Origin of the sequence: Desulfovibrio legallii (genome assembly GCF_900102485.1) — a bacterium.
Taxonomy (GTDB): Bacteria; Desulfobacterota; Desulfovibrionia; order Desulfovibrionales; family Desulfovibrionaceae; genus Desulfovibrio; species Desulfovibrio legallii_A.
In genome coordinates, this window is record NZ_FNBX01000003.1 from 57,672 (window position 1) to 171,162 (window position 113,491).

Annotated in this window: 103 protein-coding genes and 2 tRNA genes (2 of these 105 only partly in view); 60 read left to right on the forward strand and 45 right to left on the reverse strand. The window is 65.3% G+C overall.

The window, feature by feature from the left end:
• The 3 genes from BLS55_RS12365 to BLS55_RS02555 all read left to right on the forward strand — a co-directional run.
• A protein-coding gene (locus BLS55_RS12365) for an ABC transporter permease (protein WP_180365378.1) crosses the window boundary here: on the forward strand, positions 1–1,832 show its 3' portion. Its footprint begins 730 nt before the window's first position; the window shows 1,832 of its 2,562 coding nt (coding positions 731–2,562); its start codon lies beyond the left edge, outside the window; its stop codon occupies positions 1,830–1,832.
• A 182-nt stretch (positions 1,833–2,014) separates the two neighbouring features.
• A complete protein-coding gene (locus BLS55_RS02550) occupies positions 2,015–2,938 on the forward strand; it encodes a Tim44 domain-containing protein (protein ID WP_092152800.1) in 924 nt (307 codons plus the stop codon).
• Between the two features lie 111 nt (positions 2,939–3,049).
• A complete protein-coding gene (locus tag BLS55_RS02555; RefSeq protein ID WP_092152801.1) occupies positions 3,050–3,445 on the forward strand; it encodes a PaaI family thioesterase in 396 nt (131 codons plus the stop codon).
• 437 nt (positions 3,446–3,882) lie between these two features.
• On the opposite strand, the gene BLS55_RS02560 is transcribed toward BLS55_RS02555, so the two are convergent.
• From BLS55_RS02560 to mgtE, 9 genes are all read right to left on the reverse strand, one after another.
• Positions 3,883–5,031, reverse strand: a complete 1,149-nt coding sequence (locus BLS55_RS02560) for a hybrid sensor histidine kinase/response regulator (RefSeq protein WP_092152802.1) — start codon at positions 5,029–5,031, stop codon at positions 3,883–3,885.
• 173 nt (positions 5,032–5,204) lie between these two features.
• A complete protein-coding gene (locus tag BLS55_RS02565; protein WP_092152803.1) occupies positions 5,205–5,678 on the reverse strand; it encodes a response regulator in 474 nt (157 codons plus the stop codon).
• A 38-nt stretch (positions 5,679–5,716) separates the two neighbouring features.
• Entirely contained in the window at positions 5,717–6,388 is a 672-nt protein-coding gene (locus BLS55_RS02570; RefSeq protein WP_092152804.1) for a histidine kinase, read from the reverse strand.
• A complete protein-coding gene (locus tag BLS55_RS02575) occupies positions 6,385–6,786 on the reverse strand; it encodes a response regulator (RefSeq protein WP_092152805.1) in 402 nt (133 codons plus the stop codon). Before BLS55_RS02575 ends, BLS55_RS02570 begins: the two co-directional genes overlap by 4 nt.
• A gap of 1 nt (position 6,787) precedes the next feature.
• Entirely contained in the window at positions 6,788–8,542 is a 1,755-nt protein-coding gene (locus BLS55_RS02580; RefSeq protein WP_092152806.1) for a sensor histidine kinase, read from the reverse strand.
• Between the two features lie 145 nt (positions 8,543–8,687).
• Positions 8,688–9,119, reverse strand: a complete 432-nt coding sequence (locus tag BLS55_RS02585) for a DUF1634 domain-containing protein (protein WP_092152807.1) — start codon at positions 9,117–9,119, stop codon at positions 8,688–8,690.
• A gap of 26 nt (positions 9,120–9,145) precedes the next feature.
• Positions 9,146–10,189, reverse strand: coding sequence for a sulfite exporter TauE/SafE family protein (locus BLS55_RS02590; RefSeq protein ID WP_257243109.1), 1,044 nt, complete (start codon positions 10,187–10,189; stop codon positions 9,146–9,148).
• 336 nt (positions 10,190–10,525) lie between these two features.
• Complete coding sequence (locus tag BLS55_RS02595; RefSeq protein ID WP_092152808.1) at positions 10,526–11,209, reverse strand: LuxR C-terminal-related transcriptional regulator; 684 nt, start codon at positions 11,207–11,209, stop codon at positions 10,526–10,528.
• 61 nt (positions 11,210–11,270) lie between these two features.
• A complete protein-coding gene (gene mgtE / locus BLS55_RS02600; RefSeq protein ID WP_257243119.1) occupies positions 11,271–12,590 on the reverse strand; it encodes a magnesium transporter in 1,320 nt (439 codons plus the stop codon).
• 485 nt (positions 12,591–13,075) lie between these two features.
• Here mgtE and nadC point away from each other — a divergent pair, with 485 nt between their 5' ends.
• The 10 genes from nadC (at position 13,076) to hypE (ending at position 24,537) form a co-directional block, all read left to right on the forward strand.
• A complete protein-coding gene (nadC, locus tag BLS55_RS02605; RefSeq protein WP_092152809.1) occupies positions 13,076–13,948 on the forward strand; it encodes a carboxylating nicotinate-nucleotide diphosphorylase in 873 nt (290 codons plus the stop codon).
• 30 nt (positions 13,949–13,978) lie between these two features.
• On the forward strand, positions 13,979–15,025 hold the full coding sequence (nadA, locus tag BLS55_RS02610; RefSeq protein ID WP_092152810.1) for a quinolinate synthase NadA: 1,047 nt from the start codon (positions 13,979–13,981) through the stop codon (positions 15,023–15,025).
• 7 nt (positions 15,026–15,032) lie between these two features.
• A complete protein-coding gene (nadB, locus tag BLS55_RS02615; RefSeq protein WP_092152811.1) occupies positions 15,033–16,634 on the forward strand; it encodes an L-aspartate oxidase in 1,602 nt (533 codons plus the stop codon).
• Between the two features lie 23 nt (positions 16,635–16,657).
• Positions 16,658–18,190 carry a hypothetical protein gene (locus BLS55_RS02620; protein WP_092152812.1) on the forward strand — a complete coding sequence of 511 codons (1,533 nt, stop codon included), beginning with the start codon at positions 16,658–16,660 and terminating at the stop codon, positions 18,188–18,190.
• Between the two features lies 1 nt (position 18,191).
• Positions 18,192–19,373: a class I SAM-dependent rRNA methyltransferase gene (locus tag BLS55_RS02625; RefSeq protein ID WP_092152813.1), complete on the forward strand. Its 1,182-nt coding sequence runs from the start codon at positions 18,192–18,194 to the stop codon at positions 19,371–19,373.
• A 16-nt stretch (positions 19,374–19,389) separates the two neighbouring features.
• Positions 19,390–20,574, forward strand: a complete 1,185-nt coding sequence (locus BLS55_RS02630; RefSeq protein WP_092152814.1) for a pyridoxal-phosphate-dependent aminotransferase family protein — start codon at positions 19,390–19,392, stop codon at positions 20,572–20,574.
• A gap of 230 nt (positions 20,575–20,804) precedes the next feature.
• The gene (locus BLS55_RS02635; RefSeq protein WP_092152815.1) at positions 20,805–21,104 is read left to right on the forward strand and encodes a DUF1844 domain-containing protein; all 300 of its coding nucleotides are present in this window, start codon (positions 20,805–20,807) and stop codon (positions 21,102–21,104) included.
• Between the two features lie 95 nt (positions 21,105–21,199).
• Positions 21,200–22,255 carry an N-acetyl-gamma-glutamyl-phosphate reductase gene (gene argC / locus BLS55_RS02640; protein WP_092152816.1) on the forward strand — a complete coding sequence of 352 codons (1,056 nt, stop codon included), beginning with the start codon at positions 21,200–21,202 and terminating at the stop codon, positions 22,253–22,255.
• A 186-nt stretch (positions 22,256–22,441) separates the two neighbouring features.
• Positions 22,442–23,533 (forward strand): hydrogenase formation protein HypD, encoded by a 1,092-nt coding sequence (gene hypD / locus BLS55_RS02645; RefSeq protein ID WP_092152817.1) that lies wholly within the window; start codon positions 22,442–22,444, stop codon positions 23,531–23,533.
• Entirely contained in the window at positions 23,533–24,537 is a 1,005-nt protein-coding gene (gene hypE, locus BLS55_RS02650) for a hydrogenase expression/formation protein HypE (protein ID WP_092152818.1), read from the forward strand. The genes hypD and hypE overlap by 1 nt, the downstream gene beginning before the upstream one ends.
• Before the next feature lie 64 nt (positions 24,538–24,601).
• Here the strand turns inward: hypE and BLS55_RS02655 are convergent.
• Positions 24,602–24,679 (reverse strand) — tRNA-Pro (locus tag BLS55_RS02655).
• Between the two features lie 129 nt (positions 24,680–24,808).
• On the opposite strand from BLS55_RS02655, the gene BLS55_RS02660 reads away from it, so the two are divergent.
• The 8 genes from BLS55_RS02660 to rpmB all read left to right on the forward strand — a co-directional run bounded on the left by BLS55_RS02660 (position 24,809) and on the right by rpmB (position 35,073).
• Complete coding sequence (locus BLS55_RS02660; protein ID WP_092152819.1) at positions 24,809–25,873, forward strand: protein-glutamate methylesterase/protein-glutamine glutaminase; 1,065 nt, start codon at positions 24,809–24,811, stop codon at positions 25,871–25,873.
• 24 nt (positions 25,874–25,897) lie between these two features.
• On the forward strand, positions 25,898–27,838 hold the full coding sequence (locus tag BLS55_RS02665) for a HEAT repeat domain-containing protein (RefSeq protein ID WP_257243110.1): 1,941 nt from the start codon (positions 25,898–25,900) through the stop codon (positions 27,836–27,838).
• Between the two features lie 749 nt (positions 27,839–28,587).
• The gene (locus tag BLS55_RS02670; RefSeq protein ID WP_092152958.1) at positions 28,588–29,424 is read left to right on the forward strand and encodes a CheR family methyltransferase; all 837 of its coding nucleotides are present in this window, start codon (positions 28,588–28,590) and stop codon (positions 29,422–29,424) included.
• Positions 29,425–29,432: 8 nt separating this feature from the next.
• Complete coding sequence (locus BLS55_RS02675) at positions 29,433–30,209, forward strand: ParA family protein (protein ID WP_092152820.1); 777 nt, start codon at positions 29,433–29,435, stop codon at positions 30,207–30,209.
• Positions 30,203–30,907, forward strand: coding sequence for a chemotaxis protein CheW (locus BLS55_RS02680; RefSeq protein ID WP_092152821.1), 705 nt, complete (start codon positions 30,203–30,205; stop codon positions 30,905–30,907). The genes BLS55_RS02675 and BLS55_RS02680 overlap by 7 nt, the downstream gene beginning before the upstream one ends.
• Before the next feature lie 200 nt (positions 30,908–31,107).
• The gene (locus BLS55_RS02685) at positions 31,108–31,476 is read left to right on the forward strand and encodes a response regulator (RefSeq protein WP_092152822.1); all 369 of its coding nucleotides are present in this window, start codon (positions 31,108–31,110) and stop codon (positions 31,474–31,476) included.
• A gap of 63 nt (positions 31,477–31,539) precedes the next feature.
• On the forward strand, positions 31,540–34,524 hold the full coding sequence (locus BLS55_RS02690; protein ID WP_092152823.1) for a chemotaxis protein CheA: 2,985 nt from the start codon (positions 31,540–31,542) through the stop codon (positions 34,522–34,524).
• A 339-nt stretch (positions 34,525–34,863) separates the two neighbouring features.
• A complete protein-coding gene (gene rpmB, locus BLS55_RS02695) occupies positions 34,864–35,073 on the forward strand; it encodes a 50S ribosomal protein L28 (RefSeq protein ID WP_092152959.1) in 210 nt (69 codons plus the stop codon).
• Here the strand turns inward: rpmB and BLS55_RS02700 are convergent.
• Positions 35,070–35,330, reverse strand: a complete 261-nt coding sequence (locus tag BLS55_RS02700; RefSeq protein ID WP_143339501.1) for a hypothetical protein — start codon at positions 35,328–35,330, stop codon at positions 35,070–35,072. The genes rpmB and BLS55_RS02700 overlap by 4 nt on opposite strands.
• Before the next feature lie 5 nt (positions 35,331–35,335).
• On the opposite strand from BLS55_RS02700, the gene BLS55_RS02705 reads away from it, so the two are divergent.
• A complete protein-coding gene (locus BLS55_RS02705) occupies positions 35,336–36,310 on the forward strand; it encodes a rhomboid family intramembrane serine protease (RefSeq protein ID WP_092152825.1) in 975 nt (324 codons plus the stop codon).
• A 20-nt stretch (positions 36,311–36,330) separates the two neighbouring features.
• On the opposite strand, the gene hslU is transcribed toward BLS55_RS02705, so the two are convergent.
• Positions 36,331–37,644: an ATP-dependent protease ATPase subunit HslU gene (gene hslU / locus BLS55_RS02710; protein ID WP_092152826.1), complete on the reverse strand. Its 1,314-nt coding sequence runs from the start codon at positions 37,642–37,644 to the stop codon at positions 36,331–36,333.
• Between the two features lie 345 nt (positions 37,645–37,989).
• On the opposite strand from hslU, the gene tpx reads away from it, so the two are divergent.
• On the forward strand, positions 37,990–38,493 hold the full coding sequence (tpx, locus tag BLS55_RS02715) for a thiol peroxidase (protein WP_092152827.1): 504 nt from the start codon (positions 37,990–37,992) through the stop codon (positions 38,491–38,493).
• A 310-nt stretch (positions 38,494–38,803) separates the two neighbouring features.
• Here tpx and BLS55_RS02720 read toward each other — a convergent pair whose 3' ends face one another.
• The gene (locus BLS55_RS02720) at positions 38,804–39,097 is read right to left on the reverse strand and encodes a hypothetical protein (protein ID WP_092152828.1); all 294 of its coding nucleotides are present in this window, start codon (positions 39,095–39,097) and stop codon (positions 38,804–38,806) included.
• 6 nt (positions 39,098–39,103) lie between these two features.
• A complete protein-coding gene (locus BLS55_RS02725) occupies positions 39,104–39,949 on the reverse strand; it encodes a 50S ribosomal protein L11 methyltransferase (protein ID WP_092152829.1) in 846 nt (281 codons plus the stop codon).
• Positions 39,950–40,098: 149 nt separating this feature from the next.
• On the opposite strand from BLS55_RS02725, the gene BLS55_RS02730 reads away from it, so the two are divergent.
• Positions 40,099–40,818: a class I SAM-dependent methyltransferase gene (locus tag BLS55_RS02730; RefSeq protein WP_092152830.1), complete on the forward strand. Its 720-nt coding sequence runs from the start codon at positions 40,099–40,101 to the stop codon at positions 40,816–40,818.
• Positions 40,815–42,563, forward strand: coding sequence for a YcaO-like family protein (locus BLS55_RS02735; protein WP_092152831.1), 1,749 nt, complete (start codon positions 40,815–40,817; stop codon positions 42,561–42,563). The genes BLS55_RS02730 and BLS55_RS02735 overlap by 4 nt, the downstream gene beginning before the upstream one ends.
• 249 nt (positions 42,564–42,812) lie before the next feature.
• On the opposite strand, the gene BLS55_RS02740 is transcribed toward BLS55_RS02735, so the two are convergent.
• Positions 42,813–44,021 carry an HlyD family secretion protein gene (locus BLS55_RS02740; protein WP_092152832.1) on the reverse strand — a complete coding sequence of 403 codons (1,209 nt, stop codon included), beginning with the start codon at positions 44,019–44,021 and terminating at the stop codon, positions 42,813–42,815.
• A 156-nt stretch (positions 44,022–44,177) separates the two neighbouring features.
• Between BLS55_RS02740 and BLS55_RS02745 the strand changes: the two genes are divergently transcribed.
• The gene (locus BLS55_RS02745; protein WP_092152833.1) at positions 44,178–44,900 is read left to right on the forward strand and encodes a hypothetical protein; all 723 of its coding nucleotides are present in this window, start codon (positions 44,178–44,180) and stop codon (positions 44,898–44,900) included.
• Positions 44,901–45,124: 224 nt separating this feature from the next.
• Here BLS55_RS02745 and cfa read toward each other — a convergent pair whose 3' ends face one another.
• The 8 genes from cfa to BLS55_RS02785 form a co-directional block, all read right to left on the reverse strand.
• Positions 45,125–46,252, reverse strand: a complete 1,128-nt coding sequence (gene cfa, locus BLS55_RS02750) for a cyclopropane fatty acyl phospholipid synthase (protein WP_092152834.1) — start codon at positions 46,250–46,252, stop codon at positions 45,125–45,127.
• A gap of 131 nt (positions 46,253–46,383) precedes the next feature.
• Positions 46,384–48,516 (reverse strand): HD domain-containing phosphohydrolase, encoded by a 2,133-nt coding sequence (locus tag BLS55_RS02755; protein ID WP_092152835.1) that lies wholly within the window; start codon positions 48,514–48,516, stop codon positions 46,384–46,386.
• 54 nt (positions 48,517–48,570) lie between these two features.
• The gene (locus BLS55_RS12240; RefSeq protein WP_257243111.1) at positions 48,571–49,107 is read right to left on the reverse strand and encodes a transglutaminase-like cysteine peptidase; all 537 of its coding nucleotides are present in this window, start codon (positions 49,105–49,107) and stop codon (positions 48,571–48,573) included.
• A 952-nt stretch (positions 49,108–50,059) separates the two neighbouring features.
• Entirely contained in the window at positions 50,060–50,836 is a 777-nt protein-coding gene (locus BLS55_RS02765) for a MetQ/NlpA family ABC transporter substrate-binding protein (RefSeq protein ID WP_092152837.1), read from the reverse strand.
• Positions 50,837–50,871: 35 nt separating this feature from the next.
• Complete coding sequence (locus BLS55_RS02770) at positions 50,872–51,582, reverse strand: methionine ABC transporter permease (protein ID WP_092152838.1); 711 nt, start codon at positions 51,580–51,582, stop codon at positions 50,872–50,874.
• Positions 51,575–52,561, reverse strand: a complete 987-nt coding sequence (locus BLS55_RS02775; RefSeq protein ID WP_092152839.1) for a methionine ABC transporter ATP-binding protein — start codon at positions 52,559–52,561, stop codon at positions 51,575–51,577. Before BLS55_RS02775 ends, BLS55_RS02770 begins: the two co-directional genes overlap by 8 nt.
• 126 nt (positions 52,562–52,687) lie before the next feature.
• Complete coding sequence (locus tag BLS55_RS02780; RefSeq protein WP_092152840.1) at positions 52,688–54,880, reverse strand: glutamine synthetase III family protein; 2,193 nt, start codon at positions 54,878–54,880, stop codon at positions 52,688–52,690.
• A gap of 331 nt (positions 54,881–55,211) precedes the next feature.
• Positions 55,212–55,634, reverse strand: coding sequence for an FKBP-type peptidyl-prolyl cis-trans isomerase (locus BLS55_RS02785; RefSeq protein ID WP_092152841.1), 423 nt, complete (start codon positions 55,632–55,634; stop codon positions 55,212–55,214).
• A 398-nt stretch (positions 55,635–56,032) separates the two neighbouring features.
• Between BLS55_RS02785 and BLS55_RS02790 the strand changes: the two genes are divergently transcribed.
• The 14 genes from BLS55_RS02790 to BLS55_RS02855 all read left to right on the forward strand — a co-directional run bounded on the left by BLS55_RS02790 (position 56,033) and on the right by BLS55_RS02855 (position 72,543).
• Positions 56,033–57,238: an argininosuccinate synthase gene (locus BLS55_RS02790; protein WP_092152842.1), complete on the forward strand. Its 1,206-nt coding sequence runs from the start codon at positions 56,033–56,035 to the stop codon at positions 57,236–57,238.
• A 12-nt stretch (positions 57,239–57,250) separates the two neighbouring features.
• On the forward strand, positions 57,251–58,654 hold the full coding sequence (argH, locus tag BLS55_RS02795; protein ID WP_092152843.1) for an argininosuccinate lyase: 1,404 nt from the start codon (positions 57,251–57,253) through the stop codon (positions 58,652–58,654).
• Between the two features lie 29 nt (positions 58,655–58,683).
• Complete coding sequence (locus BLS55_RS02800; protein WP_092152844.1) at positions 58,684–59,568, forward strand: hypothetical protein; 885 nt, start codon at positions 58,684–58,686, stop codon at positions 59,566–59,568.
• Between the two features lie 30 nt (positions 59,569–59,598).
• Positions 59,599–61,653: an elongation factor G gene (fusA, locus tag BLS55_RS02805; RefSeq protein WP_257243112.1), complete on the forward strand. Its 2,055-nt coding sequence runs from the start codon at positions 59,599–59,601 to the stop codon at positions 61,651–61,653.
• 8 nt (positions 61,654–61,661) lie between these two features.
• A complete protein-coding gene (gene rsmA / locus BLS55_RS02810; protein ID WP_092152846.1) occupies positions 61,662–62,480 on the forward strand; it encodes a 16S rRNA (adenine(1518)-N(6)/adenine(1519)-N(6))-dimethyltransferase RsmA in 819 nt (272 codons plus the stop codon).
• Between the two features lie 113 nt (positions 62,481–62,593).
• Positions 62,594–62,866 (forward strand): HU family DNA-binding protein, encoded by a 273-nt coding sequence (locus BLS55_RS02815; RefSeq protein WP_092152960.1) that lies wholly within the window; start codon positions 62,594–62,596, stop codon positions 62,864–62,866.
• A gap of 389 nt (positions 62,867–63,255) precedes the next feature.
• Positions 63,256–63,459: a 30S ribosomal protein S21 gene (rpsU, locus tag BLS55_RS02820; protein WP_092152961.1), complete on the forward strand. Its 204-nt coding sequence runs from the start codon at positions 63,256–63,258 to the stop codon at positions 63,457–63,459.
• Between the two features lie 93 nt (positions 63,460–63,552).
• Entirely contained in the window at positions 63,553–64,008 is a 456-nt protein-coding gene (locus tag BLS55_RS02825; RefSeq protein WP_092152962.1) for a GatB/YqeY domain-containing protein, read from the forward strand.
• 505 nt (positions 64,009–64,513) lie between these two features.
• Positions 64,514–66,889 carry an endonuclease MutS2 gene (locus BLS55_RS02830; protein WP_092152847.1) on the forward strand — a complete coding sequence of 792 codons (2,376 nt, stop codon included), beginning with the start codon at positions 64,514–64,516 and terminating at the stop codon, positions 66,887–66,889.
• Between the two features lie 93 nt (positions 66,890–66,982).
• Positions 66,983–68,704 carry a DNA primase gene (gene dnaG, locus BLS55_RS02835; RefSeq protein ID WP_092152848.1) on the forward strand — a complete coding sequence of 574 codons (1,722 nt, stop codon included), beginning with the start codon at positions 66,983–66,985 and terminating at the stop codon, positions 68,702–68,704.
• Entirely contained in the window at positions 68,691–70,457 is a 1,767-nt protein-coding gene (gene rpoD, locus BLS55_RS02840; RefSeq protein WP_092152963.1) for an RNA polymerase sigma factor RpoD, read from the forward strand. The genes dnaG and rpoD overlap by 14 nt, the downstream gene beginning before the upstream one ends.
• A gap of 118 nt (positions 70,458–70,575) precedes the next feature.
• Complete coding sequence (locus tag BLS55_RS02845) at positions 70,576–71,211, forward strand: thermonuclease family protein (protein ID WP_257243113.1); 636 nt, start codon at positions 70,576–70,578, stop codon at positions 71,209–71,211.
• Positions 71,208–72,029: a 7-cyano-7-deazaguanine synthase QueC gene (gene queC / locus BLS55_RS02850; RefSeq protein ID WP_257243114.1), complete on the forward strand. Its 822-nt coding sequence runs from the start codon at positions 71,208–71,210 to the stop codon at positions 72,027–72,029. Before BLS55_RS02845 ends, queC begins: the two co-directional genes overlap by 4 nt.
• Entirely contained in the window at positions 72,022–72,543 is a 522-nt protein-coding gene (locus BLS55_RS02855; RefSeq protein ID WP_092152851.1) for a serine/threonine protein kinase, read from the forward strand. The genes queC and BLS55_RS02855 overlap by 8 nt, the downstream gene beginning before the upstream one ends.
• Before the next feature lie 48 nt (positions 72,544–72,591).
• Here the strand turns inward: BLS55_RS02855 and BLS55_RS02860 are convergent, their stop codons facing one another.
• From BLS55_RS02860 to BLS55_RS02880, 5 genes are all read right to left on the reverse strand, one after another.
• Positions 72,592–74,055, reverse strand: a complete 1,464-nt coding sequence (locus tag BLS55_RS02860; RefSeq protein WP_092152852.1) for a DUF4125 family protein — start codon at positions 74,053–74,055, stop codon at positions 72,592–72,594.
• Positions 74,056–74,076: 21 nt separating this feature from the next.
• Entirely contained in the window at positions 74,077–75,054 is a 978-nt protein-coding gene (locus tag BLS55_RS02865) for a DUF4037 domain-containing protein (protein WP_257243115.1), read from the reverse strand.
• Positions 75,051–75,923 (reverse strand): MerR family transcriptional regulator, encoded by an 873-nt coding sequence (locus BLS55_RS02870; RefSeq protein ID WP_092152853.1) that lies wholly within the window; start codon positions 75,921–75,923, stop codon positions 75,051–75,053. The genes BLS55_RS02865 and BLS55_RS02870 overlap by 4 nt, the downstream gene beginning before the upstream one ends.
• 148 nt (positions 75,924–76,071) lie before the next feature.
• Positions 76,072–76,341: a hypothetical protein gene (locus BLS55_RS02875; RefSeq protein ID WP_092152854.1), complete on the reverse strand. Its 270-nt coding sequence runs from the start codon at positions 76,339–76,341 to the stop codon at positions 76,072–76,074.
• Between the two features lie 3 nt (positions 76,342–76,344).
• A complete protein-coding gene (locus tag BLS55_RS02880; RefSeq protein ID WP_092152855.1) occupies positions 76,345–77,439 on the reverse strand; it encodes a hypothetical protein in 1,095 nt (364 codons plus the stop codon).
• 382 nt (positions 77,440–77,821) lie between these two features.
• On the opposite strand from BLS55_RS02880, the gene BLS55_RS12435 reads away from it, so the two are divergent.
• From BLS55_RS12435 to BLS55_RS02970, 18 genes are all read left to right on the forward strand, one after another.
• Positions 77,822–78,418 (forward strand): BMC domain-containing protein, encoded by a 597-nt coding sequence (locus BLS55_RS12435; RefSeq protein ID WP_092152856.1) that lies wholly within the window; start codon positions 77,822–77,824, stop codon positions 78,416–78,418.
• Between the two features lie 19 nt (positions 78,419–78,437).
• Entirely contained in the window at positions 78,438–79,931 is a 1,494-nt protein-coding gene (locus BLS55_RS02890) for an aldehyde dehydrogenase family protein (RefSeq protein WP_092152857.1), read from the forward strand.
• A 36-nt stretch (positions 79,932–79,967) separates the two neighbouring features.
• Positions 79,968–82,514: a choline trimethylamine-lyase gene (gene cutC, locus BLS55_RS02895; RefSeq protein WP_092152858.1), complete on the forward strand. Its 2,547-nt coding sequence runs from the start codon at positions 79,968–79,970 to the stop codon at positions 82,512–82,514.
• A 93-nt stretch (positions 82,515–82,607) separates the two neighbouring features.
• Positions 82,608–83,540, forward strand: a complete 933-nt coding sequence (cutD, locus tag BLS55_RS02900; RefSeq protein WP_092152859.1) for a choline TMA-lyase-activating enzyme — start codon at positions 82,608–82,610, stop codon at positions 83,538–83,540.
• Positions 83,541–83,563: 23 nt separating this feature from the next.
• Positions 83,564–84,154 (forward strand): BMC domain-containing protein, encoded by a 591-nt coding sequence (locus tag BLS55_RS12370; RefSeq protein ID WP_092152860.1) that lies wholly within the window; start codon positions 83,564–83,566, stop codon positions 84,152–84,154.
• Between the two features lie 6 nt (positions 84,155–84,160).
• On the forward strand, positions 84,161–85,732 hold the full coding sequence (locus tag BLS55_RS02910; protein ID WP_092152861.1) for an acetaldehyde dehydrogenase (acetylating): 1,572 nt from the start codon (positions 84,161–84,163) through the stop codon (positions 85,730–85,732).
• Positions 85,733–85,797: 65 nt separating this feature from the next.
• Positions 85,798–86,085: a BMC domain-containing protein gene (locus BLS55_RS02915; RefSeq protein WP_092152862.1), complete on the forward strand. Its 288-nt coding sequence runs from the start codon at positions 85,798–85,800 to the stop codon at positions 86,083–86,085.
• 72 nt (positions 86,086–86,157) lie between these two features.
• Positions 86,158–86,859 carry a phosphate propanoyltransferase gene (locus BLS55_RS02920; RefSeq protein WP_180365380.1) on the forward strand — a complete coding sequence of 234 codons (702 nt, stop codon included), beginning with the start codon at positions 86,158–86,160 and terminating at the stop codon, positions 86,857–86,859.
• A 2-nt stretch (positions 86,860–86,861) separates the two neighbouring features.
• Positions 86,862–87,683: an ethanolamine utilization protein EutJ gene (gene eutJ, locus BLS55_RS02925; protein WP_092152863.1), complete on the forward strand. Its 822-nt coding sequence runs from the start codon at positions 86,862–86,864 to the stop codon at positions 87,681–87,683.
• A 33-nt stretch (positions 87,684–87,716) separates the two neighbouring features.
• Positions 87,717–88,322: a hypothetical protein gene (locus tag BLS55_RS02930; RefSeq protein WP_092152864.1), complete on the forward strand. Its 606-nt coding sequence runs from the start codon at positions 87,717–87,719 to the stop codon at positions 88,320–88,322.
• Between the two features lie 8 nt (positions 88,323–88,330).
• Entirely contained in the window at positions 88,331–88,621 is a 291-nt protein-coding gene (locus BLS55_RS02935; protein WP_092152865.1) for a EutN/CcmL family microcompartment protein, read from the forward strand.
• A gap of 3 nt (positions 88,622–88,624) precedes the next feature.
• A complete protein-coding gene (locus BLS55_RS02940; protein ID WP_092152866.1) occupies positions 88,625–89,176 on the forward strand; it encodes a BMC domain-containing protein in 552 nt (183 codons plus the stop codon).
• Positions 89,177–89,204: 28 nt separating this feature from the next.
• A complete protein-coding gene (locus BLS55_RS02945) occupies positions 89,205–89,516 on the forward strand; it encodes a hypothetical protein (RefSeq protein ID WP_092152867.1) in 312 nt (103 codons plus the stop codon).
• A 41-nt stretch (positions 89,517–89,557) separates the two neighbouring features.
• Positions 89,558–89,842 (forward strand): BMC domain-containing protein, encoded by a 285-nt coding sequence (locus BLS55_RS02950; protein WP_092152868.1) that lies wholly within the window; start codon positions 89,558–89,560, stop codon positions 89,840–89,842.
• Between the two features lie 167 nt (positions 89,843–90,009).
• Complete coding sequence (locus tag BLS55_RS02955; RefSeq protein ID WP_092152869.1) at positions 90,010–91,116, forward strand: 1-propanol dehydrogenase PduQ; 1,107 nt, start codon at positions 90,010–90,012, stop codon at positions 91,114–91,116.
• 65 nt (positions 91,117–91,181) lie between these two features.
• Complete coding sequence (locus BLS55_RS02960) at positions 91,182–92,504, forward strand: 4Fe-4S dicluster domain-containing protein (protein WP_092152870.1); 1,323 nt, start codon at positions 91,182–91,184, stop codon at positions 92,502–92,504.
• A gap of 11 nt (positions 92,505–92,515) precedes the next feature.
• Positions 92,516–93,067, forward strand: coding sequence for a BMC domain-containing protein (locus BLS55_RS02965; RefSeq protein WP_092152871.1), 552 nt, complete (start codon positions 92,516–92,518; stop codon positions 93,065–93,067).
• 15 nt (positions 93,068–93,082) lie between these two features.
• Positions 93,083–93,430, forward strand: a complete 348-nt coding sequence (locus BLS55_RS02970; RefSeq protein WP_092152872.1) for a BMC domain-containing protein — start codon at positions 93,083–93,085, stop codon at positions 93,428–93,430.
• Positions 93,431–93,685: 255 nt separating this feature from the next.
• On the opposite strand, the gene clpA is transcribed toward BLS55_RS02970, so the two are convergent.
• From clpA to radA, 4 genes are read right to left on the reverse strand one after another with little or no spacing between them, the layout of a single operon-like run.
• Complete coding sequence (gene clpA / locus BLS55_RS02975) at positions 93,686–95,995, reverse strand: ATP-dependent Clp protease ATP-binding subunit ClpA (protein ID WP_092152873.1); 2,310 nt, start codon at positions 95,993–95,995, stop codon at positions 93,686–93,688.
• Positions 95,996–96,004: 9 nt separating this feature from the next.
• Positions 96,005–96,325: an ATP-dependent Clp protease adapter ClpS gene (clpS, locus tag BLS55_RS02980; RefSeq protein ID WP_092152874.1), complete on the reverse strand. Its 321-nt coding sequence runs from the start codon at positions 96,323–96,325 to the stop codon at positions 96,005–96,007.
• Positions 96,312–96,983: a class IV adenylate cyclase gene (locus BLS55_RS02985; protein WP_092152875.1), complete on the reverse strand. Its 672-nt coding sequence runs from the start codon at positions 96,981–96,983 to the stop codon at positions 96,312–96,314. Before BLS55_RS02985 ends, clpS begins: the two co-directional genes overlap by 14 nt.
• Positions 96,984–96,991: 8 nt before the next feature.
• The gene (gene radA, locus BLS55_RS02990; protein ID WP_092152876.1) at positions 96,992–98,335 is read right to left on the reverse strand and encodes a DNA repair protein RadA; all 1,344 of its coding nucleotides are present in this window, start codon (positions 98,333–98,335) and stop codon (positions 96,992–96,994) included.
• A 675-nt stretch (positions 98,336–99,010) separates the two neighbouring features.
• On the opposite strand from radA, the gene BLS55_RS02995 reads away from it, so the two are divergent.
• Positions 99,011–99,097 (forward strand) — tRNA-Leu (locus tag BLS55_RS02995).
• Between the two features lie 300 nt (positions 99,098–99,397).
• On the opposite strand, the gene BLS55_RS03000 is transcribed toward BLS55_RS02995, so the two are convergent.
• The 10 genes from BLS55_RS03000 to BLS55_RS03045 form a co-directional block, all read right to left on the reverse strand.
• Positions 99,398–100,084, reverse strand: coding sequence for a hypothetical protein (locus BLS55_RS03000; RefSeq protein ID WP_092152877.1), 687 nt, complete (start codon positions 100,082–100,084; stop codon positions 99,398–99,400).
• Positions 100,085–100,257: 173 nt separating this feature from the next.
• Entirely contained in the window at positions 100,258–100,503 is a 246-nt protein-coding gene (locus tag BLS55_RS03005; RefSeq protein WP_092152878.1) for a tautomerase family protein, read from the reverse strand.
• A 215-nt stretch (positions 100,504–100,718) separates the two neighbouring features.
• Entirely contained in the window at positions 100,719–101,237 is a 519-nt protein-coding gene (locus tag BLS55_RS03010) for an energy transducer TonB (protein WP_092152879.1), read from the reverse strand.
• Complete coding sequence (locus tag BLS55_RS03015) at positions 101,234–101,656, reverse strand: ExbD/TolR family protein (protein ID WP_092152880.1); 423 nt, start codon at positions 101,654–101,656, stop codon at positions 101,234–101,236. The genes BLS55_RS03010 and BLS55_RS03015 overlap by 4 nt, the downstream gene beginning before the upstream one ends.
• Positions 101,657–102,346: a MotA/TolQ/ExbB proton channel family protein gene (locus BLS55_RS03020; RefSeq protein ID WP_092152881.1), complete on the reverse strand. Its 690-nt coding sequence runs from the start codon at positions 102,344–102,346 to the stop codon at positions 101,657–101,659.
• Between the two features lies 1 nt (position 102,347).
• The gene (locus tag BLS55_RS03025) at positions 102,348–104,186 is read right to left on the reverse strand and encodes a CobW family GTP-binding protein (protein WP_092152882.1); all 1,839 of its coding nucleotides are present in this window, start codon (positions 104,184–104,186) and stop codon (positions 102,348–102,350) included.
• A 94-nt stretch (positions 104,187–104,280) separates the two neighbouring features.
• Positions 104,281–105,429 carry an MBL fold metallo-hydrolase gene (locus BLS55_RS03030; protein ID WP_092152883.1) on the reverse strand — a complete coding sequence of 383 codons (1,149 nt, stop codon included), beginning with the start codon at positions 105,427–105,429 and terminating at the stop codon, positions 104,281–104,283.
• 8 nt (positions 105,430–105,437) lie between these two features.
• Positions 105,438–106,841, reverse strand: coding sequence for a hypothetical protein (locus tag BLS55_RS03035; protein ID WP_092152884.1), 1,404 nt, complete (start codon positions 106,839–106,841; stop codon positions 105,438–105,440).
• Between the two features lie 10 nt (positions 106,842–106,851).
• A complete protein-coding gene (locus BLS55_RS03040; protein WP_092152885.1) occupies positions 106,852–107,115 on the reverse strand; it encodes a hypothetical protein in 264 nt (87 codons plus the stop codon).
• Complete coding sequence (locus BLS55_RS03045; protein ID WP_092152966.1) at positions 107,112–107,756, reverse strand: GntR family transcriptional regulator; 645 nt, start codon at positions 107,754–107,756, stop codon at positions 107,112–107,114. The genes BLS55_RS03040 and BLS55_RS03045 overlap by 4 nt, the downstream gene beginning before the upstream one ends.
• A gap of 328 nt (positions 107,757–108,084) precedes the next feature.
• Here BLS55_RS03045 and BLS55_RS03050 point away from each other — a divergent pair, with 328 nt between their 5' ends.
• On the forward strand, positions 108,085–109,263 hold the full coding sequence (locus BLS55_RS03050) for a hypothetical protein (protein ID WP_092152886.1): 1,179 nt from the start codon (positions 108,085–108,087) through the stop codon (positions 109,261–109,263).
• A 123-nt stretch (positions 109,264–109,386) separates the two neighbouring features.
• Here the strand turns inward: BLS55_RS03050 and BLS55_RS03055 are convergent, their stop codons facing one another.
• From BLS55_RS03055 to BLS55_RS03065, 3 genes are all read right to left on the reverse strand, one after another.
• Positions 109,387–111,966 (reverse strand): PEP/pyruvate-binding domain-containing protein, encoded by a 2,580-nt coding sequence (locus BLS55_RS03055; RefSeq protein WP_092152887.1) that lies wholly within the window; start codon positions 111,964–111,966, stop codon positions 109,387–109,389.
• The gene (locus BLS55_RS03060) at positions 111,966–112,349 is read right to left on the reverse strand and encodes a response regulator (protein WP_092152888.1); all 384 of its coding nucleotides are present in this window, start codon (positions 112,347–112,349) and stop codon (positions 111,966–111,968) included. The genes BLS55_RS03055 and BLS55_RS03060 overlap by 1 nt, the downstream gene beginning before the upstream one ends.
• A gap of 66 nt (positions 112,350–112,415) precedes the next feature.
• Positions 112,416–113,491, reverse strand: the 3' portion of a protein-coding gene (locus BLS55_RS03065; protein WP_092152889.1) for a sensor histidine kinase. It continues 652 nt past the right edge of the window; the window shows 1,076 of its 1,728 coding nt (coding positions 653–1,728); its start codon lies off the right edge, out of view; it ends in the stop codon at positions 112,416–112,418.

The window sequence follows — 113,491 nt, forward strand, 5'->3', positions numbered from 1 at the left end:
GCTGCCGCCTGGCGGACTTTTCCCCTGCCGCTCTGCCCACCCTTAACGAAGAAGCCGATCCCGCCGCCGACAATGCGGATCTGCTCTCTGCAGAGGCCCTGCGCCGCCGGCCTCTGGCCCGCATTGTTCCGGGCCGCCCCGTGCTGGACACCGCGCGCGGCGTCAATCCCGCCTGGGAAGAAGACCTCCGGGCCTTCGGGCGGCTCTTTGCCCCGCTGCTCACGCCGCAGGAGGGCGCAGGCTGGACCCTGGACGAAGAAGCCTGGCGGGAGCTCAAGGCCCGTTTTGCGCCCTATGCCGCCCTGTTGGCCCAACGCCCCGCGCAGGAGGCTGCCCCCGCGGAGGCCGCGCCCCAGGCCTTTGCCCGCGCCGATCTGCCCGCTTTGGCCCTGGCCCCGGCGGACGACCCGCTGCAGCGGGCCTTTCTGCCCTGCGCGCCCCAGGAAGCCCTGGACGCCGTGTCGGACGCCGATCTGGACGCCTTGCTTGACGCGCAGGTCCGGCAGGGCTTTCTCGCCTGCCTGGAGCGCGAAAACGCCGCGCCGCGTCTGGATTCCTTGCGCGCTCTGGAAAAGCTGCTGCTCCTGCACGCGCACCTCTATACCCTGCTCATGAACTTCCTCTCCTTTGCGGATTTTTATGACCCAGATCGCCGGGCCATCTTTCTGGCCGGCACCCTGTACATAGACAGCCGCTCCTGCTCATTGTGCGTTCCCGTGGCCGATGTGGAAAGCCACACGGCCCTTGCTGCGCAAAGCCACCTCTGTCTGCTCTACTGCCAGTGCAGCCGCCGGACCGACCAGGGCGCACTCCAGACGGCGCAGATCGCCGCGGCCCTGACCGCCGGCGGCACGGCAGCCCTGGTCAAGGGGCGTCACGGCGTCTTTGTGGACAACGCCGGGCAGGTCTGGGATTGCTCTCTGCTGCGCGTGGTGCACAATCCCATCAGCCTCAAAGAGGCCGTCTGGGCTCCCTATGTGCGCTTCGCCAACCTGGTGGGCGAACAGATGCAGAAGCTGGTGGCCGCCAAGGACAAAGCCGTGGCCTCGGCTACCTCCAAGACCGCAGGCTCCCTGGTTTCCGGCGTCGCCGCGCCGACGGCTTCCGCACCGGCGGCCGCTGCGCCGGCCAAACCCCCGTTCGACATCGCCAAAAGCGCGGGCATTTTCGCCGCCCTCAGCGTGGGCATCAGCATGGTCAGCGCCTCCTTCGCCTACATTGCCAAGTCCTTGTTCTCCCTGGGCTGGTGGTGGCCCCTGGCCCTGGCCGGGCTGTTTGCCTGCATCTCCGGGCCCTCTGCCCTGCTTGCCTGGTTCAAGCTGCGGCGGCGCAGCCTGGGCCCCCTGCTGGACGCCTCTGGCTGGGCCGTCAATACGGGCGCGCCCATTAACCTGAGCATGGGCGCTTCCCTCACCAGGGAAGGCAGCATGCCCCCCGGCGCGCAGCGCTCCCTGGACGACCCCTACGGCCTGCCCGCCCGTCTGGGCCGGGGCAGATCGCGGGCGCTTTCCGTCATTATGGCGCTTCTGCTCCTCCTGGGCGCGGCCTTGGCCGCCTCCTGGGTCTGGCGCGCGAGCCTGCCCCCCTGGCTGGGCGCGCGCCTGCCCTGGGCCCAGAGCGCAGCGCAACAGCCCGCCGCCAAACCAGAGGGCGCGGCAACGCCCAAACCGCAGGCAAAAGCCGCTGCGGCCGCCGCCACGAAGGCCGCGTCTGATGACAAGGCCGCGTCCGCCGCAAAAACCAACGACACGAAAACCGCGCCCGCCACACCGACGCCGCCTGCCCCTGCGCTTCCGTCGGCCCTGGACAAGGTCCTGCCCAAGGCCCCCTGAGACGGCCGGGACGGCGCAGCGCGACCCCATTCCCCGCTTCCGCAGCGGCCGCCGCAGCCCCCAGGGCCGGCGGCCGCTCTTGCGTTCTGCCGGAAGATGCGTATATGTATACTGACGCATGTTGCAAACACCTAGTCGGCCGCCCCGCGACGGGCAGCCCCCACCCCTTTTCCGGAGAAATTATGAAACGTAGCGTGGTTCTGGCCGCACTGCTGCTCTGCTGCTGTGCCCTGATGCTTACTGTGACCGAGACCACGGAGGCCGCCCGGCTGGGCGGCGGCCGTTCGTTCGGCGGCAAGCCGTTTATGAGCACGCCCGCGCCTGCGGTACGCCCCCAACCCGCCCCAGGGAAACCCGGCCCCACCGTCAACCAGACCCGACCGCAGCAACAGCAGCCCGCCGCAGGCGCTGCCCGCCCCGGCCTTTTCGGCGGCATGGGCGGCCTGATGGGCGGATTGCTGGCCGGCACTCTTATTGGCTCGCTGCTGTCCGGCCACGGCTTTTCCGGCGGCGGCTTTATGGACATCCTCCTCTTCGGCCTGCTGATCTACCTGGGCCTGAAACTTTTTGCCCGCTTCCGGGGCGCGCCCGCAGCCGCCCGCGCCGGGGCCGGCCAGGGACAGAACGCTGAGGAGCAACCTTTGCGCCGCGAGGCCGCCGACGGCTGGGGCGCGCTGCGCAGCACGCCCCAGGATATGAGCGGAAGCGCGGAGGACGGCCCCGCCGTTTCCGTGCCCCAGGGCTTTGATGTGGAGGAATTTCTGCGCGGGGCCAAAATGGCCTACAACCGCCTGCAGCAGGCTTGGGACAAACGGGACATGGACGACATCTCCCAGTTTGCCACCCCGGCCGTGCAGGAGGAAGTGCGGCGGCAGATGGAGGCCGACCCCAGGCCCGGCAATACGGAACTGCTTCTGGTCAACGCCCACCTGCTGCAGGTGGAGAACGACGGCCCGGACCAGTACGCCCAGGTCTTTTTCGATGTGCTCCTGCGGGAGGATCCCAACCAGCAGGCTCCCACCTCCGTGCGCGAAGTGTGGCACTTTGTGCGGCCCGTTGCGGGCGGCATGTGGAAGCTGGACGGCATCCAGCAGGTGGAAGGCTAGGCGGCGTGCGGCCTCCTCCTTATGACGTCAACGCTGAATAACAGATAATTATCGCCATGCGCGGGCTGCAAGCCAGATTTGCGGCCCGCGCGTTTTGGCTGGAGAACATGTATGGACAACTATGTGGCAAAGCACGATAAACTTATGCGTCTGCTCCAGATGCACATTGAAAGCGCTACCCCGGACCACGCCGTGGTGACCATGCCCCTCACCCCGGACCACCGCAACGGCATGGGCTTCGCCCACGGCGGGGCCATCTTTTCCCTGGCCGACGTGGCCTTCGGCGCGGCGGCCAACGCCGGCAAGCTGACCGGCGTGGTCAGCCTCTCCACCGCCATCGAATTTCTGCGCCCCGGCAAAACCGGCCCCCTGCGCGCCGAAGCCACAGCCGTGCGCCGCGGCGCGCACGTCCAGAGCTACGACGTCCGGGTCTACGACGGCGAAGGCACCCTCATCGCCCGCTGCATGGCCTCCGGCTACCAGACGGATGTTGCGCTGCCGTCTTAGCGGATTAACTTTGAGAATATGCATCCTCAAAGTTTACGGCGCGCGCATTTCGGCGCTTAACAGCGCAAATAAATTGCGCTTACGCCTTCACAGCGGGCGTCTGCTCACGCAGCCCAGGGCATTTCAAAATTGAAATGCCCTGGCTGAATAAAAGATTTTTGTAGGGGGCAGGGGGGATTTTCGTAACCACAAATCCCCCCTGCCCTTCTTCAAAAAACTTTTCGCATATGCGAGAACGCGCAAAGCGGGCAGGAGAGCATGAAAGCGTGAAATGCTCTGGCCGCTGCGCAGAGCAAGGGCCACAACGGCGCAACATTGCGGCACGGTTAAACGCCAGAGTGAGCCCAGCCAATATGGCTGAAATCCACGGGCAGCGGCCTGTACGGCAAAAGGCTTGCGCGGCCGCTGGTACACGGTTGCGCTGCGCGAAGCGCGCGTCATTCGGCCAAAGGCAGACTGAGGCGGAAAACCGCGCCCCCTTCAGGGCGGTTGGCGGCAGTGAGTTCGCCGCCGCGGGCCTGCGCCAGCGATCGCGCCACGGCCAGGCCCAGGCCCGCGTAGCGGCCCAAAGGCTGCGCCTGCCCTGCGGCCGGATCCGGGGCCTGTGGGCGGCTTTGCAGCGTGCGCGTACTGAAGAAGGGTTCAAAAATGTGGGGCATGACCTCGGCAGAAATGCCGGGGCCGCTGTCCTCTACCAGCACATCGTACCAATCCCGCTCCTGCGCGTCGCGGCGCAGTTCTCCCCGCACTGAAAGCGTGCCGCCATCGGGCATGGCGTCCAGGGCGTTTTCCAGCAAATGCAGCAAAATCTGGTGCAGTTCAGGCGCGGAACCCAAGGGGCGCGCCGCGTCCTGCGGCAAAGCGCGGCGGCACTGCACGCTGCTCTGCTCCAGGCGGGAGTGCAGCAGCTCCAGCACCGCATCCAGTGCTGCGCCCACATCCAACGGGCCGGTGCGGGGGTCCAGCCCGTGCCCCACCATAAGCAGCTTGCGGGTAATTTCGCGCACCCGCAGGCTCTGCACCCGGATAAGGGCCACAGCCTCTCGCGCCTCGTCCACCTCGGGCAGGGACGCAGCCTCGGGCGCGTCCAGACAGTCCCGCACCAGACCGGCGGCCTGCACAATAATGTTCAGGGGATTGTTGACCTCATGGGCCACGCCCTCGGCCACTCTTCCCAGGCTGCGCCAGCGGGCGGCCTCAGCCAGACGGGCGGCCTCCTCTCTGGCCTGGGCGCGCTCCCCGGCCTTGCGGCATTCGGCCAGCACGTCCTCCAGGCTCACGGGTTTGGAAAGCCAGTTGAGAGCGCCGCGCCGCATGGCCTGCACGGCCTTGCCCATATCTGCCGCGCCCGAGAGCATGACCACGTCAGTGCGTGGATATTTTTCATGTAAAACTTTAAGAAGCGTTACGCCGTCCATGCCCGGCAGGCCCACGTCCAGGAAAATAAGGTCGCGCTCCTGCGCAGCCAAGGCGTCCAGGGCCGCAGGGGCGTCCGCCGCCGTGGTCGCGTCCACGCCGCGCAGGCGCAGCCGTTCCGCCAGGGGATGGGCAAAAGCGGCCTCGTCGTCCACTATAAGCACCCGCATGGGTCGGCCCTCCGCTACTACCTGCGCGCCCGCCGCCAAACGTCCCCGCATGCCGGCTTGTGCGCCGCACGCCCAAGGCGGGGGAAAATCCTGGGGGGCTCAGGCCCCCCAGGCCGCCGGAGACGGCGCAGGACAGATATTTTCGACAACCATCATAAGCCGCGTGCGCCGCGTCATTTGTTGTGCTCGTTCAGCACGTCCTTCTCGTTCAGCACGTCGCGGGCGGCGTCAAAGTCCCCGCCTTCAGCCAGGGAAACGGCTACCATGGCGTTTTCCACCTTGTCGCGGTAGGCCATGCGGATGCTGCTCAGCAGTTCGTCAATGTCCATGGGTTTTTTGAGGAAGTTGTACGCGCCCATGCGATAGGCGGTCTGCTCTTCCGCATCGCCGCCGTGGCCGGTGAGGATGATGACCTGCACCTGCGGATTGCTCTTCTTCACATTGCGCAGCACCTCAAAGCCATCCATGCCGGGCATGCGCAGGTCCAGCACGATAACGTCCGTGGGCTGCTCCACAGCCTTGAGGGCCTGCGGCCCGTCGTACGCCACGCGCGCCTCGAAGCCGCGCATGGACAAACGCTCGGCCAGGGTATCCACAAACTGCTTTTCGTCGTCCACCAGCAAAATTTTGATGTCTTCTTTGGTCATGGAACCATGCTCCTTGCAGGCCCGCCAGCACGGGCCGGTTATGCGCCCTCGCCAGCGCAGGCCGAAATGGAAAGAAAAAACCGCTGCCCCGCGTCCCGCCAAGGCATAAGCGCCGCCCGCCAGCCGGGCCTGAGGCCATCCAGCAGAGGGCTGCCCGTCATGACTGAAAAAGCCATCTCCCGGTTGGGGCCCTCCGTCACTTCCACAATAATGCCTTCCTCTTTCTGCCGCCGCCCCGCCGCAAAGCGCAGGGTTACCTGCCCGCCCACGGAGGCGCAGAGGTCAAAAACTTCCAGCAGCGCGCGCAGCACGGCCAGGGCCGGCACGGGGGCCCAGATGGGCTCTTCCGTCTCGCGGTACTCCAGCCTGACCTGCGCGGCCCGCGCGTGGCGCGCCGCCAGAAGGCAAAAGGTCCGGCAAACCCGCGCCAGGTCGCAGGGGCCGGCGTTATCCGCATTTTCCGCGCCGCCCGCCTGGGCCATGTGGTCCATGCCCTCGGCCAGGGCAGCGCCCTGAACCACCGCGCGCTGCACCTCGTCCAGGGCTGTGGCGAGCCGTTGCTGCCGCGCCGCGCCGTCCGCAGCGTCGCGGGCAGCCAGGGCGGCCAGGTCCTGCGCAAGCCCCGCCGATTCGCGGATCACGGCCAGCACGTTGCGCATATCGTGGACGGCAGAGGCCAGCAGCCGGGCCATGCACTGACTGTCGTTCATGAACGCCCCCCCCCATTTGCCGCGTCACCTGCCGCGCCTTCGCGCGCGGCGGCCTCCACGGCAGCCAGAAAATCCTTGAAGGCCAGAGGTTTGGTCAGGCAAGCCACGGCCTGGGCCAGGGGGCAGACGCCGTTGTCGTCCACGGCCTCATGCCCGGTAAGCACAATAACGGGCAGGCCGGGATGCGCCGCCTTGAGCCGGTGCAGGGCCGCATCCCCGGAAAGGCCGGGCATGAAGAGGTCCAGCACGGCCACGTCGGGCACATCCTTATCCGCCTCGTTCAGGGCGCTCAGCCCGTCGTAGACCACGCGCACGTCGTAGCCGCGCAGGCGCAGGCGCTCCGCCAGGGTATCCACAAATTCTTTTTCATCGTCAGCCAACAGGATGCGCAAGGCCATGCTACACCTCCACCGCGCTGTCAGGGGGGGTCAGGGGCAGGCGCACCCGCACGGTGCTGCCCTTGCCCTCTTCGCTTTCCACCTGGATGTCGCCCCCCAGGCGACGCACTATGCCGTAGGTGATGAACATGCCGAGGCCCGTACCCTTATCCTTTTTGGTGGAATAAAACGGCTCAAAAATGTGCTTGAGCACATCGGGCGCCATGCCTTTGCCGTTGTCGCGCACGGCCACTTCCAGCCCCTGCGCCCCCGCGGCGCAGCTGATCTTGATGAAGCGGCCCATATCCGGGCCGTCCGTGCGCTCCACCGCCGCCACGGCGTCCAGGGCATTGCCCAGGATGTTCAGGAATATCTGTTGCAGTTCGCCCCGGTCCGAAACAATTTCCGGCAGGTCATCCGGCAAATCCGCTTCCAGGCGCACGCCCCGGTTCTTGGCTTCGCGCTCCAGAAAGCTCATGGTCTCGGCAATCACTTCCTCCACATGCAGGCTCTGGCGGTTGGCGTCCATGCGCCGAGCAAAGCCCAGCAGCCGGTGGGTGATGCCCCGGGCGCGCTCCACAGTGCTTTCTATGCTGCTCAGCAGGGCGCAGAAGCGCTCCTTATCCGCGGGGTCGCCCGCCACCTTGCCCATATCCAGCAAATCCTGCGCCAGGCCCGCCTTTTCATAAATGACGGCCAGGGGGTTATTAACCTCGTGGGCCACGCCCGCGGCCAGCCGTCCTATGGAGGAAAGCTTCTGGTTGTGCTCCATCTGGGCGAACACGGCCACCCGTCGTTCGTCGCTGGCCTGGAGACGGTTGATAAGGTGCTTCATGAGAAAGTGCGAAACCAGCACAATAAGGGCCACCCCGCCGCAGAGCACCAGCAGAAGCTCGCTGCGCAGGGCCGACCAGGGGCGGAAAGCGTCGGCCACGGGCTTCACGGCCAGCAGCATGAACTCCGTGCCCGCCAGGGTGCAGGAGGCCACCATAAGATTGCGGCCCGAAGTGTCGGTCACCCGGCGCACCACGGTTTCGTGCGAGGCCGGCGGCAGCGTCAGGGGCAGGGGTTCCAGCGCCTTGCCGTAGAGGTTGGAATCGGTCTGCAGCACGCCTTCGCGGTCCACAAGAAAAACGTCCGTATCCTGCTCCGGCCCCACGGTGGAGACAATCTTCTGCACGCTCAGGGTATCCGTGGCCACGCGCAGGGTCCAGGAGCGTCCGTTCTCCTGCAGCCGGTGCACGGCCACCACCATGTGCGGATAACCCCGGTAGCCCAGAAAAACGTTGCTCAGGTGGCGACCCTTGATTTCGGCTTCCCGCAGCCAGGGCTTGCCCGCATAGTCCGCGCCTTTGAGCTTATACGGCCCCACATAGTTTACCTGGCGGCCTTCGGCGTCCACCAGGCCCATGTCCACAAAGCCCTGAAACTCGCTCTTAAGGGCCAGGAACACCCGGTTGAGGGTGCGCTCGTCCGCCAGATCCTCAAAGGTGTAGGCGTGCGCCAGAAACCCCACCGTGGAGGCCCGCTCGCCCAGATAGAGCTCCAGGGCGGCCTGGGATTTGCGGGCCAGGGCGTAGACCGGGCTTTCCATCTCCCGCACCAGGGTGCGGGTGTACTGCATGTGGCTGATGCCGGAGAGCAGCAAAAGCGGCGTAACGGACACAGCCACCATGAGCAGGGTCATGAGCCGCCTGAGGGAACGGTAACGCCCCGGCGAGACGTCCTCCGGCACTTCCAGCAAATGGCTGAAAGACTGTTTGAGTGTGGCGAACATGGGCTCCTCCAGGGCTGCGCCGCGCAGCTAAGGTGTCACAAATGTTTTGTGTCACAGCGGTCTCGGGGCGGCGCGCGCCGGGCCGGGCTGTGGGGGACGGCCGCCGTGGCGGCCGCCGCAGAACCGCAGCCCGTCGGGCCGCGACCTAGTGCCCGCCGGCCACCAACACGCCGGAGGCCGCCAGGCTGAGCACCAGCACTTCGGCAATGGCGATGCACATCATGAGCCACTCCTTGTGCTTGGCCAAGGTCCAGGCCAGCTGGATGAAGCAGAGGATGGTCAAGGCCGCCAGAAAGGCTATGCCCACGAAATTGCATATATCGCCCTTGGTCACTAAGGCAAGCCACCCCCAGCCCTGGGGGATATGCCCGGCCGCGCGGTATTCGGCGGCGCTGTGGGTCCACAGCCGGGGCATTTCGTCCAGGGGAATCTGGGGCGTCAGCACGCCGAAAACATACAGCGCGTAGCTGATGAGCAAGACAACGAAGCCCAGCAGCGCGCCGTAGAACAAGGTATCCGCATAGCGCAGCTGCGCCGGAGAGGCTTTGATTTCGTTACGCAAATCTTTGGTCTGCATTTTTATACTCCCTTATGCGTCCGGCCTTACCAGCCCAGACCCTTGAGCAGGGCCTTGGCCCCGGAGAAGAAGAGCACGATAATGACCATGTAACGGATGAACTTGGGCTTGGCCACGGCCAGCAGACGCACGCCCACTACGGAGCCCAGCATAAGGCCCACAATGGAAGGCACGGCCATGAGCGGGATGACGCAGCCCTGGTTCAGATAGACCCAGGCGGCGGAGGTGTCGGTGATGGAGAGCAGGAATTTGGAGGTGCCCACACCCACCTTGAGGGGCACGCCCATGAGCAAATTGAGCACCGGCACGTTGGCCCATCCGGCCCCCAGGCCGAACATGCCGGCCATGATGCCGATGGCGATGAAGAGCAGCAACCCGACCAGGGTGCGGTGGGTCTTCCACTCCACCACTTCGCCCGTGCTGGGTTCCAGGAAGACGCCGTTCATGCCCAGGGCCAGGCCCACGGCGTCCTGCTTGGTCACCACGGGGCGCACGGAGTTTTTGGACAGCAGCAGCAGCACGGCGATGCCCAGAATGGTCACGCCCAGGCAGGTCTGCACAACGTCGGTGGGCAGAGCCAGGCCCAGCATGGCGCCCACGATGGCGCAGGCCGAGGCGATGAGCGCCACGGGCAGGGCCAGGCGCAGGTTGGCGAAATTACGCCGCAAAAGACCAGGCCCGGCGGCCAGCGCGCCCGCCAGGGCCACCAGCAGGCCCGCGCCGCGCACAAAGTCCAGATGGAAGGGGAAGAAGCCGCTGACCAGCGGCACAAACAGCACGCCGCCGCCCACGCCGGCCATTACCGCGATAATGCCGAGGATAAAGCAGAAAAACAGCAGGGCCGTGGGCCAGAACCACCAGGGATGGTTATCCACGGGCGCCAGGTCTGGCGTCTGGACGGCCGGGGGCGTGGCCCCTTCCGGCGCTGCCTGCAGGGCCGCCCCTGCGGCATTGCCCGGCGCGGCCGCCGCGTGCTGATCGTTTTGCGCCGTCTGCAGGGGTGCGGTCGCAGTCGCGATTTGCGCCCCTGCGCTCACGGGCCCCGCCAGAAGCAGCAGCAACGCCGCCATGAGCGGCCACAGCCGCCATGCCCCAAACCTTGCCCCCTGAACAGGGGCCGCACTCAAATCACACGCCATTGTATCCCCCTTGCGGCCAGATGCCGATGCGTTGTTTCGGACAAAGCCAGACTAGCCTCCGGCAGCGGTCCGGGCCATCGGGAGTTTCCTGATTTGTGAATTTTTGCCTAAGGGTTTTCCCCAGAGCGGGAAGCGGCCCGCGGAGCGCAAAAAGCGCGCGACGGCCGCGGGCGGACGCAAAGAGACCTGTAACGGCGGCGGCCGTTCAAAACGGGGCTGCGCCGCCTGAGGGGGCAAAACCGCGCGCCGCGTCCGACGGATTGCGGATCAGACCTTGACCAGGCCGTGGCGGATGGCGATTTTGACCAGGTCGCCTACGGAGGCGGCCTTGAGCTTGGTGAGCAGATTGTACTTGTGGGTTTCCACGGTTTTGGGGCTGATGAAGAGCTCCCCTGCGATGGCCTTGACGCTTTTGCCGTCCGCCAGCAGGCGAAAGATCTGCTTTTCGCGCGGGGAAAGGGCGCGCAGGTCGGCGGGCGCATCCCCGGCGGCGCTGTCGGCGGCGTGGCGCTCCCGCAGCAGGGCGGCCATGCGCCCGCCGGGATCGGGAAAGGTGACAAAAATCTCGCCCCGCCGCACGCTTTCTATGGCCCGCAGCAGCACGCCCGGCGGTTCGGACTTGCGCACATGGCCCATGATGCCCAGGTCCACCAGCTCCGGCAGCCAGCGCTGGTCCTCCAGGCCGGTGTAGACCACAATGCGGACGCGGGGCTGCACTTCCAGCACGGCCCTGCCTGTTTCCACGCCGTTCATGCCCGGCAGCCCCAGGTCCAGCACCACCAGGTTTGGCGTCAGGGCAGCGGCCAGGGCCACGGCTTCGCCGCCGCTGCAGGCCATGCCCACCACCCGCAGATGCCCATAGGGGGCCAGCAGGCTGCGCACGCCCTCCATGAGCAGCTTATGGTCATCCACCAGCAGGATGCGGCAGACTTCGCCCGGCATTTCCGGCATAGGCGGCGGCGCTCCCCGGCAAGGGTCTCCCGCCGGACCACACGGCCGGCGGCAACCTCGGTTAAAGGATGAACAGTGTGGCCAAACCCAGAAAAATAAAAAAGCCCGCCCCATCAGTAATGGTGGTGAGAAAAATGCTGGAGGCCTGGGCCGGGTCGCGCCCCAGGGCGCGGAAGATCAGGGGAATGGAGCCGCCAGCCACCGCGCCCAGCAGCATGTCGCACATGAGCGCGCCGCCCATGACGCCCCCCACGCGCGGCTGCCCGGTGAACCACCAGGCCCCGAAACAGGCCGTAACGGCCATGACCAGCCCGGTGACAATGCCGATCTTGCCCTCGCGCAGCACGGCCATCCAGGCTTTTTTCTGGTCAAAACGGTCCGTGGCCAGCTGGCGGATCATGACGGCCAGGGCCTGCTGGCCCGTATTGCCCGCCTGATTGGCCACCATGGGCATCAGCACGGCCAGCACGGCCATCTGCGCGATGGTGCCCTCAAACATATAGACCACGGAAGCGGAAAGGGCGGAATTGAGCATGTTCACAAACAGCCAGGGCAGGCGCTTGCGCACGCTCTCCTTCCAGGGGGTATCCACGCTTTCTTCCGGGTCTGCGCCCACCATGCCCAGCATGTCCGCGCTGGCTTCCTCGTGCATGATGTCCATGATGTCGTCGTAGGTCACCACGCCCATGATGTGGCCTTCGTTGTCCACCACGGGCATGGCCATAAAATTGTAGTGCGAAAGCAGGCTCGCCACTTCGCGCTTGTCCGTGTCGTAGGTGACGCTCACCACGCTCTGCCCGGCCACGGCGTCGCCCACAATGGTGCCCGGCCGCGCCAGCATGAGGTCGCGCAGAGAAAGCACGCCTACCAGCACATGCTGGGCGTCCGCCACATAGGCGTAGTAGGGGCTTTCCTTATCGGCCATTTCGCTGCGGATGTGGGCAATGGCCTCGTCCGCCGTAAAGCTCTCCTCCAGCAGGATGAGCTCGGTATTCATGACGCCGCCGGCCGAATCCGGATCAAAGTTGAGCAGACTGCGCAGCTCTTCGGAGCTCTCGCGGGTCAGGCGGCCCAGCAGAGCGTCGCGCCGGTCGGCGTCCAGCTCGTCCAGCACGTCGGCGGCGTCGTCCGGGGACATTTCGGCGATGATCTGGGCGGCCACGTCGTCGTCCAGATTCTCCAGCACGTCCACGGCTACGTTTTCGTCCAGCTCGGCCAGGGCCTCGGCGGCGTCCTCCTTGGACATGCGCCGCAGGGTGCTGACCTGCTTTTCCAGGCTCAGATTTTCCAGATGGTCGGCCATGTCGGCCGGGTGGACAAACTCCGCATCCGTATAGGCGGCGGCGTCAATGCGGGTGTTCTCGCGCTCCAGGTCGGCCACTTCGTCGTCACCGGCCTCGGCCTCCGCGTTGGAAGCGGACGGCGCGACGGCAGCCACAGCGGGGAGGGGTTCTGCCGGGGGAAGAGCTGCGGGAGCCGCCGCAGCGGCTGGAGACGAAAAAGATTCAGGGCCGGCGGCGCTGCCCTCCGACGCGGGGGAAGCCTGCACCGCCGCAGCGTCCCGCGCAGGCGCTGCAGCGCCCTCTTCACGGGGAAAAACGTCGGATTTGTCAGTGCGGAAGTCAGCCATACACGTCAGTACCCCGATGCGTTGCGGGTCAGAAAATAGCGGCGGCGCGGGCGCTTGCGCCCGCAGGCACACGGCTTGACGCGCGCCACGGGGCATTCTAAGTAAGGTGCCAGAAACCCGGCAGGCCTGAAACCGGACTGCCGTCAACCCAAGCCAACCGGCGCGCCGCACAGGGGTTCCGGCCCTTTGACGGGCGCCTTTTCACTTAGCACGCGGAAGCGGAGGGGACAAGCGCAATGTTCACGTCATGGGCCGCCTTCTTTACCCCGGAGGGGAGGTTGCTGCTGCAAAAGGCCATTGCCCTGGCCCTGGAAGAGGACGGCCCGGAGCTCACCGCCAGAGCGCTGTTTGCGCCCGACGCGCGCCTGCGCGCCGTCATCCGCGCCAAGGAGGACACCCTGGTGGTGGGCCTGCCCGTTATCGGCGAGGTGCTGCGCGCCCTTGGCGCGCCCTTCCGCTGGCGCGCCCTGGCTCCTGAAGCCGGGTCCGTGCCCGCCATGACTGAAGTGGCCCGCATCACAGCCCCGGCCGAACCCTTGCTCAAGGCCGAGCGCGTCATCCTCAACTTTATCACCCACCTTTCGGGCATTGCCAATCTTACGGCGCGCTATGTGCGGGAGCTGGAAGGCACAGGCGTGCGCCTGCTGGACACGCGCAAAACCACCCCCGGCCTGCGCTGGCCGGAAAAATACGCCGTCCAGGCGGGCGGCGGCGTCAACCACCGCATCAATCTGGCCCAGATGCTCATGCTCAAGGATAACCACATCGACGCGGCAGGTTCCATCACCGCGGCCGTGGCCGCCCTGCGCGCGCGCTACAGGCCGTGCCCGCCCATTGAAGTGGAATGCCGCACCCCGGAACATGTGCGCGAAGCCCTGGCCGCCGGGGTGGAGCGCGTTATGATGGATAATATGGAAGGAGCGACGCTTTCCCGGTCGCTGGCCCTGGTGCCGCCGCAGGTGGAGGCGGAAGTGAGCGGCGGCGTGCGCCTGGAAAACATCCGGGCCATAGCCCTGACTGAACCGCGCCGCCCGGACTTCATCTCCGTGGGGCGGCTCACCCACTCCGCCGTGGCCGCCGATTTCAGCATGACCCTGCTTCCGGCCTGATCCAGGCCGATCCGCACAGGATACACAATTATGGAAGACCTGAAGGCCCCCATCACGGCGCTGAAAGAGCGCCTTGGCCCAAGCCTCTGCATTATGGGGCACCACTACCAGAACGATGCTGTGGTGCGCCACTGCGACATTACCGGCGATTCGCTGGAGCTGGCCCGCCGGGTGCCCTCGGTGGCGGCGCGGCACATCGTCTTCTGCGGCGTCTACTTCATGGGCGAATCAGCGGCCCTGCTGGCCAAGCCGGGCCAGCACGTCTACCTGCCCAGCCTGGACGCGGACTGCCTCATGTCCCGGATGACCCCCGCCCCTCTGACCCGCAAGGTGCTGGAGCAGCTTACCGCCACGGGCCGCAAGGTCGTGCCGCTGGCCTACGTCAATACCGACCTGGCCCTCAAGGCCGTGGTGGGCGAATACGGCGGGGCCGTGTGCACTTCAGCTAACGCCGCCGTCATGCTGCGCTGGGCCCTGGACCAGGGCGACAGCGTGCTGTTTATGCCGGACAGACACCTGGGCGAGAACACGGCCACCGGCCTGGGCATCCCCCCGGCGGACCGGCATGTGCTGCGCGTCGGCGCCAGGGGGCTGGTCCAGCCGGAAAGTCAGGCCCTGGACCGGCGGCTGCTGCTCTGGCCCGGCTGTTGCGCCATCCATGCGCGCTTTGAGCCGCAGGATGTAAGGGACATCCGCGCCGCCCATCCCGGCTGCCGGGTCATCGCCCACCCCGAATGCCGCGAAGAGGTCGTGGCCCTCTGCGACGGGGCCGGCTCCACCTCCTATCTCATCAAGGAAGCCGCCCGCGTGGCAAAAGAAGCCCCCGGCAGCACCCTGGTCATTGCCACGGAAAACAATCTGGTGCGTCGGCTGGCCGCCCGCCACGCCGGGCAATGCGCCATCGTTCCCCTTGGGCACGCCATCTGCGGCAACATGGCCAAGGTGACGGAAAAAAAACTTTGGGATATATTGAGGCGCATTGCGGAGGGCGACGCCGCCCCGCTGGTTGTGGAGCAGGCCTTGTGCCCCCCCGCCCGCCTCTCCCTAACCCGCATGCTCGACGTGTGCGGACTGTGAGGAAACTATGAGCACACCCACCCGTCGGCATGTGCCCGTGCTGATCATTGGCTCCGGCATTGCCGGCTGCACCGCGGCGCTCACCCTGGCCGACGCCGGTCACGACGTCCTGCTGATCAACGCCGGCGACGAGCTCGCCGACGGCAATTCCGAGCTGGCCCAGGGGGGCATCATTTACCACGCCGCCCCCTCGGCTGAATCCCCCGACGACGCCCGCGTCCTGGAAAAAGACATTCTGGTGGCCGGGCACCACTACAACTACCGCAAGGCCGTGCGCTATCTCTGCCGCCAGGGCCCCCTCTGCGTGGAAAGCATGCTTATGGAACGCGCCGGCGTGGAGTTTGACCGCAACCCCGACGGCAGCTTCAACCTCACGCGGGAGGGCGGGCACGCCGCCCCGCGCATCCTGCACCGGGCCGATTACTCCGGCAAGGCCATCATGGACGGCCTCACCGCCCAGGTGCGCAAACACCCGCGCATCACCCGCCTGCACCGCCGCGCGGCCATCGACCTTCTGACCAGCCACCATCAGGCCCGAAGCTCGCAGTACCGCTACGAGGTGGCCAACCGCTGCCTGGGCGCGTATGTCCTCAATGAGGAAAGCGGCGAACCGGAAACCATCCTGGCCGACTGGACCGTGCTGGCCACCGGCGGCGTGGGCCAGATTTTTCTGCACTCCACCAACGCGCCAGGCTGCGTGGGCACGGGCGTTTCCATGGCCTTCCGCGCCGGGGTTGCCCTGGCCAATCTGGAGTTCATGCAGTTCCACCCCACGGCCCTGTATGAGGAGCGCTCCAACCGCCGTTCCCTCATCACAGAGGCCATGCGCGGCGAGGGCGCGCGCCTGCTGGACCAGAAGGGCCGCGCCTTCATGGGCGACTATGACTCCAGGGGCGACCTGGCCCCGCGCGACGTGGTGGCCCAGGCCATGATGGAAGAAATGCTCCACAGCGGCGCGCCCTGCCTGTTCCTGGACGTAAGCCGCGTCCGGCAGGACCTGCCCACGCGCTTCCCCACGGTGTTTGAAAACTGCCGTCGGGCCGGCATCGACATCCGCAAGGAACCCATCCCCGTGGTGCCCGCCGCCCACTATTTTTGCGGCGGCGTGCTTACGGACGTCCGCGGCCGCACCTCCATGCGCGGGCTCTACGCCGTCGGCGAATGCGCCTGCACAGGCCTGCACGGGGCCAACCGCCTGGCCAGCACCTCGCTGCTGGAGGCCCTGGTCTGGGGCATGAGCTGCGGCCAGGACCTGGCCCACCGGCTCCGCACCGAGAGCGGCCTGCCCCCCACCCTGGCCAAAGCCATCCCCGCCTGGCAGCACGAAGGCAACGAGCGCCACGATGACCCGGCCCTGGTAGCCCAGGACTGGACCAACATCCGCAACACCATGTGGAACTATGTGGGCATCTCGCGCACTGAGGCCCGCCTGCGCCGCGCCTTTGAAGACATGCGCGACCTGGTGCGCCATATCCACGATTTCTATAAGCGCACCCATATCTCGCGCCGCCTGGTGGACCTCTTTCACGGCTCGCAGACGGCCTACGTCATCACCCAGGCCGCCATGCGCAACCGCACGAGCCTGGGCTGCCACCACAGGGTGGACTGAGCCCCGGCAAGGACGAAGTACGCATGAAAAAAATCTTCCTGCCGCTGGCTCTTGGGGGCGCGCTGGCCCTTACCTTGCTGCTGAGCGTCAATTTTGTGCTGCGCCCCCATGTGGAGCGGGAGGTGCTGCAAAGCCTGCGGCACATCAGCTTCTCTTCCGGGGGACAGCCTTATGAGACCTCGGCGGATCAGGTCTCGCTCGCGCCCTTTTCCAGCCAGCTGACCATCCGTGGGCTCACCTTCCGCGGCCACAGCCCGGAAGGCCCCCTGGCCTATACCGTTGCCGAAGTGCAGCTGCGCCTGCCCTTGCGCATGCTGCTGGCCTTCACGCCTCTGCGGCCCCTGGTGCTGCCCAAGGAAGGCTTCGTGCCCGTGGCGGAAAATCTGACCCTGCACAACGTGGCCTTGCGCACGCCCCAGGCGCGCGGCGTTCTGCAGCGGGAAGAAATTGACGTGCTGCGGGCCGACGCGGCCCTGGCGGCCCAGATCCTCGCCCCCACCGATTCCATGGACGCGGCAAGCGTCCTCTACCGCATGGGGGCCGACAACATCCGCGCCCGATTCATTACTGTGGAGATTCCCGGCAGCGCCGGCCTCAGCCGCATGACCATCGACACGGCCGATCTGCGCCGCTGGCAGGGCGGCAGCATGGCCGCTCTGGATCTGCGGGCCCTGCGGCTGACGGTCAACGGCCGGGAAGCGCTGCGCCTGGGCCTGCTGGAACAAAAAGACATCCACCTGCCGCAGGAGGACATGCTCCGCCAGCTTCTGGCCGTGGCGGACAAAACCGGCGCGGGCATGGATGAAGCCCTGGCGGCGCTCATCCCGCTTACGGACGCCATGCTGGCCGCCAATCCGCCCTTGCTGGGCGGGCTGCGGGCCGCGGACCTGCGCCTGAGGCTGGGGGAAAAAAGCGTTCGCGTCCGCGAAGTGCGCTTCAGCTGGCTCTCCACCACGCCGCGCCACAGCCTGAGCCGGGTGGAAGGTCTGGAACTGCCCCAGGGCGTGCTGGAAAGCCTCACCGGTCTGGATCTGCCCGCCACCGTGGCGGACATGAGCTTTGAAAGCCAGAAGACGGGGCCGCGCCAGAGCAGGGAAAAAGCCTCGGTGCGGGCCGTGGGCCTGGGCGACCTGAACTGCGCCCTGACCATCCATGAGGCTGGCCGCGGCACAAGCCTCCTGCTGCAGCGCTACAGCGGCCTTGAGCTGACCTATGCGGACGCCGGGCTCATCAGCCGACTGGTGCGCGGGCTGGCCCCGGCCCCGGACGAAGCCCTAGCCTTGGTCCGCGCGGCCCTGGCCCTTCCCAACCTGGCGGCTACCCCGCAAAACCAGGCTATCCGCACGGCCCTGCAGAGCTTTTTTGACCAGCCGGGCACGCTGGAAGTGCGTACCAGCACACCGCAAGCCCTGGGCGCGGAAGACCTGCTGGCCGCCAGCGACAACCCCGGCGCTTTTTTTGACGTCACGGCCGCGGCCGGACAGCACACTCTGGAAGATCAGCTGCGCAGTCTGCCGGCCCCCGGCCAGCCCGCCGCCGGTCCATCGGGCTTATAAGATGCGCAAACTCTGGCTAAAAAAACATGAGGATCGCCGCCTGCGGGCCGGGCACCTCTGGGTCTTCGGCAACGAAGTGGACGGGAGCAAAAGCCCCTTGCCCGGCTTTGAACCCGGCGAAGCGGCCACCCTCTGCGACGCCCGCGGCGCGCCCCTGGGCAGCGTCTATGTGAACCCCGCTTCGCTCATCTGCGCGCGCCTCTACAGCCGCCGCCCCGAAACAGAGCTGGACGCGGGGCTGCTGCGCACCCGTCTGGCGGCGGCCCTGGCCTTGCGCCAAAGGCTCTACAACGCGCCCTGGTACCGCCTCTGCCACGGCGAAGGCGACTTTTTGCCAGGCCTGGTGCTGGACCGCTTCGGCGGGCACCTCACCGCGCAGGTCACTACCGCCGGCATGGAACGCCGCAGAGAAGCCTTGGAATCCTGCCTGCACGAGCTCTTTGCGCCCACATCCATCCTCTGGGATAACGATTTGCCCGCGCGCGCCCTGGAAGGTCTTGCGCGCGAGCCCTCACCCTGGGGCGACGTGCCGGAGACCCTGGAGGTGCCGGAAAACGGCTGTCGCTTCCGCGCCCCCTGCGCCACAGGCCAGAAAACCGGCTGGTTTTACGACCAGCGCCGCAACCGGCGCGAACTGGCCCGTTACGCCAAGGGCGCGGACGTTCTGGATATTTTCAGTTATGTGGGCGGCTTTGGCGTCACCTGCGCCGCTGCGGGCGCGGCCTCGGTCACCTTTGTGGACGCCGCCCGCGAGGCCCTGGACTACGCCCTGGCCAATGCCGCGGCCAACGCGCCGGGCTGCCCCGCAGAGGCCCTGTGCGGCAACGCCTTTCAGATCCTGCGCGAGCTGTGTGAAGCGGGCCGCCGGTTCGACTGCATCAGTCTGGATCCGCCCGCCTTTATCAAGCGCCGCAAGGATCTGCCCCAGGGGCTCGCCGCCTACCGTCAGGTCAACGCCCTGGCCGTTGCCCTGCTCAAGCCCGGCGGCGTGCTGGCAAGTTCCTCCTGCTCGCACCATCTGGAAGCGCAAACCCTGCGCGACTGCTTGACGCAGGCCGCCGCCAAGAGCAAACTTCATACCCGGCTGCTTTTTGCGGGAGGTCAGGGACCGGATCATCCCGTGCAGGCCGCCATGCCGGAAACGGCGTACCTGAAATGCTGCATCGCCCAGGTGGGCCCATAACCAACAAGGAAGCGTCATGTTGAACAAAGTTCGCCTGCTCACCCCCGGCCCCACGCCCCTGCCCGAACAGGTTCGCCTTGCTCTGGCCAAGGACATGATCCACCATCGCAAAAGCGAATTTATGGCGATCATGGGACGTGTGCAGGAAGGCTTGCAGACCCTTTTCGGCACCACGGGAACAGTGCTGCCCCTGACCTGCTCCGGCACGGGCGCCATGACCGCCGCCGTGTACAACCTCTTTGCCCCCGGCGAAAAAGTGCTGGTGGTGGAAGGGGGCAAATTCGGTCAGCGCTGGCGCGAAATCGCCGCCTCTCGCGGGCTGGAAGTCGTCACGGTAAGCGTGCCCTGGGGCAAGGCCGTGGAGCCGCAGGACGTGGCCGACGCCCTGGCCGCGGATCCGACCATCGCCGGCGTGCTGGTGCAGCACTCCGAAACCTCCACCGGCGTGCTCCACCCTGTGCGCGAAATCGCCGCCGTCACCCGGCAGAGCCCCGCCCTGCTTGTGGTGGACGGCATCTCGGCCGTGGGCCTCAATCCCTGCCCCATGGACCAGTGGGGCATCGACTGCCTGGTGACGGGCTCGCAAAAAGGGCTTATGCTGCCGCCCGGCCTGGCTTTGCTGGCCCTCTCCCCCCGTGGGTGGGAAAAAGCCGCCGCCACGCCGGCCGGCTGTTTCTATTTCAACCTGCTGAAGGAAAAAGCCAAGGTGGCGCAGGGCCAGACGCTGTTCACCCCTGCCGTCAACCTGCTGGTAGGCCTGGAGGAAAGCCTGGCCCTGCTGCTGGAAAACGGCCTGGAGGCCCTGTACGTCAAGCAGTGGGCCCTGACCATGATGGCCCGCACGGGCGTCAGCGTCATGGGGCTGGAGCTTTTTGCCAAAAGCCATTTTTCCTGGGGAATCACCAGCGTGCTGCTGCCTCCGGGCGTGGACGGCGGGGCCGTGCTGCGCCGCGCGCAGGAGGAATTCGGCGTCTGCATGGCCGGCGGGCAGGACCAGTACAAAGGCCGCATGGTGCGCATCGGCCATATGGGCTGGGTGGATTGGGCCGATGTGGCGGCCGGGCTTTTTGCCCTCAACCGCAGCCTAGCGGAGACCGGCGGCTTCAGCGGCGCGCGCGACTATCTGGAGCAGGCCCTGGCGGCCTACCGCGCGGCCCTCAAGGTCGCACCGGGCACGCCCCTGCCGCCCGTGTGCCGCTAAGCCCTGCGGCAGAGGCCCCGGCAGAACGTTTTTGGCGGCCTTGCGCCGCACCGCGCCGGGCAGCTCCCTTGGCCCTGTCGCGGAACAGGGATTTGACAACAGTGGCGGCAGCCGCGCCGTAGCCGCGCTGCCCGCTCTGTCTTCCACGGACCCGCCGTCCGCAGCCGGAACGCTCCGGCCTTGCGGGCGGCGGGCGCAACAGCGCAAGCCCCGCGCGCCAGGAGGCCGCCATGACGGAAAAACCCTGTGGCTGTTCTGCCGGTCCCATGCCTGAAGTAACTTTTTCCACCTTTATTGTTTCACTGGCTTCTTCGGCCCTGGTGCAGCTCGGCGAGGTGCCCAACCCTGAAACGGGACGTACGGAAACCGACCTGCCCCTGGCCCGCCACAGCATTGACGTGCTGGAAATGCTGCGCCGCAAGACCGAGAAGTGCCTGGACGAACAGGAAAGCAAGCTGCTGGACAGTCTCCTTTATGAGCTGCGCATGAAGTTCGTCATCCGCTGCGGGCCGGACTGCAAAGGCCAATAGCCCCGCGGCCGGATCCGTTGCGGCGGCAATAATGAAGCACGCCCGCGAGCCTCTTCCGCCGCGGGCATCGACCAAAGTTCTCAAAGGGATACGACATGAAAACGATTTCCGTGGGGTTGGTGGGCATTACCGGCTATGCGGGCATGGAACTGGCGCGGCTGCTGGCGGGGCACCCCCAGATGCGGCTGACCATGGCCTGCTCCCGGGCCGAGGCCGGTCAGCGGCTGGGCGCATATTACCCCTTTCTGGAGCGTCTGCCCGGCGCGGATGTGGTCATCAGCTCCTTTGACCCGCAGGAGGCGGCCAGCCGCTGTCAGGTGGTCTTTCTGGCCGTGCCCGCGGGCACGGCCATGGATATGGCCGAAGCCCTGCTGCGCGCCGGGGTCAAGGTCGTGGATCTTTCCGCCGATTTCCGCCTGCGCGACGCCGCCACCTACGCCGCCTGGTACAAGCGCGAACACATCTGCGCAGACCTTCTGCACAAGGCGGTCTACGGCCTGCCTGAGCTCTACGGCGCGGACATTGCCCGCACCAGCCTGGTGGCCAACCCCGGCTGCTATCCCACTGCCGTTATCCTGGGACTCTATGCCGCCGTCAAAAACGGGCTGATCCAGAGCGATGACATCGTGGTGGACGCCAAATCCGGGGCCACGGGCGCGGGACGCAAGGCCGCCGTGCCCACGCTGTTCGCAGAGGTTTCCGACAATTTCCGCGCCTACGGCCTGCCCACCCACCGCCATACGCCGGAAATTGAACAGGAAATCTCCATCCTGGCCGGGAAGGAGGTGCGCCTGTCCTTCAATACCCACCTGCTGCCCACCAACCGGGGCATCCTCGCCACCATCTACACCAAGCTCCAGGATCCGCATCTGGATCTGGACGCGGTGCGCGCTGTCTATGCCGAAACCTGGAGCCGCAGCCCCTGGGTGCGCGTGCTGCCCAAGGGCGCGCTGCCGGAAACGCGCTATGTGCGCGGCAGCATGTTCTGCGATCTGGGCCTGGTGGTGGATCCCCGCACAGGGCGGCTGATCATTCTTTCGGCCATTGACAACCTCTGCCGCGGCGCTTCGGGCCAGGCCCTGGCCAACGCCAACCTCATGTGCGGCCTGCCTGTGGACGCGGGGCTCGAAAACCTGGCCCCCCTGCCGTAAACAGATTGCCTTTGCGAATAGGCATTCTCAAAGGTTACAGCACACTCGTTCCGGCGCTTAACAGCGCAAATACATTGCGCTTAGCGCCTGATCGCGCAGCCGCCGGGGCATTGCAACGCTGCAGTGCCCCGGCCGGACACAGCGCCCGCCCGACCACAACGCGGCAACGCCAACAAAGGGAACGCCATGCAACTGGAAAACGCCTTTCAGGATCCGCAGCTCTGCCGCGCCCTGCTCCAACGCCTGACGCGGGCTCTGGAAGGGCGCACCCTGCGATTTATGGAGGTCTGCGGCACGCACACCGTAGCCATTTTTCAAAGCGGTCTGCGTTCCCTGCTGCCCGCCTCGGTCACCCACCTTTCCGGGCCAGGCTGTCCCGTCTGCGTTACCCACGATGCGGAGGTGGCCGCCTTTCTGGACCTGGCCGGGCGGGACGGCGTCATCCTGGCCACGTTCGGGGATCTGCTGCGCGTGCCGGGCCCGGGCGGACAAAGCCTCAAACACGCCCAGGCCCAGGGCGCGCGGGTGGAAATCGTCTATTCCCCACTGGACGCCCTGACCATTGCCGCGGCGCACCCGGAAAGCACGGTGGTTTTTCTCGGCATAGGCTTTGAAACCACGGCCCCCACGGTGGCGGCCACCCTGCTCACGGCGCGCCAGCACAAGATCCGGAATTTTTGCGTGCTCTCCCTGCACAAGCTGGTGCCCCCCGCCCTGCGCACCCTGCTGGACGACAGCCAGTGCGGCATTGAGGCCTTTCTGCTGCCCGGGCACGTCTCCACCATCCTGGGGCTGGAGCCCTACGCCTTTCTGGCGCGGGACTACCATGTGCCCGGCGTGGTGGGCGGTTTTCAGCCGGCGGACATTCTGCTGGCCCTCTGCCTCATGGCCGAGCAGCGGCGGGACGGCGCGGCGGCCGTGGTCAACGCCTATCCCCGCGCCGTGGACAATGCGGGCAACCCCCGCGCCCGCGCCCTGCTGGAGCAGGTGTTTGAACCCACGGACGCCCTGTGGCGGGGCATCGGCCGCATCCCCCAAAGCGGGCTCAGGCTGCGGCCGGAATACGCGGATCTGGACGCTGCGGCCCGCCTGGACGTGACCCTGCCGGAGGTGCCCCCCCTGCCGGGCTGCCGCTGCGGCGACGTGCTGCGCGGTCGCATGGCCCCGCCGGACTGCCCCCTCTTCGGCAAAAAGTGCACGCCCGCCACGCCGGTGGGGCCGTGCATGGTTTCTACCGAGGGCAGTTGCGCCGCCTACTACAAATATTCGGAGCGATGATGGAGAATTGCCTTCTTCTGGATGCGGGCAGCGGCGGTCGCGCCTCGCAGCGCTTGGTGGCCCAGTGCTTTTTGCGCCATTTTGCCAACCCGCTGCTGGAACGCCTGGACGACGCCGCCCTGCTCGACGATCTTGTCGGTCCCCTGGCCATGAGCACGGACACCTATACCGTGACGCCGCTCTTTTTTCCCGGCGGCAGCATCGGCAGCCTGGCCGTGCACGGCACAGTCAACGACGTCTCCATGCTGGGCGCGCGGCCCCGCTACCTGAGCTGCGGCTTTGTGCTGGAAGAAGGGCTGCCCCTGGATATTCTGGAGCGCGTGGCGGCGGACATGGGCGCGGCGGCCCGGACGGCGGGCGTGGTCATCGTTACCGGCGACACCAAGGTGGTGCCGCGCGGCGCGTGCGACAAAATATTCATTAATACCACAGGCGTGGGTACAGTCTTTGCCACACCGCCGCCGTCGGGCCACCATGCCCGCCCCGGCGATGCCGTGCTGGTGAGCGGCGCGCTCGGCGACCACGGGCTCACCGTCATGGGCAGCCGCGAGGGCCTTTCCTTCCTCAGCGACGTGGCCTCGGATTCCGCCCCGCTCAACCACATGATCGCCGAGATTATTGAGAGCGCGGGCGAGGTGCATGTGCTGCGCGACCCCACACGCGGCGGCCTTGCCACCACGCTTAACGAAATCGCGGAGCAATCCCAGGTGCATATTGAGCTGGACGAAGCCAGCATCCCCGTGCACGAAAGCGTGCGCAGCGGCTGTTCCTTCCTTGGGCTGGACCCGCTTTACCTGGCCAATGAAGGCAAATGCATCTGCATTCTGCCGGAGGAACACGCCGAGGCGGCTCTGGCGGCCATGCGCCGCTCCCCCTACGGGCGGGAGGCCGCGCGCGTGGGCACGGTGGCCGCTGGCAAGGCGCAGGTCTCCCTGGTCACCCGCATCGGCGGCCGTCGCCTGCTGGGCATGCTGGAGGGCGCGCAGCTGCCCCGCATCTGCTGAAGGCCGCGTCAGCGCGGCACAAAGAAAAGACGCCGCGGGGTGTGCCCACGGCGTCTTGATTTTCTGGTCGGGATGGCGCGATTTGAACGCGCGGCCTCAGCGTCCCGAACGCTGCGCTCTAGCCAAGCTGAGCCACATCCCGTTGAGAAAGGGAACATAAGCGAGTCGCCCTTTTTTGGCAAGCTATTTTTTCGTTTGTAAAATGGAGCGGGCTTTAGTAGCATGGCAATACCGTTATGGCTGAAAATTCTTGCCAAGTGAGCGCAACGACATGATCCGCGTTATTGTGGTGGACGATTCAACCTTTATGCGCCGGGCCATCACCTCCCTGCTGGAGCAGGAGCAGGACATCAAGGTGGTGGCCACCGCCCCCGACGGGCAGGCAGCGCTGCAGCTGGCCGGCGAAGTGGAAGCCGACGTCATGACCCTGGATGTGGAAATGCCCCGCCTTGGCGGGCTGGAAACCCTGCAGCGGCTGATGCAGACCACCCCCATGCCGGTGCTGATGATCAGCTCCCTCACAGAAAGCGGCGCAGAAAGCACCCTCAAAGCTCTGGAGTACGGCGCGCTGGATTTTATCCCCAAAATTATGAGCAATGAGCGCGAAGCCTTCGGCGCGGAGCTGCGGCGCAAGGTGCGCGCTCTGGCCCGCAGAAAGGCCATTATCCGGCTCAAATACCGGCGCATCAACCACATCCCAGTGCCGCCGCCCCGCTGGCAGCCTTCCCAGCCGGCGGACTATGTGCAGACCCCTTGCCCAGGCCCGCGCGATCTGGTGGTCATCGGCGTTTCCACCGGCGGGCCGCCGGTGGTGCAAAAAATCCTCTCCGCCCTGCCCGCCGATCTGCCCGCCTGCATCCTGGTGGCCCAGCACATGCCCGCCGCCTTTACCGGGCCCTTTGCCAAGCGCCTGGACAGCGTCTGCCGCATCGGGGTGAGCGAAGCCGTGGACGGCGACAAATTCAAAGTGGGGCACGCCTATGTCTGCCCCGGCGGCAGGCACATCGGCATCCGCATGCGCGGCCCCCTGCCGGAGGTTGCCATTACGGAGGAGCCGCGCGACGCCCTCTACAAGCCCACGGTCAACCTGCTTATGGAAACCGCCGGTCAGGCCATGGGGCGGCGCACCCTGGGCGTCATGCTCACGGGCATGGGTTCGGACGGCTGCGAAGGCGCACGGGTGCTGAAAGAAAAAGGCGGCTGCCTTATTGCCCAGAACGAATCTTCTTGTGTAGTCTACGGCATGCCCAAGGCCGTGGTGGACGCCAAACTGGCCAACCTTATTCTGGACGCGGACGACATTGCCAACGCCATCATCACAACCGTCAAAGGCTGACCCGCACCGCCGCAGGACAGAGCTATGAACATGGAAAATCTCCTTCCCCAGGCCCAGGAAATTGTGGCTGCCCTCGGCTCCACAGACAGCGAAACCATCCGGGACGCCGCATTCAAAGCCGGAGACACGGGCCTGGAAGAGGCCGTGCCCCAGCTCTGCGAGCTGATCAAAAGCCCCAGCGTGGGCGTGCAGGAAGCCGCAGAATACGCCCTGCGCAAAATCCGCGGCCCGCATGTGGTGGCCGCCCTGCTCCCCCTGCTGCGCAGCGACGAGGCCCCGGTGCGCAACGTGGCTATGGACATCCTGCGCGAAATCGGCGTGGACAGCATTGAAAGCATGCAGCCCTACCTCATGGACGAGGATCCGGACCTGCGCATTTTCATCACCGACATCCTGGGCTACTGCCGCACCCATCAGGCCTCGCTGCTGCTGGGCCGCGCCCTGCTCAAGGATCCGGAAGTCAACGTGCGCTATCAGGCGGCCGTAAGCCTGGGCAACCTGGCCTTTCCTGAGGCTGTGGGCGTGCTGGTGCAGGCCATGCACGACGAAGAATGGGTGCAGTTTGCCGTGGTGGAGGCCCTGGCCAAAATCCGGGACCACTCCGCGGCCAGCGGGCTCATCAAACTTCTGCCCCAGGCCTCGCCCCTGGTAAGCTCCGCCATTGTGGACGCCCTGGGCGACATGGGCGACGTCAAATCCATCCCCTTGCTGTTCGGCTCGCTGGAAAACGTCAGCGTGCCCCTGCGGCACAAAATCGTCAAAGCCATCGTGCAGATCCTGAGCGGCAAGGCCCTCTCCCTGCTGGCCGCCAAGGCGCAGGAGCGGCTGCGCGCCTACCTGGCCGAGGCTTTGAGCGACAACGATGAAGATATCCTTATGGCCGCGCTGCAGGGGCTCAGCAGCATCGGCAAGGCGGAAAACGCGGCCCCCATCCTCACTCTGGCCGTGGGGCTGGACAAGGAACGACAGTCGGAACTTTACGAGGCCGCCATTACGGCCCTGGCCGCCATCGGCTACAGCGAGGCCCTGCGGGACGCCCTGCGCGGCGAGGACGAAAACCGCATCCAGGCGGCCATGGACGCCTGCCGTCTTATCCACAACCGCCAGCCGGTGGAGGATCTCAAGCAGGTCTTCTGGCGCGGCAGCACGGAACTCAAACGCGCCGCCTTGACGGAAATCGCCCAGCTTGGCGACTGCACGGACACGCCCTTCTTCATGGCCGCCATGGAGGAATCCGAAGACGCCGAGGTGCTCAAGAGCGCCCTGGTCTTTTTCGGCAACCAGCACGCCTGCCCGGAAGTGGAAAACATGGTCTTCAGCCAGCTGGACCACCGCTATGTGGACGTGAAGGAAATGGCGCTGGAGGCCTGCATCAACCTGCACAGCGCCACCCTTAACGAGCGGTTCAAAGAACGCGCGGGCAGCGAGGACCCCATGCAGCGCATGATGGCCGTTTACGCTCTGGGCCGCTACAGCGTGCAGGAAAATCTGCCCCAGATAACGGCCGCCCTGGAAGACCCCTCCCCCAGGGTGCGCCAGGTGGCGGTGGAGGCCTTCCAGAACCTGGGGCCGGAAGCCGCGCCCTTTGTGGCGCAACTGCTGCCCCGACTGGCCGACGAGGACAAAGACGTGCGCCTGGCCGTGGTGGATCTGCTGGGCCAGATCGGCGCCCCGGAAGTTATTCCCCATATTATGGACGCCCTTAACGACGCCAACGAGTGGGTGCGCATCCGCGCCATTGAAGCCCTGGGGCTGCACAAGGCCGTTGATGCCGTGCCCACCCTGGCCCAGATGCTGGAGCACGCCAGCCCCATGGTGGCCTTCAAGATTATTGAAGCGCTGGGGCATATCGGCGGCAACGTGGCCTTCAGCGTCCTCCTCGGCATGATGGATCACGAAGATCCGGAAATCCAGCACGCTGCAGCGGAAGCGGTGGCGGCCATCCAGGCCCAACAGCAGGAGTAGGTATGTCCCAGCCTCCCATCTTTCCTCCCAAAAAGCAGCCGGAAGCAGCCGGTTCGGCCTCGCGCGCGGCAACATCTGAGAGCGCCGCGGCCCCCCACGCAACTGCCCCGCAGCCTCCAGCCTCCCACGCAGCTGCCCCGCAGCCTCCGGCTTCCTACGCGAGCGCTCCGCAGGCCCCCGCCGCCCCGGCAAGCCGCTTTGGCGCGCCTGCCGCACCCCACGCCGCGCCCGCCGCACATTTCGGCGCGCCGGAAAAGCCGACGCCCGCGCGTTTTGGCACAACGGGCCTGCAGGCGACAGGGGGGGCGCAAACGCCGCCCGCCCCGCCCACAAGCCGCTTCGGCGCGCCTGCCGCGGCCCAGCAGCCCCGCAGCCTGTTCCCTGGCGCCGGGCAGACGCCCGCCGGCGCATTTGGTCAGCACCGGCCTGGGCAGCCCACGGCCGGGCAGACACCCCTGGGACAGCCCCTGCCGCACAGTCCCGCAGGGCAAACTTCTCTGCCGCACACGCCCGCCGCAGGGCAAAGCCCTTTTTCCGGCGGGGCCGTCCAGCGCTTTACGGGGCTTCCCAAAACTGAGACGCCGCCCCGGCCGCCGGCATCGCCGCTGGGCGGCAGCGCATTCTCCAGCGGCAAATTTGCGCCTTCAACTTCGCCCCTGCACAGCCCCACGTCGCCGAGCGCCGCCTTCCGCCCTGCGGGCAGCCCCCTCTCCACCGCCCCCCGCGCCACCTCGCCCTTCCGCAAGGATATGCAGATCTCCAACGAGGAGTTTCTGCAGCTGCGCGACTTCATCTACCTGCAATGCGGCATCTTTATCGCCGAAAACCGCAAGTACCTGGTGGAAAACCGACTCTCCAACCGCATCAAGGATCTCAACCTCAAAAGCTACGGCGATTACTACAACTACCTGCGCTTTGACGCCAACCGCCGCACAGAGCTGAACAAGCTCTTTGAAGTGGTCACCACCAACGAAACCAGCTTCTTCCGCAATCCGCCGCAGCTGGAGGTCTTCCAGAAAAATGTGCTGCCCGAAATCCTCGACCGCCAGCGCAAAACCGGAAACAAACGCCTGCGCATCTGGTCTGCCGGCTGTTCCACGGGCGAGGAACCGTACACCCTGGCCATCATCCTGCACGAGGTGCTCAAGGGCGAGCTCCCGGCCTGGGACATCAAAATCACGGCCAACGACCTCTCCACGGCTGTGCTGGCCGCGGCCCGGCGCGGGGTTTACAACGAATACGCCCTGCGCACCACGCCCAAGGAAATCGCTGACGCCTACTTTACCAAGGAAAATGCGCTCTACCGCATCAAACCAGAACTGCAGCGCCTTGTCATGTTCGGCCAGATCAACCTGAACGACAAAGAACAGCTGCGCCGGGTGGAAAAATCTCAGATTGTCTTCTGCCGCAACGTCATCATCTACTTTGACGATGAAATGAAACGCAAGGTCATCAACGCTTTTTACGACAATCTTGAAATCAACGGCGCGTTGCTCATTGGGCATTCCGAATCCCTGCACAACATCAGCCGCGCCTTTCACCTTGAACACTACAAGGGGACCATTGTTTACAAAAAACTGAGCTGACCGACGCCATGAACGCAAAAATCCTGGCCGTGGCCAACCAGAAGGGCGGCGTCGGCAAAACCACTACCTCCCTGAACCTGGGCGCAGCGCTGACGCGCCGCGGCAAAAAGGTTCTGCTGCTGGATCTGGATCCGCACGCCTGCGCCACCCTGAATGCGCGCATCTATCCGGAGGACGTGCGGCTGAGCCTGCACGACGTTTTTCTGGCCAGGGAGGAGGATTGGCCCGCCCTCTGGCCGCAAGTGCTGCGCCCCGACGCGCTGGAAGGCATGGATGTGGCCCCGGGCAGCATCCGGCTCTCAGAGCTGGAAGTGGATTTTCGGGAGCGACGCGGCAAAGGCGGCGTGCTGGCCCACAGCCTGGAAGGCCTGCGCGGCCGGTACGATTTTATTGTGCTGGATTGTCCGCCGCATGTGGGCATTCTGCTGGTCAACGCGCTGGTGGCCGCAGATTTGCTCATCATCCCCATCCAGACGGATTTTCTGGCCCTGCACGGGTTGAAGCTCCTGTTCGATACCCTGCACACCCTGCGCAGGGCCCTGGGCAGGCCCATCCGCTACCGGGCCGTGCCCACCATGTACGACAGACGGGCCAAGGCCTGCACCAGGGTGCTGGAACTTATGCGGAACAAAATGGACGGGGCGCTGTTTTCCTCCATCATCGGGGTGGATACGCATTTTCGGGAAGCCAGCGCCCGCGGCTGCACCATTTACGGCATCGACACCCATTCCCGGGGAGCGCGCGCCTATGACTCCTTGGCGGAAGAGGTACTCGCCCTATGGTAACCACAACGCCTGAAGAATATTTTGCGGCCCACAGCCTGGACCTGCCGCCTGAGGATGCCGACGCGCCCCTCAGCGCCGCGGAACGGGCCTTTGTCCAGAAGTATCTGGGCGGCGAGCTCCTGGGCTCCATGCCCGTGCACGCCCCCCAAAGCGCCCTGCCCGGCCTGGCCCCCGCCCCAGCCGCCGCCTTGCCCGCCACGGGGGACGAAGAGGCCCCCACGGCCAGGCCCGCGCCGCCCTTGCGCGTGCGTCTGGCGGGCGAGGAACGCCTGCAGATGGTTTCCTTCTATATCCGGGGGCAGATTTTTCTTCTGCCAGTCCCGGCCATTGTGGAGGTGCTGCGCCACCTGCCCCTGGCCAGGCTGCCCATGGCCCCCGCCTTTGTGGCCGGGGTGGTCAACCTGCGGGGCCGGGTCACGCCGCTTTTGCACCTGGATACCCTGCTCACCCTGGAAACCCGGGGCGCGTATACGCCGCAGAGCTTCATTATCGTCTGCGGGGCGGGCGACATGCAGCTGGGGCTTATTGTAGACCGGGTGCACACCATGTACTCCCTGCGCCAGGAGCAGATATCCTGGAATGCCGAGGCCCAGCTGGGGGCCGGAGCGGAATTTTTGTGCGGCATGGCCAATATTGAGGAACACCTCCACGGCATTGTGGATCCGGAAAGCATTGTGGCAAAGCTGCTGGGAGACTGATCCGCCGGGCAGCCGGGCCGGGCGGGCTTGCCAGCAGAGCAGAAAACTTCTATTATTCTTTAGCTTTTCTCTAGAGCGTTGCGCCCCCAAAAGCCCCGGCAATGGGCCAGCACAGGCGCGAAAAGCGGCGGCACCAAAGGGCGCCGGGGCCGACCTTGCGGACGGGCGCCGGCAAACAACCGACGACGGGAACAGACACTATGAAAAAACACATCATGGTCGTTGACGACTCCAAAACCATTCGCAACCTGGTGGCCTTTGTGCTCAAAGGCGAAGGATTCAGGGTCAGCACGGCTGAGGACGGCCTGGACGCCATTGAAAAACTCTACAGCCTGGACCCGGTGGACCTGATCGTTTCGGACGTCAATATGCCGCGTATGGACGGGTTTACCTTCATCAAGACCATCCGCGCCCAGGACGCCTATAAGGACATCCCCATCATTGTTCTTTCCACAGAAGGGCAGGAGAAAGACATCCAGACCGGCATGAGCCTCGGCGCCAACCTCTATATGGTCAAACCGGCCCAGCCTGAAAAAATGGTCCGCAACATAAAGATGCTGTTGGGTTAGCCGATAAGGAATCCAACAGGTGACCATCCCGGTCGCCAATGCGTTGCAGACAAGGGTGTGGGTATGAGCCAGGACTTTTTCGATCCGGAACTTTTCGCCGACTTTATTGCGGAAGCCAAAGAACATCTGGAGACTATCGAGCCCAATCTTCTGGAGCTGGAAAAATCCCCGGACAACCTGGCCCTGCTCAACGAAATTTTCCGCCCCATGCACTCCCTCAAAGGGGCGTCGGGTTTTCTCGGGCTTAACCGCATCAACCAGATGGCCCATAAGTCCGAGAATATTCTGGACGCCCTGCGCAAAGGCAGCATGGTGGTCACCTCGGAAATCATGGACGTCATCCTGGCCGCCACCGACGCCCTGCGCCAGATGATCGACAATCTTGAGGCTTCCAACGCCGAGGGCGATGTGGCCATTGAACCTATAATGGCCCAAATTGACGCCATTATGGCCGGCGGCGCGCCCGCCGCCCCTGCCCCAGCGCCGGAACCAGCTCCCGCGCCGCAACCGGAGCCCGCCGTGGCGGCGCCCGAAGCGGAAACCCCGGCCGCGCCGCAGGCCGCAGCGGCGGCGCAGGAGCCGAACCAGGGCCTGAGCGGCAAAGAATGGGTCGCCACCCTGCCCGCCAAGCCCGTCTACGCGCTCACCGCCTTCGGCGAAGGCCACCTCAAAGATTTTATTGACGAATCCTCGGATATTATCGAAAGCCTGAACAACGGTCTCCTGGAACTGGAAGAAAACCCCACCGGCAAGGCGGATCTGGTCAACGACCTCTTCCGCTTCTTCCACAATATGAAGGGCAACAGCGGCATTATCGGCTACAACGAGCTCAACGCCCTGACCCACGAGGCCGAAACCCTGCTCAACAACGTGCGGCAGGGCAAAATCGTCCCCAGCCACGAGCTTATCGACCTGCTCCTGCTGGTAGTGGACATGATGGAAGCGCTGGTCCAGAAGATCGACGTGCCCAGCGGCCAGGTGACGCCCTTTGAAACGGCGCCCGTAGTGCGCCAGTTGCAGGCGGCCCTGGCCGGCGGCCCCATCGCCCTGCCAGCGGAACTGCTGGCGGCCCAGGGCAATGCTCCGGCGGCCGCCCCTGCGGCGGAAGCCGCCCTTGCGCCGGAAGCGACGGCTGCCATGCAGGCAGCAGATCACCAGGTGGAAGTGGTCCCGCCCACCATTATTCCCGTGGGGGCCGAGGGCGACGACGCCGAGGCTTTTCGCGTCACCGTGCGCCAGCAGGTGGAGATCATCCACGCCGCCCTGGAAACCCTGAAAAAAGACGGCGCGCACAAAGACTCCATCGACGCCATCTACCGCTGCCTCGTGGCCGTCAAAAACGCCTGCGGCTTCATGGGGCTTACGGATATCAAGGTCTATGCCGAGCGCACCGCGGGCATTGTGGACCAGGGCCGCACCAGCGGCATTGATTTCGGCCTTATGGTGGACCTGCTTTCGCAGGAGGTGTCCATCATCAACGATATGGTCGCCAAGGCCCTGGCCGAGGGCAAGGCCGTGCATGTGGACGCCCCGGAAGCGGAGGCCGCCCCCGCAGACGCGCCTGCCGCGCCGCAACCGGAAGCCCCCGCGCCCAGGCCGGAGCCCCCCGCCGCGGCGGCTTCCACGCCAGCCTCCACAGCCCCGGCAACGCCCCAACCTGCCGCCGCGCCGCATCCGGCTCCTGCTGCGCCCAAGCCCGCCGCGCCCCGCCCGACGCCCCCTGCGACGGCCAAACCCGCCGCGCCTGCCGCCGCCAAACCAGGCGCGGCCGCCGTGCCGGAGCACAAGAGTTCCTCCACCATCCGGGTGGACCACGAACGCCTGGACCACCTCATGAACCTCATCGGCGAGCTCATCATCAACCGCAACCGCTACACGCTCATCGCCCGCTCCCTGGAAGACAGCGGGCACGAGGTGGATATCTCCCAGGTGGCGCAGAGCCTTTCCGAAACCACCTACGCCATGGCGCGCATCTCCGACGACCTGCAGGACACCATTATGAAGGTGCGCATGGTGCCCGTTTCCTCCGTCTTTTCGCGCTTTCCGCGCCTGGTGCGCGACCTTTCCCGCAAAAGCGGCAAAGAAGTGGACCTGGTCATGGAAGGCGAAGAAACGGAACTGGACAAGAGCGTGGTGGAAGTCATCGGCGACCCGCTGGTCCACCTTATCCGCAATTCCGTGGACCACGGCATCGAACCCGAAGACGTGCGCATCGCCGCAGGCAAGCCGCCCCACGGCAAAGTAACCCTGCGCGCCTTCCACAAGGGCAATTCCGTGGCCATTGAGATTGAAGACGACGGCAAGGGCATTGACCCGGCCAAAATGCGCGAAGTAGCCGTCCGCAAGGGGCTCATGTCCGCCGAAGAGGCCGCCCAGCTGGACGACCGCGAGGCCATTGAGCTCATCTTTGCCCCCGGCTTTTCCTCAGCGGAAAAAATTACAGATATCTCCGGCCGCGGCGTGGGCATGGACGTGGTGCGCACCAACATCAAAAACCTCAAAGGCAGCGTGAGCACCCACTCCGAAGTGGGCAAAGGCACCCGCTTCACCCTCAGCCTGCCCTTGACCCTGGCCATCATCGACGCCCTTATGGTCAACGTTTCCGGCCAGATGTACGCCATCCCCCTGGACGCGGTTTCTGAAACCACCAAGATTGAAGCCGCCCGCCTCACCGACGTCAAAGGCCGCAAAGCCGTCACCCTGCGTGGCGAAGTTCTGGGCGTGGTGGAGCTGGCCGAAATGCTGGGCCTGCCCCGCACCGATCCCCTGCCCGACGTTCTCGCCGTAGTGGTCATCCACGATAACGAACGCCGCCTGGGCCTGGTGGTGGACCGTCTGCTGGAGCGCCAGGAAATCGTCATCAAGCCCCTGGGGGCCTACCTCGGCGACCTCAAAGGCATCTCCGGGGCCACCATCATGGGCGACGGCTCCGTCATCCTTATCCTGGACCCGCACGAAGTTTACCTCATGGCCACCTCCAAGGCCGCGTCCATGCCCCCTGCTGAAGCCGCCAAACAGCCTGCCCCGCGTCAGCAGCAGCAAGGGTAAAGGCGGACAAGTTTGCAGGGGGAAGGGGGAACTTTTGTGAACAAAGGTTCCCCCTTCCCCCCCGCGCCCCCTATCCCCTTCAAAAAACTTTTCTTCCTCAAGGCAATGCGCCAGGCGTACCCTGGGAGGAAAAACTTTAAAGATTTTTGTAGGTTGTTGTTTGGGTTAGAACGGCTGCAACCGCACGCTCTTGAGCTGGCAGATTTTTCGGGAAAATTTCTTGCCTTTTGTTTTGGATTGGACTATATAACCGTTTCGCGCGGTCATGCCCGCCCAGAGGTGCTTTTGACGCCGGGCCTCGTTTTTGCCGCCAATTTTTTTGCATCTGCGGAGGAAAATATGAGCAAGGAATGCGTGTTCTGCGGCAAAAAGCCCCAGGTTGGCAATCTTGTGAGCCACTCCAACATCAAGACCAAGCGCCGCTTCGCTCCTAACCTGCAGCGTGTGCGCCATCAGTTCCCGGACGGCAGCGTGCGCACCCTCACCGTGTGCACCCGTTGCCTGCGCTCCGGCGTGGTGACCAAACCCCTGGTGCGCAAGCAAGGCTAAACCTGGATTTTTTTCGAAAAGATTTCTGCGGCACGGCCCCGGCTCTTTTCTGTCGGGGCCGTGCCGCGTGTTTTTTCCGCCCGATCCCCGCCCTGTTTTACCTGCCGCTGCGCAACCCAGTCCGCTTTTGCCCCGTACTGTCCAAAGAAAAAAGTTTTTGAAGGGGATATGTGGGGAAGGGGGACTTTTGCCCACAAAAGTCCCCCTCCCCCACAAAAATTTTCCTTCTTGAGGCCAGCATGCGCCAATGCTAGCATGCCGCATGCCTGCCTTTGCTTCTTCTCGCCATTCTCTGCCGGCCGGACGCTGGCGCGTGCGGCGCAGGCCCGGTTCCGTCCCCGCATTCTGGCGCAAAGTTCTGGAAGTGGACGGCGCTGCGGGCTATGCCCGCGCGCGCGATCGTCTGCTGGTGTTGGAGGCCTGCCGCATCCCTTGCCGCACGGCGACGGTGGGAGGGGCTTTGCACGTCTATGTGCCGCCTTTGCTGGAACAGCGGGCACGGCAGGAGCTGGCGGAATTTGTGCGGGAGCAGCAGCCGCGGCCGCCGGAAACGCCGTGGCGGGCTTGTCCCCATGCGTACCTCTCGGTGCTGGCCTTGTTGCCGCTGGTGCTTTGGCACGGCTGGCGGGTGGGCTGGTGGCCCGCTCCCGGGCTGCTGCCGCCGCCGGAAACCTGGGCCGCCGCCGGCATGCTGGATGCCGTACGGGTGCGGGTTTTCGGAGAATGGTACCGGGCCGTCACGGCCCTCACCCTGCACGCGGGCCTCACCCATTTGTGCGGCAATGTGGTTTTTGGAGCGTTGTTTCTGACCCTGCTGGCCCGGTGCACGGGCGCGGGCGCGGCCGTGCTGCTGGCCCTGCTGGGGGGGGCTGCGGGCAATGCGCTGACCGTGCCCTTGCGGCCCGGGGCTTTTACAAGCCTGGGCTTTTCCACCGCGCTGTTCGCCGCCATAGGGGGTCTGGCTGGGGCTATGGCCCGGCGGGAAGGGCACTGGCGCAAGGCCATGCTGCCCGTGGCCGCCGGGGCGGCCTTGCTGGCCATGCTGGGGACGGAAGGGGAAAATACGGACTACCTGGCCCATGTGGCCGGGCTGGCCTGCGGCCTGCTTCTGGGCTTGCTGGTCGGGGGCGACGCCAGATGGCACACGGCCGCCTGGCGGCAACTGGCGGGCTTTGTTCTGGCTCTGGCCCTGCCCGCGGCCGCCTGGGTGTGGGCTTTCGCCGCGGCGGGGCGGTAGGCCGCCCCACCGTGGTCGGCTTACAGAATATACTGGCTCAAATCCTGATCGCTGCGCACATCCTGCAGTTTTTCCGCCACATAGGCCTTGTTGACCACCACCTGCGCGCCGGGCATTTCCGGCGCGTCAAAGGAGAGGTCAGCCAGAATCTTTTCCATAATGGTATACAGCCGCCGCGCGCCGATGTTTTCCGTGCGGGCGTTGGTGTCTTCGGCAAAGGCCGCGATTTCTTCCAGGCCGTCGTCCGTGAAGCTCAGGCGAATCTGTTCGGTCTGGAGCAGGGCCGCGTACTGCTTGGTCAGGGCGTTGTCCGGCTCTTTGAGAATGCGCAAAAATTCGTCCTTGCCCAAGGGCTGCAACTCCACGCGCAGGGGGAAACGCCCCTGCAGCTCCGGAATCATGTCCGAAGGCTTGCTGAAGTGGAAAGCCCCGGCGGCAATAAAAAGGATGTGGTCCGTGCGCACCATGCCGTACTTGGTATTGACGGCGCTGCCTTCCACAATGGGCAGCAGATCGCGCTGCACGCCTTCGCGGGAGATGTCCGAGGTGCGGTTCTGTGAAGAGCTGGCGATCTTGTCGATTTCGTCGATAAAAATAATGCCGGTCTGCTCCACACGCTCACGGGCGCGGTCCACCAGGGCGTCCTGATCCACCAGCTTGCCGGATTCTTCCTGCACCAGCACGTTGAAGGCGTCGCGCACCTTCATTTTGCGGCGGCTGCACTTGGGCGGAAAAGCCTTGCTGAACATGTCGCGCATCTGGCCGCCCACCTGCTCCATGCCGGGGATGGCAAAAACGTCCACGCCCATGCCGCCCTGTTCGGTCACTTCCAATTCCACTTCGCGCTGGTCCAGAAAGCCCAGGTGGAACTGCTGCAGGAGCTTCTCCCGCGTGTCCGCGCGCTCGGTCATCCCGAAGGAGCTGGGCAACAGCAGATCCATAAGGCGAGACTCGGCCGCGGCTTCGGCAGCCTTGCGCACGCGGGCGTTTTCTTCCTCGCGCACCAGGTTGATGCCTATTTCCATAAGGTCGCGCACCATGGATTCCACATCCCGGCCCACATAGCCCACTTCCGTGAACTTGGTGGCCTCCACCTTGACAAAGGGCGCGCCGGAAAGTTTGGCCAGCCGCCGGGCTATTTCCGTCTTGCCCACGCCCGTGGGGCCCATCATGATGATGTTTTTGGGCGAAACCTCGTCCCGCAGCTCCGGATCCAGGTGCTGCCGCCGCCAACGGTTGCGCACAGCCACGGCCACCATGCGTTTGGCCTGTTCCTGTCCAATGACGAATTTGTCCAGTTCGGCCACAATCTGCCGGGGAGTCAACGTGCTCATCAAAAGCTCCTGCTTGGGGTCACTACCCTTGTAGTATAAGCACCTTCCGGCGTCTGGCAAGCCGCCGCCCGGCTTGCGGTCCGGCCGCGCTCCGCGTATATTATTTCAAGAGCAGATTCCTTTTAAGAATATGCAACCGCAAAGGTTACGGCACCGCTCGTTCCGGCGCTTGCCAGCGCAAATAACTTGCGCTTACGCCTCCACGGCGAGCGTCTGCTCACGCAGCCGAACGGCATTTCAACGTTGCAATGCCGTAAATGACGCAACCTGCTGTCAGGAATAATTATTGACAACTCAATGCGCCTGCGGCACAGTGATGGGAACCCGAACACCAAGGAGTTTACTATGGATACAGTTACGTTTAAGGGTGGCACCATGCATCTGAGTGGCAACCAGCCCGTTGCAGGTCAGAAAGCGCCGGACTTCACCCTCACCGCCACGGATATGAGCGCCAAAAGCCTTAAAGATTATGCCGGCAAGGTGCTGGTGCTGGTAACCGTGCCTTCGCTGGATACGCCGGTGTGCGATATGGAAGTACGCCGCTTCAACAAGGAAGCCGCCGCCCTTTCCGACAAAGTGCGCATTGTGGCCGTAAGCCGCGACCTACCCTTTGCCCAGGCCCGCTGGTGCGGGGCCGCCGGGGTGACGGCGGTGCAGACCCTTTCTGATTACAGAGACGCGAGCTTCGGCAAGACCTACGGCGTGCTCCTCAATGAGCTGCACCTGCTGGCGCGCTCCATCTTTGTGGTGGGCCCGGACGGAACCGTGGCCTACAGCCAGATCGTGCCCGAAGTGACCCACGAACCCGACTACGCTGCCGCGCTGGAAGCGGTAAAAAAGCTGGCCTGAGCGGTAAAATAACTGGCGCAAACACGCCTTCAGGCGACCTGGGGGGGGCGCTTGCCCCCCAAGGCTCGCGTCGTTTTCCCCAAAGCCCGTCAGACTGCAAACGGGGGCGAAACATCCCCGTGCATGGGCGCTTTTGCGAAGGCCATTGGCCACGCCAGACGAACCGCGCGCCACGCAGCCCTGCCGCGTGTGCCCGTTGTCGCTCTACTGCCCTTTCGCGCCAGGGCAGCCGCCGAAACACGCAAAAGGCGACCGGCTCGGACGGCCCCTGCGGAAAGCATACCCCTGCACGGTCCAACGGGCGCCGACTTCATTTTTTACGCCGCGCGCGTTCCCGCGTCAGGGGCAGGGCCAGCCCTGCGACCAGAATCTGCCCTACGGCCAGCGTCACATCCCGGTCCAGCCAGGCAGCGGCCAACACCAGCCCCGCGCCCAGGAACAACGCCCAGGCCCGGCCCAACACATAGCCCGCGGCCTGCACAGCCGCGCCCAAAAGCAGTAGCCCCCCGGCCAGCCACACCAGGGCGTCGGTGGGCGGCAGCCAGAGCGTCAGGGGCGTTGCGCCCGCAGACGACGCCACGGCGGCAAATGCGGGTTCTGGCACGGGGCCCTATTCCCAGACCAGGGCGCGCCAGCTTTCCTGCGCCGCCTGCCGAGGCACGGGCAGCCCTTGCGCCGCATAGGCCGCGATGACGCCTTCGGCCTGAATGTCCAGCAGACCCGAAAGCACCAGGCAGCCGCCGGGGGCCAGGCAACGCACAAGATCCGGGGCCATTTCCGTCAGCGGGCGGGCCAGGATGTTGGCCAGGATCACATCATAGCCCGTTCCAACGGCGGCCTCCACGCCGCCCAGGCCCAGCTCCAGCTGGGGCACGGCATTGCGGCGGCGATTTTCTTCCGCGTTTTCCACGGCCAGGGGGTCGATATCCAGGCCCAGGCCGTGCAGGCCGCTTTTGCAGCAGGCTATGCCCAGCACCCCGGAGCCCGTGCCTAAGTCCAGAAAGCGCTGCCCGGCATGCACGCGCCCCGCGTCCAGAAGGCCGGAAAGCACCTCCAGGCAAAGAGCCGTAGTGGCGTGGTGGCCGGTGCCGAAGGCGCTTTTGGGCTCAATAATAATGGGGGTTTTATCCGCAAAAGCGGGGTCGTCCGCCAACCAGGGCGGCAGCACCACAAAGCGCCCGCAGACGACAGGGGTAAAAAACTGCCGCCAGGCGGCCAGCCAATCCTGCGCCTCCAGGTTTTCCACCGTGCAGACGGCCCCGGGCAGCCAGGCCAGGCTGTCCTGGCGCAGACTCTGAATAAAATCCGGATTTTCGCAGTGCACGCGAAAAACCGTTTCCCCCGTGGGCCGGCTCTGTTCCTCCCAGCCAAAGGGAACGCGCAGGGTCAGAAAACCCGTGGCGCGGTGGAAATCCACCTCGGGAACGGTCAGCTCCAAGCGAAAAATCTGTTTCATGACATCTCCTTGCACAGCGGCAGTCTGCCAGATTTCCACGGCGGGGTCGAGCCCGCGCGGCCTTGAGGATTGCCTTGCGGGGGGAAGTCGGGTAAAAATTTCAGTTCGCCCGTCCATGTCCCCACCCACGCCCATGAGGAAGGCCTTCCATGACCCCCGATGAAGAACTGAGCGCCCTGCTCGCCCGCATCCGCCAGGATTTTGATGTCGCTTTTGAGCCCCTGGCCGTGGACGACAGCACCCTGGAGATACTGTCCATCCGCAATATGCCCACGTACATCAACAAACTTTTGCAGCGCAAGGCCGTGCGCGACCCCCTCAAAGACTTGCCCCTCTGGGCTAAGGTCTGGCCGGGATCTTTTGTACTGGGCCGCCTGCTGCGCAAATACGCGCCCGAAGGCAAAAGCCTGCTGGAACTGGGCGCGGGCTGCGGCGTATTGAGCCTGGTGGCGGCGCGCTACGGCTTTGCGCGCATGGTGGTGAGCGACGTGGTGGAAGACGCCCTGCGCTTTGCCAGGGCCAATGCCCTGCACAACGGCCTGGGCCAGCGCCTGGAAACTGCCCGGGTGGACGTGACCGCGCCGGGCCGCGACCCGCGCTTTCCGGAAGGATTCGACATCATTGCGGCCTCGGAGCTGCTTTATCTGGAGTCCCTGCACCGTCCGCTGGTCAAATTTGTGGACCGCCACCTGGCCCCCGGCGGCAAGGCCCTGTTCTGCACGGACATGGCCCGCGCCCAACCCCACTTTGCCAAGCTGGCGGCCAAAACCTTCCGCCTTACAGAGGGCCACATCGGCGTCACGGCGCACGGCGAAGACGGCCAGGACCAGCGCCGCCTGTACAGCATTCTCATTCTGGAGCGTCCATGAACACCCTGCCCCGCATTGTCCTGCATTCCTGCCCCAAGGCCTACACCCGCGACCTGGACAAAGCCATGAGCCCGGCCCAGACCATCGCCAGGGTGCGGCAGCGGCTGACGACCTCCCGCCTGGACGTGCTCAGCCGCACGCGCCGCGTGGACGTAGGCCGCCTGGGCATCCCTGTTTTTCTCAGCGAGTGCGGCGCGGACGCCCGGCGCATCATGCCCACGCGCAAGCAGATGGGCAAAGGCTCCTCAGCGGAGCAGGCCGAGGCCTCGGCCCTCATGGAGCTCATGGAGCGTTTCTCCTTCTTCCACTTCTGGCAGCAGCGCCCGCAGTTGCGAGCCGCCTCCTGGAGCGAAGCGGAAAAGCTGTTCGGCGCGGACCTTCTGCCCGTGGAGGAAATGCTGCGCTCCGTGGAGGAAACGGGTCTCACGCCGGAGGCGGCCCGCCGCGTGCTGGATTGCTGCGTCTGGCAGTTTTTTCCGGCCACCTGCCTTACTGCCGACAAAACCGTCTGGCTGCCGCTGGACTGGTTTAAGCTGCTGGGGGAATTCAACGGCACTTCGGCGGGCAACACGCCGGAAGAATCCCTGCTGCAAGGGCTCTGCGAACTGGTGGAACGGCACGTCTGCTGCCGCATAGACCGCGAGCGCCCCACCCTGCCCACCATCACGCCCCAATCCTGCCGCGCGGACCCGGTCCTGGGCGAATTGCTGGCGGATTTTGAGCGGCAGGGGGTGCGTCTGCTGCTGAAGGATTTCTCCCTGGGCATGCCCGTGCCCACGGTGGCCGCCCTGGCCTGGGATCCGACCACCTTTCCCCGCAGCTCCGAAATCGTTTTTACGGCCGGCACGGCGGCCTCGCCGGCCAAGGCGGCCGTGCGCGCCGTGACCGAAGTGGCGCAACTGGCGGGCGATTTTTGCACCAACGCCTGCTATGAGGCCTCAGGCCTGCCCAAGTTTACCGAGCTTGCGCAGACGGACTGGCTGCAGGAAGGCCCCGCCGCGGCGCTTGAAAGCCTGCCCAGCGTGGCGCACGACGACATCCTGGAGGAGCTGCGGGCGGCCCTGGCCGGGCTTGCGCCCATCAACGTCTACGCGGTGGAGACCACCCACCCGCAACTGGGCATCCCCACGCACTACAGCATAGCCCCCGGCTTGGCCTTCCGCGAACGGGACCGCAACCAGAGCCTGGGGCTGTTTGTGGGCCGCAAACTGGTGGAAGAAGCGGACGAAGCCACCGCGCGGCAAGGGTTGGACGTGCTGGCGGCAAGCTATCCCGGCGCGCACTTTTTGCCGTTTTTTGAAGGCCAGCTGGCCCTGCGCGCCCAGGACTGGAATACGGCCGCGTCCTTATTCGCCGCCGCCTGCCCTCTGCAGCCCGACCCGGACGCGCGCGCCCTGGCCACCTTTTATGGAGGCTATACCCAGACCCTGGCCGGGCGCTGGAAGGAAGCCATCCCCATCCTGGCCGCCGCCGCGGAGCTTTGCCCGGAAATGAAGGAATACGCCAACCTGCTGGGCGTGGCTAGGTTCAAGACCGGCGATTACGACGGCGCGGCCGCGGCCTTTGCCGCGGTGCTGCGGATGGACAAAGGCTCTGCCGTAGACCTGGCCAATCTGGGCCTGTGCGAAAAATTCCTGGGCAAAACAGCGGACGCCCGCGAGCACCTCTGGGCCGCCCTGGAGCTGGACCCCGGTCTGGACTTCGCCCGCCGCCACCTGGCTGAACTGGAAGAAAAGCAGTCTTAGGGCATTGCAACTTTGGATGCCCTGGCGGCTGCGCGAGCAGACACCCGCCGTGGAGGCGTAAGCGCACTATATTTGCGCTGGTAAGCGCCGAAACGAGCGTGCCGTAAACTTTGAGTAGGACTATTCTCAAAGTTAATCTGCGCTAAGGATGCGCCTGGCAGGGTTGGCGCCGGCGGACGCAGCCCGGCTGCGCGGCCGGGCCAGGGAGGCGTGGCTTGCCGCCCCGCTGGCCGCCCTTCAGGCGTAGTTTTACCACAGGCTGCGGGTCTGCACGCTGCACCGCGCGCTCTGGCCCGGCGTGAGGTCGGCGGCCTCCGCCGCCTGCAGCCGGATGCGCACGGGGATCAGGGCCTGCGGCGCATCGGTCACGCTCCTGTCGCGGGCAGGCGCGCCAAAGGCCCCCTCCGCGCTGCGGGCCGGGGCTTGCCCCGTCGCCGCAGGCGCAGCCGCCGCCAGTACGGCCTCCACGCTGCCCGTAAGCTCCGCGCCGCTCTGCTCCAGGCGCACGGCGCAAGGTTGGCCGGGCTTGATCCGGCGGGCGTCCTCGGCGGCAAAATAGGCCTGGACCCAAAAACCGCCGGCCGCCTGTTCCCCACGCGGCAGCAGCAGCGCCACGGGTTCGTCCTTCGTCGCCGTCCGCCCAGGGACCGTGAGCACCCGCAGAACCCTGGCGTCCTGCGGCGCATAGAGGGCCGTATCCGCCACGGGCACGGGCATGGGCACGACGCTGCCGCCGCCAGGGCGCTGCCCATAGCGCCCGCGCGAGGCCGCCTCCTTATAGCGCAGCAGTTCATTGCGCACCCGCCCCAGTTCCTGATCCAGGGCCGCCCTGGCGCGGCTGGCCTCCTCAAAGGCGGTTACGGCCCGTTCCATGGCCGCGCGGGCTTCGGCCTCGGCCCGCTGAGCCGCAGCGTAGGCACTCTGCCCCGCCGCACGCGGCCCGCCCTGGCTGTCCAGCCCGCGCAGGTGGAGCTGGGCGCGCACATGGGCGGCCACGCGCTCCTGCCGCTGCCGCTGCCGGGCGTCTTCCTCGTTTCGGGCCTGGGCCAGACGGCGCACCATATCCCGCTCCGCCGCTTCCGCGTCCTTAAGGCGCGCGGCGGTCTCTTCTCTGCCGGGGGGCCCCGCCATGCGCCGCAGGCCGTCGGCCTCGCGCGCGGCCTCGGCCAGGCGGCGGTTATAGTCGGCGGCGTCCAGCCGGGCCAGCACCTGCCCCCGGCGCACCTCCTGCCCCTCCGTCACGGGCACGTCCACGACGCGGGCCGTATACTGCGGGGCCACGGTAAGCACCATGCCGTCCAGCACCGCACGGACGCTCTCCAGCCGCCCGGCTTCCGCCCACAGCCAGGCAGCGCCCAGGGCCAGCAGCACCAGAATCCACAGCGGCAACAGCCGCAGCCAGAGCGGAGCTTTGCTCCTGACGGCTTTGGGCATGGACAGATAGACGGGTTCGCTCATACGGACTCCTGCGGGGCGGGAAGAATGCCGAGGCCCCGCTCCGCCCTATGCAGATACCGTACCAGGGGCACTTTACAAGGCCGCCAGGGGCGCATACAACGACGCTGGTGCGGGCCTGCGAGGGCCCCGCGTCAAATATTCGCCGGAGGCTTGTGGATGCTGGCTAAGACGATACTGCGACTGAGCGCCCTGCTCTGCCTGGGCGCGCTGGTGGGCTGCGGCAGCACGCGCCCGGTGACGGTGGTGCAGAAGGACCAGTTTGTCCGCATGGCCCATGAAATGCCCAAGGAACTGCAGGCCCGCAACCTTCTGGATAAGGACGGCTCCTATGTGGCTCCCTTTTCCTTCGCCGGCTTCAGCGACTACGGCGAAACCCTTTTCCGCCGCCTGTCGCCTTCCTTCATGAAGGCGGATACCGCCCACGACGTCTACCTGGGGGCCACCTTTGCGGCCACCCTGCAGCCGGACAGCCGCGTCAAACGTTGGTCCAACGGCTTTGCCATCAACCACGCCACCCAGAAAGTGACGGTGAACATGGTGGCCATTGCAGATTGGAACAACGACGGCGAGGACGAATGGATCGTCTCCTGCCTGGTGGAACCCAAATGGGGCGGGCGCACGCGCACCTATTATGTGCTGGTGCCGCCGCCCCGCTCGGACAAAGAAACGCTCAAGGGCACCCTGGCGGCCATTTACGAATGCTTCGGCCTGGCCTGCAGCCTCTATGTGCGCGACAGCCGCGTCATTGAGCGGGATGCGGCCGATCCCCTGGCCCCGCCCACCATTGTGCAGGATGTGGTGCCCGGGCTCCAGCCCGTGACGGAACCGCCCAAAACCGGCGGCCCGGACAAGGGCGGCCTGGAAGAACGCAACCTGTAGCGGCCCTGCGGCGGCAAGCCCCTTGCCTCCGGCAACCGCAGGCCCCGCCCCGGCGCAGTTTGCGCTCTTGCGCGGCGCGTGGTCAGGCGCTGCCGCCCCTGGAGCAGATTAAAACTGTGCGAACAGGCATACTCAAAGTTTACGGCACGCTCGTTTCGGCGCTTACGCCTCCACGGCGGGCGTCTGCTCACGCAGCCGCCAGGGCATTGCAACGTTGCAATGCCCTACTCGTTTATCGCCAGCAAAGGCGGCCGTTCGTAACCGCCCTGCAGGCCGCGCGGGCTGAGCACAATCTGCCAGACCTGCAGATCGCGGGCGCGGAAGGCCCCGGCGCAGCTCAACAGGTAATACTGGAACATGCGCGCCACCTTGTCCGAGCAATGGAAGGCCCCGACCGCGCGTCCCTGCGTAAAGTTGCGGGCCCAGGCCATGAGGGTTTTATCGTAGTTGGCACCGAGGTTGTGCCAGTCTTCCATGACAAAACGGCCGGCGACGGCCTCGCCGATGCGGGCAATGCTGGGCAGGATGCCGTTAGTGAAGATGTACTTGTTGATCCAGGGGTCTACCGAGCGCATGGTCTTGTTGGCCCCGATGGTGTGCAGCAAAAAGAGGCCGTCGGGCACGAGCAGGCGGCGCACCGTATTCATGAATGTCTTATAGTTCTTATAGCCCACATGCTCAAACATGCCCACCGAAACCACGCGGTCATAGGCGCCGGAAAGGGAGCGGTAGTCCTCCAGCAGCCATTCCACGTCCAGGCCCCGGCTGTTGGCGCGGGCGTACTCCACCTGCGCTTTGGAAACCGTAACCCCGGTGACGCGCACGCCGTATTCCCGCGCCATGTAACGGCCCAGGCCGCCCCAGCCGCAGCCGATGTCCAGCACGCGCATGCCGGATCTGAGCCCCAGCTTGCGGCAGATAAGGTCCATCTTGTTGCGCTGGGCCTCCGCCAGGCTTTCCGCGCCTTCCCACAGGGCGCAGCTGTACTGCATGGCCGGGTCCAACATGGCCGTGAACATGTCGTTGCCGAAATCGTAGTGCTGCACGGCCACCATGCGCGCCCGGCCCACCCGCTGCAGATTGCAGAGCGTATAGGCCAGAACGCCCAGCAGCACGGGCGGGCTGAAGCGGAAGCGCCGCTCCAGACCGCCGCTGAGGATGCGGTAAAAAAAGGCGTCCAGGGCTTCGCAATCCCACCAGCCTTCCATATAGGCCTCTCCCAGGCCCAGATTGGCGTTGCGCAGCACTCTGGCGTAGAGCTTGTCGTTGTGAACTTTGATGTCCCAGGGGCGGGAACCGTTGATGGTCACGTCCACTGAGGCAAGCATCTTCCGGATGTAGGACTGGAACATGGCGTTTCCCTCGTGTGACGGCGCCGCCCGACGCGCTGCCGAGGCCCGCTGCCGGACGCGGGGCCTGTGACGGCCCCTTTTTTTGCACCTACATCCAACACGAAAAAATGACAACCCGCCCAGGGGCAGGTTCACGCCCCGCCGCTTGCCTCCGGGCCCGCCGCCTGCATGGGCGCGGGGGCCCTGCCCGGCGCGGCCCGTAAGGCCGCCTGCAGGGTTTCCGTCGGCAAATCTGCAAGGGCTTCCACCACAGTCTGGTCAAAGCCCTGGTCCGCGCGCAGTTGCCGCACGGCCTCTTCCGGGCTCATGCCCACACGGTAGGAACGGGAGCTGGTCATGGCGCAAAAGGCGTTGACCACCGCAAGAATCCGGCCGTTGGCGTCAATGGCCGCACCCTGGAGACCGCGGGGGTGCCCGCTGCCGTCCATGCGCTCGCCCATGGCGTATACGGCTTCGGGCACGGGCAGGTCAAAGCGCAGATCGCGCAGCACCTGATAGGCGTATTCCGGCGCGCGCATGACCTGCTGCTGTTCCTCCGGGTTCAGCCGGCCTGTCTTGGTCAAGAGGTCGCGCGGCACAAACAGCCGCCCCACCTGTGAGACAAGGGAAGCCATGCGCAGGGTTTCGCCTGCCCGCTCTGAAAGCCCCAGGCGGGGCGTTAAGGCCTGCACCAGGCGCTCCATTTTCTGCGAATGCCCCACCAGATTGGGATCCACGCTTTCCACCGCGCGGATCAGGGCGGCCATGCTGCTGGCCTGACGGGCGCGTTCGGCCTCGGCCCGGCGGCGAAATTCCGTAATGTCCTGAAAAATGCCCACGCAACTGTTGGGGGCCTGGCCGCCGCCCTTCTGTTCGTCCTGCTCCGCAAAGGGGAACAGGGTCACGCGGTAAAGCCGGGCCGCTGCGCCCTCCCCCAGGGTTATCTCCAGGCTGCCTGCGGCGTCCTCTTTATCCACGCCCTGCGCCTTGCGCAGCAGACTCTGGGCCACCGGATCGGGCAAAAGCGCCGTCAGAAGACTGTCCGTCACCTCGTCTTCCGTGCGCCCCAGCATGCGGGCAAAGGCGGGATTGCACATCAGCGCCCGCCCCTGGCCGTCCACCAGCAAAAGCCCTGCCTGCAGGGAGGCGTTAACGCTGTCCAGAAGGGCCTTCTGCCGCTGGATGAGCACATACAACCCCTTGAAGTGCCGGGCCGTGGCCCGGTGCGCACGGCTGACCAGCATAGCCCAGACAAAGGCCAGCAACAGGGCCGCGCCCAGGCTGCCCAGAATCCCCAGGCCGTAGATCTGCTTTTTCTGTTGCAGCAACAGGCCTTCCACGCCGGCGGCCGGCGCTTCCGCCACAATGCGCCAGCCCAGGTCGGGCAGGGCGCTCTCCACCGCGTAAACCGGGCCCGCGCCCAGCGCGCCAGGGCGTCGCAACAAGACTGACGGGGCCGGGGCCGGGGCTTCACGGAGCGGCTCCAGGCGCACCGCGCCAGCTTCCACAGCCAGCGCCTCAGGCCCCTCCGCCCCCAGCTGAAGCAGCAGGGGCGCGAACAGGCGCTGCTGCTCTGGGCCGACAGTCAGGAACGCAGCCAGCGGACCGTCCATGGGCACGCTGACCAGCAGGGCGGCCACGGCGCGGTTCTTGCCGCCCTGCCCCAGCACTTCGTACAAAGGCGCGGCCACGTCCATGACCAGCCCGCCGCCCAGAGGACGCACAGGGCCGTAGCGCACGGCCCGCTGTTCCATGGCGCTTTGGGCCAGGGCCCACTGCGCCGCGCCCAGTTCGGGGGCGTCGGCGTCCGCCACCAGATTCTGCCCCTGCGGCCCGACGATGCGCGCCGCCGCCCACTGCCGTCCCCGGGCGGTATCGCGCAGCAGATCCCACAAATATTCCTTTTGCTCCGCCAGACCGGCCACGGCCGCATCGTCGCTCCGGGCGGCGTCGGGGGCGTCGAGCGCGGCGACGGAAGCGGGCGACAGCGCGCCCACGTCCACGGCATAGAGGCGGAATATTTCCGCCGCGCTCACAAAGCGGATCTGCTCCAGCAGGTTGGCCTCCCAGGCCCGGACGGCTTCCAGGGATTTGTCCACCCAGGCCTGCTGCGTATCGCGCTGGCCCGCCAGAATCTCCTGGGTCACGTTGCGCAGCTGCAGGCTGCAGAGCACATAGGCCACAGAGGCCGTCACCAGCAGCAGAAACAGGCCTGCCAGGGCCACCGCCATTTTTTTCAGCCGGTAGCGGTCGGGAACCTTTGTTGCGGAAAGTTCTGTACGCATAGTTCTCTCAACCCGTTGCAAATCCGGGGCTGCGGCCACAGCCGCCTCCCAGGGTTAGGGGGTTCGGGTCACCCGCAGGTGGGCCCAGCGGCCCTGTTCGTTGACCGAATACTGCGGCCGGTACTGGCGCAGCCGGTTGTGGGGCAAAACGGCGTTACTGAGATTATCCAGAATATAGGCCGTATCGTCCATATAGACGGCCAGCACCGCGTGCCCCAGGTTGCGGACGGTGTCGCGCACTACTACAATACGCATGGTTTCGGGCGCAACGCCCAGTTCTTTGAGGGTAAAATACTTGACGATGGCGTAATCCTCGCAGTCGCCGGAGCGGCGCAGGAATTCCGCCGGGATGGCCCAATAATCCTCCTTACCCCATACGTCCCTGTCCTCCCGGTACGGCCAGGTGTTCCAGAAGCTGTTGACGTAGCGCAGCAGGGCCATCCCTTGCTTCCCGGCGGCCCCGGCCCGGAACTGCCCCCAGGTGACGCCCCTTTTCAGCGCCCGGTCGGACGTAAAAATGGAATTTTTGGCGTTGCGCCGGAGCAGCTCCAGCCAGCCGGGCAGGGAGGACAGGGGACGTTTGAACTCCACTGTGCCGAACAGGCGCACCGTTTTGCGCGGGGGCGCAGACGGCGCGCTGGCCCGCGACGCCTCCCGGACGACGGACGGGGCGCTTTGCTGCCGGGCGAGCGCCTCCAGCGCCGCAGCAGGGAGGGAAGACCGAACCGGCGACGGCGAAGCGGGGGGCGGCGTCTGCGCTGTGGGGGTCTGGGCCGCAGATGCCTGGGAAGACGCCTGCCCTGCCGGCAGCGCCGGGGCTGCAGTATCCGCAGGCTGCGGTGAAGCCGGTTTGTCCGGCTGCACGGCGGCTGACGCAGCGTCAGCGGCGTCTGCAATCTTCGGAACAACCGACGCCGGAGCGGGAAGCGGAACGGGGGAAGGCTCCTGCGCTGCCGCAGGCGCAGGGGCGGGGGCCCCGCGCGCCGCACGCGCAGAGGCGGCGGAGACGCTGGCCGGCGAAACGGCGGGCTCGTCCGCGCGCACCGCCAGACCAGGCGGATCTTCCCGCGCGGCCTGCACGTCCCGACCCCATTGGGGCGCAAGGCCCACGCACCAGAGCAGGAGGGGAAACAGAAAAAAAATCCCGGTCAGGAGCGCAACGACTCCGGACCGGGAATAACGGCGCTTCATAGGCGGTCCACGGGCGGCTGGATTGCAGGGGCGTACCCCCTACTCTGCCATTGGCCGGAGCGGAAGGCAACGGCTGGGGGGCGACAAACATCCGCTCTCTCCGGCTGGGCGACGCATCCCCCACACGCTGCCGGCGGCTGCGGGGGTTTCCCACAGCCGCCGGGTGAACCTGCTGCCGGAGGCAGGGCTTTCTTTTTACTGCCGTACATTAAAGCAGATTAACTTTGAGAATATGCATTCTCAAACTTTACGGCACGCTCGTTTCGGCGCTTAACAGCGCAAATAAATTGCGCTTACGCCTCCAGGGGGCGCCTGCTCACGCAGCCGCCAGGGCCTTTCAAAGTTGCATGCCCTAAAAAGCGGGCATGATGCCCTTGGGCACCAGCACTTTTTCAATATACGCCTTCACTTCCGGGGACTGCACGGCCTTGACCAGGGCCTTGGCCTTGGGGCTGTCCTTATCCGCCGCGCGCACCACAATAATATTGGCGTAGGGGGATTCGCTGCCTTCCATGGCCAGCGCGTCCCGGGCCGGAATAAGGCCCGCCTCGCCCGCAAAGTTGGTGTTGATGACGGCGGCGGTCACGTCCTCCAGGGTGCGGGGCAGCTGGGCGGCGTCCAGCTCATGGATTTTGAGGTTCAGGGGGTTCTTGGTGATGTCGGCCACGGTTGCCAGCGCACCGGGCTTGACGCTGATGACGCCCTTGGCCTCCAGCAGGCGCAGGGCGCGGGCCTCATTGGTGGGATCGTTGGGCACGGAAATGACGTCGCCCTTTTTGAGCTGGTCCAGCTTCTTGATTTTTTTGGAATAGATGCCCAGAGGTTCAATGTGCACCTTGGCGATGGACACGAGCCCCAGGTTCTTTTCCTTATTCATATTGTCCAGATAGGGCTGATGCTGGAAAAAGTTGGCAAAAATCTGCTTGCCGGCCAGGGCCATGTTGGGCTGCACATAATCGGTAAAATCCTTGAGCACCAGGTTGTAGCCTTCCTTGGCCAGCAGGGGTTTGGCCACCAGCATGATGTCCTTGTGGGGGAAGGGCGTGACGCCCACCACAATATCTTCGGCCGCCTGAGCGGGAAGGGCCATGGCCAGCAGCAGCACCAGCGAAGAGAGCAGACGTTTCATACGGACTCCTTTGAGCAGAAGGTGAAAGCCGCGCCTCAGCGCAGCAGTTTGTAGAGCAGATTGCAAAGGCCCTGGATGACCAGCACCAGCACGCAGAGGATCACCACGGAATACACCATGATGTCCACCTGGAAGCGGTTGTAGCCGTATTTGACGGCCAGGTCGCCCAGGCCGCCGCCGCCCACAGTGCCAGCCATGGCCGAATAGCCCAGCAAGGTGATGGCGATGACCGCCACGTTGAGCACAATGGAAGGCAGGGCTTCGGGCAGCAGCACGCGAAAGATGATCTGCCCGTTGCTGGCCCCGAAGGAGCGCGCCGCTTCGATGACGCCCTTATCCACTTCCAGAAAACAGCCTTCGATCAGCCGGGCCACAAAGGGAGCCGCCGCCACTGTAAGGGGCACAATGGCCGCCGCGCTGCCGATGGAGGTGCCCACCACCAGGCGCGTGAAGGGGATGATGGCGATAAGCAGAATGATGAAGGGGAAAGAGCGCAGCAGATTGACCACAAAATCCACCGCCTGATAGACAGGACGGCAGGGCCGCAGGTTCATGAAGGGGTTGGTCACGATCATGAGAATGGCCAGCAGAAACCCGCTCGCCAGGGAAAATACGGTGGAGAGCAGCACCATCTGCAGCGTCTCCCAGGTGGCGGCGACGATTTCCGGCCACTTGTCCAGCAAGCGCTCCCACAGGGGCCAGAAAACCTGCGCCGCCGCGCCCATGCCAGCCAGTTGCTCAGTCATGCGCCGCCTCCCCGGCTTCTTCGGGACCGTCCAGAATCTCCCAGTACAGGCGGTTCTCCTTCAGGTAGCGCAGCACGGCCTCCCTGTTGCGGTCCGAAACGTTGATGATCAGAAAGCCGAACACGTCGTCCAGGTAGCGCTCCAGCTTGCCCCCCACAATGGAAAAATCCAGATTCAGAGTCCGGGCCATGTGGGTGATGACCGCCTGCTGCGAAATCTCGCGCGGGAACATGAGCCGGATGTTGGTGCCGCCGGGAATGAGGGTGTATTCGTTGTCCGCAAAGGCCTGCATGTCTTTGCCGGGCGCGAGGAAGAGCTCCTCCGTGCGCCCCAGGCCCACGGTGCGGCCGTTGTCCAGCAAAAGCAGACTGTGGCAGAGGCGCTTGACCACCTCCATCTGGTGGGTGACCATAACGATGGTCAGGTGCAGGCGCTTGTTGATGTCCTCCAGGAGGTCCAGGATGGAGGCCGTGGTCTTGGGGTCCAGGGCCGAGGTGGCCTCGTCGCAGAGCAGCACCTGCGGGTTCAGGGCCAGGGCGCGGGCAATGCCCACGCGCTGCTTCTGCCCGCCGCTCAGGCTCTGCACCCGCTGCCGGGCCCGGTCCGCCAGGCCCACCAGCTCCAGCAGCTCCATGACCCGTTCACGCGGGTTGCCCTTGTGCCAGATGGACAAGGGAAAGGACACGTTGTCAAAAACATTCTTGCGGGCCATGAGGTTGAAATTCTGAAAAATCATGCCCATCTTGCTCTGCAGCTCGCGCAGACGGCGCCCTTCCAGGCCGGCCACCTCCACGCCCATGACCTTGACGCTGCCCTTCTGGTACGGCTCCAGGCCGTTGAGACAGCGCAGCAAGGTGGATTTGCCCGCGCCGGAATGCCCCACGATGCCAAAAATTTCGCCTTCGTGCACGCACATCTCAATATTGTGCAAGACCTCGTGCGCGCCGTAGCTCTTACAAAGACCGCTGACCTCTATCATCCGCCTTCTGCCTGCTGCTGAACCTCAATACAGATATCCCAACCCACCGCCCTTTTTACGAAAAAATGGCGATCCCGCTGCGAACCGGCGGGACAGACCAACAAAGCCGCCCCGCCGTCCGCGCGTCTATTTGCCGAACAGAATTTCCTGATAATTGGGCAAGGGCCACAAATCGTCGGCCACGCGGGTTTCCAGCTGATCCGCGTAGCGGCGCACTTCCAGCATCTGCGGCAGCACGTCGTTGCAGTAGCGGCGCGCCGCGTCCATGCCCAGGCCCTGGGCCTCCACGTCCGCCAGCACTGCTTCCAGCCGCCCGCAGGCGTCCTGCAGGCCGCGCAGGCACTCGGTCACCTCGTCCAGGGTGCGGGTGCGGGCCTCCTTGCCCACGGCCTGCATCTGCGCCGCCGTGGCGGCCAGCTCCCCCTGATAGCGCATGCCCGCGGGGAAGATGACGGTGCGGGCCATGCGGATGACCAGGTTGGCCTCGGTGCGCACGCTTTTGCAGTACTGCTCCAGGTAGATTTCCTGCCGGGCCTTGAGCTCCGCCCGGTTGAGCACGCCGTGCTTTTCATAGAGGTCAACAACCTCAGGCCGGACCAGCTCAGGCAAGGCCTCAGGCGTGTTGCGCAGATTGGGCAGGCCGCGGCGTTGGGCCTCCTTGTGCCAGACTTCGGAATAGCCGTCGCCGTTAAAGATGACCGCGCTGTGCTCGTCCATAACGTGACCGATAAAGGATTCCAGCGCGGCGTTAAAGGGCGTGCCCGCGGCCAGCTTCCGTTCCAGCCAGTCGGCGGCGAAGCCCAGGGAATCCGCCATCATGGCGTTGAGCGCCGTAATGGAGCCGGCAGCAGACTGGCTGGAGCCCAGGGCCCGGAACTCAAAGCGGTTGCCCGTAAAGGCCACGGGGCTGGTGCGGTTGCGGTCGCCGGGGTCCGCGGGCAGGCTGGGCAGGGTATCCACGCCCAGGTTAAGGGCCCGGCGCTTTTTGCCGCTGGCGGCTTCCTCCACCCTTCCGGCGCGGAAGGCCTCAAAGACCTCCGTGAGCTGGTCGCCCAGAAAGATGGACATGATGGCGGGCGGGGCCTCGTTGGCGCCCAGGCGGTGGTCGTTGCCGGCGCTGGCCACGGTGGTGCGCAGCAGGCCGCCGAACTTGTGCACGGCGCGGATCATGGCCGCGCAGAAAACCAGAAACTTGGCGTTGGCGTGCGGGGTCTCGCCGGGGTCGAACAAGGTGCCCAGCTCGGCGTTGCCGATGGAATAATTGAGGTGCTTGCCGGAGCCGTTGACGCCCGCAAAGGGCTTTTCATGCAGCAGGCATTTGAGGCCGTAGCGCTTGGCCACGTTGCGCAGCATGGACATGGTGATGTGGTTGTGGTCCACAGCCAGGTTGCTGACCTCGTAGAGGGGCGCGATCTCGTACTGGCTGGGGGCCACCTCGTTGTGGCGGGTGCGCACAGGCACGCCCAGCTTGTACAGCTCCCGCTCCACTTCCATCATGTAGGAAAGCACGCGCTGCGGGATGACCCCGAAATACTGGTCGCTGAATTCCTGGCCCTTGGCCGGACGCGCGCCGAACAGGGACCGCCCGGCGATCTGAATGTCGGGCCGGGCGAAGTTGAAGTTGTGGTCAATGCAGAAGTATTCCTGCTCCAGCCCGGCGTAGGAAACCACGGGGTGCTCGGTCTCTTCGTTAAAGAGGCGCAGCACGCGCTGGGCCTGGCGGTTGAGAGCCTGGGCCGAGCGCAGCAGGGGCGTCTTTTTGTCCAGGGCCACGCCTGTCCAGGAAAGGAACATGGTGGGGATGCACAAAAACGTGCCGTTGGGATTCTCCATAATATAGGCGGGGCTGGTCACGTCCCAGGCCGTGTAGCCGCGCGCCTCAAAGGTGGAGCGCAGGCCGCCGGAAGGAAAGGAAGAGGCGTCCGGCTCACCCCGGATGAGCATGGAGCCGGAAAATTCGGCAATGACCCCGCCGTTGCCGTCGGGCATCAGAAAGCTGTCGTGCTTTTCCGCCGTCTGGCCCGTAAGGGGATAAAAAATGTGGGTGAAGTGGGTAGCCCCCTTCTCAATGGCCCAGTCCTTCATGACCGCCGCCACGGTGTCGGCGATGGCGGGGTCCATGCGTTCGCCGAATTCAATGGTCTTGCGCAGGGCCTTGTACACGCTTTTGGGCAGGCGCTCGCGCATGATCCGGTCATTGAACACGTTGCAGCCGAAAATCTCTGTGGGCTTGGTATCCGCAAAGTTGAGGGGGGCCGCTTCCGGCCGGTAGCCGGTGATGGCCTGAATGGCGTCGTATCTGGCGGTATTGCTGCTCATGACAGACCTCTTGCAGGAAAAGGGGGGATTGAGAAATGCGCTGCCGGGGAAAAGGCTCCCATCCGGGCGGCGTCAGAACAGCTGGCATGAAAAGCGCTGACCGCTGCTGACGCAAACGCCATAGCGGCAGGCGCGGCCCGGCTCTGCAACGCTGCGCCTGCGCGGGCGGCGGCCCTGGCCCAAACGCCTGCGCCAAAGCGCTGCCCAAAAGCTGAAGCCGAGCGCCCGCCGCGCCGTTGCGCTGGGGCCGGCCGCCCAGACCAAACAGACAAACCGGGCGGACCGGGCGGGCGCCGCCCTTGCGGCGGGCCCCCGCCCGCAGCGCACGGCGTCAGTTGACGCTCACGATTTCTATCTCAAACATCAGGCTCTTGCCCGCCAGGGGATGGTTGGCGTCCAGGGTAATTTCTTCCGGGCCCACTTCCGTGATGGTCACGTCCATCTGGCCCTGCTCGTTGGAAAGCTGCAGGGGCACGCCCACATTAAGAGGAATGTGGTCCGGCACCTGGGCGCGGGGCACGGTGAAGATCAGCTCCGGGTCCGCCTCGCCGTAGGCGTCTTCAGGGGCGATGGTCACGCTGACCACGTCGCCGGCCTCATGGCCTTCCACGGCGCTTTCAAAGCCCGGGATGAGCATGCCCTGGCCCTGCACGAATTCCAGGGGATCGCGCTCCCGCGAGGAATCGAATACCGTGCCGTCGTCAAGGGTGCCCGTGTAGTGCGCGCGCACCGTGTCGCCTTTTTTAATGCCCATAACTACTCCGTTGTCTGGGGCGGGCCGCCGCCGGCCAGCTCGCCGGCCGTGCAACGCGCCCTTGATGAAGATAGCAGAAAAACACGCCGCAGGCCTTCTGTCAATGCGGGCGGCCCTCAGCGCCAGGGCGAGCGCATCTTAATCTTTGAAGAAATGGGCCTCTGCGAAGTTTGGGTTCAAGATGGAGTGTAGCCCGCTCTTTTGGTGGGCATCTTTTGCGGCGTCCTTGCTTTAGCCAGAGAGAAGGCTATTCTCAGAATAATTGATCACCGGCAAACGCCAGCTTTCCCAGTTTGTTACCGGTGATTAATTAGAGGCGGCGCCCCTGATCCGGGCACTTGCGCCTGGCGCGGTTTTGGGCAATACTTCCGTTCCGAATCTGTAAGGGGAGCCTGACCATGCAAAAAGTAAAAAAAGTCGTTCTTGCCTATTCCGGGGGCCTGGATACCTCCGTCATCCTCAAGTGGCTTATTGAAACCCACCACTGCGAGGTCATCGCCCTCACCGCCGACCTGGGCCAGCCCGAAGACCTCTCCGGGGTGGAGGCCAAAGCCCTCAAAACCGGCGCTTCCAAGGCCTATGTGCTGGACCTGCGCGAAGAAATGGCCAAGGATTTCGTCTTCCCCATGATGCGCGGCGCGGCCCGCTACGAGGGACGCTACCTGCTCGGCACCTCCATCGCCCGGCCGCTCATCGCCAAGGCCCTGGTGGACGTCGCCCGCAAGGAAGGCGCGGACGCCGTGGCCCACGGGGCTACGGGCAAGGGCAACGATCAGGTCCGCTTTGAGCTCGCCGTAAGCGCCCTGGCCCCGGATATCCGGGTCATCGCTCCCTGGCGCGAGTGGGAGCTTATGTCCCGCACGGCGCTCACCGCCTTTGCCGCAAAGCACGGCATCCCCATTTCCAGCGGGGCCAAGCGCTACAGCATGGACGCCAACATGCTGCACACCAGCTTTGAAGGCAGCGAGCTGGAAAACCCCGGCAACGAACCGGACGCTTCCTGCCACGAGCGCTGCGTGCCTGTGGAGCAGGCCCCGGACACGCCCGAAATCGTCACCGTGGATTTTGAACGCGGCAACCCCGTGGCCGTCAATGGAGAGCGCCTCTCCCCGGCCGCAATCATCCGCGTGCTGAGCGAAATGGCCGGGCGCAACGGCATCGGCCGCGACGACATGGTGGAAAACCGCTTTGTGGGCATGAAGTGCCGCGGCGTGTATGAAAACCCGGCCGGCACCCTGCTCTACAAGCTGCACCGCGATCTGGAAGGCATCTGCATGGACCGCGAGCTGCTCGGCATCCGCGATATGCTGGCCGTGCGTTACTCCCAGTGCGTGTACAACGGCTTCTGGTACTCGCCGGAGCGCGAAGCCATGCAGGTCTTTATGGATAAGGCGCAGGAAACGGTCACCGGCAGCGTGCGCGCCAAGCTCTACAAAGGCGGCGTCTGGCCCCTGGCCCGCACCTCGCCCCTCTCGCTCTTTTCCGAGGATCTGGCCACCTTTGAAGGCGGCGACTACGACCACAAGGACGCGGCGGGCTTCATCCGCCTCAACAGTCTGCGCCTGCGCCAGTTCGCCGCCGTGCAGCGCAAGCTGGGCGCATAGGCCGGAGGCGGCATGAGCACCAATCAGAGCTGGGGCGGACGCTTTGCCGAGGGCCCGGCGGAGGCCGTGGCCCGCTACACGGATTCGCAGACCTTTGACCGCGCCCTCTACGCCCAGGATATCCGCGCTTCTCAGGCCCACGCCCGCATGCTGGGCCGCCAGGGCGTCATCACGCCCCAGGAGGCCAGCGCCCTGGTGGAAGGCCTGGAGCGCGTGCGGCGGGAAATTGAAGACGGCAGCTTTGTCTGGCGCTCCGAGCTGGAAGACGTGCACATGAATATTGAGGCGCGGCTTACGGAACTCGCCGGCGAGGTGGGCAAAAAGCTGCACACCGGCCGCAGCCGCAACGATCAGGTGGGGCTGACCTTCCGCCTTTTTGTGGCGGACAAGCTGCGCGCCTGGCAGGAGGGCGCCGCGACCCTCTGCGCGGTGCTGCTGGACAGGGCCGCGGAGCACCGCGACGTCATCCTGCCCGGCTGCACCCACCTGCAGCCCGCGCAGCCTGTTAGTCTGGCCCACCACCTGCTGGCCTACGCCTGGATGTTCCGCCGGGACGTGGAACGCCTTGACGACACCCTGGCCCGGGTGCGCGTCTCCCCCCTGGGCGCGGCCGCCCTGGCGGGCACCACCTACCCCCTGGATCCCGCAAGCGTGGCCGCAGAGGTGGGCTTTGCCGGCATCTACGGCAACTCCATGGACGCGGTTTCCGACCGGGACTTTGTGCTGGAGGCCCTGTTCGGCGGCTCCCTCGTCATGATGCACCTCTCTCGCCTGTGCGAAGAAATCATCCTCTGGGCTAACCCGGCCTTTGGTTTTGTGCGCCTGCCTGACGCCTACTCCACGGGCTCTTCCATCATGCCGCAAAAAAAGAATCCCGACGTGGCCGAGCTCATGCGCGGCAAGACCGGGCGCGTCTACGGCGCGCTGCTGGGCCTGCTGACGGTCATGAAGGGCCTGCCCCTGGCCTATAACCGCGATATGCAGGAAGACAAGGAAGGCTTTCTGGATGCGGACCGCACGGTCTCGTCCTCCCTGCGCATCATGGCCGGCCTGCTGGAGGAAATCGCCTTCCGGCCGGAGCGCATGCGCGAAGCCTGCAAGCTCGGCTTCCTCAACGCCACGGAGCTGGCCGACTATCTGGTGGGCAAGGGCCTGCCCTTCCGCGAGGCGCACCACATCACGGGCCAGGCCGTGGCCGCCGCCGAAAAGGAAGGCAAGGGCCTGGAAGAGCTGACCCTGCCGGAGCTGCAGGCCCTGGATCCGCGCATCGACGACGACGTTTACAGCGTGCTGGCCTATACGGCGGCCGTGCAGCGCCGGGAAACCCCTGGCGGCACAGGCCCCCATTCGGTCAGCCGGCAGCTGGAGCAGCTCAGGGGCTGGCTGGACCTCTTTCACACTTCCCCAAACAGTTGAGGGCCGCACAACCGCCCCGGTGAACCCCTATGCCGCACGCGCCGCACTTCCAGAACCTGCCAGAAAAGGAAGACCGCCCCTCTGCCCGTTGGCCCCAGTGGGCCGCGGCGCGGCAGCTGGACGACGCTTTGTGCGCGGCGGCCTACGAGGCTGCGCCGCCCCCGTGCCGCGCGGCCATAAAAACCGGACTGGCTCTGGCCTGCGCCCACTTTGGCCAGGGCGCGCAAAGCCGCACGGAAGCCGTGCGCGACGCGCAGCGCGGCTTCTGGCGGCGGGGCATAAGCCACGCCGCGCCCTGGGCTGTTGTCGCCTTTACTCCGGATTACGCCGCAGCGGCCCGCCTGGCGGCGGCCTGCGTGCCCGCCCTGCTGGCGGGCGTGCCCCTGGTGGGGGCCGCCTGCGTGGCGGAAGCCCCCCAAACCTGCTCCCCGCACCCGGCGGCTCTGGTCAGTCTGGAGCTCTCCGGCGTGGAAGACGTTTTTGTTCTGGACCTGACGGACCTCTGCCGCCTGCTGGAGGAATGTCAGCCAGGACCGGGGCGGCTTGTCCTGCTGCACAAAGGGGAACTGGACGCCGCGGCCCGCGCGGCCGAAGCCCTGGGCCTGCCCTGCTGGCAGGAACGCCGCGCCCCCTTGCTGGGCCTGCCCGTGCCCGAAGCCTTTGACCTGGACCTGCTGGCCTTTGCCCAGGGCGCTGCCCTGGAAGCCGCCCTGGAACCCACAGACCGTCGCCCGCCGGACGCCCTCTACCTCACCCCCGGCGCGGCCCTGGGGCACTGCCGCGAACGCCGCAGCGGGCCCTTCCCCTACAGCGGCGCTCCGGCCCTGACTCCAGGCTGTGAAGGCTTCTGGCTGCACCCCGGCCTTGATCCGGATTTTTTCCGCGTGCGTCGCCAGGCCTTCGGCCTTTTGTAAACCGCGCGTTTGCGCGCGCCCGGAGCCGTCATGTCCAGTCCATCTGCATCCATGGCCCAGATCCGCAATATCGGCATCATTGCCCACATCGACGCGGGCAAAACCACGCTCAGCGAGCGCATGCTCTTCTACAGCAGCAAAATCCACCGCATGGGCGAGGTGCACGACGGCGCAGCCACTATGGATTACATGCCGGAAGAGCAGGAACGCGGCATCACCATCATGTCGGCCTGCACCACCTGCCATTGGCGCGCAGCCACCATCAACCTGGTGGATACCCCCGGCCATGTGGACTTTACCATTGAGGTGGAACGCGCCCTGCGCGTCCTGGACGGGGCCGTGGGCGTGTTCTGCGCCGTGGGCGGGGTGGAGCCGCAGTCCGAAACGGTCTGGCGGCAGTCCGAGGCCTTCGGCGTGCCCAAGATCGCCTTTGTCAACAAAATGGACCGCCCCGGCGCGGATTTCGACGCCGTGCTGGCCGCCATGCACGCCCGCCTGGGGGCCAATGCCGCGGCCATCGCCGCGCCCTTGGGCCAGGGGGAGGATTTTCGCGCCGTGCTGGACCTGGTGCGGCAGGAAACCCTGACCTTCGACCCCCAGGACCAGGGCCGCACCGTGCGCCGCAGCCCTTTCACGCCGGAGGAGGCCGCCCTGGCCGCGCCCCGGCGCGAGGCCCTGCTGGAAAAGCTGGCCGAAGCGGACGAAACCTTCCTGACGCCCTATCTGGAGGGAAGTTACAGCCAGGCGGACATCCTGGCCGCACTGCGCCGGGCCACCCTGGCCCGGACGCTCACGCCCGTGCTCTGCGGTTCGGCCCTGCGCAATATGGGCGTGCAGCCCGTGCTGGACGCCGTGTGCGACTTTCTGCCCTCCCCCTTGGACGTGCCCGCCCCCGTAGGCCGGGACGCGGAAGGGCGTGAAGTTTCCGTACCGGCGGACCCGGACGCCCCGGCCGTGGCCCTGGTCTTCAAAGTGCTGCTGGAAAACGGCCGCAAACTGGCCTTCATCCGCCTCTACGCCGGACGCATCAAGGAGGGCGAAAGCCTGCGCAACACGGCGCAGGGCAAGGAGGATCGCCTGGGGCGCATCTATCGGCCCCACGCGGACCGGCGCGAACAGATCTCCGAGGCCGCGGCTGGCGAAATCGTGGCCGTGGTGGGGCTGCGCTCGGCCCACACGGGCGAAACATACACGGGGCACGGGCGGCGGATCTCTCTGGAAAGCATCGAATCCTACGCGCCGGTGCTCACCCGCGCTTTGGAGCCGCGCAATGCCGAGGAAGGCAAGATTCTGGATGAAGCCCTTGCCCGCTACAGCGAGGAAGACCCCACCCTGCGGGTGCAGACCGACGAGGAAAGCGGCGCGCGCATGGTCTCCGGCATGGGCGAACTGCATCTGGACGTGCTGCTGGAACGCATGCGGCGCGAATACGGCATCAGCCCCAGGGCGGGCAACCCGCAGGTGGTGCTGCGGGAGAGCGTCCGTGCTCAGGCTGACGCCGACGTGACCTTTGACCGAGAGCTCGGCAAGGAACGCCACCAGGGCCGGGTGGCCCTGCATGTGGCGCCCCGCCCGCGCGGCCAGGGCAACAGCGTGACCGTGGGCGACTTCCTGCCCGCCAAAGCGGAAGAAGCCCGCAAAATCCTGCCCCAGGCCTTGCTGGACGCGGCCCTGGAAGGCGTGCGCGACGCCTTGCAGAGCGGCGAGCTCACCGGCTGCCCCGTCACGGACGTGGCCGTGACCTTGACCAACGTCGTCCGGCAGGAAGGGCTGACCACCGCCCCCGGCTGTCACATGGCCGCGGCGCAGGGCCTGCGCGAGGCTTTGGCCGCGGCGTCGCCCGTGGCGCTGGAACCCTTCATGCAGGTGGAGATCGCCGCACCGGAGGATTTTCTGGGCGCGGCCATCAGCCTGTTCACGGGCTGCGGCGGCAAGGTGGAAAATGTGGAAGACCACGGCAGCCGCAAACTCCTGCGCGGCACGGCCCCCTTGCGGCGGCTGTTCGGTTTCTCCACGGCCTTGCGTTCGGCCACCCAGGGCCGGGCCGGGCTGGTGCTCAGCTTTGCCCGCTTTGACCTGCCCTGAGGCCCCCCATGCCGCACGCCAAAGCCAACGCCGCCCCGCGCGCCAAAAAAAGCCTGGGCCAGCATTTTCTTAAAAGCCCGGACGTCTGCACGCGCATCGCCGCCCTGCTGGACGCCGCCCCAGAAGACCGCATTCTGGAGATCGGGCCCGGCCCCGGCGCGCTGACCCGCGCTCTGGAGGCCCTGCCCCACGCCCGCCTGCTGCTGCTGGAAAAAGACCGCTACTGGGCTGCGGAACGCCAACGCGCGGCCACTCCGGGTACCCAGGCCGTGCTCACGGACGCCCTGCGTTTTGCCTGGCGGCGCATTACCCCCGGCTTCGCCTGGAAGGTGGCGGGCAATCTGCCCTACAATGTGGCCTCGCCCCTGATCTGGGACATTGTTTCCCAGGCCGCGGGGCTCACCCGCGCAGTGTTTATGGTGCAGAAGGAAGTGGGCCTGCGCCTGGCGGCCAGGCCCGGCAACGGACAGTACGGGGCGCTTTCGGTCTGGGTGCAGAGCTATGCGGCCCCGCGTCTGGAATTTACCCTGGGCCCGGGGGCCTTCAGCCCACCGCCCAAGGTGGATTCGACCGTGCTTTCCTTTACGCCTTTGCCGCTGGAGGCGCGCCCGGCGCGCCCGGCGCTTCTGGCCCGCCTGCTGCGCGTCTGCTTCCAGCAGCGCCGCAAACAGCTGGGGGGCATTGTGCGGCGCAGCGGCCAGGCCGGGCTGCCAGAAGCCTTGGCGGACGCAGGTATCGACCCCGGCTTGCGGCCCGAAGCCCTGAGCGTGGCCCAATTCCACCACTGGAGCTCTTTGTGGGCCGCTCGGCTTGACAAGCCTGGATAAAAAGTTTTGAGTATGTCCATATATGGCCCCGTTGCGCGCCGGGGAGCCGTTGCGGCATTTGCTCCGGAGCGGCATAAAGCGTAACGGCGGGAATCTTTCAGGAGGATATGCTGATGACAAAGGCTGATCTGGTAGAAAAAATCGCCGCCAAGGCCAACCTTACCAAGGCTGCCGCCGAACGCGCCCTCAATGCCTTTCTGGCCTCGGTTGAAGACGCTCTTGTCAAAGACGCCAAACTGACCCTCACCGGCTTCGGCACCTTTGCGGTGGAAACCCGTAAAGCCCGGCAGGGACGCAATCCCCGCACCGGCGATACCCTGACTATTCCCGCCTGCAAGATTCTCAAATTCCGCCCGGGCAAAATGCTCAAGGATTCCTTGAACTGACCGCTGCGCCGCCGGTTGCCCGGCGGCGTTGTCGTCTCGTCTCCGGGGCGCCGCATCGGCGGAGCCTTGGTGTAACTACCCTTTGGGCTTTTGTTACGACGAATTTTTTCGTCGTTTTCTGGCGTGCGGCTCTGCTTGTGGCATTTTAATTTTGAAATAGTTGGCGGCTGCGTGGGCAGACGCCCGCCGTGTAGGCGTAAGTGCAATTTATTTACGCCGTTAGACGCCAAACGTGTGTGCCGTAACCTTTGAGAATGCTTATTTGCAGCAGTAATCTGCGCTGAATTTTTGCCCAATTGTCCCTTGCATTTTATCCAGGGGCAGGATATAAGCACTCTTCAATTTTGTGGGCGTTTTTTCTGCGCCCGCCGCCGAAGGGGGTGATCTCTTTGCCCGGAGTTTTTCTGAACGACGACGACTACAACTTCGACATTGCGCTGCGCCGCTTTAAGAAGCAGGTGGAAAAGGCCGGCATTCTTTCTGAAATGAAGAAGCGCCAGCACTACGAAAAGCCCAGCGTCATGCGCAAGAAGAAGAAGGCCGCCGCCCGGAAGCGGCTGATGAAAAAAATGCGGAAGATGAACATGGCCTAGCGCCCCGCGCGGGCCTTGTACGTCCGGCCGTGCGGGAGGCTTTCGGGCTTCCCGCACTTTCTGCGTTCCCACACCTTCACCCCCACACCCGCCATGCCCCTCTTTGAACAAATTGATCAGGACTACATCCGGGCTTACAAAGCCAAGGACAGCGTCCGTCTGAATGTGTTGCGCCTGCTGAAAACCGCCGCCAAAAACCGGCTGGTGGAACTGAAGCGCCCCGGCGGCGTCCTTACGGACGCGGAGATGCTCCAGGTCGTCATCAAAGAAGGCAAACAGCGGCAGGACTCCATTGAGCAATACACCAACGCCCGGCGGCCTGACCTGGCGGAAAAAGAAGCCGCCGAATGGGCCATTCTGAAGGAATACCTGCCCCAGCCCCTGAGCGACGCAGAGTTGCACGCGATGGTGGAGGCCACCATCGCCAAAGTGGGGGCCGCTTCCCCCAGGGATATGGGGCGCGTCATGACGGCCATCATGGCCGAGTATGCGGGCCGTGTGGACGGCAAGATTCTGTCCGCGGCCGTCAGGCAGCGTCTCCAGGGCTGAGCGCGGCGCGTTTTCCGGCATCCCTTTCAAGAGCTGCGACGCGCAGCGGCAGCAGCCCCGCGTTGTCAGTGATGGCGCGCTTGCCGTGCAGCCCTGCGGATATTCCGGCGGCCACGCGACCTGAAATGTGCCTACGGCACGGCGCTGCGAGCTGGCGCAGTACTGCTGCATGGTCGGGAGCATTTCTCCCCTGAAATGTTCTGACAACTGCGCAGGCAGTCGCCGCGAAAAGCCGCGCGCGCGGTTCAGCCGCGCTGGCAAGCGCCAACGCGCGCATCCTGCGGCCCGTGCGAAGGTGCTGCGCAGGTTCGATATGTTCCAACTGCGCCGCAGCACAGGCGCTGCGCGCCCCGCACGCCGCGCGGCAAACCACCAGGGCGCGCGGCTTTTCGCGGCCGCACCCCGCCCGCCGGAAGGCGCATTCCTCGGCGCTGTGCGCCGTACACGGTTCCACAGAAAATTGCCCTGCGCTCCTGCGCCCGGTTAATTCTTTCGAGGCAGTCGCATGATCCATGCCCGCACGCTGCAGTCCCTGGAATTTTCTTGCATAACCGAATACCTGGCCGCCTGCTGCGTTTCTGACGTAGGGCGGCAGCGCGCCCTGAGCCTCGCGCCCCTGCCCGACGCCGCTGCAGTAACCCACGCTGCGCGCCTGTATGAGGAAGCGGCCGTCTGGGCCGCCACGCCGCTGCCTGGGGGGGCGGCCTTCAGCTTCGGCGCTTTTCCCGATGTGAGCGGCCTGCTGCACAGCATGGACGCCCCCCGCGCGCCCCAGCCGGATGTGGACGCCTTCTGGGCCTTGCGCCAGGTGCTGCGGCTGGCGCGGGACGCTCACGCCGCCATTGCCGTGCCCGACGCGCCGGACCGCTGGCCCCACCTGCTGGCCCTGGCCCAGGCCGCGCCCCTGCCTGTGCAGCTTACCGCCGCCCTGCTGCGTTGCGTTTCGGACGACGGCCTGCTGCGCGACGAAAGCTCGCCGGAGCTCTACCGCCTGCGCACGGAGCTGCGCCGTCTGCATCAGAACTGCATGCGCAAGGTCAAGGATTATGCCCTGCAGTACAATATGCTGGCCTACCTGCAGGACGAATTCATGACCCTCTCTTCGGACCGCTATGTGCTGCCCCTCAAAGCCAATTTCAAAGGCCGCATGCAGGGCATCATCCACGATTGGTCCCAAACCGGCGAAACCTGCTATTTTGAGCCCATGTTCCTGGTAGAGATCAACAACCGTCTTCAGGAACTCAAACGCGAGGAGCGCGAGGAAGAACGCAAGGTTCTTGCCTACCTGCGCGACCTGCTGGCGGCGGAGCTTCCCGGCGCGCGCGCCGCGCTGGACCTTCTGGCTGCGCTGGATATCCTTCAGGCCAAGCGCGTTCTGGCCCAGCGGCTTCATGCCCGCTGCCTGCCCCTGGCCCCGGTGGAGGAAGGCATCCAGCTGCTGGAGGCCCGCCACCCCCTGCTGGCCCTGCGTCAGACGGAGACGCCCTCCGTCGGCGGTTCGGCCGCCCCGCGCGAGAACGTGCGGCCCCTGGACATCGTGCTGCGCCCCGGCGAGCGCGCCCTGGTCATCACCGGCGGCAACGCCGGCGGCAAAACCGTGTGCCTCAAAACGCTGGGCCTCATTGCGGCCATGACGTTGAGCGGCCTGCCCGTGCCCGTGGGCAAGGGTTCGCACCTGCCCTGGTTCAGCCGGCTGGACGCCTTTATCGGCGACGAGCAGAGCCTGGCGGACAACGTTTCCACCTTCACGGCCCAGATTGAGCATCTGGCCAAGGCCTGGAAGCACCTGGACGCCAGCGGCCTGGTGCTGCTGGACGAATTCGGCGCGGGCACGGATCCGGCCCAGGGCGCGGCGCTGGCCCAGGCGGTACTTGACGAATTGCTGGACAAACATACCTTTGTGCTGGCGGCCACGCATTTTCCCGCACTCAAAAGCTACGCCCTGACCCGCGAGGGGGCCAGGGCCGCTTCCATGCTCTTCGACCCGCAGAGCAAAAAGCCGCTGTTCAAACTGGCCTACGACCAGGTGGGCGCCAGCCAGGCGCTGGATGTGGCGCGCGAGCACGGCCTGCCGGAGGGCATTATCCGCCGGGCCGAGCACTATCTGCTCCAGGACGGCCAGGACGCCACGGCCCTGCTGACCCGGCTCAACGCCCTGGCAGCGGAACGTGAAGCCGAGCTCGCCGCCCTGCGCGCCGCAGAGGAAAAAGCCTGCAACCAGGCCCGGCAGGACCACGAGCGACTGGAGCGGGAACGCGCCGCCCTGCACGACGCAGTGCGGGCCAAGGCCGGGGAGCTCATGCGCGCCTGGAAGGAAGGCCGCGCCACCCACAAGCAGGCCTTAAAAGAAATGTCCCGCCTGCGGGCGGAGCTGGCCAGCCCCGCCGTTGCGGAGGCCTCGGTGCTGCCCGTGCCGCAGGCCTTCACGCCGGGGCAGCAGGTGCTGCACACGGCGTTCAACAAGCGCGGCGTGGTGACGGACGTGGACGCGCGCCGCCAGCGGGTGCGCCTGGATCTGAACGGCGTAAGCCTGTGGGCCGCCATGAAGGACGTGCGCCTGCCCGGCGCATCAGCCGCCGCACCGCCCCAGCCCGCCTCCGGGCGGTCAGGCCGCGTGCCGCTTTCCGGCAGCGAACCCGCCTCCTTGAGCCTGGACTTGCGCGGCCAGCGGGCCGACGCGGCCCTGGCCGAGCTGGAGCGTTTTCTGGATAAGGCCCTGCTGGCGGGCTTTGCCGAAGTGGAAGTGGTGCACGGGCGCGGCACGGGCGCACTGCGCCGCCAGGTGCACGAATTTTTGCGCGCTTCGCCGGCCGTGGCCGGATTTGCCGTTGCCCCCGAAGACCGCGGCGGCGACGGCATGACCATCGTCCGGCTGCGCTGATCCGCCCCGCCCGGCGGGAAGGGCCCGCCGTGGCCGCCGCGCTGCTGCAAACCGCGCGGGCCAAACAATTGCCCCAGGTGGAACGTCGCCGTCATGCAATCCAAAGATGCCATTCGCGCCATCAAAGAGCGCCTCAACATCGTGGACGTGGTGCGCCGCTATGTGGAGCTGAAGCGCAACGGCCCGCGCTGGATGGCCCCCTGCCCTTTCCACCAGGAAACCAAGCCCTCCTTTTCCGTCAATGAAGACCAGGGCCTGTTTTACTGCTTTGGCTGCCACGCCTCAGGTGACGTTTTTGATTTTTACAGTCGCATCAATGGGCTGGACTTTAAAGAGACACTTGAACAATTGGCGGCGGAAGCGGGCGTTGCCCTGGAGAGCGGCCCCGCCGACCCCCGGCGGCAGGGGGAGGAAAGGCGGCGGCGCTCCGCGCGGCAGCAGATGCTGCGCATGTACGAGCTGGCGTCGGCGCATTTTGCGGCCGCGCTGCGCGGCCCCGCGGCCGCCGCTTGCCGGGCCTATGTGGAACGGCGCGGCCTCAGCGCGGAAATTGTGGAGCGCTTCGGCCTGGGCTGGGCCGCCCAGGAATGGCAATCCCTGGGCGAGGCCCTGCGCCGCGCCGGCTTTGACGAGCGCATGGCCGTGGAGGCCGGGTTGCTGGGCCGCTCGGACAAGGGACGGGCGTACGACCGCTTCCGTGGGCGGCTTATCTTTCCCATCAAAAACCTCTCCAACCAGATCATTGCCTTCGGCGGGCGGATCATCGACGACGCGGACGAGGCCAAGTACATCAACAGCGCCGATACGCCCCTGTACAAAAAAGGCGAACACCTTTACGGCCTGGCCCAGGCCCGGCGGGGCATCGTCACCAAGGGGGAGGCCCTGCTTACCGAGGGCTACATGGACGTGCTGACCCTGCACCAGTTCGGCTACGACAATGCCGTGGGCGTGCTGGGCACGGCCCTCACGCCGGAGCAGATCAAACGCCTTTCAGGCTTTACTTCAAAAATTATTCTGCTCTTCGACGGTGACCGCGCCGGGCGCAAGGCGGCCCTGCGCTCCAGCGAGATGCTCCTTGTGCGCGGGCTTTCCTGCCAGGTAGTGCTCCTGCCCGAAGGCGAGGACATTGACAGCCTGCTGCGCGGCCCCGGCCCGGAAGCCTTTGCGCAGCTGCGGGCAGAGGCTCCGGATGGGCTGCGCTTCTGTGTGGACGTGCTCAAATCCCTGGCCCCGCGCGAAACCGTGGAATGGGCCCGCAATTTCCTGCGTCAGGTCAGCATGCCGGAGCTGCTCAGCCCCTACGTTTCCCGCCTGGCGGCCCAGTTGCAGCTTTCGGAGACGGAGCTGCGCGAGGGCCTCGCGCCCCGGCGCGACGCGGCAGGCCGGGAAGCCCCGCGCGCACCCAGCCGGGGCAGCGTGCGCGATCGGGAAATCCTCATGTACGCCCTGCGCTACCCCCACCGCCTGACGGATCTTACGGCCCTGGGCGCGGACCTGGCCCTGCAGACGCCGCAAGGCCGACAACTGTGGGATAAGATTGAGCAACACGGCCCGGAAGCGTTCGTCTACCATCTGGACGCCCGGGAAAAACAGTTTTTCTGCCACTGCTGCGGACCGGAGGCCGCGCCGCGCCATACGGAAGACATGGAGCTGGAAGCCCTGCGTCAGTACCTCAACAACTATTACGCCAACGCCCAGCGCTCTTCCTTGACGGCGGCCCTTCAGGCCAACACCGGCAAGGGTGACTTTGCGGCCGATTTGGCTTATCTTCGCGCACTTAAGGAAACTTTGGAGAATGGCCATGAGCAATCTTAAAGATATTCAGCAAATCCAGTCGCTTATCACAAAGGGCAAAGGCGCGGGCTTTCTGACTTTTGAAGAGGTCAACAAGGCCTTGCCCGTGGAAATGAACACGCCCGAATATTTTGAAGAAATTATCGGGATCTTCGAGCAGCTGGAAATCGTCATCGTTGATACGGAAAAGGACGGCAAAAAAATTTCCGCCGCCGCCGAAACCGACGAAGACATGGCCGAAGGCTCCCTGGACCTGGCCGAAGATGAGGAATCCGCCGACTATTCCTCCCGCAGCACGGACCCCGTGCGCATGTACCTGCGCGAAATGGGCGCCGTCCCCCTGCTGGACCGTGACGGCGAGGTCGTCATCGCCAAAAAAATCGAAATGGGCGAGCAGGACGTGCTCTACGCTCTGGTGGAAGTGCCCGTGGCCGTGGAAGAACTCATCAACGTGGGCGAGGACCTGCGCCAGAACCGCATCAAACTCAAGGATGTGGTCAAAACTATTGAAGAAGATGACCCCAGCGAAGACGAGATGAACCAGCGCTCCAGGGTCATTCTGCTGCTGGACGAAATCAAGCAGGTCTACAAAAAAAAGCGCAAAATCTACAAGAAGCTGGACAGCTGCGCCTGCATGGACCGCCGCGTGACGGCTATCCAGAAGGAAATCATCGGCTACAAAGAAGAGATCGTCACCCGCCTGCGCGACATCAAGCTGGAAAAAACCCTTATCGACCGCATTATTGAAACGGTGGAAGACTATGTACGCCAGATGCACAACTGCCAGCGCGATCTTTCGGCCTACATTCTGGCCACGGGCCGCACCCAGGCGGAAATTCAGGCTCTGTTCGACGGCCTGGACAACCGCGAGGTCAACCCCGTGGACGCCGCCCGCGAGCTCAAACTCAGCGTGGACGAGCTGTTCTCCTTTAAAGAAATGATTGTGGGCAAGATCGAGATTCTCAAGCGCCTGCAGGAAAAATGCTGCCACAACGTGACGGACCTGGAAGAAGTGCTCTGGCGCATCAAGCGCGGCAACAACGCCGCCATGCGCGCCAAGCAGGAGCTCATCCGCTCCAACCTGCGCCTGGTGGTCTCCATCGCCAAAAAATACACCAACCGCGGTCTGCAGTTCCTGGATCTCATCCAGGAGGGCAACATCGGCCTTATGAAGGCTGTGGATAAGTTTGAGTACCAGCGCGGCTACAAGTTCTCCACCTACGCCACCTGGTGGATCCGTCAGGCCATCACCCGCGCCATCGCCGACCAGGCCCGCACCATCCGCATCCCCGTGCACATGATCGAGACCATCAACAAGCTCATCCGCACCTCCCGCTACCTGGTGCAGGAGCTGGGCCGCGACCCCACGCCAGAGGAAATTGCCGAACGCATGGAATACCCGGTGGAAAAGGTCAAAAAAGTCCTCAAAATAGCCAAGGAGCCCATCTCGCTGGAAACGCCCATCGGCGACGAGGAGGACTCCAGCCTGGGCGATTTTATTGAGGACAAAAAGGCCGTGGCCCCGGCTGAAGAAGTGATCAACACCAAACTTTCCGAGCAGCTGGCCGCCGTGCTGGCCGACCTGACCCCCCGCGAGGAACAGGTGCTGCGCAAGCGCTTCGGCATTGCGGAAAAGAGCGACCACACCCTTGAGGAAGTGGGCAAACTCTTCAACGTGACCCGCGAGCGCATCCGTCAGATTGAGGCCAAGGCCCTGCGCAAGCTGCGCCACCCCGTGCGCAGTCAGCCCCTGCGCTCCTACTATGAAAACTGAGGTCGGAGGGACGCCTGCCGTGCCGTGCGTTTTTCCCTCTCCGCGCCGCCCTGGGCTTTACAGAGGCGGGCAACGTTGCGCAGCCCTGGCGGCGGCGCTGCTCTGGGCCTGGCTCTGCATGCTTGCGCTGCCCGTCGGCAGCATGGCCGCGAGCGAAGCCCTGCCCCGCCCGCAGGCCACGGTGGCCCGCTGCTTTGACGGCGATACCCTGAAGCTCACTGACCGGCGCGTGGTGCGCCTGGCGGGCATTGACGCCCCGGAGCTGCACGCGCCGCAGGGCGACAAAGCGCAGTACTACGCCCGCGAAGCCCGCAAAGCCCTTACAGAGCGCGTCCGGGGGCGCAAAGTGACCCTGCGCGCGGCCGGGGTGAAGCACAAAGACCCCCACGGCCGCTGGCTGGCCGAAGTGCTGCTGGAGGACGGGGAATCCCTCAATGAGGCCCTGGTGCGGGAAGGCGCGGCCTTTTTTTATCCCCACCGCGACCTGAGCCCGCAACTGCAGGAGCGCCTGCGCGCCGCACAGCGCGAGGCCATTGCGGCAAAGCGCGGCCTCTGGGCGCAGCTTCTGAGCCAGCCCGTGGCCCAGGCCACCTATCTGGGCAATAAGGAATCCCTGCGCTTTTTCCCCACGGATTGCGCCGCCGTACAGCACATCAAGCCGCGCAACCGGGTCTATTTCGGCAACCTGATGGACGCCTTTATGGCGGGCTACGCTCCGGCGCGGGTCTGCCCCTTCTGGCCACTTGTCCCATGACTGCTATGCACAACGCTTCCCTCGTCCCGCCGTCCCCGTCCTCCGGCCCCGCCGCAAACCCGCAGCCGGCCGCGCTGCCCGGTGCGCTTGCCGACCAGCAGGCCCTGGTAATTTTTTCCGGCGGGCAGGATTCCGCCACCTGCCTCGCCTGGGCGCTCAGCCGCTTTGGCAGGGTGCTGACCTTGGGCTTTGACTACGGCCAGCGCCACGCCGTGGAGCTTTCCTGCCGCCAAGCCCTGCGGGAGGGCCTGGCCGCCCTGAACCCGCAGTGGGCCGCCCGCCTTGGCTCGGATACCCTGCTCCGCCTGGATATTTTTCGCGATCTGGCCAACACGGCCCTCACCTCGGACGCCCCCATTGAGGAGCACGGCCCCGGCGGCCTGCCCAATACCTTTGTGCCGGGGCGCAACCTCATCTTTATCCTCCACGCGGCGGCCTGGGCCTATGCCCGGCAGATCCGCCACCTGGTGCTGGGCGTTTGCCAGAGCGACTATTCCGGCTATCCCGATTGCCGGGACGACAGCGTGAAGGCCATGCAGGTGGCCGTCAATACGGGCATGGACGCAAACTATGTGCTGCACACGCCCCTCATGTGGCGCAGCAAAAAAGACGCCTGGGAGCTGGCCGAACAGCTGGGCGGCGAACACCTGGTGGATATGATTGTGGAGCGCAGCCACACCTGCTACCTGGGTGAACGCGGGGAGCGCCACCCCTGGGGCTACGGCTGCGGCAACTGCCCGGCCTGCCGCCTGCGCGCCGCGGGCTATGCCGCCTATGTGCGGGCCAAAGCCGAGGCCGGAGCGGCCGCCCATGACTAAAAAACGTCTGAGCGCCGCTCAGGGCACGGAAGCGGCCTGCATCCTCTTTGAGCTCAATACCCGCACGACGGGCATCCTGCACATGGCCCGTGAGGCCCTGCTGCCCGAGGAATATCTGCGGGAACCGGGGGCCGCCCTGCTCTGCGCCGAATGGCGGGCCTTTGCCCACGCTGTGGTGACGGCCGGGCTTATGCAGCACGCCCCCAACAGCGTGCTGCTGGCCTATCTGCGCGAAACCGGCAACCTGCTGACCCTGGCCGCGCCCCAGGGCGACCTGCGGCTGGAAGATTTTGTGGATGGCCCTTTTGCCCGCTACATGCCCCTCCTGGCCCAGGGGGAACAGGCCCGCTGCCCGGAACTGTTCTGCACCAGCCTGGCCGCGGCCCTGGCCGCCGCGCGGGGCACGGCCCCGGCGCTGGACGCCCGGGTTCAGGCCCGGCTGGCCGCCTTCATGGCCTTGGTCATCAGCGCGGTGTGGGACAAGCTGGAAGAGTACGAAATCCTGCCGGACTGAAAAAATGCTGCCTTTGAGAACGCAGGCTCTCAAGGATGGGCAAAAGGCTCACTCCGGCGCTGCATCGCGCAGCAAGGTTGCCGCCGCACCCCCTGCGGCTGCGGCTTCCAGCGCTTCAAGGCCCGGCTTGCCCAAAAGACGCGCCAGCACGCGGTAGCGCTCCACAGCCAGATTGCGGCCTTCACGCCGGGCCTGGGCCACATCCTCTCCATAAGCGGCCAGCGTGCCCGGAGAAAGCGTCTCCAGCTCGCAGCGCAGGTAGCGCGCAAAGCCGCCCCCCGCGTCCCGCCGGATCACATGCGGATACGCCTTTGCGGCGGCATCCATAAAAGCGCTCTCGGCCGCAACAAGGGCGTCCATGCGCGGATCCTCCCGCACCGGCGGCAGGCGGTCGTCCATGCGGGCGTATTTTTCCACCATCAGGTTGCGGCCCGCGGCCGCCGCACGCCGCAGGTCGTCGGCATAGGCGGCCAGCGTGGCTTCGCGCAGCACGCCCAGGGTCATGCGCCGCATGATCCGGAAACCCTCGGGCCGCTGCTGGCAGACGGCCGGGCCCCCTTCGTTGGGCGTGGCCAGGAACATCTCCAGCTCCCGCTCCACAATCTCTCGCAGCAGGCGCTCCCGCGCCTCCGCAGGGCGGTCTCCGGCGCTTCCTCCGGCGCAGGCTGCTTTCCCTGGCGCGGCTTCTTCGCCCATGGCCCGGCGGCAGACCTCCAGATTGCGTCGATAGCCGCTGGCCTCCGGCCCAGCGCCCTTGCCCAGCCGGGCGTAGCCCTCCAGCGCCCGATCCAGCGCGGCGGCGGCTTCCGCCCACTGCCCGTCGCTCGCCAGGGCCACGCCCAGATTGCCTTGAGAAAAAACCGTATCCTCATGGTCTTCGCCCAGCAGACGCTGCCGCAGGGCCAGGGCCTGGCGGTGCAGGGCAATGCCCTCCCGCGCGTTGCCCTGCTCCTCACGCAGGCGGGCCAGGTTGTTCAGGCAGGTGCCCAGCTCCGGCGGCGCGGGCCTTTGGGCGCTAAAAATATCCCGCGCGCGCGTAAGGCAGCGTTCGGCCCCGGCAAAGTCCCGCTGTCGGTAGTACGCCGCAGAAAGGTGCAGCAAGGCCGTGGCCAGCCGGGGGGATTGCGGCCCCTCCGCGGCGGCGCAGAGCTCTGCGGCCTCCTGGCCCAGGGCCTGGCTCTGGGCCAGGTCGCCCCGCTCCAGAAGCAGGTGGGCCAGATTCTGCAGCGCGGCCAGGGCCTCTGGCGAAGCCGCGCCCCGGCTGCGGCGCAAAAGATCCACGCTCTCCCGCAGGGCGGCCTCCGCAGCCTGCGGTTCGCCCTGGGCAAACAGCGCGCGCCCCAGGGCCTCCAGCACCCGCCCGCGGGCGCATTCGTCGGGCGCAAGGCGCTCCAGCAGGCCGCGCAAAAGCGCCGCGCTTTCCGCCGCCCGGCCTTGCCGCAAAGGCGCAAGGGCCGCGCTCAGGGCCCCGGACCACTCCCCATAGGCCGTCGGGTCTTTTTCCATGCGCATGTCCGCCTCCCCAACCGCCCGTCAGGCCTGTAAAAGATCCATACGCCGCAGATCCGCATCGGCCACCTGCCGCAAAATGCGCGGCCCGTGCGCCCACAGCCAGTCGCCTTGCGCGTCGCTCAGCCCCTCGCGCCGCAGCAGCTCAGCCGTCTGAGCGCAGAAGGCTTCCACTGGGTCAAGGATGGCCGCCGGATCCGATCCGTCCAGGGACAGGAGGCGCAGCCGCCCCAGCATCCCGGTCACGGCCGCGCCCAGCACGGGCAAAGGGGTCGCCAACCGGGCCGCCCATTTGTAGAAGGGCATGTAGCGACGGTTGCAGAGGTAAACCAGGGAAAGCGCGGCCTCAACAAACCTGGCCAGGGCCAGTAGGGCCGCCGCGCCGTCGCCCCGCCGCAGACAACGGGGCAGGTTGTACTGCCCGGCCTGGGCCATGATCATGCAGCGGGCCGTCAGCTTTTTCAGCCGCACGTCTTCCGGATAATAGGCCAGCAGGGCCGCGCGCCGACGGCTGAACAGCCCGGCCGGGTCCGCAAAGACCTCGCCGTTGGTGCAGGCGGCCAGCTGGCATTCCGGAATGGCCAACCACTGCCTGTTCTCTGCGGGGGGCTCCATGAGCCCCGTAAAAAAGGCGTAAAAGGGCTCCAGCGCCAGAGGCCCTACCCTGCCTTGCCGCCGTTGCGGGACAAGGCGGCTGGCATAGCCGCCAAAATGTTTCGGCAACCGCGCCAAGGCCGTTTCCAGGCGCGGCAGGGCCGTCGCCAGTTCCGCCTGCGGCAGCCAAAGGCAGAAACTAGGGCCGAAGTCGTGGTCGCGGGAGAGGGCGTCGTCGCAGCCGAAACACTCTGAGCCTTCCCCCACCAGCCCCACGGCGGCGCGGGCCATGATGTCGGGGATGTCCGCCAGCAGTGAAGGGCGACAGGCATCGTAGAAAGCGCGGGCCAGGGCCAGGCCGCTTTCCGCCGCGTCTGCCGGGGGGGCAGTCGGGAGGGGCGCGCTCACTGGCCGTTCTCCGCCGCGCGCCGCGCCGCGCCGCGCCGGGCGGCCCGCACCAGCACTTCCGTCACAAACAGGCCACTGTTGTTGGTGGTCCAGTAGTCTGTGACGTAGCGCTCGCAGCAGCCGGCATCGAGCACATAATTGTTGGCGTTGGCCCAGCGGGCGATCTTGCCGTGGGTTTCGCTGATATTGTCGTGCGTGCCGATATGGTAGCAGCTGAGCGCAAGAAATCCTCCCCAAACGGTGGTCAATGCGTCGTCGCAAGGAAAAACCGTGCGCTGCAGAATTGTTACCGCCTGCTCCTGGCGCTGTCTGCGCTGCTCCAGCGAAGAGAATAGAATCATGACCGGGCCGGTGATGTTGTTGTTTATGGATTCCACATAGTTTGTAAAATCTATGTTGATAATGGAAGCCTTGATGTCTTCCCTGTAGGTCTGGTCGTGGAAGAGCACGCGCTCCGGCTGCAGATACTTGACAGACACGCTCTGAATGTCGTTTTCCAGCACCATTTCAGCCTCGTGGAGCAGCTCCAGCCAGTCGTGCACCGAGGTGCGGCGCAGGTGCAGAAGCCGTTCCTCCTGGTGCAGGGCCTGGACCTTTTTCAGAAAAAGTTTGCGCAGCGCGCTCAGGCTGGTATTGCCGCCCACCTCAAAGGCGGCGCGGATTTCCGCCAGGTGAAAGCCCATCTGCTTGTAGTATTTGAGCGGCGGCACGGCCAGCAGGTCGTCTTCCGTATAATAACGGTAGTTGTTGCCCCCGTGGCGTTTGGAGGCGATAAGACCAAGATCGTCATAAAAGCGCAGAGCTTTTTTGGAGATCTTGGAAATGGAGCTCATCTGGCTGATGGTGTAGCCTTGAGTGCTGGTGGTCATGGCGGCACCCCCATACTCTTTGGGATTGGAGGGAAACGCTCCGCGAAGGAGGGCGAAAAGCACGCGCGGAGTGCGGGAAAGGCCCGCCGCCGAGGGGCTTGCGGGCGGACGCCCCGGAACCTTGCGCGCTCCGGGGCGTCCCACTCTTTTACTCAGGAATATAGGCGTTGATGGTGGCGGCCCCAGCCTCGTGCGCCCTGAAATACAGCCGTATTTCGCCGGCGTCGTCCAGGTCGAAGCGGGATTCCTCAAGGAGGCCGTTGGCGGCGGCCGTCAGCAGGGCGGTCAGCACATCGGCCTTGTTGTGCGCCCGAAAAGAGCCGTATTCCTGGGCCAGAGCGGCCAGCACCTCTTCGGGGCAGGCATCCGCCACGGTCGTCATGTGTTTAAGGATGGCGAAGTTCAGCGGCCTTTTCATACCCTATCCCTTCCTTTTGAAAAAATCTACCGGGTTCACTGCGATGGTAAAGATGCCCACCACCATGACCACCGCCGCCAACCAGGCGATGGGGGCCAGGGCGTAGCCGTCGATGCCGAACCAGAGCCCCAGCACCAGCCAGCAAAAAAAGGGCCCCCAGAAGGAGAACGCCCCGTTGCACGACATGCCCAGGGCAGTGCCGCACATGGCGTTGCCCTTGTACCAGAGCATGAAGGCAAAGTACGCGCCAAAGCCGGCTACAGCAAACCAGGGCATGGCCTGACTGTCGGCAAAGGCCGTGCGCACCATGCCAAAGGCGTCGGCCCCGCCGATCAAGGCAAAAAGCGGCACCAGCACCATAAGGTTAGTGATCCCGGACGTGACCTGGCGGATGGTGATGCCGATCTCCGGGTCCACCATGGAGGTGGCGTAGCCGCCCACGCAGCCTTCAAGCCCCCAGCCAAAGGCGGCCAGAAAACCGAACATCAGCCCTATGAAAAGATTGGGGGGGGCGTTGTCGGCAAGGCCCGTGCTGCCGATCATGGCGCTGGCGGCAAAACAGATGAAAATGCCCAGCAGCATGCGCGGCGTCAGGGGCTGTTTGTACAAAAAGCGGCTCAGAATGGCCCCGATGGCGGGGCACAGCGCGCTTATGGGCACAATGATGGACCCGGCGCTCTGCAGCCCCAGCACATAGCAGGTGCTGGCCAAGGGCCCGCCTATAACGGCAGCGCCAATGAGCACCGCCCCTGGTTTTGTTTTGATGGTGCGGAAAAAATCCCCCAGCTTTCCTTTGAAGGCGGCGATAAGCAACGCCCAGACGGCGCTGCAGGTGTCTGTGGTGGCCGCGCCCAGCGCGCCCAGCAAAAACATTTTGGCAAAATCGGAAAGCCCGGAAGCCTCCCCATACCATGCCGCCCATACGCCCATGGTCATGGCCAGGGTCATGAAGGCCGTATAAACGCCGTAGGCCACGCCGGACATGGTGGCTACCGCCATGCCGCGACGCCGAAACCGTTTGGCAAGTTTCGTTTTTGCCGCCAGGGCCGTGGCCTCCGCATGGGCGGGGGCCGTGCTGCATTGTACCGCTTGCTCCATGGCACTCTCCTTGGTGCTAGGGTGATGGCTACTTGCAGACAGCTTAAGGTTCCCCCAAAGAGGAAGGTCAATGCGGCAGGCCTTAAAAATAGGCCTTTGCAGAAAAAAAGTTGATCTCCTCTCCCCTGCGGCATGACAACCGCAACAAATTCTCGCCCCACCAATCTGGGCGATAAATGCCGATCGACAAGGATTTCAGCATCCATTTCATGATTGATTATTCAACCATAAATCTTTCGTCAGGCGTTCGGAAAATTTTTTTTGAAAAAAATGCTCCAAAGTCCTTGACCTTCCCCCACAGGGGAACGGTTACAACACAATCATGCCGTCCCTTCGTCCGCCAGGATCAGGGGCGCAACACAATAACAGCAGCGGAGCCGGTATGCAGTACAGAGGGGAACAAGCTCTGGGCCTTATTGAAACATTGGGCATGGTGCCCGCCATCTATGGCGCGGACAGCATGCTCAAGGCCGCCGATGTGGACCTGGTCGCCTACGAAAACGTGGGCTCCACCCTGGTGACCATCATGGTCTGCGGCGATGTGGCTGCCGTGCGCGCCTCCGTGGCCGCCGGGGCCGCCGCTGCCGCCGCCGTGGGCAAGCTCACGGCGCAGAACGTCATGCCCAGGCCCGTGCGCGGCGTAGGCGGCATTGCCAAGGCGCACCCCCTGGACGCTGTGCCAGAGGACGCCCCCGGCCTGCGCGCCCTGGGATTGATCGAAACCTTCGGCATCGTCTTCTTAATGGAAGGCGTCGACGCCATGATCAAGGCCGCCGACGTGGAGCTGATAGGTTACGAAAACGTGGCTTCGGGCTACTGCTCCGCCCTGACGCAGGGTGACGTGGCCGCCTGTGAGGCGGCCGTGGCGGCCGGGGTAAGGGCCGTTCACAACATGGGAACCGAAATTTACAGCAGCTGCGTCATCCCCACCCCCCACCCGCAGCTCGTCAGGCTGGTCAGACGCTACGCGCTGCCGTGATGCCGAAGCGGAGGGACCTATGATCGGCGATAACGACCTCATTTCTATGCAGCAGGCCCGCATTCTTGCGGAGAACGCCGCCGCCGCGCAAAAAAAACTGGCCGCCATGCCCCAGGAAACCCTGGACGCCATCGTGGAGGCCATGGCCGACGCAGCGGAAGCCCAGGCCCAGTCCCTGGCCGTCATGAGCCAGGAAGAAAGCGACTGCGGCGTCTGGCAAGACAAGCTGGCCAAGATTCTGTTTGTCTGCCGCCGAGTGCGCCAAAGCCTGCGCGGCCTGCGCTGCGTCGGCCTCCTGCGCGAGGATAGCGCTTCCGGCGTGTGGGAGGTGGGGGTGCCCCTGGGCGTCATTGCAGCCCTCTGCCCGGTAACCAGCCCCATTTCCACGGCCGTCTGCAATACGTTGTTGGCCATAAAATCCGGCAACGCCATCGTTTTTTCCCTGCACCCCCGCGCGCTGGAAAGCATGCGCACGGCGCTGAACATCCTCTGCGCCGCCGGGCGCGCCCATGGCCTGCCTGAAGGGGCCGTAGCCTATATGGATGTGGTGGCCAAAAAAGGCACGCAAGAGCTCATGCGCCACCCGGATGTGGCTCTGGTCATGGTTACGGGCGTGCTGGGCATGTTTCCCGCCGCGCGGGCCAGCGGCAAGCCCCTTATTTACGGCGGCACGGGCAACGGCCCCGTTTTCATCGAGCGCAGCGCCAGAGTGGAAACCGCCGTGGCGGACATCCTTGCCAGCAAATCCTTTGACAACGGCCTGGCCCCTTCCGCCGAGCAGTGCGTCATCGTGGACGGCTGCGTGGAACCCCAGGTGCGCCGGGCCTTTCAGGACCGGGGCGGCTATTTTATGAGCCCCGAAGAAGCCGCGGCGCTTATGGACGTGCTGTTTCACTCCGATGGCCGCCGCCGGCGGCACATGGTGGGCCAGTCCGCCCTGGCCCTGGCGCAGAAAGCAGGCTTTGCCCCGCCCAAGGGCACGCGGGTGCTGGTGGCCCCGCGCCGCTACGTTGCCGGAGCAGACCCCTATACCCGCGAGCTGCTCACGCCCGTGCTGGGCTATTATGTGGAGCCGGACTGGCGTCACGCCTGTGAAAAATGCCTGGAGCTGCTGCTGCAGGAGCGCCACGCCCAGACCCTGACCATCCACAGCGAAGATGCGGAGGTCATCCGCCAGTTCGCCCTCAAAAAGCCCGTGGCCCGTCTGCTGGTCAACACCGGCGCGGCCTTCGGCGGCATGGGGCTGACCACCAACCTCACCCCCGCCATGACCCAGGGCAGCGGCATTGCTGGCTACGGCATCACTTCGGACAATATTTCGCCCTACAACCTTATCTACCGGCGCACCGTGGGCTTCGGCGCGCGCGGGCTGGATTGCCTGGCGGACCTTGCCGCGGGCGGGCCCGCAACGCCCCCGCCTGCAGCGCCGGACGCCCCGCTGGAGCTTTTGCGCGCCGTGCTGCGCCGCGTGCTGGAAACAGCGCGCCCCGCGCCCCACGGCAGCGCGGACTGAGGCCAAGCCCCTGACCCGCACCCATGGAGGATACAAGTGGACCTGCACGATTTTTCCCAAAAAATAGCGGAAGTCGCCCATAGCCTTTCCCCGGACGAGCGCCGTCAGCTGCGCGCGCTTTTTGCCCCCAGCGCCGCCCCGGCGGCCGCGCAGAACCCCGCCGCCTCGCCTGCGGGCGCGCCTGCGGCGGCGGGCTCCGGCGTGCCGGATGGCCCAACCCGCCGCCATGTGCTGCTGAAAGAAAACTACCTCAAGCAGCAGCCCCGCATCACCATTCACCGCGCCCGCGCCATCACCAAGATCGATAGAGAAAACCCCGGCATGCCGCGCATTCTGCTGCGCGCCAAGGCCTTCCGCTATTGCTGCGAAACGGCCCCCCTGGTCATCCAGGACCACGAGCTCATTGTGGGCGCGCCCAACGGCGCGCCGCGCGCCGGGGCGTTCTCCCCGGACATTTCCTGGCGCTGGCTCAGGGATGAGCTGGACACCATCGCCAACCGCCCGCAGGACCCCTTCCACATCGCTGAAGAGGACAAAAAAATCCTGCGCGAGGAAGTCTTCCCCTACTGGGAAGGCAAATCCGTGGACGAATACTGCGAGGCGCAGTACCGCGAGGCGGGTCTGTGGGAGCTTTCCGGCGAATCCTTCGTCTCCGACTGCTCTTACCACGCCCTCAACGGCGGCGGCGATTCCAACCCCGGCTATGACGTCATCCTGATGAAGAAGGGCATGCTGGACATCCAGCGCGAGGCGCGCGAGCACCTGGCCCAGCTGGACTACGATAAGCCCGAAGACATTGACAAAATCTACTTCTATAAATCAGTGATCGAAACCACCGAAGGCGTCATGTGCTATGCCAAACGCCTTTCGGAATACGCGGCCCAGTGCGCCGCCGCTGCAAGCGACCCCGTGCGCAAGGCCGAGCTGGAAAAAATCGCCGCGGTCAACGCCCGCGTGCCCGCGCACGCGCCCACCACCTTCTGGGAGGCCATCCAGGCCGTCTGGACCGTGGAATCCCTGCTGGTGGTGGAAGAAAACCAGACCGGCATGTCCATCGGCCGCGTGGACCAGTACATGTACCCCTTCTACAAGGCCGACCTGGAAGCGGGCCGCATCACGCCCTGCGAGGCTTTTGACCTGGCGGGCTGCATGCTCATCAAAATGTCGGAAATGATGTGGCTGACCAGCGAGGGCAGCTCCAAATTCTTTGCCGGCTACCAGCCTTTCGTCAACATGTGCGTGGGCGGCGTCACGCGCGAAGGGCGCGACGCCACCAACGAGCTGACCTATCTGCTCATGGATGCCGTGCGCCATGTGCGCATCTACCAGCCCTCTCTGGCCACCCGCGTGCACAATGCCTCGCCGCAGGACTACCTCAAAAAAATCGTGTCCGTTATCCGCTCCGGCATGGGCTTCCCCGCCGTGCATTTTGACGACACCCACATCAAAATGATGCTCGCCAAAGGCGTGAGCATGGAAGACGCCCGCGACTACTGCCTCATGGGCTGCGTGGAACCGCAGAAATCCGGCCGCCTCTACCAGTGGACCTCCACAGCCTACACCCAGTGGCCCATCTGCATTGAGCTTGTGCTCAACCACGGCGTGCCCTTGTGGTACGGCAAAAAGGTCTGCCCCGACCTGGGCGACCTGAGCCAATTCGACACCTTTGAGAAATTCGACGCCGCCGTTAAGGAACAGATCCGCTACATCACCAAGTGGTCCAGCGTGGCCACGGTCATTTCCCAGCGTGTGCACCGCGACCTGGCCCCCAAGCCGCTTATGTCCATCATGTACGAAGGCTGCATGGAGCACGGGTGCGATGTGGCCGCGGGCGGCGCCATGTACAACTTCGGCCCCGGCGTGGTCTGGAGCGGCCTGGCGACCTACACGGATTCCATGGCCGCCGTCAAAAAGCTGGTTTACGACGACAAAAAATACACCCTCCAGCAGCTTAACGAGGCCCTGAAGGCCGACTTTGAAGGCTACGAAAGCCTGCGCGCCGATTGCCTGGCCGCCCCCAAATACGGCAACGACGACGATTACGCCGACGCCATTGCCGCCGACCTCATCGCCTTTACCGAGCGGGAGCACCGCAAATACCGCACGCTCTACTCCATCCTCAGCCACGGCACCCTCTCCATCTCCAACAACACCCCCTTCGGGCAGATGCTGGGGGCCTCGGCCAACGGGCGCAAGGCCTGGCTGCCCCTCTCAGACGGCATCAGCCCCACCCAGGGCGCGGACTACAAGGGCCCCACGGCCATCATTAAGAGCGTGTCCAAAATGTCCAACGACAACATGAACATCGGCATGGTGCACAACTTCAAGCTCCTGCCGGGCCTGTTGGACACGCCTGAAGGCGAACAGGGCCTCATTACCCTGATCCGCTCGGCCAGCATCCTGGGCAACGGCGAAATGCAGTTCAACTACCTGGACAACAAAACCATGCTGGAGGCCCAGCAGCGCCCCGGCGACTACCGCGACCTGGTAGTCCGTGTGGCGGGCTACAGCGCCTTCTTTGTGGAGCTGTGCAAAGACGTGCAGGACGAGATCATCAGCAGAACCGTGCTCAAAAACTTCTGAGCGCGCAGGCCTGGGAACCCGCCCGCAGGGGGCGGTTCCCGGCCATGAACCCCCGGCTGCGGCGCAACGCCCATGTACGGCAGAGGAAATACCGTGATCGAACGCAAGGCCAATGTCTTCAATATCCAGAAGTACAATATGTACGACGGACCGGGCATCCGCACCCTGGTGTTCTTCAAGGGCTGCCCCCTGCGCTGCCTCTGGTGTTCCAACCCGGAAAGCCAGCACGGCCGCTATGAAGTCCTGTTCAAAAAAGACCTCTGCGTCCACTGCGGGGCCTGCGTGCCCGTCTGTCCCGTGGGCATCCACAGCCTGGTCAACGCCCACAGCACGCATGTGGTGGACAGAACCAAGGACTGCATCCGCTGCGAGGCCTGCGTGCGCGCCTGTCCGCAGGCGGCCCTGGCCATTGCCGGGGAGCGCAGAAGCATTTCCGAGCTGCTTGAGGTGGTGGAGCAGGACTGGCTGTTTTACGAAAATTCCGGCGGCGGCCTCACCGTGGGCGGCGGCGAACCCTTGCTGCAGCACGAGGCCTTGGCCAACCTGCTGCTGGCCTGCAAACAAAAAGGCATCCGCACGGCCATCGAGACCTCCGGCTACGCCAAGCCGGAAGCGCTGCGCCAGGTGGCGGAAATCTGCGATCTGTTTCTCTTTGACATCAAACATATGGACGCGGACCGGCACTACGCCCTTACCGGCGTGCGCAACGAAAGCATCCTCGCCAACCTGCAATGGCTGCTGGAAAACGGCTGCGCCGTCAACATCCGCATGCCCCTGCTCAAAGGCTACAACGACGACACGGAGGAAATCCGCGCTGTGGGCAGCTTCCTGGCCTGTCATGCCGAGCGGAACAACTTCAAGGGCATTGATCTTCTGCCCTACCACCGTCTGGGCGTCGGCAAATACGCCCAGCTGGATCGGGACTACGCCATTGCGGACAACCCCGCCCCGGACGACGCGGACCTGGACCGCATCCGTGAAATTTTACAGGGCTTCGGCCTTACGGCCAGGGTCATCAGGCACTGATGCCCGCCCACGGGAGGAAAACCATGCTGGCACTGGGACTTGTGGAAACCAAAGGGCTGGTGGGCGCCATTGAAGCGGCGGACGTCATGCTCAAAGCCGCCGACGTGCGCCTGCTGGAAAAATCGCTGGCCTCGGGCGGGCTTGTCACCATCACCGTAGCAGGCGAGGTAAGCGCCGTGCAGTCCTCCGTGGACGCGGCGCAGGCCGCCGTTGACCGGCTGGCCGGGGCTGTTCGCATCTCCTGCCACGTCATCCCCCGCCCGGACGGCGAACTGGAGCGCATTCTGCGGCTGCAGCCCGCCTGCGCCCAGGCGGAGAGCACGGCCAAAGCGGAAGACGAGCAAAACGCCGCCCCGACACAAGAGGAAGCCACCCCGACCAGCGAGCCCCAGCCCGCGGCGGAAGGCACGGCGCAGCAGCCCCCAAGCGCGGCGATAACGCCGGAAACCCCGCCGGCCTTTGATCGGGAAAAAACCAAAACCATGAGCATGAGCGCACTGCGCCGCCTGGCGACCGAGCTGGAAACGGACCTGAGCAGTGCCCAGATCGCCGCCGCCAACCGGCAAACCCTGCTGAACGCCATTGAGCGGGCGACACGGAAGGAAAAGGAGTAACAAAAAATGGTTGATAAGGATCTGCTTTCCATTCAGGAGGCTCGCGCCCTGGTGCGCGCCGCGCGCAAGGCGCAACCGGAATTTGCCCGGCTTTCTCAGGAGCGCGTGGACCGTGTGGTCTGCGCTGTGGCCGAAGCCGCCGCGTCCCAGGCCGAGGCCCTGGCCCGTCTGGCCGTGGAAGAAACCGGCTTCGGCAAGCCGGAAGACAAAAAGACCAAAAATCTGCTGGCCAGCGAAAAAGTCTGCGCCCGCATCAAGGATATGAAAACCGTGGGCGTGCTGCACGCCGACCCTGCCTCCAAGGTGGTGGAAATAGCCGTGCCGGTGGGCGTCATCGCCGGCATCGTGCCCTCCACCAATCCCACGTCCACGGTGATCTACAAGTCGCTTATCGCCCTCAAAGCGGGCAACGCCATTGTCTTCACCCCGCACCCCAGCGCCAAAAAGTGCATCGCCCGCACCGTGGAAGTCATCCAGGGCGCGCTGCGCGGCTGCGACGTCTCCCCCGACCTGGTAAGCAGCATCAGCCTGCCCACCATTGAAGGCACCAACGAGCTCATGAAACGCGCCGACCTCATCCTGGCCACCGGCGGCCCCGGCATGGTCAAGGCGGCCTACAGTTCCGGCACCCCCGCTTTGGGCGTGGGCGCGGGCAACGTGCCCGCCTACATTGAGCGCAGCGCCGACGTCAAAGACGCCGTGGCCAAGATCATGAGCAGCAAGACCTTTGACAACGGCACCATCTGCGCCTCGGAGCAGTCCATCGTTACCGATGCCTGCATTGCCGAGAAAGTACGCGCCGCCCTTATGGAACAAGGCGGCTACTTCCTCGCCGGCGAAGCCCTGACCAAGGTCAAAAACGTTATGGAACGCGGCAACGGCACCATGAATCCGGCCATCGTGGGCCGCGACGCCCTGACCATCGCGGCCGCAGCCGGCATTGATGTGCCCTCCGGCACCCGGCTGCTTATCTCGGACGAAAAAGGCATCGGCCCCAAGTACCCCTTCAGCAAAGAAAAGCTCACCGCCCTGCTGGGCTTCTATGTGGTGGAAGACTGGCGCGAAGCCTGCGAGGTGTGCACCGCCCTGCTGCACAACGGCGGCGTGGGGCACTCCCTGTCCATCCACTCGCGGGACGAAGACGTGATCCGCGAATTCGGCATGCGCAAGCCCGTCTCGCGCATGCTGGTCAACACGCCCTCCACCCAGGGGGCCGTGGGCATCTCCTCCGGGCTGTTCCCCAGCTTCACCCTGGGCTGCGGAGCCGTGGGCGGCAGCGCCACCTCCGACAACGTGACGCCCCTGAACCTCATCAACGTGCGGCGGGTGGCCTACGACCTGCACACGCCCTGCGATTTCCACGTTGCGCCCGCGTCCGCACAGAGCGCCTGCGGCGTTTCTTCCGTAACGCCCGCGCGGCCCTGCCCGCCCTCCGCCGCCCTGGGCGGCTGCTGCGGCCGCGCAGCCAACCATGAAGCCGTGGTCGCCCCGCAAAGCCCGGCCCCGGCCCCCGGCGGCAACCTGGACATTAACGCCATCACTGAAATGATCGTGGCTGAGCTGAAAAAAGCTCTCTGATTCCGGCGCATCCCCCCCCACGCCGTTAACCATATAGTTATCCCAACAGTAAAGGAGAAACCGCTATGACCACCTCTTCCAACGCCCTGGGCATGATCGAAACCCGTGGCCTGGTGGGCGCTGTTGAAGCCGCCGACGCCATGGTCAAGGCCGCCAACGTTACCCTTATCGGCCGCAGCCAGGTGGGCGCGGGCCTGGTCACCGTTATGGTGCGCGGCGACGTGGGCGCGGTCAAAGCCGCCACGGACGCGGGCGCCGCTGCCGCCAAAAAGGTCGGCGAGCTGGTGAGCGTGCACGTCATCCCCCGCCCGCACAGCGAAGTGGAAATGATCCTGCCCCATCGCGAAGCCTAACTCCCCCCACACTAACCGGCGCGGGCGGACGGGGCGGCCCCCCGCCCCGCCCGCCGCATACGGAAAGCAGCCATGACCGCACAGACTTGCACCGATCTGCAGATCAAAGACCTTCTGGAACGCCTGGTGCGCGGCGTGCTCGCGGAAGCGCGCGCAACCGCGCCCCTGGGCGCGGCCCCCGACGTCGCGTCCATGAACGCCGGGCCCATCCCCGTGGAAATCTCCGCCCGCCATGTGCACCTGAGCACCGCCGACGCCATCAACCTCTTTGGCGAGGCCCTGCGCCCCCACAAGCCCCTCTCCCAACCGGGGCAGTTTCTCAGCACCCAGCGGGTACGCCTTATCGGACCCAAGGGCGTCATGGACAATGTGGCCGTGCTGGGCCCGGCCAGGGATGTCTCACAGGTAGAGATATCCAAAACCGACGCCCGCGCCCTGGGCATAGACCCGCCCGTGCGCCAGAGCGGCGACACGGCCGGTACCCCCGGCGTCATCCTGGCCTCGGCCACGGGCATTGTGGGGCTGGAATCGGGCGTCATCGTGGCCTCGCGCCACATTCACATGCACACGGACGACGCCCGGCGCTTCGGCCTCAAAGATAAGGACATGGTGGACGTCCGCCTGGATACGGAGCGCCCCGTCATTCTGGAAAACGTCCTTGTCCGGGTAAGCCCGGACTTCAAACTCGCCATGCACATTGACGCCGACGAAGGCAACAGCGCCGGATGGAAGCCCGGCGCCACGGGCGTCATCATCGCCCGGCACAGGAGCTGAGCATGGACTTTGCCGCCGCCGACAAGCTCATTGCCGCCCTGGAGGCCACCCGCGCAAAACCGCGCAAGGTCAGCCCCACAGAGCCCCTCGCCGTAGGGGTGGACCTGGGCACCGCCTACATTGTGCTGGCCGTGACGGACAGCCGCCACCGCCCCGTGGCCTGCGCCGTGCAGAGCGCCCAGGTGGTGCGCGACGGCCTGGTGGTGGATTATACCGGCGGCCTGCGCATTGTGCGCGCCCTGACGGAGCAACTGGAAGACAGCCTGGGCCGCAAACTGGAAAAAGCGGCCATTGCCGTGCCCCCCGGCACCAGCGAACGCGACTGCGCCACCCACCGGCATGTGGTCGAGGGGGCCGGCTACGAGGTCACCGCCCTGCTGGACGAGCCTACGGCCGCCAACAACGTGCTGGGCGTGCGCGACGGGGCTATTGTGGACATTGGCGGCGGCACCACCGGCATTGCCGTGCTGCGCGGCGGCCATGTGACCTATGTGGCCGACGAACCCACGGGCGGCACGCACCTTTCTCTGGTGCTGGCCGGCAATTACGACCTGGACTTTGAGACGGCCGAGGCCCTGAAAAAAGACCCGGCCCGCCAGAAGGAAATCCTGCCCGTGGTGCGGCCCGTCATTGAAAAGATGGGAGCCATCATCCAGCGCCATGTGGCCGGGCGCGGCGTGCAGACCCTCTACCTTGTAGGCGGCACCTGCTGCCTGCCGGGCATGGAAACGATCATCGCCCGGTACACGGGCCTTGCGGTCCGCAAACCCGCCAACCCCTTTCTGGCGACGCCCCTGGGCATCGCCCTGGGCTGCGGCGCGTAAGCCCCGCTGTATGCACAACAAGGATTCTGAACCATGAACGCTGCAACCCAGGACATCATCGCCGCCGTGGTCCGCCAGGTGCTGACCAGCCTGGGCCGCGACGCGGCTGCTCCGGAAGCCGGTCCGCTGGTGGCGCTGCTGCCCCCGGAGGACGACCGCCTTGCCGCGACCGTGCGCGCGCGGATTCCCAAGGTGCGGCTGCGGCGCGATCCCGCAGGGCACGGGCCCAGGCCGGAGTTCTACGTCATCCCAGAGCTGCGCTGCACGGAGATGGCCGACCTGGCCCAGGGGCGGGCTTCCTGTCTGGCCCTGGGCCGGGTGCTGGATCTGCTTCTGGCTGGAGAAACGGTGCGCACTCTGGGCTTTGCCTACCGCACGCACGAGGCCACGGCTCCGGAAGCCCTGTGGCGTCTGTACCAGGGCTATGAGGCCACCCTCGCATCCTACGGCCTTACGGAGCTGCCGCCGCCGGCTCCGGAAGCCCTGCGGCTGCGCCGGGAGCTGATCTCCGCCGCTCATGTGGCCGAGGCCGTCCGGCAGGGCGCGCGCGTTCTGCGCGTTCCCCGCCGGGCCGTTGTCACGCCGCTGGCCCGCGAGGCCGCCGCGGAACAACGCCTGACCATTCTGCAAAATCTGTAGGTGTCGCCATGCTGGTAGGCATTGTCGTCGGAAACGTCTGGGCCACGCGCAAAGAAGACGCCCTCAATGGGCTGAAGCTCATGGTGGTGCAGCGGCTGGACCTCGCCCACAACAAACTGGCCGAAAGTTTTGTGGCCGTGGACTGTGTGGGCGCGGGCATCGGCGAAAAGGTGCTCATCACCACGGGCAGCTCCGCCCGCAAGGCCCTGTCCAGCGAGGAAGCGCCCGTGGACGCCGCCATCGTCGGCATCCTGGACCAGGAAGAAATGATGGGCGGCAAGGCCCCGCGCAAGGAGTAGCCCGTGGATACCCTGGGCATAGTGGACAGCCGCAGCATCGCCGCCGGAACCCTGCTGGCCGATGCCATGCTCAAGGCCGCCTCCGTAACGCTGGTACGGGCTGCGGTGGTCTGCGCCGGGCGTCTGCTCATCCTGGTGGAGGGCGACCGCGAAGCCGTGGCCACGGCGCTGCACGCCGCGCGGCAGAGCGAGCCCCGGCTGGCGGGTTGCTACAGCATCTCGCCTGTGGACCCGCAAGTGCAGGCGGCCTTGCGCCGCGGGCCCAAAACAGCGGCAGGCCCGGCCCTGGGCGTAGTGGAATGCCGCAACGCGGCGGACGGCCTCATGGCGGCGGACGCGGCCGTCAAAAAAGCCGCCGTAGCGCTGATGCGACTGGTTCTGGGCCAGGGGATCGGCGGCAAATCCTTTTTTGTGCTCACGGGCGAAGTGGCCGCCGTGCGCGAGGCCGTAGACGCGGCCGCTGCCGGTCTGGGCAAAAGCCTGTTGCGGGCCGTGGTCCTGCCGCGCCCCGAACCGGAAGTAACCCAGGCCCTTGCGGGCGTGGCGCAAACCTAACCCCGCCCTGCGGGAGAACGAGGTGTGTATGAGCAAAACGCTGATCACCGTGGACAACCTTCAGGACTACGTCCACGACAACTGCCTGCATATGGACGCGAACAAAATCCTTACCGCGGGCGCGCGGGACGAACTCACCCGGCGTGGGGTGCATGTGGTTTACGACGCGGAGCCCGCGCCTTGCGCCTGCCTTGCCGGGGAAGCCGCCGTTGCCACGGATACGGACCTGCTGGTGGGCGTGGCCGCCATCATCAGGCAGCACTACGGCATAACAGACCCCGAATACCTGCGGAAAATCACCCTGGAAACCGTGGCCGCCATCGGCAAGGAAATGCAGTAGCGCTTTCCTGACAACAACCCTGTAGGAACAAGGAGAAGACAATGAGCACAATGACGGATGCCCTGGGCATGATCGAAACCCGCGGCCTGGTGGGCGCGGTGGAGGCCGCCGACGCCATGGTCAAGGCCGCCAATGTGACCCTGATCGGCAAGGAGCAGGTGGGCTCCGGCCTGGTCACGGTGATGGTGCGCGGCGATGTGGGGGCCGTGAAGGCCGCCACGGACGCGGGCGCGGCCGCCGCCTCCCGCGTGGGCGAGCTGGTGAGCGTGCATGTCATTCCTCGCCCGCACGAAGAAGTGGAAATGATCCTGCCCAAACGCCGCTAAGCCTTTGTCCCATGACCGGCAGACGTCGCCGGAGCCGGGCGTTCCCGGTTCCGCGCGACGGCGGCCGCCCGGACTGCGGCCAGACCCTTCGGCCTATCCGGACAAGGTTCCATCCAGGCCCTGCCGCCCCGGTTTGTCGGCGGCCCCACGGCCTTCAGGAGGAGAACGTGACCCAGTTTTACGGAAAAACAAAAATCTGCTACGGCCCCTATGCCCTGGAAATGCTGGAGACCTTTCCGGCCACACAGGCCTTTGTGGTGACCGACCCCTTTATGGTTGAAAGCGGTTTTGCCGACCAGGCCATCAGCCACCTCAAGCGCAAGGGCGTGGGCTACACCCTCTTTTCCGGCGTGGAGCCGGACCCCAGCCTCCAGGCCGTAGTGGCTGCCGCCAAAATCTTCCTGCAAAGCCAGGCCGATCTCATCCTGGCCCTGGGCGGCGGCTCGGCCATTGACATGGCCAAGGCCATCTCCTACTTCGGACGCAAGGCGGACCCCAACCGCCAGACCCTGCTGGTGGCCATCCCCACCACCAGCGGCACGGGCTCGGAAGTGACCTCCATCGCCGTCATCACGGACAAAGAGCAGGCGGTCAAAATCCCCCTCAACGACGAGCTGCTCATCCCAGACATCGCCATCCTGGACGCCCGCTTCACCCGCACCGTGCCCCCGGCCGTTACGGCCGCCACGGGCATGGACGTGCTGACCCACGCGGTGGAGGCCTACACCTCCCGCTACAGCAACGTGTTTACCGCCATTTATGCGGAGCGGGCCATCCGCCACGTTTTCGCCTACCTGCGCCGGGCCTATGCCCACGGCGACGATATGGCAGCGCGCGACAATATGCTCATCGGCTCCTGCATGGCCGGGCTGGCCTTTACCAACAGCGGCCTGGGCATTACCCACAGCCTGGCCCACAGCCTGGGGGGGCTCTTCCATATCCCCCACGGCCTGGCCAATGCCGTGCTGCTGCCGCACGTCATCCTGTTCAACCGCTTCGACGCCGGGGTAAAATACAAGGAGATAGCCGAAATGGCCGGCATCCCAGCCCCTACGGTGGAGGAAGGCACGCGCAATCTGGTTGCCGCCGTGCGCGAGCTCAACGCCGCCCTGGGCATTCCCGCCCAGGTACGGCAGCTCAAGGCGGACGCCACGCTCTACCACGACCACCTGCGGACCATGGCGGCCAACGCCCTGGAAGACATCTGCACCCAAAGCAACCCCCGCATGCCCTCTCTGGACGACCTGGCGGATCTGCTGCTGCGGGCCTGGTAACTGCTGCGGGCCGCCGATGCGGCCTCCAGCCCCTGGAAAAACGGACCGAGAAAAGAGAGCACAGCATGGGAAATCAGATTGTGGACGCCATCCGTCAGGCGGGCGTGGTGGGCGCGGGCGGGGCAGGCCTGCCCACGCACGTAAAGGCCGACGCCAGCGTGGCCAATGTGCTGGTTAACGGGGCCAGCTGCGAGCCCCTGCTCATGAGCGACCCCTATTTGCTGGAATGCCGTACGGACGACCTGCTGCGCGGGCTGCGGGCCATGATGGACTGCACGGGCGCGCAACGGGGCGTGATCTGCCTCAAGGGCAAGCACGCAGCGGCCCTGCGGGCGGTGCGCCAGGCCGTGGCCCACCGGCCGGACATGGACGTTTTTGAGCTGGAGGATTTCTACCCCGCCGGGGACGAGCAGGTTATGGTTTACGAAGTGCTGGGCGCAGTGGTGCCGGAGCGCGGCCTGCCCCTGCAGGTGGGAGCGGTGGTCAGCAACGTGGAAAGCCTCTGCAACGTGGCGCAGGCCCTGGAAGGCAGGCCCGTGACCCGCCGCTACCTTACCGTGGGCTGCGCCGTGGCCCGGCCCATGGTGCTGCGCGTGCCCGTGGGCACATGCGTGGACGAGGTGCTCCGCTTTGCGGGCGGCCCCACCATAGCGGACTATAAGGTGGTGGACGGCGGCCCCATGATGGGCCGGGTGCTGCCCGCTACGGCGCAGCCCGTAACCAAGACCACCAGCGGCCTGCTGGTGCTGCCGCCGGACCACACGGTGGTGGCCCGCAAGATCATGGACGAGCGCACGGTCCGCCGCCTTACCAATACGGTCTGCTGTCAGTGTTCGCTCTGCACGGATCTCTGCCCGCGCAATCTGCTGGGGCACAGCCTGCACCCGCACAAGATCATGCGCGTGCCCGCGGGCGCGGCGGCGGCGGAAGCCCCGGCCGCCAAGGAGGCGCTGCTCTGCTCCGAATGCGGCGTCTGCGAAAAATTTGCCTGTCCCCTGGGGCTTTCCCCGCGCGAAGTCAACGCCCAGCTCAAAAGAGAACTGGGCAAGGCAGGCGTGGTCTGGCGCTACGATGGACGCCCCTTGCACCCTTCGCGCTTCCGGGCCGAGCGACGCATTCCCACCAGCCGCCTGGTGCAGCGCCTGGGCCTGGCTGATTACGAGGCCCATCCGCCCTTTGCGGGCGATTATGAGCCGACGGAAGTGCGCATCCCTCTGCGCCAGCACATCGGCGCGCCCGCCATTCCCGTTGTGCGCGTGGGCCAGCAGGTGCGCGAGGGCGATCTGGTGGGGGAAATCCCCGAGGGCGCCATGGGCGCGCGCGTGCACGCCAGCATCAACGGCACGGTACGCGCGGTGGATAACGGTTGCATCACCATCAGGGCTTAAAGGGGACAGGCATGAAACTACGCACTATCGGCTGTGTGGAACTGAACAGCATCGGGCTGGGCATGGAAACGGCGGACGCCATGGTCAAGGCGGCCCAGGTGGAGCTGGTGCTGGCGCGCACCACCTGCCCCGGCAGGTACCTCATCGTCATCACGGGCGATACGGGCGCGGTGACCGATTCCGTGCAGACCGGCCTGCGCCTGGGCGGCGATATGGTGGTGGGCAGCTTTATCATCCCCAACGTGCATGCGGACGTGGTTCCGGCCATGAACGGCGTTGCCCTGCCCGGCCCCATCAACGCCCTGGGCGTCATTGAAACCTACACGGCGGCCTCCTGCGTGCTGGCCGCCGACGCCGCGGCCAAAGCCGGCGACGTAAGCCTGCTGGAGCTGCGCCTCTCCGCCGGGCTGGGCGGCAAGGCCTTTGTGGTCATGACCGGCGAGGTCAGCGCCGTGCATTCTTCCGTAGAGGCCGGCGCGGCGCAGGCGGGCGAGGACAACCCAGTGGTCAGCAAAATCGTCATCCCCTCCCCCAGCGAAGAACTGAAGCGGCAACTGCTGTAGGCCGCGGGCGCAGGTATGGAAGACCACAAGCAACGCATTATTCAGGAGCATGTGCCGGGGCGTCAGGTCACCCTGGCCCACCTCATCGCCAGCCCGCAGGAGACGCTCTTCCGCAACCTGGGGCTGGGCGAACGGCAGGCCACGGCCATAGGCATCCTGACCATCACCCCCAGCGAAGGCGTGATCATTGCGGCGGATATCGCCACCAAGGCCGCCGCCGTGGAGGTGGGCTTTCTGGACCGCATGGGCGGCTCCCTGGTCTTCACGGGCGACGTGGCCAGCGTGGAGGCCGCTCTGCGCGCCGTACTGAGCTACTTTGACGCCGTTCTGCACTACGCCCTCACCGAGTTGACCCGCTCCTGAGCGCTTCCGGGCAGGGCAACAGGCGCTCGCCGTATAGGCGTAAGCGCCATGTATCTGCGCTGGTAGGCGCCGGAACGAGCGTGGCGTAATAACCTTTGAGCTGCCTGTTCTCAAAGGCAAGCGGCTCCCGGACAGACGCGGGCCCAAAGAGAAGGGGGAAGGCCCGCAGGCTTTCCCCCTTCTTTGCAGTACGGCACGCCGCGGTCAGGCCGGAGCCGCAGTCGGGCCGGAGCCGCAGTCGGGCCGGAGCCGCGGTCAGGCCGGAGCCGCGGCCACGGATTTTTTGCGTTTGGCCGTTGCCTTGGCCGTGGGGCCGCTTTCCAGCTCCAGGGCGTCGTTGCGGCAGGTCAGCCGCGCGTTGCCGCCCTTCTTCAGGTTGCCGAACAGCAGGGCCGAGGCCAAGCGGTCCTCCAGCTCCGTGCGCAGCAGCCGCCGCAGGGGCCGCGCGCCCATGGCCGGGTCAAAGCCTTTGCGCGCCAGCCAGCGCCGGGCCGCGTCCGTCACGGTAAGCGCCACCTTGCGGTGCCCCAGGCTCTGCCGGATGTCGCCCAGGAATTTGTCCACAATGCGCAGCATCATGGGTTCCGTCAGGCTGTTAAAAGGCACCAGGGCGTCCAGGCGGTTGCGGAACTCTGGGCTGAAGGTATTTTCCACGGCCTTCAGGGCCTTGTGGGCGGCGTCCTGGGACACGGAACCGGCAAAGCCCATGCTGGGCCGGGACATCTCAAAAGCCCCGGCGTTGGAGGTCATGATCAGGATCACGTGCGAGAAATCCGTCTTGCGCCCGGTGTTGTCCGTAAGTGTGGCGTAGTCCATAACTTGAAGCAGCACATTAAAGATATCCGGGTGGGCTTTTTCCATTTCATCCAGCAAGACCACGGAATACGGCGCTTTGCGCACGGCCTCGGTGAGCAGACCGCCCTGATCAAAGCCCACATAGCCCGGAGGCGCGCCGATAAGTCGCGAAACGGCGTGCTTTTCCATGTACTCGCTCATGTCGTAGCGCAAAAACTCCACGCCCATGAGCTTGGCCAGGCTGCGCGCCACCTCGGTTTTGCCCACGCCGGTGGGGCCGTAAAAAAGGAAGGCCCCGGCCGGGCGCTGCTCCTGCCCCAGGCCCGCGCGCGCCCGCAAGATGGCCCGCACGGTGATCTCAATGGCCGCATCCTGCCCAAAGACCAGCTGCCTGAGGTCTTTTTCCAGGTGCGCCAGCCGCACCCGCTCCTTGCCGGAAACCGTGCGCACGGGCACGCCCGCCATGCGGGCCACCACGCGCTCCACATCGCCCACGCCCACCTGCGGGGTCTCGTCCCCGCGCACGGGCCGCAGGCCGCGGCCCAGCCGCACGGCCGCGCCGCACTCGTCCAGCACGTCGATGGCTTTGTCCGGCAAAAGCCGGTCGCGCACATGCCGGGCGGTAAGGTCCACCATGGCCTGAAGGGCCGCCGGGGCATAATGCACCTTGTGGTAGTCCGCATAGCGCTTTTCCAGCCCCTGCAGAATGCGCAGGCATTCCTCGGCGCTGGGTTCGGCCAGATCGATGCGCTGGAAGCGTCGGGCCAGGGCGCGGTCCTTTTCAAAATGGTTGCGAAACTCCTCATAGGTGGTGGAGCCGATGCAGCGCAGTTCGCCCCCGGCCAGCACGGGCTTGAGCAGGTTGGAGGCGTCCAGCGAGCCGCCGGAGGTGGAGCCCGCGCCCACAATGGTGTGGATTTCGTCAATAAACAAAATGGAATCGGGCTGTTCCTTAAGCCGCTGCACCACGGCCTTGAGACGGCCTTCAAAGTCGCCCCGGTAGCGGGTGCCAGCCAGCAAGAGGCCCATATCCAGGGCATAGAGCCGGGTTTTAGCAAACATTTCCGGCACGCGCCCTTCCACAATGCGCAGGGCCAGGCCCTCGGCCAGGGCGGTTTTGCCCACGCCGGGATCGCCCACGAACAGGGGGTTGTTCTTGCGGCGGCGGCAGAGCACTTCCACGGCGCGGTCCAGCTCCGCATCCCGGCCCACCAGAGGGTCGATCTTGCCTTCCCGCGCGCGCTCGGTGAGGTCCACCGCGTATTGGGCCAGCGGGTCCGCGGCCTTGGCGTCCTTGCCGCCTTCGGTCCCCGGCTGTTCCACCCCGCGCGAACCGCTGCCCTCTTCCAGCCCGTGGGAGACAAAGGTCAACACGTCCAGGCGCTCCACCCCCTGCTTGCGCAGGTAGAACAGGGCGTAGCTCTCTTCTTCGTCCATGATGGAGATGAGCAGATCGCCCAGCTCCACCGTGTCCCGCCCGGCAGAACGGATGTGCGCCAGGGCCCTGTCCAGCACGCGCTGTACGCCCTCGGTCTGGGAGACCTCGTGGTTGCGCGAAAGGGGCACGGCCTCCAGCTCACGGCTGAAAAATTCCTCAAGCTGTTCGCGCAGCACCGGAACGCTGGCCCCGCTGCCTTCCAGAATGATGCGTCCCCGCATGTTGTTGGTGAGGGCAAAGAGCACATGCTCCACGGTCAGCAGGTCGTGCCTGCGGCGGTGCGCCTCCATCAGGGCGTCACGGATGACGCTTTGAACACTTTTACTCAGCATAGGCGTATCTCAATGGACTTTTTCCATGGTGCATTTGAGGGGATACCCCGCGGCCCGCGCCGTGCTGCGTACCCGGCGGACTTTGGTTTCCGCCACTTCCCGGGTGTATACGCCGCATTGGCCCACACCCTGACGGTGCACGAGCAGCATGATGGCCGTGGCTTCTTCGGGGGTTTTATGAAAGATGTTGCGCAACACGCTGACCACAAAGTCCATGCTGGTGTAGTCGTCGTTGTGCAGCAGCACCCGGTAGCGGTCCGGTTCCTTGATTTCCTGCTCCACCGCCAGGCGGCTCTGGCCGTCGCTGCGGTCTGCGTCATTCCACGACATGAGAAGGCTCCGACACGGTGTTCGCCTTGCCGGGCCCGTCCGGGGCGGAAGTCTGCGCCGGAAGCCCCAGCTTCTGCCGCCACGCGGCCCGCTGCGCCGCGTCGAACACAAAGGAAAATTGCGGCGGTTTGTGGTTTTGCCGCAGCCATTCCTGGTGCAGCTCATGATAACTTTTGGTACTTATTACGGCATTGTCAAGGCCAAGGCGGCGCTGCACCGAATCAATATGCGCGGCCAGCCCTTCCAACTCCACGACATCCATGAAGGAAAGGGCGTCCAGCTCCACTTCCACATCTTCAAGGCGCCAGGGTTCGCGCACTTTTTCGTACCGGGCCGTCACCGTGTAGCCCAGCCCGGCAAGCACAGCGCGCAGGGTTGCGCCGTCCTCCACCGCGGTTTCCAGCTCCTCGCGCACCTTGTAGGAGTCGGATGCGGGCGCAGGCCGCTTGAGGGTCAGCACATGGCGGGTGTGATCCGGCCATTCCTGGCTGCGCAGGCGCAGCAGGCGGCCGCTCTCCAGCAAGGCGCGGCCCGGCGCGTCAAAAACCCAGTTGCTTTCAAAATGTGCGCCCAGGCAGTGCGCGCCGCTGTCCGTCAGGGCCTGACGCAGGGCCTGCAGATCCACATGCAGATATTTGCGTTCTATTTCCAGGGGCATGCCCCACCTCACTTGCGGTGAAACAAACGCTGTTGCAGGGCTGCAATGGTGCCCACGCCCCCCTGCCCCGCCGCCGGATGCAGGATGGGCTCAAAACCCAGCCGCCGGGCCTGCTTCAGGCGCAGTTCCTGCGCCGCCACGGGCCGCACCTGGCCGTTGAGGTCCACCTCGCCCCACAGCACGCATTTTTCCGGCAGCGCCACATCATAATAGGACGAAAGCACAGCGGCCACCAGCGCCAGATCCAGCCCCGGTTCGCTCAGCTTCATGCCGCCGCCCACCTTGGCGTAAATATCCACCTGCCCGAAGTTGAGCTTAAGGCGCTTTTCCAGCACGGCCAGCAGCAGGTGCAGCCGCCCCACGTCAAAGCCCAGGGCCGCCCGGCGCGGGATGCTCAAAAACGTGCGGGAAACCAGGGCCTGCACTTCCACGGCCAGGGGCCGCTGCCCGTCCACGGCCATGACCACGGCCGTGCCCGAAAGGCTGGCGTCGCGCTGGCCCAAAAAAAATGTCGCAGGGTCGTCCACCACCTGCAGCCCCTGGGCCGCCATGCGAAAAACCAGCAGCTCCTCGTTGGGGCCGAAGCGGTTTTTAAAGACGCGCAACAGGCGGAACATCTGGCGGCGATCGCCCTCCAAAGAAAGGACTGTGTCCACCATGTGCTCCAGCAGGCGCGGCCCGGCCAGCACGCCGTCCTTGGTCACATGCCCCACCAGGATGAGGGTGCAGTTCTCACGGCGGCAGAATTCCACCAGCGCCGTGGCCACGGCCCGCACCTGGGTAACGTTGCCGGGCAGGCCCTCGGCCTCCAGGCTGGTCAGGGTCTGGACGGAATCCACCACCAGCAGTGCGGGCGCGGCGGCCGCCGCCGCTTCCAGCACGTCCTCCACACGGGAGGTGGCCAGGGCCAGCAGGCGGGGATCCAGCAGGCCCAGGCGCTCGGCCCGGCCCCGGATCTGCGGCAGGGATTCCTCCCCGCTGGCATAGAGCGCCGTGTGGCCTCCGGCCGCCACCATGCCCGCCACCTGCAACAGCAAGGTGGATTTGCCGATGCCAGGCTCCCCGCCCATGAGCAGGGCGGCCCCAGGCACCAGCCCTTTGCCCAGAATGCGGTCCAGCGGCGCAAGGCCGCTGCCGAAAGGCTCGTGCCCTTCGTCCGCCACGGCGTGCAGGGGCACGGCCCGGCCGTTTGCGCCCGCGCCCCCCGCCCGATGCGGCGTCCTGGCGGCATTTTTGGGCTGGGCTACAGCTTCAAGGGTATTCCATTCATGGCAGCTGGGGCACTGCCCGCGCCACTGCATGGTCTGCGCCCCGCAGGAAGAACAGCGGTACACTTCGCGTATTTTCGCCATGAGCTAAGCCTAAGGAAAAAGCCGCAAGCTGGCAAGGCGGAACGGGTTAGGAGCGGCCGCGCGGCGGGCGACGCGCGGGCAGCGCCGTAGCGCAGAAGATGCCCCCCAGGATGGCCGCCCCGCTGACGCACAGCCGCCTGCACGGCCGCCTGCACGGCCCCGGCGAGGACCAGGGCCCCGGCGGCACTGGAATCCGCCCATAGGCCCAAGAAAAGAAAGCCATATAGGCAAACAGACAAAAGCCGCGGGCCAGCTGCCTTCGCGGAGACGCCCCCTGCCGCGGCCATGTAGCGCCGCCAGAAGAATTTTGCCGGCAGAACAGAACCTGTAACCCAACAGGAACCACTAACTTACAGGTGGGATACGCAATGGGGTAAGGTCAAATCTTGAATCCAAACTTCGCAAAGGACCATTTCTTCAAAGATTAGGGCATGCAACTTTGAAATGCCTGGCGGCTGCGTGAGCAGACGCCCGCTGTGAGGCGTAAGCGCAATTTATGTGCGCTGTTAAGCGCCAAAACAAGCGTGCCGTAAACTTTGAGAATGCATATTCTCAAAGTTAATCTGCGCTAAGATGCGCTCGCCCTGGGCCGCTCGCGGTTTTTCTTGACGCCCGCCCTGCTCTGGGCTATAGGCTTTGCCTGCAACGGGCGCTTTGCCCGCGCATCCTTCCCTTGCCGGGATGGTGGAATTGGTAGACGCAGCGGACTCAAAATCCGCCGGTGGCAACACCTTGCGAGTTCAAGTCTCGCTCCCGGTACCATAGACAGTTCTAAGCCCCACAAGGCGGATACGGCCTTGTGGGGCTTCAGTATTTTGCGGGATCTGTGCAGGGCCTGCCGCAAGGACAGGGCGCGGGGTCCAGCGGGCCCTTTTCCGTCGGCTTTTCAAAGCAATTCCGGGCCGACTCCAAAGGCAGCAGGGAATCCTCCCCTCTCGGGAGCGCTACACGCAACACGTATGCGGCGGACCTGCGCCCCGGCAATCCTCAGGGGTGCTGCCCGCGGCGCTCATGAAGCCCACGCCGCTTTACGGCACGGGCAGTGCCGCCCACGCAGATACGCTATGCCGGCTTTTGCGCCCGCAGCCCGGCAAAGGCCAGAAGGACGCCCAAGGCCACTCCCAGCAGGGCGGCGAACAGCACCTGGAAGTGCGCGGGCAGCAGAAAGGTGATGGTGTGCGCGGGTATCCAGAACAGAGGCACGGTCTTTTTGAGCACAAAGCCCCACATGCTGTTCCAGTCCACGGCGCGCAGCAGGGCCGCTACGTCGGGTTTGCGCGCCAGGCTTGCCAGGCTGCCGCCGTTCTGGGTGATGTGGATATCCGTGAGCTTGTGAGTGATCATAAGCAGCGGCGCAAAAAAGACGTTCAGGCAGACGCTGATGCCGAAGGCCACTACCAGTTTGGCGCCGAAGCCCGTAGCCCCGGCCGTGAGCAGGCCCATTTCCGTCATCAGCTTGGGCGTGCCGCCGCCGTAAATGGTAAAAGCGATTTTGATGCCCATGCCCAGGAAGCCCCAAACCACGGCCTTGGGCAGCACGCCAAAGCCGGGCCGGTTGTACTGCCCGGTGGTGATGCGCAGGGCAATGCACTCGCCCAGCGTGGCCAGCACGGCGAATTTAAGAAAGCTCATACCGAATGGATACGCCGCAGTCAGGGCGATAAAGCCGTCCATGGCGCCGGGAATAACCAGCATGCCTAACACCGCCGCAACCCCCACGCCACACAAAACCTTGTCCGTCAGCCGCATACGTCCCTCCCTCTTGCTGCAACCCTCTGTTGCCGTTGCCCCGTGCCGCGCGCGGCCCATCCGGCGCGGACCCGGGTTTGGGGAGAATAACGGCAGATGTGTTTGAGGTAAACAGTTTTTCGCAGGTTTGCGCACTCCCTGGGGGCGGACGCCCGCCCTACCGGAAGCGTCGGTCAGCGCGATTCCGGATCCGCGGGCCTGGCCGCGCCCGCGCCGCTTTGCTGCCGCCGGCTGGTGACGGTGGCCCCGCCGATGCCCCAGTTGTCCATGGGCACCTCATCGATGATTACCACCGTAGTGGCGGGATTTTTACCCAGCACGCGGGCCAGCAGGTCCGTTACGCCCTGAATCAGCTCCGCCTTCTGCGCCGTCGTGGGCGCTTCCGCCCCGCCTGTGACCTTGATGTTGACGTAGGGCATTGCGCACGCCTCCTGTGGTTTTTGGAGGCATGTTCAGGCAGGAAATTGCAGCGCGCAGCAGATCCCTCGCCGAAGCCCCCCCCCCGCAAAACGCCGTTATAAAACAGCAGCGGATCCGCCTGCGCTCCGCCGCACGGGGCGGCCGGTCAGCCTTGCCGGACGGCCGCGCAATGTCCGGTTGTCCTGGCCCCTTGGCAGGGCCCACACCGAGGGCTTCAGCGCAGGTCATACTGATACTTGACGTGCAGCACTACCGGGATGTCTCCGTCGCCGAGAACGGGCGGGCGTTTCACTGTGCCGCTGACGGCAAGAATGGCCCTGCGGGCCGCCGCGTCCAGAACCGCCGACCCCGACGTCTGACGCAGCGCGGGAACACTGAAGCTACCGTCCGGACGCACAGAAAACGCAAATACGGCCACGCCTATCAGCCCCTGCTCGCCGCCGTCCAGCCGGTGGGCATGCACGGCAGCCTCCAGATCCTCCAGATAGGCAAAAAAAGCCTGCCGCCGTTTGTCTGCCGTGTCGGCCCGTTCCGATGGCGACGGGGCCGCCTCCATGCTGATGCCTGCGCCTCCTGCCGTTGCGGCTGCATCCACGCCCAGAGCCTCCAGGCGAATTGCCGCAGCGCCGCCGGAGGGTTCCGCGCTGTCCACAGCGGCCAGCAGGTACAATGCTCCCCAATGGACCATACAGGAAAACGCCAAAGCAGCGCAAAGGCGTTCGCCGCCGGTCATGGCTGCTCCGTCCGCGCCTGCCCGGACGTGGCAATAAGCAGCTTCTCCCCTCCTTGCATCCGTACTTCATCCACCAGAAAAATCAATCCTTCCACGGGGGCCTGGGGCTCGGCCACCAGCACCAGTCGGCCGGGCCGATTACGGAAGCCGCGCACGATTTCGTGCAGCCTGTCCCGAACGTTTTCGCGGAGCAGCGGCTGCCCTTCACAAAAAATGCCGCCGTCCGCCGCAAGCCGCAACTCCACCACCCTGCCGGACAACGTTCTGCTGCTGCGGGCCGGGGGCAGATCCACCTCCAGCCCCCGCACGGCAAAGGCCGCGGCCAGCACAAAAAAAATGAGCAGGATAAAAAGCATATCTATGAGCGGGATAAGATCGTACTCATAGGAAGGCTCCAAGCGTTTGGACAGGCGCAGCATTCAGCACTTTTCTCCGGCGGGGACGGACGCGGCCCTGTCGCCGCTGCCCTCTGACGCGGCGGCAGGAGGTTCATGGCGGTGCGATGCGGCAGTCACAGGTTCTACGCCTGCAGCATCGCGCAGCAGGGCGGCATTGCCTGCTGCATCCAGCATGGCGGCCACGCTTTTGAGCCTGCCGTGAAAAAATGCCAGGGAAAACTGAACAAAAATGGCGATGCTCAGGCCTGACGCCGTGTTCAGCAAAGCCTGCCAGATGCCGTCGGCCAGCATAGACAGGTCCACACCGCCAGAAGCGTGCGCCATACGGGAGAATATGGTGATCATGCCGCTGACCGTTCCCAGCAGGCCCATGAGCGGCGCCAGCCGCGCAATGGCCGCCAGCAGGCCCAGGCGACGCTCCAGCTGTTCCAATATCTGCTCCCCGGCCAAACGCAAAGCAGCGTCGCGCTGCAGACACGCGCCGGAAAGCAGGGCCGCAAAAGGCCGCAACAGAGGCACGCCCGCCATGCGCGACGCCACCGCCCCCAGATCGCCTGTACCCGACGCGGTCAGAATTTCCCGCCGCAGGGCGCCGTCCGGCAAGGGGCAGGCGGCATACAGCAAAAGACGCTCCACAATGACGGCCAGCGCCAGGATGGAAACTGCCAGCAGGGGCCACATCATCCAGCCCCCCAACGCCATAATGTTCATGTTACCTCCTTGCGGCTCCCGCCCCAGCCGACAGTACGCCCCCGCCACGCAACGCAGGGTTCAGATCCACGCCGATAAAAACCAGATAGCGTTCCGGCGCGTCATCGGGCGCAATTTCAAACTCCAGGCGCCCGGCGGCGTACTGCACCACAGCCGGACGCGCGCCGCCGGCAACGCGCAGATCCACAATGCCCTTGGCCCGCTGCAGGCCCGGCCCGGCCTCGGCCAGCAGCCGCCGCAGGGCGTCTTCACTGACCGGCCCGGTCATGGGGCGAGAGAATGCGGTTATGCCTTCATCCCCGTGCGTTGTCGCTCTGGCCGCGCATATGGGTTCAAGGCGCGGCGTGCGGGAAGGCGGCCGCCCCCGCTCGTCCAGCCAGCCAGCATACAGGGAATCCAGCACGGCGAAGGCAATATTCCCCTCCACGGCGGGGAGGATGACGGCCTGGGGGTTGCGCCTGCGCAGGTCGGCCAGCACTGCCTCAAGCCTTTCCGGCGATACCGCATCGGCCTTGTTGGCGATGATGACGTCGGCCTGCGTTACTTGGGCCAGGCGTACTCCATCCCCGTTTTCATCCCAGGCCAGGGCGTCGGCCACTGTGACGACCAGTCCGGGACGGACCAGATCGTCCAGCTCCGCCAGGGCGGCCAGCACATTGGCGGGGTTGGCCACACCGGTGGTTTCCAGAATAACCTGCTCCGCCGGCGCCGCATCCAGCAGCCGTTGCAGGCCGGGGCGCAGGCTGTCCGCCAGGGTGCAGCATACACAGCCCGCGTCCAGGGCCTCCACATGAGTTTCGCCCCTGGTGAGGGCGGCGTCCAGTCCTATGCTGCCCAGTTCGTTCTGAATGACGGCGGCGAACTGCTCGCGTCCGTTCAGATAATCGAGCCAGCGCCGCAAAAAAGTGGTCTTGCCCGCGCCGAGAAAGCCCGTAAGCACATGCATGACCGGCAAGGCGCTCCCCGCATCCCCACGCGGCCGATACCGCCCGGGCAGACGGCACAGGGCCTTGCTTCTTGCCAGAACGGCAGCCGACGCGCCGTCTGCGGCCCCGCAGGCGCTTGCCTGCGGCGGGTGCGCCCTGTCTTGGCCCAAGGCGGCCCGCAGCATAAGCCAGGCCCCTTCCGACGCCGAAGCCGCGTCGCCGGGGGCATCCCCCTGCGCAAAGGGATCCTGCCGGGCCACGAGGAGCCGCAGGCGCGCCTCCTCGCCCAGCAGGGCGGCCGCCGTGCCCGCCAAAGCCGCAAAAGGACGCAGCAGCAGCCGGAAGGCTGGCACGTCGCATTCCAGCCCGCCGGGAGGCACAATCCAGGCCGCTTCCTCGCCCGCAATGCCGGCAGGCGCGGCAACGCCGCTTGTGGATATGCTACGCTGCCGAGCCGGAGCGGCAAGCGTCAGGATAAGGCTGCTCCCGTCCAAGGCCGCCGTCAGCCCCACATGCCCCAGGCGGAAGGCCTTCAAAGCCGGGACGTACAGCGAAAGATCGCGCACGGCGGCCCCATAGTCCGGCCCCAGAGCCACGGCCAGAGCCTGGAGCGGGAAAATATCCAGTACGGGATCTGCGGCCTTCGGAAAGACATAACATGTGAACCTGCCGTGGAGAGCCCCGTCTTCACAACGTTCTTCACAAAACGCCAGGCCATACACATGGGGCGCGCCCGCCACACGGCAGGTCCAGGCGGGCGGCCCGCCGCCCGATGCGCGCACGCCGCGCCAGCCCAGGGCTCGCGCCCGGCGGCGCTCCAGATGCACGCCGGCCAGCAGGCAATTCATGATGGTAGGGCTTTCCGGCCCGTTTTCGGGCGCGAGCTGGCGGGGCAGCAAGGCGGCAAGGCGCATGGCGGACCTCCCTGGGGCTGCTGATGTGCGGCGACGTTTCCAGCGTACAGAACGTCCGGGGCGCGGGGAGGCTTCTCCGCGCCCCGGACGCCTGTCAGGCAGGGAATTTGATCACGTCGCCGTTGCCGAGGTAGTTGGTGGTCTTGGAGCGGAACCGCGCTGTGCCCTTGACCACGGGATAGCCCGCATCCACAAACTTCTGGGCTGTTATGAGGCCCGTGCAGTGGTTGCAGCCCACCTTTTGCAAATCCCATTTTTTAAGGCCGATGACCAGATCGTCGTACTTGGGATCCCAGTCGTCAAAAGGCGAGATGTGCAGGCCGCCATAGAGGCCATAAAACTGGTCTTTTTCATAAGCAATCGTCTTGTAAGCCGTGTCAGCGAACAAGATGATGCCCTGATGGCAGCACCCTGTAATGCTGACCAGCCCCACATCCTTGACGTTGCAGTACATGGACATTTCCCCAAAGACTTTAAAGATAATGGGGCAGTCAAAGTCATACAGCGCAACGCCTTCCTGCAGCTTATAGAGGCCCTTGGGAACCTCGGTCCACTTGCCGCGGTGGCCGCAGTCTTTGAGGTACTGTTTGCCGTTGGGGTAAAAGGTGTTGGGCGTGTAGATATGGATATTAGGGTTATATTTGGTGACGGCCGGCAGACCGAAGTAGTGGTCCATGTGCTCATGAGTCTGAATCATGGCCGCAATTTCATTGTTGGCCAGCATCGTGTCGATGCCTTCCCGCTTGTAGCAGGTATCCATCCACTGGTAGTTCCAGCCCGTATCAAACAGGTATTTGGTGACCTTGCCTTCCAGATCCTCAATTTCCACCAGGCAGGAAAACCCGCCGGCATTGTCGGCATGGACGCTGTTTTCCTTGGCTATGTCCCAGGCTTCGTCAAGTTTGTGGGGCAGAAGGTGTCTGATTTTCTTCATGCCCTCTTCATAACTGCCCTTGCCTATGCCTTTGCCGTTGCCGAAAGGAGCCCAATTGAAGGTGTATTGATCCACCAGCAACCCGCCCGCACCTGTGACGTCCTGCATGAAGATGCCGTTGTCGAACCAGCTCGTTTCTGAGATATTAGTAACCTTCACTGATTTGCACAGACCGATGTTGGTCTCGCCGCGTTTGACGTCCTTGAGGAAAGCCCGCCGCATGGGGGAATAAGAGTACACGCCCATAGCGCCTATGGCACCCACGCCCACGCCCAATGCCGCGCCTTTGATAAATTCACGTCTGTTCATGGAACCCCCTACTGCACAAGGGTGAAGTGAGCGCTGCACCAGGGCAACACGGCCACAATGGCAAAGTAGACGATAACGCCGATGACGATGCCGGCCAGCAAACCAGGCGTCATAGCCGGGCTCCAGGCGCTTTTGACGGCAAAGGCATGCTCGTCGGCGCGGACTTCCTCACTGCTGCGGAATTCACGCTTCCAGCCGGGCCAGCCGTCCATGAACCACCAGTTGATCAGCCAGATGTCTATCAGCCAGATCGTTGGGATCATGGGAAATTGCTGCGGGTGGGAAAAGCCCTTCTGGGTGCCGAGCACAAAATGGGCATACTTATAGTACAGGCAGTAGATGGCAATGCCGCCCAGGGCCACAAGGCCCGTGCGGATGAGCACATTGACGGGCGTGCTGAACTTGTTGGGCCAGTTGCCGCAGTAAAACTGCAGAAACAGCGCAGGCACCAGGAAAAAAATGGCCGTTTCGCCCACATGCAGCCAGCGCCAGTCCGGAGCGGCGTCGCGCCGGTGCCCGCGGATAGCGTCGCCCCACACGAGTTCCTGCATGTACCAGAAGAAGAAGCACAAAGAGACGGAGATGGCGATGATGCCGAAAAAGAGCGCACAACGCCGCAGCCACGGCGTTTTGATCAGGCAGAAGGGATAGCGCTCCCAAATGCCTTCCATAAACCAGACCACCACGGTGCAGCACATGATCCAGGCCACATGGAAGTTGGCCGAAACCGTCTGCGCGAATTCTTCCCAGTACGGTGGGGTGATGGCCGTAAAGTACTGCCAGGGGTAGTACAGAATGCCCATATGGTTGTGCATGGTCATGAAATAAATGACCAGACTGAGGCAGAAGGTGCCAAGCCAGATGCTGAAGCCCTTGACCGGCTGGCGTTCGTTCTGCCAGGGATGGCCCTCCAGCGCCACGATCCAGGCCGGACTGATCCACGAGGCGATAACCGCAAACATCATACAAGCCTGGGCCGCATACTCCGTGGAGTAAAACTCGGTAAGCCCCGGCAGCTTCTGCAGCTGATGCGGATTAAAATACGCAAAGGCAAAATTGCCAAGGATGCCTTCAAAAAAGCCATGAATCATTGTGATCATGATGCCGACGGAAACCAGAGAGAGCACCAGCCCTTTCTGCAACGGGTGCGCATTGCGGATCCATTCCCGTTTGAACGGCCAAAAATCAAAAATATACGCCATCCAGATAAGGATGATCAGCCACCAGCGGCAATAATTGTATCCCACATAGGGCGTGTAAAAGCGCATGATGCCGCGCGGATCCTGAAACACCCACCAGGTGACGGCAAAAATAAAAAGCGTCACTGCCATGTTGGCCAGCATCGGCCAAGGCCCTCGCCAGCGCTTGATGAGCTTGCGCTCTTCAAGATACGGAATGTCATGGTCAGCCATTGAAACCTCCTCATGCTTGCGGGGTTACTGTTGCCGCAGGCGCGCGCGTTCCGGCGCGCATGGCCAGCGCAACGGCGTTAACCAATGCCTCTTCGCTCATCCTGTCCACGGGCAGCCCAAGACGCCGCCCCTCCAGACGCAACAGCGCCGGGGTAAAGTCCGGGGGCAGAGGCTGCGCCTCCCCTCCGGCCGCCTCCTGCGCCGCCGCGGCATAGCCCTGCATGCGGGGAAAGCGCCCCCGCCAGTTCCCTCGTAAAAAATCGCGCCGGTTCATCGGCTCTCCTCCCGGTATTGCAAAAGGCAGGAGACGTATGCCGTCACCGCGGCCACGCTGGCCTGCGGGTCAGCATGACGCAGCCCGTGCAGCGTGCGGGCCAGGTGCTTGAAAAGTTCCTCCAATTGAGCCTGACTGCAGCCCTCAAGCAGACGGGTCAGGGTGTGCTCGTCGGGCAAGGTGCAAGCTCCGGCCTGGGCCAGACGGGCATTGGGCACGGCCTGCAGCAGCGTGGAAAAAAAATGCAGATGGTGGCGGGCCAGAAGACGCATATCGCCACCGTGCAGCGCCATGCCCACTGAAGGCAGCAACCGCTCAAGCGTCAGCATGACCGAAGGCGCAAACGAACCGGCCACGGCTGATAACAACGGGGGCATAATGATGCGCATGGCGTGCAGGCTGTCGTCCGGGCCGGAGGTTTGCGGGGCGCAAGGCAGGGACCGCACAAAAGTGCCGCTGTTGCGCCGGGTTTCGAGAATGCCGCGGCCCACCAGGGCGTGTAGGGCCGTGCGCAACGTGGCTCTGCTGATGCCCAGCTCTTCAGCCAGATGCCGTTCTGCGGGCAGACGCGCAAACAACGCCCATCGCCCTTGCAGCAGGGCCTGCTCCAAAAGTTTTTCCGCGTTTACCGGCGTGCTCATGGATTCCTCCAGGCCAAACATGCGTGCCGTGTCAGCTCCATATTGTCCTTGACAAAACAATTTGCAACAATTCCACAAATTTTTATTTATATTTCATAACAATATAAATTTAATAAATAAAAAATAATTAAATGGTATGACCAAAATAATATTATTCGCTTACTATCACGATTTTTTCACAAAAACAGCCGCATTTTTACCCTTAACTGACCTATAAAATATAATTGGTCATACCAATACAGAAAAAAAAGGCTTGCCCAGGCGCGGATTCCATTCTACTGGCAGGCTATCGGTTCTCGCCGCGGCCCCCGACAAACAAGGAGTTCCCATGCCGCGTTTTCACCAATGGCGCAAAGGCTTTCCCGGCCTTATGTGGAGCATTTGCCGGCGCGAGTCACGCCTGAAGCTGTTCACGCAATGGCGCAACGCCGGTTTTGACGCGCCGCAGCTGCTCAAGAACGCCGCGTATCGCAAGCAGGTTGTTATGGAGCAGGACTATCCACTGCTTATGGAATTCTGGGATATGATCCACGCGGCGCGACCGGCAGCGGCCATCTTTCGCCTTAAGGCGGACGAGGGCCGCAAGCCTCTGATGCTGCAGGGCTGGCCAGAACCGGAAGAGGATATTTACAGCGGTTTTTTAAAAGAAGCCTTTCTGCCCGGCGGGTACAAATCGGAATGCTATAACGCCCAGCTCCGCATGCGCGTGGGCGACGCGGATTATCCCGTTTTTACCGTAGACAGCAAAAGCCGTCGGCTTGCCGACGCCAATGAAGCCGCGCGGGTGCTGTTTATCGGCGCAGGCCAGACCGAACGGCAACTGACGCTGGAGGATGTGGTGCCGGAAGAACGGCGCGCGCAGTTCTTCAGCGCAGCGGGCAAGGCGGTGGAACGCGATGCATGGTCCGGCAAGCTCCTGCTGGGCAACGGCGAACGGGGGTTGTTTTCCGCCCATGCACGGCTGACGGTTTGGGGCGGCCAGGATTTGCAAGTGGTGCGGGCGGCGTTGATCAGCGTGGACCCCAAACCGCTGCCCCTGCCGGACAACAGCGCCCTGGCGCTGCGTTCGGGCGAACTGCGCCCGGCTTTGGAGCGCCTGTACGCCGACTGCGGCCCGGAAGTGGACGGGCTCATGCTCTCGCACATTCAGATGGGAAGCGGCCGTGTGGCCATTTATGGGGTGGGGAAAGTTTTTGAAAACCTGGAATGGGGCATGCTGCACGCCTATGAAGGCACCATCGCGCAGGATATAGAGCAGTTCGGCCTCAGCGCCCTCATGGTGGAGGACACGCTGGACAGCGTCAAATCCATTGATTGGGCCTTGTTTGCGCCGCAGGGAGTCCGTTCCTATTTTGCCAAGCCGTTTTATTCGGAACACGGCCTGCACGCGGTGCTGATTCTGGCCAGCCGCAAAACAAAAGCCTTTGGCGCCGATGCGGAAGCGGCCTATGCGGATGTGGTCGGGGCTTTCGGCGCTCTTGCCCGGCGCTGGCGAGAAAAGCCCTGAACAGCGCCCGCGCAGCAACAGGCCCTGAGGACACCGGCGGCCCTACCGGAGCCCCCCCCGAAAAACGCCGCTATAAAACAGCAGTGGATCCGCCTGCGCTCCGCCGCACGGGGCGGCCGCGCGTCAGCCCGGCTGTCCGCTGGGGCTTTGGGCCGCCGCGGGCAGCGGGCGCGCCGCCAGGCCGTCCATGTCCGCGGCCAGCTTATCCTTGAGCGCCGCGGCCCGGCCTGCGTCCAGCATGATCATGTCCACCTGCCGGGTGTGGATAAGCAGATAGCCCAGAAGCCGCGTTTTGCGCAGCACGTTTTCCGCCGTATCGCCTTCGGCTACGGCAAAGAGCGAATCGTCCTTAACATCTGCGCGGAAGCCGCGCGCCTCCAGCAGATCCGCCAGCATGGCCGCGCGCAGCCGCCGCCGCTGCCTGTCTGCCGCGCCGCCTTTGAACTGGAAGCTGACAAAATTTTCGTGTCCGTCCGGCCCGGCCTGGCTTTCCACCGTGCAGAAATGGTAGCCGTAGCGGGCCTGCAGCAACATATATCCGCTGCCGATAATGAAAAAATTGCGCTGGGCCATGGCGTTGGGGGCGGTGCTTTCCAGCTCCGGCTTCATGGTGCTTTCCAGCATGACGCTCATAAAGCCGGAGGCGCTGGCGGCTGGCGGCCCGGCCCAGGGCACGGCCGTCATGCCGTCCCAGAGGGCCAGCATGGGCAGGCTGGCGATCTGTTTGATATCCACCACCGGCCCGGGAACCGGGGCGGCAAAGCCGCCGCCCATATCCACCAGCCAGTACTGCAGCTTGACGCCGGCCCGCAGTTGTTTGCCCATCTGCCCAGGCAGCCCGGCATCCTCGCTGAACAGAAGCTCCACGGATTTTTCGTGGCAGAAGCGGGTGATGTCGTGCAGGCTCCGGCAATACTCCGGCGCGAACTCCGGCGCTTCCGGATCCAGTAGGCGCAGGGGCACCATAAGCCGGGCCAGGGCCGCCAGACGCTGATGCACGGGGCTGCCCGCCATAAGGTTGGGCTTGTGCGCGCAGGCGGGCAACAGCTGCGGCTGCAGCCCGGCAAAGACCGCGCTGCGCCCGGCGTCCAGGGTCACTTCGCCCGCGCCCGCAAGAAGGCTGCAGGCCCCGGCAAGGCCGCACAGGGCGGGCACCTCATACTCCCGCGCCACTGAAGCCAGGTGCCCGGCCATGCCGCCGGTTTCGCTCACCAGGCCCGCAGCGCGCGAAAGCAGCGGCGCCCAGCGCGGCAGGGCACGCTCCACCACCAGAATGCCGCCTTTGGGGAAGGAAAGCATATCCGCTTCCTTGCGCGCCACCACAGCCGGGCCCAGCCCCACGCCGGGGCTTACGGCCACGCCGCCCTGCGCCAGCACAGTCAGCCCTTCGGGCAGCGCCTCCTGCTGGGCGGCGGCCGCCGTTACAGACTCCAGCCCGTGCAGGGGGCGGCTCTGCAATACCGTCAGGCGGCCCGTGCGGGCGTTGCACGCCCACTCCACATCCTGCGGCTCGGCATAATATTCTTCCAGGGCCAGGGCCATTTGCGCCAGCTCCGCGGCCTGCTCGTCCGTCAGGCTGGGCGTCTCGCCCGCCGGATCCTTGCGCAGGAGCCGCGGCGGATGTTCGCGGCTGAAGGCGAACACATCCGGAGTCGCGGCCCCGTCCACTACGGCCTTGGCCAGGCCAGGCACCGCGTTGATCACCACCCGCTCCTCCCCCCTGGCGGCGGCCACGGGGTCGCGGCTGTAGACGACGCCGCCCGCGGCCGAAGGCACCATGGCCAGCACGCCCACGCTCATGGGCGCGGCGTCGTCCGGGATGCCGTGCTGGAAGCGGTAGCTCATGGCCGTGACGGCGTATTTGCTGGCCACAATTTCCTTCCAGACGTCGCAGGCTTCTTCGGGCGGCACATTCAGCTCCGAGCGGTACTGCCCGGCAAAGGTCACGCCCAGGGCGTCTTCGCCCACGGCGCTGCTGCGCAGGGCCAGGATCAGCTCGCCCTCCGCCCGCACCCGCATGGCCGCCACCTGTTCCGTGATGGCGCGCTCCAGCTCCGGCGGCAGGGGCGCGGCCAGCACCGCCTGCTGCAGGGCGGCGGCAAGGCTGAACACGGCGTCCAGGCTCTGCATGTCCGTGGTCTGGATACGGCGGTTCAGCTTCTCGCGCAGGCCGCTGTACTCCATAAAACGGTAGTAGGCCGCCACGGTGACGGCAAAGCCGTCGGGCGTCTCCAGACCGGCGCGGGCCGCCACTTCGCCCAGGTTGGCCATTTTGCCGCCCACCTGCGGCATGTCTTCCAGCCGGATCATGGGCAAGGGCAGGACCAACGGCCCCTCGGGATGCGGCGGCTCCTCCAGCAGGGTCTCCATCTGGCTGCGGATGCGCTCAAAGGCCGTCTGCACCGGGGCATAGGCGTTGTCGGAGAGGGCGTTCAGTTCCCGCACCATCTGAAAAACCGCCGTCACGGCGCGGGTACAGACGGCCTGCACATAGTCCATGCCGAAAGGGCGCGGATTGGCAAGGCTATCTTCCACCTCGCTCATGGTTTCCAAGGCGCTTTTATTGGCCGAAAGCAGCCGCCGGAAGCGCGCGCAGCGTTCCCGCAAGCGGGCCTTGACCGCCTCTTCTCGGGCCAGGGCCTCCGGGTCCGGCGCGGCCGGACGGCCGCCCAGCCAGCGGCGCAGGGCGTTGACGAGTGCCATCAGCGTACAGCGGAGCGGGCCGCTTCCTCCATTTTTATGATCAGCTCACTGATCGCCACGGGCTTGAGCATGTAGTCATACGCGCCCAGGTCCAGGCCCTGGACGGCCACCCCCATGCAGGCGTGACCGGTGAGCAGGATGACGGGCAGATCGGGGGATTTTTCCTTCATGCGGCGCAGGGTTTCCAGCCCGTCCATGCCGGGCATGCGCACGTCCATGACCACCACCTGAAAAGGGCTGCCCCCCGGCTGCAGCGAGGCTTCCAGCGTCTCCAGAGCCGCTTGCCCGTCCGGCGCGGTGGCCACTTCCATGCCGCGTCGGGTCAGACGTTTGTGCATGAGGTCCAGAAATTCCACTTCATCGTCCACAAACAGTGCGCGCATGGGGCCTCCTTGCCATGTTTGCCGCTCTTGCCGTTCCGGCCGCGCGTCGCGCCCGACGCCGCCGCGTTACAGGGCCATACCGTCTTCGTCCTCGCCCTGGGCGGGCGTCTCCGCCTGGCTCTGCGGTGGCTCCGCCGGCAGGGTGACGATAAAGGTGCTGCCCTCGCCGGGAGTGCTCTGCACCTCTATACGGCCGCCCAGTTTTTCCAGGATTGTGAAGCAGATGGCCAGACCCAGCCCCGTGCCCTCCCCCACTTTTTTGGTTGTAAAGAAGGGGTCGAAAATCTGCTTCATGGTGGCCGGGTCCATGCCGGGCCCCGTGTCCGTAAACAAAACCTGCGCCCCGTCGCCGTGGGGGCGGGTGCGGACGGTCAGGCTGCCGTTCTTGCCCATGGCGTCGATGGCGTTGTCAATAATATTGATGCAGACCTGCTCCAGCTGGGCCGGATCGGAAAGGATGACGGGCACCTGGCTGTCGTATTCCTTGATAATGCGAATATTGCGGCTGGCGGCCTCGGTTTTGAGCATATCCACGGCCTGGTCCAGCAGGGAATTGGGCAAAATTTCCGTGCGGCCGGGGTTCATGCGCCTGCCGAAGCCCAGCATGCGCTGGGTAATGCCCTTGGCACGCTTGACGTGCTGCTCAATTTTTTCCGTACTTTCTGCGATTTCTTTATAATTTTGCATCTTGGCCGGGTCTTCGTCCTCCAGCAGATCGCGGATCCAGCCCGCGTTTTCCTGAATGAGCATCAGGGGATTGTTGACCTCATGGGCCACCCCGGCGGCCATCTTGCCCAGGGCCGCCATCTTGCTGGACTGGAGCATGCGGGCGTCGATATGGGCCTGGCGGTGGTCCGCCGCCTCCAGCGAAGCCACCATGCGCCTGGTGCAGAGCTCCGCCCCCACGCAGACCAGCGCCCCGCCCAGGATCATAAAAAAGGTGATCAACGCCCGCAGCTGGCGCAGAGGACGCAGGCTTTCGCGCACGTCGTCCAGCACCACCAGCACCCAGGGCATGGATTCCAGGGGCATCATGGCGCTGAGCATCTCCTGCCCGTCCGGCGTGGTGATGCGGCGCGTGACCACGCCCGCCCGGCCCACGGGCGGCAGGGGCTGGTCAAAACGGCTCATGCTGCCGCCGT

What these genes read in the sequence shown, in the direction of transcription:
- BLS55_RS02550 (WP_092152800.1), top strand. Translation starts at nt 2,015, where the DNA reads ATGAAACGTAGCGTGGTTCTGGCCGCACTGCTGCTCTGCTGCTGTGCC.
- BLS55_RS02555 (WP_092152801.1), top strand. Translation starts at nt 3,050, where the DNA reads ATGGACAACTATGTGGCAAAGCACGATAAACTTATGCGTCTGCTCCAG.
- BLS55_RS02560 (WP_092152802.1), bottom strand. Translation starts at nt 5,031, where the DNA reads ATGCGGGTGCTTATAGTGGACGACGAGGCCGCTTTTGCCCATCCCCTG.
- BLS55_RS02565 (WP_092152803.1), bottom strand. Translation starts at nt 5,678, where the DNA reads ATGACCAAAGAAGACATCAAAATTTTGCTGGTGGACGACGAAAAGCAG.
- BLS55_RS02570 (WP_092152804.1), bottom strand. Translation starts at nt 6,388, where the DNA reads ATGAACGACAGTCAGTGCATGGCCCGGCTGCTGGCCTCTGCCGTCCAC.
- BLS55_RS02575 (WP_092152805.1), bottom strand. Translation starts at nt 6,786, where the DNA reads ATGGCCTTGCGCATCCTGTTGGCTGACGATGAAAAAGAATTTGTGGAT.
- BLS55_RS02580 (WP_092152806.1), bottom strand. Translation starts at nt 8,542, where the DNA reads ATGTTCGCCACACTCAAACAGTCTTTCAGCCATTTGCTGGAAGTGCCG.
- BLS55_RS02585 (WP_092152807.1), bottom strand. Translation starts at nt 9,119, where the DNA reads ATGCAGACCAAAGATTTGCGTAACGAAATCAAAGCCTCTCCGGCGCAG.
- BLS55_RS02590 (WP_257243109.1), bottom strand. Translation starts at nt 10,189, where the DNA reads ATGGCGGCGTTGCTGCTGCTTCTGGCGGGGCCCGTGAGCGCAGGGGCG.
- BLS55_RS02595 (WP_092152808.1), bottom strand. Translation starts at nt 11,209, where the DNA reads ATGCCGGAAATGCCGGGCGAAGTCTGCCGCATCCTGCTGGTGGATGAC.
- nadC (WP_092152809.1), top strand. Translation starts at nt 13,076, where the DNA reads ATGTTCACGTCATGGGCCGCCTTCTTTACCCCGGAGGGGAGGTTGCTG.
- nadA (WP_092152810.1), top strand. Translation starts at nt 13,979, where the DNA reads ATGGAAGACCTGAAGGCCCCCATCACGGCGCTGAAAGAGCGCCTTGGC.
- nadB (WP_092152811.1), top strand. Translation starts at nt 15,033, where the DNA reads ATGAGCACACCCACCCGTCGGCATGTGCCCGTGCTGATCATTGGCTCC.
- BLS55_RS02620 (WP_092152812.1), top strand. Translation starts at nt 16,658, where the DNA reads ATGAAAAAAATCTTCCTGCCGCTGGCTCTTGGGGGCGCGCTGGCCCTT.
- BLS55_RS02625 (WP_092152813.1), top strand. Translation starts at nt 18,192, where the DNA reads ATGCGCAAACTCTGGCTAAAAAAACATGAGGATCGCCGCCTGCGGGCC.
- BLS55_RS02630 (WP_092152814.1), top strand. Translation starts at nt 19,390, where the DNA reads ATGTTGAACAAAGTTCGCCTGCTCACCCCCGGCCCCACGCCCCTGCCC.
- BLS55_RS02635 (WP_092152815.1), top strand. Translation starts at nt 20,805, where the DNA reads ATGACGGAAAAACCCTGTGGCTGTTCTGCCGGTCCCATGCCTGAAGTA.
- argC (WP_092152816.1), top strand. Translation starts at nt 21,200, where the DNA reads ATGAAAACGATTTCCGTGGGGTTGGTGGGCATTACCGGCTATGCGGGC.
- hypD (WP_092152817.1), top strand. Translation starts at nt 22,442, where the DNA reads ATGCAACTGGAAAACGCCTTTCAGGATCCGCAGCTCTGCCGCGCCCTG.
- hypE (WP_092152818.1), top strand. Translation starts at nt 23,533, where the DNA reads ATGGAGAATTGCCTTCTTCTGGATGCGGGCAGCGGCGGTCGCGCCTCG.
- BLS55_RS02660 (WP_092152819.1), top strand. Translation starts at nt 24,809, where the DNA reads ATGATCCGCGTTATTGTGGTGGACGATTCAACCTTTATGCGCCGGGCC.
- BLS55_RS02665 (WP_257243110.1), top strand. Translation starts at nt 25,898, where the DNA reads ATGAACATGGAAAATCTCCTTCCCCAGGCCCAGGAAATTGTGGCTGCC.
- BLS55_RS02670 (WP_092152958.1), top strand. Translation starts at nt 28,588, where the DNA reads ATGCAGATCTCCAACGAGGAGTTTCTGCAGCTGCGCGACTTCATCTAC.
- BLS55_RS02675 (WP_092152820.1), top strand. Translation starts at nt 29,433, where the DNA reads ATGAACGCAAAAATCCTGGCCGTGGCCAACCAGAAGGGCGGCGTCGGC.
- BLS55_RS02680 (WP_092152821.1), top strand. Translation starts at nt 30,203, where the DNA reads ATGGTAACCACAACGCCTGAAGAATATTTTGCGGCCCACAGCCTGGAC.
- BLS55_RS02685 (WP_092152822.1), top strand. Translation starts at nt 31,108, where the DNA reads ATGAAAAAACACATCATGGTCGTTGACGACTCCAAAACCATTCGCAAC.
- BLS55_RS02690 (WP_092152823.1), top strand. Translation starts at nt 31,540, where the DNA reads ATGAGCCAGGACTTTTTCGATCCGGAACTTTTCGCCGACTTTATTGCG.
- rpmB (WP_092152959.1), top strand. Translation starts at nt 34,864, where the DNA reads ATGAGCAAGGAATGCGTGTTCTGCGGCAAAAAGCCCCAGGTTGGCAAT.
- BLS55_RS02700 (WP_143339501.1), bottom strand. Translation starts at nt 35,330, where the DNA reads ATGCTAGCATTGGCGCATGCTGGCCTCAAGAAGGAAAATTTTTGTGGG.
- BLS55_RS02705 (WP_092152825.1), top strand. Translation starts at nt 35,336, where the DNA reads ATGCCTGCCTTTGCTTCTTCTCGCCATTCTCTGCCGGCCGGACGCTGG.
- hslU (WP_092152826.1), bottom strand. Translation starts at nt 37,644, where the DNA reads ATGAGCACGTTGACTCCCCGGCAGATTGTGGCCGAACTGGACAAATTC.
- tpx (WP_092152827.1), top strand. Translation starts at nt 37,990, where the DNA reads ATGGATACAGTTACGTTTAAGGGTGGCACCATGCATCTGAGTGGCAAC.
- BLS55_RS02725 (WP_092152829.1), bottom strand. Translation starts at nt 39,949, where the DNA reads ATGAAACAGATTTTTCGCTTGGAGCTGACCGTTCCCGAGGTGGATTTC.
- BLS55_RS02730 (WP_092152830.1), top strand. Translation starts at nt 40,099, where the DNA reads ATGACCCCCGATGAAGAACTGAGCGCCCTGCTCGCCCGCATCCGCCAG.
- BLS55_RS02735 (WP_092152831.1), top strand. Translation starts at nt 40,815, where the DNA reads ATGAACACCCTGCCCCGCATTGTCCTGCATTCCTGCCCCAAGGCCTAC.
- BLS55_RS02740 (WP_092152832.1), bottom strand. Translation starts at nt 44,021, where the DNA reads ATGAGCGAACCCGTCTATCTGTCCATGCCCAAAGCCGTCAGGAGCAAA.
- BLS55_RS02745 (WP_092152833.1), top strand. Translation starts at nt 44,178, where the DNA reads ATGCTGGCTAAGACGATACTGCGACTGAGCGCCCTGCTCTGCCTGGGC.
- cfa (WP_092152834.1), bottom strand. Translation starts at nt 46,252, where the DNA reads ATGTTCCAGTCCTACATCCGGAAGATGCTTGCCTCAGTGGACGTGACC.
- BLS55_RS02755 (WP_092152835.1), bottom strand. Translation starts at nt 48,516, where the DNA reads ATGCGTACAGAACTTTCCGCAACAAAGGTTCCCGACCGCTACCGGCTG.
- BLS55_RS02765 (WP_092152837.1), bottom strand. Translation starts at nt 50,836, where the DNA reads ATGAAACGTCTGCTCTCTTCGCTGGTGCTGCTGCTGGCCATGGCCCTT.
- BLS55_RS02770 (WP_092152838.1), bottom strand. Translation starts at nt 51,582, where the DNA reads ATGACTGAGCAACTGGCTGGCATGGGCGCGGCGGCGCAGGTTTTCTGG.
- BLS55_RS02775 (WP_092152839.1), bottom strand. Translation starts at nt 52,561, where the DNA reads ATGATAGAGGTCAGCGGTCTTTGTAAGAGCTACGGCGCGCACGAGGTC.
- BLS55_RS02780 (WP_092152840.1), bottom strand. Translation starts at nt 54,880, where the DNA reads ATGAGCAGCAATACCGCCAGATACGACGCCATTCAGGCCATCACCGGC.
- BLS55_RS02785 (WP_092152841.1), bottom strand. Translation starts at nt 55,634, where the DNA reads ATGGGCATTAAAAAAGGCGACACGGTGCGCGCGCACTACACGGGCACC.
- BLS55_RS02790 (WP_092152842.1), top strand. Translation starts at nt 56,033, where the DNA reads ATGCAAAAAGTAAAAAAAGTCGTTCTTGCCTATTCCGGGGGCCTGGAT.
- argH (WP_092152843.1), top strand. Translation starts at nt 57,251, where the DNA reads ATGAGCACCAATCAGAGCTGGGGCGGACGCTTTGCCGAGGGCCCGGCG.
- BLS55_RS02800 (WP_092152844.1), top strand. Translation starts at nt 58,684, where the DNA reads ATGCCGCACGCGCCGCACTTCCAGAACCTGCCAGAAAAGGAAGACCGC.
- fusA (WP_257243112.1), top strand. Translation starts at nt 59,599, where the DNA reads ATGTCCAGTCCATCTGCATCCATGGCCCAGATCCGCAATATCGGCATC.
- rsmA (WP_092152846.1), top strand. Translation starts at nt 61,662, where the DNA reads ATGCCGCACGCCAAAGCCAACGCCGCCCCGCGCGCCAAAAAAAGCCTG.
- BLS55_RS02815 (WP_092152960.1), top strand. Translation starts at nt 62,594, where the DNA reads ATGACAAAGGCTGATCTGGTAGAAAAAATCGCCGCCAAGGCCAACCTT.
- BLS55_RS02825 (WP_092152962.1), top strand. Translation starts at nt 63,553, where the DNA reads ATGCCCCTCTTTGAACAAATTGATCAGGACTACATCCGGGCTTACAAA.
- BLS55_RS02830 (WP_092152847.1), top strand. Translation starts at nt 64,514, where the DNA reads ATGATCCATGCCCGCACGCTGCAGTCCCTGGAATTTTCTTGCATAACC.
- dnaG (WP_092152848.1), top strand. Translation starts at nt 66,983, where the DNA reads ATGCAATCCAAAGATGCCATTCGCGCCATCAAAGAGCGCCTCAACATC.
- rpoD (WP_092152963.1), top strand. Translation starts at nt 68,691, where the DNA reads ATGAGCAATCTTAAAGATATTCAGCAAATCCAGTCGCTTATCACAAAG.
- BLS55_RS02845 (WP_257243113.1), top strand. Translation starts at nt 70,576, where the DNA reads ATGCTTGCGCTGCCCGTCGGCAGCATGGCCGCGAGCGAAGCCCTGCCC.
- queC (WP_257243114.1), top strand. Translation starts at nt 71,208, where the DNA reads ATGACTGCTATGCACAACGCTTCCCTCGTCCCGCCGTCCCCGTCCTCC.
- BLS55_RS02855 (WP_092152851.1), top strand. Translation starts at nt 72,022, where the DNA reads ATGACTAAAAAACGTCTGAGCGCCGCTCAGGGCACGGAAGCGGCCTGC.
- BLS55_RS02860 (WP_092152852.1), bottom strand. Translation starts at nt 74,055, where the DNA reads ATGCGCATGGAAAAAGACCCGACGGCCTATGGGGAGTGGTCCGGGGCC.
- BLS55_RS02870 (WP_092152853.1), bottom strand. Translation starts at nt 75,923, where the DNA reads ATGACCACCAGCACTCAAGGCTACACCATCAGCCAGATGAGCTCCATT.
- BLS55_RS02875 (WP_092152854.1), bottom strand. Translation starts at nt 76,341, where the DNA reads ATGAAAAGGCCGCTGAACTTCGCCATCCTTAAACACATGACGACCGTG.
- BLS55_RS02880 (WP_092152855.1), bottom strand. Translation starts at nt 77,439, where the DNA reads ATGGAGCAAGCGGTACAATGCAGCACGGCCCCCGCCCATGCGGAGGCC.
- BLS55_RS12435 (WP_092152856.1), top strand. Translation starts at nt 77,822, where the DNA reads ATGCAGTACAGAGGGGAACAAGCTCTGGGCCTTATTGAAACATTGGGC.
- BLS55_RS02890 (WP_092152857.1), top strand. Translation starts at nt 78,438, where the DNA reads ATGATCGGCGATAACGACCTCATTTCTATGCAGCAGGCCCGCATTCTT.
- BLS55_RS12370 (WP_092152860.1), top strand. Translation starts at nt 83,564, where the DNA reads ATGCTGGCACTGGGACTTGTGGAAACCAAAGGGCTGGTGGGCGCCATT.
- BLS55_RS02910 (WP_092152861.1), top strand. Translation starts at nt 84,161, where the DNA reads ATGGTTGATAAGGATCTGCTTTCCATTCAGGAGGCTCGCGCCCTGGTG.
- BLS55_RS02915 (WP_092152862.1), top strand. Translation starts at nt 85,798, where the DNA reads ATGACCACCTCTTCCAACGCCCTGGGCATGATCGAAACCCGTGGCCTG.
- BLS55_RS02920 (WP_180365380.1), top strand. Translation starts at nt 86,158, where the DNA reads ATGACCGCACAGACTTGCACCGATCTGCAGATCAAAGACCTTCTGGAA.
- eutJ (WP_092152863.1), top strand. Translation starts at nt 86,862, where the DNA reads ATGGACTTTGCCGCCGCCGACAAGCTCATTGCCGCCCTGGAGGCCACC.
- BLS55_RS02930 (WP_092152864.1), top strand. Translation starts at nt 87,717, where the DNA reads ATGAACGCTGCAACCCAGGACATCATCGCCGCCGTGGTCCGCCAGGTG.
- BLS55_RS02935 (WP_092152865.1), top strand. Translation starts at nt 88,331, where the DNA reads ATGCTGGTAGGCATTGTCGTCGGAAACGTCTGGGCCACGCGCAAAGAA.
- BLS55_RS02945 (WP_092152867.1), top strand. Translation starts at nt 89,205, where the DNA reads ATGAGCAAAACGCTGATCACCGTGGACAACCTTCAGGACTACGTCCAC.
- BLS55_RS02950 (WP_092152868.1), top strand. Translation starts at nt 89,558, where the DNA reads ATGAGCACAATGACGGATGCCCTGGGCATGATCGAAACCCGCGGCCTG.
- BLS55_RS02960 (WP_092152870.1), top strand. Translation starts at nt 91,182, where the DNA reads ATGGGAAATCAGATTGTGGACGCCATCCGTCAGGCGGGCGTGGTGGGC.
- BLS55_RS02965 (WP_092152871.1), top strand. Translation starts at nt 92,516, where the DNA reads ATGAAACTACGCACTATCGGCTGTGTGGAACTGAACAGCATCGGGCTG.
- BLS55_RS02970 (WP_092152872.1), top strand. Translation starts at nt 93,083, where the DNA reads ATGGAAGACCACAAGCAACGCATTATTCAGGAGCATGTGCCGGGGCGT.
- clpA (WP_092152873.1), bottom strand. Translation starts at nt 95,995, where the DNA reads ATGCTGAGTAAAAGTGTTCAAAGCGTCATCCGTGACGCCCTGATGGAG.
- clpS (WP_092152874.1), bottom strand. Translation starts at nt 96,325, where the DNA reads ATGTCGTGGAATGACGCAGACCGCAGCGACGGCCAGAGCCGCCTGGCG.
- BLS55_RS02985 (WP_092152875.1), bottom strand. Translation starts at nt 96,983, where the DNA reads ATGCCCCTGGAAATAGAACGCAAATATCTGCATGTGGATCTGCAGGCC.
- radA (WP_092152876.1), bottom strand. Translation starts at nt 98,335, where the DNA reads ATGGCGAAAATACGCGAAGTGTACCGCTGTTCTTCCTGCGGGGCGCAG.
- BLS55_RS03000 (WP_092152877.1), bottom strand. Translation starts at nt 100,084, where the DNA reads ATGCGGCTGACGGACAAGGTTTTGTGTGGCGTGGGGGTTGCGGCGGTG.
- BLS55_RS03005 (WP_092152878.1), bottom strand. Translation starts at nt 100,503, where the DNA reads ATGCCCTACGTCAACATCAAGGTCACAGGCGGGGCGGAAGCGCCCACG.
- BLS55_RS03010 (WP_092152879.1), bottom strand. Translation starts at nt 101,237, where the DNA reads ATGACCGGCGGCGAACGCCTTTGCGCTGCTTTGGCGTTTTCCTGTATG.
- BLS55_RS03015 (WP_092152880.1), bottom strand. Translation starts at nt 101,656, where the DNA reads ATGCTGCGCCTGTCCAAACGCTTGGAGCCTTCCTATGAGTACGATCTT.
- BLS55_RS03020 (WP_092152881.1), bottom strand. Translation starts at nt 102,346, where the DNA reads ATGAACATTATGGCGTTGGGGGGCTGGATGATGTGGCCCCTGCTGGCA.
- BLS55_RS03025 (WP_092152882.1), bottom strand. Translation starts at nt 104,186, where the DNA reads ATGCGCCTTGCCGCCTTGCTGCCCCGCCAGCTCGCGCCCGAAAACGGG.
- BLS55_RS03030 (WP_092152883.1), bottom strand. Translation starts at nt 105,429, where the DNA reads ATGAACAGACGTGAATTTATCAAAGGCGCGGCATTGGGCGTGGGCGTG.
- BLS55_RS03035 (WP_092152884.1), bottom strand. Translation starts at nt 106,841, where the DNA reads ATGGCTGACCATGACATTCCGTATCTTGAAGAGCGCAAGCTCATCAAG.
- BLS55_RS03040 (WP_092152885.1), bottom strand. Translation starts at nt 107,115, where the DNA reads ATGAACCGGCGCGATTTTTTACGAGGGAACTGGCGGGGGCGCTTTCCC.
- BLS55_RS03045 (WP_092152966.1), bottom strand. Translation starts at nt 107,756, where the DNA reads ATGAGCACGCCGGTAAACGCGGAAAAACTTTTGGAGCAGGCCCTGCTG.
- BLS55_RS03050 (WP_092152886.1), top strand. Translation starts at nt 108,085, where the DNA reads ATGCCGCGTTTTCACCAATGGCGCAAAGGCTTTCCCGGCCTTATGTGG.
- BLS55_RS03055 (WP_092152887.1), bottom strand. Translation starts at nt 111,966, where the DNA reads ATGGCACTCGTCAACGCCCTGCGCCGCTGGCTGGGCGGCCGTCCGGCC.
- BLS55_RS03060 (WP_092152888.1), bottom strand. Translation starts at nt 112,349, where the DNA reads ATGCGCGCACTGTTTGTGGACGATGAAGTGGAATTTCTGGACCTCATG.